The following is a 112,137-nucleotide window of genomic DNA, read 5'->3' on the forward strand; positions in this document are numbered from 1 at the left end:
GGGGCCTCGCGCTCCCGGCGGCGGGGGTCCCTGCCTGCGCGGGGGCATGCCGTTGGCACGACGCGGGGCCGCGGGACGGCGCGGCTCGTTGTCGGAGGGCCACTCCGGGCCGCCGGAGTCGCCGCCCGGCCATTGCGGCTCGTTCGCGGACCGTGGCGGGGCCGAGCGGGGGGTGCCGCTCGGGGGTGTCCGGCGCTGGGGGCGGCGCGGCGGTTCTTCGCTCGGCCAGCCTGGTTCGTCGGCTTCGCCAGGCCACTGGGCACGGCGAGGTGCATCAGGCTCCTGGCCAGGCCAGGAGCGATTGCGGTCGTCGTTCACGAATGGGCCTCCCAGACCGGCGCTTCGGGGGACGCCGCTCTGTGGTCAACTGCGTTTTCGATACCTGTCACTGACCCGCTGTCCTCTGCGACCGGGTCCGTGGCCGGGTGGTTCCCGGTTCTCCTGTTCCGAGGACGTAGGACCGCACCAAGTGGTTCCAGTGACAGCTCTGGCAGACCTCGACCTCGTAGACGGTGAACTCCGCGAAGAGCCCGTCCATCCGCGTCAGTTCCTCCGGCGTCTTGGCCGATCCGGCGGCGTGCTTGAGCTCGTCGCCGTACACCCAGGACACCAGGGTCAGTTGCTCCCGGCGGCAGACCGGGCAGTCCTGCTCGCCTGGTCGGCCGTGGAATTTCGCGGCCCGCAGGAGGTACGGGCCCGCGTCGCAGACGTCGTATGTGCCGACCCGTCCGGAGTGGACGCCCTTGAGCAGCGCGCGCCGCTGTAAGGCGTAGTCCACGACCTGCCGCTGGTTTCGCACGCCAACAGAGTACGGGCTCTTCCTGTGTGGTCCACGCCCCGTTCTCGGGGGGACGGTCCGCGCACGGTCGGACACGCCGACGATTCGATAACTCTCCGGTGAATTTCGTCCGGATCCGCCGGTGCTCGATCGGGTTAGCTACGCCACTTCGATGTATCGGCGCGATATAGTGGGCCGGTAGGTTGACCGAGCCGGTCACGGTGGCCAACGCGACCGGTCGCGGTTTGTTCCCGGAAGGGGGTGCGGTGTGCTCGAGCTCGCGATCTTGGGGCTGCTGCACGAGACCCCCATGCACGGTTACGTGCTGCGCAAACGTTTGCATGAGACGCTCGGGATGTTCCGGACGTTCTCGTACGGCTCGCTGTACCCGACCTTGCGCCGGTTGCTTCGCGCCGGTTACCTCGTCGAGGAGCTCGAAGAGGTGGAAGACCGGGCGTGGGCGCGCCGGGGCAAGCGGGTGTACAAGCTCACCGCCGAGGGCAAGGAACGGTTCGCCGAACTGCTCGGCGACGCCGGGCCGCAGACGTGGGACGACGAAGGCTTCGGCGTCCACCTGGCGTTCTTTTCGAGGACACCGGCCGACGTCAGGATGCGAATCCTGGAAGGCCGTCGTCGTCGGGTCGAGGAACGCCGAGAAGGACTTCGGACGGCAATGGCGCGGGCCGAGGAGAAGATCGACCGCTACACCCGTGAGCTGCACCGGCTCGGGCTGGAGTCCAGTGAACGGGAGGTGCGCTGGCTCAACGAGCTGATCGCGCACGAACAGGCCGAGCAGCGCGGACCGGAGACCTGAGGCGCTCCGACGGTCCTCGCTGCGCATTACCTACAACTGTTGGACTAATGAAGGAGAAACCGGCATGGGCGAGAACCGCCGCGTTCGGGTGGCCATCGTGGGCGTCGGCAACTGTGCGGCCTCACTGGTCCAGGGCGTTCAGTACTACCGCGACGCGGATGCCGGCACCCGCGTGCCCGGGTTGATGCACGTCGTGTTCGGCGAGTACCACGTCCGCGACATCGAGTTCGTCGCCGCGTTCGACGTGGACGCCAAGAAGGTCAGCCGTGACCTGTCCGAGGCGATCTTCGCCAGCGAGAACAACACCATCAAGATCGCCGACGTGCCGCCGCTGGGCGTCACCGTGCAGCGCGGTCACACCTACGACGGTCTCGGCCGCTTCTACCGCGAGACCATCGAGGAGTCCGACGAGACTCCGGTCGACGTCGTCGCCGCGCTGCGCGAGGCCGAGGTCGACGTGCTCGTCTCCTACCTGCCGGTGGGTTCCGAAGAGGCCGACAAGTTCTACGCGCAGGCGTGCATCGACGCCGGTGTGGCGTTCGTCAACGCGCTGCCGGTGTTCATCGCCTCCGACCCGGAGTGGGCGGAGAAGTTCCGCGCGGCCGGCGTCCCGATCGTCGGTGACGACATCAAGTCCCAGGTCGGCGCCACCATCACGCACCGCGTGCTGGCGAAGCTGTTCGAAGACCGCGGCGTCCAGCTCGACCGGACGATGCAGCTCAACGTGGGCGGGAACATGGACTTCCTGAACATGAAGGAGCTGGAGCGGCTCGAGTCGAAGAAGATCTCGAAGACCCAGTCGGTCACCTCGCAGGTCGACCGCGAGCTCGGCAAGGGCAACGTCCACATCGGGCCGTCCGACTACGTGCAGTGGCTCGACGACCGCAAGTGGGCCTACGTCCGCCTCGAAGGCCGCGCCTTCGGCGACGTGCCGCTGAACCTGGAGTACAAGCTCGAGGTGTGGGACTCGCCGAACTCGGCGGGCATCATCATCGACGCCGTGCGCGCCGCGAAGATCGCGAAGGACCGCGGCATCGGCGGCCCGATCCTCTCGGCTTCCTCGTACTTCATGAAGTCGCCGCCGGAGCAGTACGACGACGCGACCGCCCGCGACGAGGTGGAGAAGTTCATCGCCGGCGAGGCGTGACCGTTCTCTGACGTGGGCTGAAGGCTCCCTTCACCGCATGCGATGCGGTGAAGGGAGCCTTCAGCATTCCGACTCTCCGACGGGAGCCGTCCGTCCCTCGGCTCAGAACCGGCGATGTCACGCGTGTCGTCCACCCGCGCGCCGGCACCGACATCCGGGGCCGGGCTTCAGTCTTCCTGAAGCGCCGACGGCAGGTCCGTGATCACCGGGACCACCGTCGTCTGCTCCAGCACCGCCGGATCCGGCGGGAAATGCGGATTCGGCACCGCGTACACCGTCATCCCCGCCGCCAGCGCCGCGCGCAGCCCGTTCGTCGTGTCCTCCACGGCCGCGCAGTTCTTCGGCTCCACGCCCAGCAGTTCGGCCGCCCGCAAGTACACGTCTGGCGCCGGTTTTCCAGCGCCGACCTGCTCCGAGGACACCGCCGTCGGCACCGGCAGCCGCGTGATGTCCAGGAACGCCTTGATCAGCAGCGGCGGCGAAGAGCTCGCGATCGCCACCGGCCAGTGCTTCGCGACTTCGCGGACGACGCCCGGCGCGCCCGGGATGATCGGCGGCTTCTCCGCGTACCGCCGCGCCATCCGGTCGATCACCAGCTGCGCGACGTCCGAGGGCCGGAGCTGGACGCCGAGGTCGTGCGCCAGGTAGGCGGCCCATTCCGGGGTGCTCATCCCCTGCATGGCCCTGGTCGATTCCTCCCGCCAGGTGCCGTGGAACTCGTGGACGACCGCCCGGCGGACCTCGTCCCACATCTTTTCCGAATCCACCAGGACACCGTCGAGATCGAAGATCACCGCTTCCACACTCTCAACCCTAGGCGCTGGAAACCTGTGCGGCAGATTACTTAGCCATGCTCAGTAATTTTAGTTAGCATGGCTAAGTGACCACGAAAGTCGCCGATCTCGCCCACCGGCTCCGCCCGCTGGTGTTCCGGCTGTACTACCTCGTCCGCCGGGAGACACCGCAGGTGCAGCTCACCCTCACGCAGGGTTCGGTGCTGTCGGAGCTGCTCAACGGCGGGCCGCGCCGGATGAGCACGCTCGCCGACCTGGAGCGGGTCCGGATGCCGACGATGACCGACGTCGTCCGCCGTCTCGAACGGCTGGGCCTGGTCAGCCGCCGTCGCGATCCCGCCGACGGCAGGGCCGTGCTCGTCGAGGTCACCGAGGTCGGGCAGCGCTTTCACCGACAGTTGATCGTCGCGAGGGAGGAGTTCCTCCGCGAGCGGCTCCTCGAACTCGACGAGACCGACCGCATCGCGATCGAAGCCGCGCTCCCCGCTCTCACCAGGTTGCTGCACGAAGACAAGAAGGAGGAACTGATCCGCGATGAGCGCTGAGCCCCACTCGAGCCTGTTGGACGCCGTCAAAGGACAGCCCAAACAGGTATGGATCACCGCGTTCGCCGCGGTCATCGCGTTCATGGGCATCGGGCTGGTCGACCCGATCCTGCTGTCGATCGCGGAAGGCCTGAAGGCGACGCCGTCCGAAGTGACGCTGCTGTTCTCCAGCTATCTCGGCGTCCAGGCGGTCGCCATGCTGGTGACCGGCGCGATGAGTGCCCGGTTCGGGGCCAAGCGGACCGTGGTCGTCGGGCTGACGCTGGTCGTCGTCGCCACCGCGCTGTGCGCCGCGTCCGGATCGATCGAGCAGCTCATCGGGCTGCGCGCGATCTGGGGGCTCGGCAACGCCTTCTTCATCGCGACCGCGCTTTCGGTGATCGTCGGCGCCGCGACCGGCGGCCAGGCGGGCGCGATCCTGCTGTACGAAGCCGCGCTCGGGGTCGGCCTCGCGGTCGGCCCGCTGCTGGGTGCCCTGCTCGGCAGCATCTCCTGGCGTGGTCCGTTCCTCGGCACATCGCTGCTGATGCTGTGCGGTCTCGTGCTCTGCTCGATCTTCCTGACCGGTGACGCGAAGGAGAAGCGGCCGAAGATCCGCCTGCTCGACCCCTTCCGTGCGCTCAAGCACGGCGGGCTGCTGCGCACCTCGATCGGTTCCGCGCTCTACACGGCCGCGTTCTTCGTGGTGCTGGCCTGGTCGCCGTTCGTGCTGGAGTGGAGCGCCGTCGCCGTCGGCCTGATCTTCTGCGGCTGGGGCCTTTCGGTCGCCGTCGCGGGGGTGGTGCTGGCGCCGAAACTCGCCGCGAAGCTCGGCGAACGGCACGCGACCGTGGTCGCCGTCTTCGGGTACGCCGTGTTGCTGCTGATCATGGCGATCCCGAGCAAGCCGGTGCTGGTCGTCGGCATCATCCTGTCCGGTCTGGTGTCCGGCCTGCTCAACACGCTCTTCACCGGCACGGCCATGTCGATCAGCGGCGCCCCTCGTCCGGTCGCGAGCGCCGGGTACAACTTCTGCCGCTGGCTCGGCGGCGCGGTCGCCGCGACCGTCGTCGGTCACCTGGCCGAGTGGTTCGGTGCGAAGCAGGCGCCGTTCGTGATCGCCGCGGTCCTGTGCGTGCTCGCAGGAGCCCTGTTGACGATCCGCGAGAAGACCGCCGACCCGCACACGATCCCGGCCGAAGCGGTCCTCGTCGGCGAAGAGATGTAAATCGGAACAAAAGGTGAACACCGGACCAACGAGGGGTTTCCTCTCGTTGGTCCGGTGCCCTAGCGTCGACCTCCCGAACTGCAGATACGGAGGTCCGCGTGAAGTTCCTTCCGTTACTGGCCGGCCACTCACCAAGCCGGGCGTCAGTGACTTGTACCTATCGCTGTGGCGACGCGTGCTTCCACGACGCGCCGAACACGTCGGACAACCCCACCTTCGCCGACGTGCTCGGCGCGGTGAGCCGCCGTGGCGCGCTGAAGGCGACGGCCGTCGTCGCGCTGGCCGCCGGGACGCCCGTCGCGCTCGCGACGCCGGCGTTCGCTGCTCCCGAGGGGCGTCCGAAACCGCCACCCGGCACCGACTACAAGCGGGTCCAGCCGAACACGCTCGACGCCGTCGTGGTGCCCGAGGGCTACGAGCAGGGCATCGTGATCCGCTGGGGTGACGCGGTGCTGCCCGGCGCGCCGGAGTTCGACTTCGACCACCAGACCGCCGAGGCGCAGGCGAAGCAGTTCGGCTACAACTGCGACTTCGCCGCGCTGTTGCCGCTCGACCACTGGGGCCTAAGTTCGCTCCTGGTCACGAACCACGAGTACACCTCGGAAGAGTTCATGTTCCGCGGTTACGACAAGGACAACCCGACCGAGGAGCAGGTCAAGATCGCGTGGGCGGCCCACGGGCTGACCGTCGTCCAGGTGTCGCGCGGACGCGACACCGGGCACCTGCGGCCGAAGATGTCCCGCTACAACCGGCGGATCACGCTGCACACGCCGTTCAAGGTGACGGGCCCCGCCGCGGGCGGCGATCTGCTCAAGACCGCCGCCGATCCCACCGGCACGGTGGTGCTGGGCACGATGAACAACTGCGCGGGCGGCGTCACGCCGTGGGGCACGATCCTGTCCGGCGAGGAGAACATCAACCAGTACTTCGGGAACGCCGAAACGGTGACCGATCCCGTGAAGCGCAAGCGCTACGCGCGGTACGGCATCAAGGGCACCGCCACCACCCGCAAGTGGGAGCGGTTCGACGCGCGCTGGGACATCGCCAGGGAGCCGAACGAGGCCCACCGCTTCGGCTGGGTGATCGAGCTGGATCCGAACGATCCCGACAGCACCCCGGTCAAGCACACGCATCTCGGGCGGTTCAAGCACGAGACGGCGAACATCCGCGTCGCCAAGGACGGCCGCGTGGTCGCGTACTCCGGCGACGACGAGCGTTTCGAGTACATCTACAAGTTCATCTCCAAGGGGCGCATGAAGCCGGGCGACAGCGCGCATGCCCGGCGCCACAACATGACCCTGCTCGACGACGGCACGCTCTACGTCGGCCGGTTCACCGGCGACAGCCCGGTCTCCGAGATCGACGGCACCGGGAAACTGCCCAGCGACGGCGAATTCGACGGTGGCGGCGAATGGATCCCGCTGGCGTCCGGGAACAAGTCCTTTGTGGACGGAATGACCGCCGAAGAGGTGTACGTCTTCACCCGCGAGGCGGCCGACCGGGTGGGCGCCACGAAGATGGACCGTCCCGAGGACATCCAGGCCCATCCGTACAGCGGCCGGATCTATTGCGCGCTCAGCAACAACGTCGAGCGCGGCAACCCCGGCAAGGAGGGCGCCACCGAGCCCAACCCGCGGCTGAACAACAAGCACGGCCAGGTGCTGGAGCTCGAAGAACGGCGCGGGGACGCGCTCGCGCTGACGTTCAGCTGGCGGCTCTTCCTGGTGTGTGGCGATCCGGCCTCGCCGGACACCTATTTCGCCGGCTTCCCCAAGGACCAGGTCTCGCCGATCTCCAGCCCGGACAACGTGGCCTTCGACCGGCACGGCAACCTCTGGATCTCCACCGACTCGGCGGGCGCCCTCGGCATCAACGACGGCCTCTACTCGGTGCCGCTGGAGGGCCGCAACCGCGGCGAGCTGAAACTGTTCGTCACCGTGCCCCGCGGCGCGGAGACCTGCGGCCCGATCGTCGAGCGGAAGATCGTCACGGTCTGTGTCCAGCATCCGGGTGAAGTCGACGGCGCGAACGCCGACAAACCGGCCTCCCATTGGCCGGACGGCGGCGAAAACCAGCCCCGTCCCTCGGTGGTGGCGGTCTGGAAACCGGGCAGGCACGGGCTGTCAGACATCGGCTCCTAGTCGAAAAGCAACGATCTAGCAGTACTTTTGGTCGATGGCGCGCTGCCGGGTCCGGCAGCGCGCCATCGCTCGTTCGCGCGCTGTTCATCTTCTGGCCAGGGCCGGATCGTTTTGGTCGCTTAACGTCACGGCGTTCCCCCGACTGGACTACGTGTACCCACCGCGACCATGGAGGCCCTGTGTCCTTCGAGCCTCAGCGGCTCCTGCCGTTGATCACCTCCCACCCCGGTGGCCGCTCCGCGGTCACCTGCGAGTACCGCTGCGGCAACGCGTGCGCCCACCCCGAGCCGAACACGTCGGACAACGAGTACTTCGGCGACGTCGTCAAGAACATGCTTTCCCGTCGTGGCGCGCTGAAGGCGAGCGCCGTGCTGGCCGCGACCGCCGGTGGTTTCGCAGCGCTGTCCGGTACGGCCGCCGCCGAGACCCCGGCTGACGTCTCCGCCGCCGGCCACGGCAAGCCGGGCCGCCCCGGGCGTCCGGTGCCCGGCACCGACTTCGAAGCGGTGCCGCCGAACACGCTCGACGCCATCACCATCCCCGAGGGCTACGACCAGCGCGTCGTCATCCGCTGGGGCGACGCGGTCGAATTCGGCGCCCCGAAGTTCGACTTCCGCAAGCAGACCGCGGCCGCGCAGGCGAAGCAGTTCGGCTACAACAACGACTTCGTCGGCCTGATCCCGCAGGATCCGCTGGGCATCCGCAACCTGCTGGTGGTGAACCACGAGTACACCACCGAGGTCCACATGTTCCCGGCCGACCAGTACGACCCGGCGAACCCGACCGAGGAGCAGGTCAAGATCGCGTGGGCCGCGCACGGCCTTTCGGTCGTCCAGGCCTTCCGCGACCCGATCGGTGGCGCGCTGCGCACCGTGCCGAGCCCGTTCAACCGCCGCATCACGCTGAACACCGCCTTCGAGGTGCGCGGCCCGGCGGCGGGCTCGAAGTTCCTCAAGACCTCCGCGGACCCGACCGGCCGCAAGGTCTTCGGCACGCAGAACAACTGCGCCGGCGGCGTGACCCCTTGGGGCACCGTGCTTTCCGGTGAGGAGAACGTCAACCAGTACTTCGCCAACGCGGCGAGCGTCACCGACCCGGTCGCGGCCGCGCGCCTGAAGCGGTACGGCTTCTCCGGCGCCGCCAGCACCCGTAAGTGGGAGCGGTTCGACAAGCGCTGGGACCTCGCGCAGGAGCCCAACGAGGCCAACCGCTTCGGCTGGGTCGTCGAGATCGACCCGAACGACCCGAACTCGACGCCCATCAAGCACACCGCGCTCGGCCGGTTCAAGCACGAGGCCGCGAACGTCAAGATCACCAAGGACGGCCGCGTCGCCGTCTACTCCGGTGACGACGAGCGCTTCGAGTACATCTACAAGTTCGTCTCCAAGGGCAAGTACAAGCCGGGCAAGAGCGCGCACGCGCGCCGCCACAACTCGGCGCTGCTCGACGAAGGCACCCTGTACGTCGCCCGCTTCACCGGCGACAGCCCGGCCGCCGAGATCGACGGCACCGGCAAACTGCCGTCGGACGGCGAATTCGACGGCGTCGGCGAATGGATCCCGCTGGCCGCCGGTGACAAGTCCTTTGTGGACGGTTTCACCGCCGAAGAGGTCTACGTGTTCACCCGGCAGGCTGCGGACAAGGTCCAGCCGACCAAGATGGACCGGCCCGAGGACATCGAGCCGAACCCGGTCAACGGCCGGATCTACGCCGCGCTGACCAACAACAGCCAGCGTGGCCCCGCCGGCAAGGCGAACGTCGACGAGGCGAACCCGCGGCCGAACAACCGCAACGGCCATGTCCTGGAATGGGAAGAGGACCGGGGCGACGCCGCGTCGACGAAGTTCTCCTGGCGGCTCCTGCTGGTCTGTGGCGACCCGAAGACGGCGGACACCTACTTCGGCGGTTTCCCGAAGGAGCAGGTCAGCCCGATCTCCTGCCCGGACAACGTCGCGTTCGACCGGCACGGCAACCTGTGGATCTCCACCGACGGCAACGCGCTCGGCTCCCACGACGGTCTGTTCTCGGTGCCGGTCGACGGTCCGGAACGTGGGCACGTCAAGCAGTTCCTGTCGGTCCCGGTCGGCGCGGAATGCTGCGGCCCGGTGGTGACCGACCACCTGGTGCTCGTCGCCGTGCAGCACCCGGGTGAGGACGCGGACAGCTCCGCGAACCCGACGTCGCACTGGCCGGACGGCGGCACTTCGCAGCCGCGGCCGGCGATCGTGTCGGTGTGGAAGAAGGGCCGCTGGGGCCAGGTCGGCCGCATCGGCGTCAAGTAGTGGCTTCCGGCGCCCCGATCACTCTCGGCGAGACTTGTTCTCCCTGATCGGGGCGCCGGACGACACCGTTCGGTGATGACGGAAGCCGGTCGCGCTCATTAGCTTCAGCCCTGTGAAAAGGGCACTGGTGTTCATCGCGGCAGGCGCGCTCGTCTCCGGCTTCGTCCCTTCGTACGCGCAGGCGACGACCGTCCCGTCCGGCTGCACCGGCGGCGCCGCGCCGAACCCGAGCGTCGAGCAGGGCAGCCCGCCCGCCGGGTACACGTTCAGTCCGGCCGCCCCGGTGCCGCCGGGCACGCCAAGGAGCAAACAACCCCGGCTGTCGACGGCCAGTGGCTACCAGCCCGACGGCGGCAGGTACGCCCTGATCGCGACCCCGGACAAGATGGTCAGCACCGCCTACGCGGCGCTGAAATTCGTGCCCGGCGGCGTCTACACGTTGACCGACTGGACCGGCACGAACGTCCAGCGCACGGACGCCGTCCAGGAAACAGGACTGCGGTTCTACGACGGTTCCGGCAAGGTCGTCCTGGAGAACAAGCTCAAGGTCACGCACGCCGTCGAAACCGACGGCGTGCTGGCGCGGCAGGACTTCCCGCCGTCCACCGCCCCGCCGTCGGCCGGCTCCGTGAAGTTCTTCGCCGCCACCGACCGCAACTGGGTGATGTGGGACTGCGTCCACCTGCAGGTCGCCTCGTTCTCGGCGAAGGCGGAGGTGCGGGATCCGGCGAGCGGCGCCTGGGGCGCCACGGCCACCATCGAGGCGGGTACCACCGCGAACTACCGGTTCACGGTCACCAACGACGGCACCACGACGCTGACCGACGTCAAGGTCGACGACCCGTACTGCGACGTGAAACCCGCGCCGATCGCGAGCCTCGAAAGCGGCAAGTCGGCGACCGTCACCTGCGACCACAAGAACGTCACCGAAGCGGACAACGGCCACGTCAGCACCGTGACCGTCTCCAGCGGCACCCTGCCGAAGAAGACCGCGACCACCACCATCAAGGTCACCCCGCCGCCCGCGATCGACGAGATCGGCGAGTTCGTCTGGGACGACGTCGACCGGAACGGCCTGCAGGACGCCGGGGAGCCGGGCGTCCAGGGCGTGAAGGTGACGTTGAAGGACGCGTCGGGCAAGGCGCTCGGGACGATCACCACGGACGCCGGCGGCAAGTACCGCTTCACCAAGCTGAAGGACGGCATCTACCAGGTCTGCTTCGACATCGCCGGGCTTCCGTTCACGTATACGGCCAAGGACGCGGGCGACGACACGAAGGATTCGGACGCCGACCCGGCGACCGGCTGCACCGCGACCACCACCGTCGGCCCGCGTAAACGCGTCGACCTGACGCTCGCGGCGGGGCTGAACGCGCCGACGAGCAGGCTGGGCGACTTCGTGTGGCTGGACAAGGACAAGGACGGCCTCCAGAGCCGCGACGAACTCGGCGTCCCGGACGTGAAGGTGACTTTGAAGGACGCGTCGGGCAAGGAGGTCGGCTCGGCCGTCACCGGGCCGGACGGGCGGTACGCCTTCGAGCGGCTGGCTCCGGGCTCGTACCAGGTGTGCTTCGACGTCGGCTCGCGTCAGCTGACCCGATCCGGCGCCGCGCACCACAACGGCACGGATTCGGCGGCGGATCCCGCGACCGGGTGCACGCCGGTGGCCTCGGTGGCGGCGCCGGAGGATCTGACCAGGGACGCCGGGCTGCTCGAACCGTGAATTGTCGGTGGGTACCGCTAGCGTCGCCCACCGTGACCACTCATCTCGACGCCACCCGCGAGTCCTACGACACCGTCGCCGAGGATTACGCCGCGCTGATCGGCCCGCGCTTCGACCAGGAGCCGATCAGCCGCGCGATGCTGGCCGCGTTCGCCGAACAGGTACGCGGCCCGGTCGCCGACGTCGGCTGCGGTCCCGGGCATGTCACCGCCCACCTGTCGTCGCTCGGCCTCGACGTCACGGGTGTCGACTTGTCGCCGAAAATGATCGAAGTGGCTCGTCGTCAGTTCCCTGACCAGCGGTTTTCCGTCGGATCGATGACGGCCCTGGAGTTCCGCGACGGCTCGTTGGACGGTCTCGTCGCCTGGTGGTCGATCTTCCACCTGCCGCCGGAGGTGCTTCCCGAGGCGTTCGCGGAGTTCCGCCGCACGCTCGCGCCCGGAGGCCGCCTGCTGGTCGGATTCCACGTCGGTGACGAGCGGCTGAGCCCGGAAACGGCGTACGGCCACCCCGTCAGCTACGACGCGTACCTGCTGGATCCCGGCCGGATCGCCGACCTGCTGGGTCTGGCCGGTTTCGAGGTCGCCGCGCGGCTGAGCATGGAAGGGAGGAAATGGCCACAGGCCTGTCTGTCCGCCCGGGCGGTTTGACGCGCGGGCCGCGGACCTGATCTCCTGCGCACGCAACCGAGCCGGGCGGGGTCATGACGCAGACGAACACGACCACGGGTGAGAACACGCCCGACTGGCCTTCGCGCGCCTGGTTCCGCCGGCCGTCGACCTGGACGTGGTTCGGGTTCGGCCTGGTGCTGATGGTCTACGCCGACCTGGCCTGGCGCCGTCGCTGGATGAGCGACGACGGGCTGATCGTGCTGCGCACGGTCCGCCAGATCCTCGCGGGCAACGGGCCGGTGTTCAACATCGGCGAACGCGTCGAGACGAACACCAGTCCTTTGTGGACGGCAGTGCTGAGCGTTCTCGGGCTGATTCCGGGGGTGCCGCTGGAGTGGATCTCCGTGGTCACCGGTCTGGTCTTCTCCGTCGCCGGGTTGTTCTTCGGCCTGGACGGCGCCCGGCGGCTCTACCAGCCGCTGGCGTTCCACGGCCTCGCACCCGCCGGGGCGCTGGTGGTCTGCGCGCTGCCGCCATTCCGCGACTTCGCGACGTCCGGGCTGGAGACCGGCCTGATCACTCTGTGGCTGGGTGGTACCTGGTGGCTGCTCGTCCGCCGTGCGTCCACAGTGGACGATCTGCGCATCTGGCCGGTCGCGCTGGTCGCCGGTCTCGGGCCGTTGGTGCGGCCGGATCTCGCGCTGTTCAGCGTCGTCGCCTTGGTGGCGTTGCTCGTGCTGATGCGGCCGGGACGTCGCCGTGCGCTGGGCCTGGTGGCCGTGGCGGGCGCGCTCCCGTTGGCGTATCAGGTGTTCCGTATGGGCTACTACGGTCTGCTGACGCCGAACACCGCCCTGGTCAAGGAAGCGTCGGAGGCGAACTGGGGCCGTGGCTGGGCCTATCTGGTGGATCTCGTCCAGCCGTACTGGCTGTGGCTCCCGCTGCTGGTGCTCGCGGTCGCGGCCGCCACGGTTTCGTCCACTGTGGACAAGACGTTCGTGGTGCTCACCGCGGTCCCGCTCGTCGGCGCGGTGCTGCTCGCGGGGTACGTGATCCGCGTCGGCGGGGATTTCATGCACGGGCGCATGCTGCTCCCGGCGCTGTTCTGCCTGCTGTTGCCCGTGCTGGCCTTGCCGGTGACGAGGCTGACCGTGGCATTCCTGGTCGTCGTCGGGATCTGGGCGTTCGTGGCCGCCGCGTCGCTCCGCCCGGCGTCCTCGGCTTCTCCGCGCGCCGTCGGCGTCACGGACGAGCGGTCGTTCTGGTCGCGGTCGATCGGGCACGAACACCCGGTCCTGGCCGGCGACTACGCCGACCACCCGTTGATGCCGTCGGCGCTGGAGGCCATTCACGGCGTGGTCGGCCCTGCGGTGCTGGTCCAGGACTACGCGACCAGGCGCTGGTACGCGTACCCGACGGACCGGCCGTACGCCACCGTCGCGGCGGACAGCATGGGCGCCCTCGGCCTCCTGATCCCGCTCGATGTGCGGCTGCGCGACGGCTACGGCCTCGCCAACCCGTTCGCCGCGCATTCGACGTCGCTCCCCAACGGCCGCCCCGGTCACCAGAAGTGGCTGCCGCCGGTCTGGGAACTGGCGAACTCCGCCCGCCTCCCGATCGCCGAAGGCGGCCCGGCCCGCGCCGAGGACGTCGCCGCCGCCCGAGCCGCACTCGACTGCCCGGCCCTTCGCGCGATCGACGCCTCGGTGCGGGACTCCCTCACCGCCGCCCGCTTCGCGGACAACTTCGCCGGTTCCTTCACGCGCGGCTCCGTGCGGTTCCCGCGGGTCGCGACCCCTCCCGTCATGTGCGCCCCCTGATCACGCGAGATCGCCCTCCAATCACGCGAGTTCCGCTTTCCAATCACGCGAGATCGCCCTCCAATCACGCGAGTTCCCCTTCTAATCACGCGAGATCGCTTTCAAATCACGCGAGTTCCGCTTTCGATCACGTGAGACCGCCGTACTAGCGTGGCGGCTATGGCTGATCTCCCCCTGGCTCTCGTCACCGGCGCCACCCGCGGCATCGGTGCCGCGACCGCCCGCGCGCTCGCTCCGACCCACCGGTTGCTGCTCGGCGGTCGCGACGCCGATGCGCTCGGCGAACTCGCGGAGACGCTGCCCGACGCGCGGCCGTGGCCGATCGACCTGACCGACGACGAGGCACTGGAAACGGCGACGGCCGAGTTCGGCGAACTGGACGTACTGGTGCACTCGGCCGGAGTGGCGCGGCTCGGCACGGTCGAGACCGCGACCGACGCCGACTGGCGGGCGAACTTCGAGGTCAACGTGCTCGCTGTCGTCACGCTGACCAGGCGTCTACTGCCCGCGCTGCGTGCATCGAAGGGACACGTCGTCGTGATCAACTCGGGCGCCGGACAGAACGCCCGCCCAGGCTGGGGCCCGTACGCCGCGAGCAAATTCGCCGTCCGTGCCTTCGCCGACTCGCTGCGGGAGGAGGAGTCCGCGCTTCGGGTGACGTCGATCTACCCCGGCCGCACGGACACCGAAATGCAGCAGGCGATCATCGCCGACGAGGGCCGCGAGTACGAGCCGGAACGCTTCCTGCGCCCCGAATCCGTCGCAGCCGCCGTGCTCGCCGCGGTCTCCGCGACCGGTGACGCGCACCCGACCGAGGTGACCCTCCGGCCGCGGGGCCTGGTCTGACGCGGCTTCGCTCGCTCGCGTGTTCCCAATGTCGCATTTGAGACGCTCAGCGTCCCAAATGCGACATTGGGAACATCCGAACTCACCCAGCCGCCAGCCGCGCCTTGCCCCCAATGTGGCATCGGGGCCACTCAACGTCCCCAATGCCACATTGGGCGCACGAGCCCCAGCCCAGTTATCCACAGCACCGCCCCGTTGTGGACAACCAGCCCCTGAACAGCACTTTTTCCCAGGTCCCAGCCCCCACCCCCGATAGACTGGCTTCGGGGCCGCCCCCTGGGACGGGTGGGGGGCTGGGTAGGTGAGTTAAGAGCGAAGGCGTGCGGCGGTGTCGGCGACTTCGGCTTGTACCTGGGCGCGGTCCACTCGCAGGGATTCGCCGTCGCCGACGACCTGTTCACCGGCGACCCAGACGTCGCGCACGCGGCGTGAGCCGGCGGCCCACACCAGGTTCGAGAGCAGCTGCACGTCCGGCACGTCGATGCCGGCCGCGAAGGCCGGGTCGTCGAGGTCGACGTGCACCATGTCAGCCCACCGGCCGGTTTCCAGCGCGCCGATGTCGGTCCGGCCCAGCGCGTCCGCGCCGCCGCGGGTGCCGAGCAGGAACGCGTCGGCCGCGGTCAGCACGGTCGAGTCGCCGGTCGCGAGCCGCGCGAACATAGCCGAGAGCTGCAGTTCCTCCCACAGGTCGATGTCGTCGTTCGACGCCGGGCCGTCCGTGCCGAGCCCGACGGCGACGCCCGCCTTGCGAAGCTCCGTCACGCGCGCGATGCCCGAAGCGAGCTTCGCGTTCGAGCCCGGGCAGTGCGCCATGCCGACTCCGCGCGCGGCGAACAGCGCGATGTCTTCGTCGGACAGGTGGATGGCGTGCGCGGCCAGCGTCCGGCCCCGCAGCATCCCGACCTTCTCCAGCAGCGCGGGCACCGAGCCGTGCGCTTCACGCTGCTTGACGTCTTCGAGCGCCGCCTCGGCCACGTGGATCTGCACCAGCGCGCCCCGCTCGGCCGCCGATTCCGCGGTCGCCCGGAGCGCCTCCTCGTTCAGCATGTACGCCGAGTGCGGCCCGTAGCCGACCTCGATCCGGTCGCCCGGCCCGAACCGCAGGCCGTCGGTGTCGATCCAGCGTTCGATGCTCTTCAGCATCGCGCGCCAATCCATCCCCGGCAGTTCCATGATCGGCGGAGCCAGCACGACGCGGCCACCGGTGGTGAGCACCGCGTCGGCGAGCTGCTCGCCTTCGAAGTACATCTCCGCACTCGTCGTGACACCGTGCCGCAGCATCTCGACCGAGCCCAGCAGCATCCCGGTGCGGATGTCGGCCGGCTTCAGCTTCGCTTCGGTCGGCCAGATGATCTCGGTCAGCCACGGCAGCAGCGGCAGGTCGCCGCCCATCCCGCGCAGCAGCGTCATCGGGCTGTGTGCGTGCGCGTTGACCAGGCCGGGCAGGAGGATGCCGCTCAACCGGGTCACGGGAGCGGACGTTTCGGGCGCCTCGGAAGCGGGACCGACATGGGTGATACGCCCCGCCTCGTCCACGTCGACCACGGCGTCACGCAGCAACGAGCAGGCGGGGTCGGCGGGGAGAACGACGGGAGCGTGGAAACGGCGTTGCATGAACCGAGCTTACGGTCAGTCCACAACTCCGCTCCGCCACGCCCACGCCGCGATCTCCACCCGGTTCCGCGCACCGACCTTTCCCTGCACCGACGCCAGATGCGTCTTCACCGTCGACAGCGACAGGAACAGCTCGGCCCCGATCTCGGTATTCGTCAGCCCCTTCGCGGCCGCCTTCACGACGTCCAGCTCCCGCGCGGTCAGCGGCTCCGAAGGCGGGCTGACGTCGCGTTTCACCGTCCCGCCGTCGAAATGCTTCAGCAGCCGGACGGTGATCTGCGGCGACACCAGCGCGTCCCCGCGCGCGGCCGCGCGCACGGCTTCGATCAGCAGCGCCGGCCCGGCGTCCTTCAACAGAAAACCGCTCGCACCGTTCCGCAGCGCGGTATGCACGTATTCGTCGAGGTCGAACGTCGTCACCACCACGACCTTCAGCGGATCGGTGACGTCCGGGCCCGCCAGCTGCTTGGTGACCTCGAGCCCGTCGATCCCGGGCATGCGGATGTCCAGCAGGCAGACATCCGGCCGCAGTTCCCGCGCCTTCGCGACCGCCGAGACGCCGTCCGCCACGTCGGCGACCACCTCGATGTCGTCCTGCGCGTCCAGGATCATCCGGAAGCCGATCCGCACCATGTCCTGGTCGTCGGCGATCAATACCCGGATCACTCTTCTCCTTCAAGTGGTAGCCACGCTTCGACGCGCCAACCGCCGCCCGGCGCCCGCCCGGCGGAGAGCCGGCCGTGCAGCAGGGCGACCCGTTCGCGCATGCCGATCAGACCGTAGCCGCCCGACCCGCCCGCCGGACGCCGCTGGGGTTCGCGTCCGTCATCGGTCACCTGGAGGTGCAGTTCGTTCCCGGACACCTCGGCGATGACCAGCGCTTCCTTCGCCCCCGACGCGTGCTTGCCGACGTTCGTCAGCGACTCCTGCACCAGCCGCAACGCCGACCGCCCGACCTCGTGCGGCACGTTCGACGGCAGTTCGAGCTTCATCGACGTCTTCACGCCGTGGTTCGACCGTTCGATCAGCGTCCGCAGGTCGGCGGCGAGATCGGTGGTGGCCTGTTCGCTGAACTCGCTGCTCCCGGCCGGGGCGTCGCCGCGCATGCTCCGCACGAGCCGCCGCATCGCCGCCAGCGCCTCCACCCCGGCGTCCTCGATCCGGCCCATCGCCTCGACCGCGACCTGCGGATTCTTCTCGCCCATCATCTTCGCCGCCTGCGCCTGCACGACGATCCCGGTGACGTGGTGGGCGACGACGTCGTGCAGTTCCCGCGCCAGCGCCATCCGTTCCGACGTCTGCGCGTCGCTGATCGCCGACTGGATGACCTGCGTCCGCTCCGAATCCCGCGAACGCAACGCCAGGCCGACCGCCACCGAGATGCCGAGCAGCAGCACCGCCGCGACGGCGAGGCCGGCGATCTCGTCCGGGTCGGTCATCAGCCTGGGGCCCGGCCGTTTGGTGTTGAGGATCGAGGCCACGGCGACCACCGTGGACAGCCCGGCGATCCGGGACAGGGCCTTGCTCAGCCCGACCGCCCGGACCAGGGTGACGACCAGCCCCATCCCCGCGACGATCTGCGTCCCCGGCACCCCACCGGGCGTGGCGTAGTCGTAGCGGAGCCGCAGGAACGGCGTCACCAAAGCGGAAAGCAGCATGACCGCGGTGAGCGCGACCATCGCGTCGGCGGGCCGGCGCGGCGCCGCGACCGCGATGATCGCCGCGACGATCGAGCAGACCAGGATCGGGAAGCCGTGCGCCCCGCTCTCGTAGGTGAAGCCGAACTCCAGGATCAGCGCGACACCCAGCAGGCCGATGAGCGGCCATTGCCCCATCACCAGCTTGTTGAGCTTCTGCAGCTTCTCGTAGCGTTTCGGATGCGCCGTGCGGTCGCGGCCGGGGATCGCGAAGATCAGCGTGCCGCCCAGCAGGATGCCGCCGAACAGCATCGCCTGCGCCATGGTGCCGTTCGAATCGCTGCCGTAGAAGTACCGCCCGGACACCGCGGTCAACGTGGCCAGCACCAGACCGGAGATCACGGCGAAGGCGACACCCGGTCGCGTCCGGCGCGCGGCGTAGAACAGGATCTCGACCCCCGCCACCACCTCGGTGATGGACAGATGCGCGAGCACGCTCGAGTAGGTCGGGATGTTGAAGTACCGGACGACCAGCGTGTAGGCCACCAGCACGACCGAGGCCGCGACGGCGGCGACGGCGGCCCTCTTCTGCGCCCAGAGCGCGCAGAACACCATCGCGAAAATGCCGGGGAACAGCAGGAGATCGATGCCACGGGGGCCCGTGTCGTCGAAAGCCGCGTCGGTCACGAAGACCAGGTCGAACGCGAGCGCGGCCAGCAGGACGACGGCGGGCATGCCGATACGTCGCGCGAGCGCACTCACCCGCGCGGTGAACTTGTTCTGGGCCGGACCTGCTGTCACACCGTGACGGTAGAGGATCGGCCGCCGTCCGCACCTTGGCCGACCGGCCCGAGCCGGGTCGGCCGATCGGCCGATGCGCGGGTGATCAGCACTGGCCGTCTGCCCGAAGTGGACAGACGGCGGTTTCGCAAAGCTGATCGAGGCTGAAGTGACCGAGGTCTTTTGATCTTTTGAAGTCGCGCCCCTGTTGACCGTCAGGTCCCGTGATCGTGATGGCAGGGCGCCTTTGAGTGGGAGGTAACGTGAATTCCGAAGCAGCGCCCTGGCAGCACGATCACGGCAGGCGCGATGACGGCGCAGTGCTTTCGGGCCGCGGGCTGGTGAAGCGGTACGGCACACAGCACGCGCTGGCCGGGATCGACATCGACATCCAGGCGGGTGACGCGGTCGCCATCGTCGGGCCCTCCGGCTCGGGCAAGACCTCCCTGCTGCACGTGCTCGCCGGAATCCTCCGCGCCGACTCCGGGCAGATCTTCCTGGCGGGCCAGCGCGTCGACCAGCTCAACGAGCGCAAGCGCAGCGAACTTCGGCGCACCGAGTTCGGCTTCGTGTTCCAGTCCGGGATGCTCGTCGCCGAACTGAGCGCCGAGGAGAACGTCGCGCTGCCGTCGCTGCTGGGTGGCAAGGGGCGCAAGGAATCCATCGAAGCCGGCCGCGAATGGCTGGCGAAGCTCGGCCTCGCGGGCAAGGAGAAGCGCCGCCCCGGCGAGCTTTCCGGCGGTGAGGCGCAGCGCGTCGCGATCGCCCGCGCGCTGACGCACCGGCCGAAGGTGATCTTCGCCGACGAGCCGACCGGCGCGCTCGACACCCGCACAGGCCGCGCCACCATGGACGCGCTGCTCGCCGCGGCCGCCGACAGCGGCGCCGCGGTGATCGTGGTGACCCACGACCGCGAGCTCGCCGAAGCCATGCCGCGCACCGTCTCCATCCGGGACGGTCTGATCGCGACGAGGTTGGCCGCGTAATGAACAGCTTCCAGCTGGCCATGCGGGTGCTCCGGGTCGACCGCCGGACCCGCACGTCGGCCATCCTCACCGCGGTCGGGGTCGCCGTCGCGACCAGTCTGGTGCTCCTGCTCGCCTCTCTTCCCGGTGCCACGCAGGCCCGTTCCCAGCGGGCGATCTGGCAGGACATCGGCAGCTACTACTCCCAATCCGGGGAGAGCCAGCGCCCGGCGCCGCTGCTCATGGCATCGAACAAGGACTACTCGGGCGATCGCGAGATCATCCGCGTCGACATCGCCCTGACCGGCACCGCGCCGATGCTCAGCCTGCCGCCGGGCATCCCGAGGTTGCCCGGTCCCGGCGAGTCGATCGTTTCCCCCGAACTCGGGAAACTGATCCAGTCCGCGCCGCAGGCGCAGCTCGGGGACCGGTTCGGCAAACTCGTCGACGCCCTCGGCCCCGAATCGCTGATGTATCCGGAGCAGCTGGTCGCCGTCGTCGGCCACACCCCGGAGACGATGCCGCAGACGGCGCTCGCCGCGGACGGCTTCCCCGACAAGCAGGCGAAACCCGACCCGATGCTCGAACTGCTCGCCTGGGTCGGCGTCATCGTCCTGCTCGTGCCGAGCCTGGTGCTCGTCGCGTCTTCGGCGAGGCTCACCGCCGCCCGGCGTGAGCTGCGGATGGCCGCGCTCCGGCTCGCCGGGGCGACTCCCGGCCAGGTGACGAAGATCGTCGCCGCCGAAACGGCGTTGTCCGCGACCGTTGGCGCGTTGCTCGGCATCCTCGTGGCGCCCGCGCTGCAGGGGCTCTCCACGTTCGTCCCCTGGGCGGGCGGGACCTGGCTCGCGTCGGACTTCAGCCTGTCGGTCGGCTCGACCATCGCGGTCGCCATCGCGATCCCGCTGCTGGTCGTCCTCGCCGGGGTCCTCGGCATCCGCCGCGTGCTGAAGACGCCGCTCTTCGCGGCCTCGGCGCACGCTCGCAAGCCGCTGCACTGGTGGCGGCTGCTGGCGGTCCCCGTGGCCGGTGCCTTCTTCCTCTTCGCGATCACCCAGGACAACGCCAGCCTGCCGATGGTGATGCTCGGACTGTTCCTGCTGGTCGGCTCGGCCGCGATCATCGGACCGTGGGTCACCTCGGCGGTCGGCGGCACGTTCGTCCGGATCTGGCGCAAACCGGCGTCGCTGCTGGCCGGACGCAGGCTCCGCGACGACCCGAAGAGCGCCTACCGCGCCACCGCGGGTGTCGTGCTCGCCGTCTTCACCGGCTCGATGGCGCTCACCCTGCTGCCCTCGTTCGAGTCGATGGCGGGCGGCGGCCGGACCTTCAAGGACAACGTCCTCTACGCCCAATCCGACGCCACCCAGGCGCGGCAGGTCGCCGACCGGACCAACGCGTCCCTCGCCCGCTACGGGATCACCGAGAAGGCCGTCTCGGTCGGGCAGGTCTACCTGTCCACCGGCGAACCGGGCACCCGCTCGCAGAATCTGAGCCGCGCGTTCGTGATGACCTGTGAGGACGCCTCGAAACTCCTGCGGGTGAACATCGGCGGCTCCTGCCGGCCGGGTCCGGCGATCTACAGCAGGTACGCCATCAACCCGGCGGAGTACCGCGTGCTGTCGGAGTACGACAAGGCCGGTCCGCAGCTGGATCCGAAGGCCCCCGTGCACCTCTTCCCGCAGGGTGACGAGGACACGTCCAGCACGATCGTCATCGACCCGGCCCTGGTGCCCGCGGGTGTCACGCCGGAACGCTTCGACGTGATCGTGCCGACGACCCCGGACAACGCCGAGGTCGTGCGGACCGCGCTGGTCGGCGCGGCCCCCGGCCAGGAGGTCGGCAGCCGCGGCCTGCACCTGATCGGCCAGCAGCAGGAGCTCGGCGACCTGCGCCGGGTCACCGTCATCGGCCTGATCGCCGCCGGGGTGCTCGCCGGCTGCAGCGCGGCCGTGGCGACCGCGGGTTCGGTGATGGACCGCCGCCGCACCTTCGGGGCGCTCATCGCGGCCGGGACACCGGTCCGGGTGCTGGCGAGGGCGTTGCGGATGGAAGCGGCCCTGCCCGCGATGGTGGCCACCATCGGCGCGGGTGTGGTGGGGATCGGAGTCGGTATGGGGCTCTACAGCCTGGTCGAGAAGGAGTCGGTCGTGCTGAGCCCGTGGCTGCTGGCGCCCGTGGTGCTGGGAATCGGGGTGGCGTTGCTCGGGGCATCCGTCTCGACCCCGGCGCTCAAGCGGGTGCAGTCGGAGCCCTTGGCCGACGAATAGAAAAAAGATTCGCCCGAATGGCGTCATGGCGCCTGGGCGGGCAGGTCTCGTGGGTGGAGTCGGGTGATCACATCCACGAGGCCGGGTGCCCGGTCGTCTCTCTGTCGGGGGAGGGACGAACGGGCACCGGGGACGCGCAGGGGGCGTTCCAAGGCACGGGGGTGTGAAGAAAGGGCCGGTCAGGGGACGTGGGGACGTCCTGACCGGCCCTTTCTGTGCGCTCTAAACCCGCTCGAAGATCAGGTCGTGCGAGATCCGGCCCTCGACGTCGGCGCGGTTCTCGAACTTCGTGATCGGTCGCCATTCCGGACGCGGCGCCCAGCCGCCGGGCTCGCCGGCGTGGCGGTTGCGCAGGAGCGGCTCGGCCGAGCAGACCTCCATCATCTGCTCGGCGTAGTTCTCCCAGTCGGTCGCCATGTGGAAGGTCCCGCCCGGCGCGAGCCGCGAGGCCACCAGCGCGACGAACTCGGGCTGCACGATCCGCCGCTTGTGGTGCCGCTTCTTCGGCCACGGGTCAGGGAAGAACAGCCGGACGCCGGACAGCGAGCCCGGCTCCACGTGCGAGGTCAGCAGCACGACGGCGTCACCGTGCATCAGCCGCAGGTTCTCCACTCCGAGCTTCTCGGCGCGCAGCATCAGCTGGCCGAGCCCCGGGTCGTACACCTCGACCGCGACGTAGTTCAGCTCCGGCGCGGCGGCGGCGAGCTGGGACGTGGTCTCGCCCATGCCCGAACCGATCTCCACCATCACCGGGGCCTGCCTGCCGAACCAGTCGTCGAAGTCCACCGGTCCTTCGGGCAGTTCGCCGACGGTGCGGCCGAGCGACGGCCAGAGTTCGTTCCAGGCTCGCTGCTGCCCGACGGTCATCCGGCCGCCGCGTTTGACATAGCTGACCACGCTGCGCATCCGTGGCTGGTCCTCGTTTTCCACCAGCCCATTAAACGCGGCGGTTACCTGACTGCTTCGAACTCCCCCAGCCGCGAGCGCAGTCCCGCGAATCCGCCGACCGCGATCGGGGCGGGCGTCGTACCGGAATGGGCGGGGAGGACGTCGATCCAGCCGTCGTGGCCGCTGGTGTTCAGCACCGTGGTCGGGATCGAATGCCCGGACGCGCCGCGTTCGGAAGGCATGAACTCCCAGTAGCCGGATTCACCGTCCGCGGCCCACGGCACGAATTCCCAACCGGGCCGCCTGCCGAGCAGGCCGGCGATGCGATCTTCGATGCGGAAACCGAGCTCCCGCGATTCGAGCCGTCCGTCCACGATGGCCCGAAGCCACCAAGGCGCGGGAATTTCGCCGTGCATTCCGCTCGACGCGCGGTACAACGCGACGACGAGATCTTCGGGAGCGCGATGCACCCAGGCGCGGCGGATATCCGACGGCCGGGTCGCGGACGCCACCGTGCGGGGCAGTTCGATCGCCTGTGACCATTCGAGGTCGAGCATGGGCTCGAGCCGGGGCTGCATACTTTCCGTGCGGGCTTGCGGGATCATACGTTCCACTCCCTGACCGGAATCCACCGTCAAGGATCACCTCCGGGGCCGAGAGCCGAGAAATAGGCTCATCCCGAGCATCGCCCGGTCAGGAACAGTATGTCCGCTTCCTGTGAGAGAAGCCACAGCCTCTTAACGTGGACTTAACTCCTTTGGCCGCGGTAAAAGCTCACGCATCCCTTCGATGGGTGATCATCAGCCCGGCCGCATAAACAATCACGCAGATGCCGCCGAAATAAGCCAAATAGCCCCACGGTCCCAACGGTGGTTCGAGTTTCAGCATCGAAACCGTCAGATCCGGCCCCGAAAACTGATTCGCCGCGAAGAACGGCATCCACTGGTAGATGTCGTCGCCCACTTTCGGGATCAGCATGACGAGTCCCTCGAGCAGCTGCGTCCAGGCCAGCGCGAACCCGAGCGCGAACGCGGGACTGCGGAACAGCAGCCCGAGGCCGACGCCGAGCAGACCGGTCAGGAAGAAGGTCAGGCCCTGCCCCGCCACCGCGCGCCAGTCGGCGCCCGAAGCCAGGCCCAGGTCGGCGGCCGGTTTGATCAAGTACGCGATCGCCCACGAGCCGAAGCCCACCAGCAGGCCGATCAGCCCCGAGAACACCCCGACGACGGCGCCCTTCGCCAGCAAGGCGGGCAATCGCGAGGGCACCGCCTGGAAGGTGAGCTTCATCGTGCCCCAGTTGAACTCCGTCGCCGCCGCGAGGATCGCGAGGACCAGCACCACGGTGCGGCCGAGCGCGCTGGCGACCTGCGTCGAGTTGACGCCGGTCTGGCCTTCGAGCGGGACGAAACCGAAGAACAACGCGGTGTAGGCGAGCGCGATCACGACCGCGATACCCGCGCACCACCAGGGCATGCGGGTGCTCAGCAGTTTGATCCGCTCCGCGCGGAGCATGTTCGCCGCGGTCATCCGACGACCTCCGGGACCTGGCCGGTGCCGTACTCGACGGCCTCGGCGGTGAGTTGCATGTACGCCTGTTCGAGCGAGCCGGTGAGCGGCTTCAGCTCGTGGAGGGTCGCGCCCGCGGCGAACGCGAGTTCGCCGATGTGGTCGCTGTCCATTTCGGACACGACGAGCGCGCCGTCCTCCTCGCGGAATTCGGCGCCCTTCTCGGTCAGCGCCCTCCGCAGCTCGGGCAGATGCGGGCTGCGGACCCGCACGCCGAGACCCTTCGCGCGGCCGACGAAGTCCTCCATCGTGCCCTGGTAGATCAGCTTCCCGCGTCCGATCACGACGAGGTCCTGCGCGGTCTGCGCCATCTCCGGCAGCAGGTGGCTGGACACGAACACGGTGCGTCCCTCGGCGGCGAGCGCGTGCATCAGCTTCCTGATCCACACGATGCCCTCGGGGTCGAGCCCGTTGACCGGCTCGTCGAACAGCAGCACCCGGGGGTCGCCCAGCAGCGCCGTGGCGATCCCCAGCCGCTGCGCCATCCCGAGCGAGAACTGCCCGGCGCGTTTGCGGGCGACCGGCTCCAGCCCGACGAGCCGGAGCACCTCGTCGACGCGTTTGTCCGGCAGGCCGTTGGTCGCGGCGATCCAGCGGAGGTGCTCGCGGGCGGTGCGGCCGGGATGCCGCCAGGTGGCGTCGATCATGCCGCCGACCGTCCGAAGTGGATCACGCAGTTCGCGGTAGGCGTGGCCGTCGATCGTCACCGTGCCCGACGTCGGGTTGTCGAGCCCGAGCATCATCCGCATGGTGGTGGACTTCCCCGCCCCGTTGGGGCCGAGGAACCCGGTCACCCGTCCTGCTTCGGCGGTGAAGGAAAGATCGTCGACGGCGAGCTTGTCGCCGTAGCGTTTCGTGAGTCCGATGGCCTCGATCATCAGCCCTCCCTCCGGTGGATTCCGACATTACGCGGGAAAGGACCGGGCTGCCCCCCGATAGGCGGCCCGGTCCTTGTTCCCCTTTTTCTCCCCGTCCGGACGTCTCGCTCCCCCGAGTGAGGCGTCCGGCTTTCTCCCCTGTGGAAGTCCTTACGCGTCGCGCTTGTTCGCGACGACCAGCGAGATGACCAGCAGCACCAGTGCGAAACCGGCGAAGTAGGCCAGCGAGCCTGCCTGGTTCAACGGCGCGTCCGCCGCGGCGGGGCCCCCGGTGAGGAACCGGTCGGCGACGTGGAACGGCATCCAGTCGTAGATGTCCTTGCCGATCTTCGGGATCAGCTGGATCAGGTTCTCCACCGCGAGGGCGTAGATCAGCACGAGCGAGATGGCGCCGGCGCTGTGCCGGATCAGGATGCCGACGGCGATCGCGATCACCGAGGCGAGGGCGAACACCACGCCCACCCCGGCGACGCTGACCCACTCCGCGGTGGTGTCCAGCATGAGGTCTTCCGGCCGCATGATCGAGGCGAGGCCCCAGGCGCCGAACGCGGCGATCTCGCCGATCACGAGCGACAGCGTCGCGACGACGCCGGTCTTGGCCAGCAGCGCCGAAGTGCGGTTCGGCACGGCCTGGAAGGTGGTCCGGATGGTGCCGAAACGGTATTCGGTGGTCACCGAAAGCGCGGCGAGCACCATGATCACGGCCATGCCGAAGCCGTAACCGAACTGGGTCAGGCTGACGTCGGTGAGTTCCCCGGCGGGCGCGGCACCGGAGACGATGGCGGCGAAGCCGATCACGACCGCGAGTGCGGCCAGCGCGCACCACCAGGGTGAGCGGGTGGTGAACAGCTTGATGCGTTCCACGGCGAGCAGAGTCATGGCTTTTCTTTCCTCAGAAGAGTGGACGGCTACTGGGCGGCGGTGACCACTTCGGCGGCTTCGGCTTCGAGCCCGGTGTGGTACTCGACCGAATCGCCGGTGATCTGCATGAAGGCCTGCTCCAGGGAGCCGGTCTGCGGGCTGAGCTCGTGCAGCACGATCTGGTTGGCCGCGGCGATCTCGCCGATCTTGTCACTGTCCAAACCGGACACCACGATCGCTTGGTCAGCGTCGGTGACCTGAGCGCTCGCCTGCGTCAGCGCGGTGCGCAGCGCGGGCAGTTGCGGCGACCGGACCTTGACCGTGTTCTCGGCGGCCCGCGCCACGAAATCCTCGGTGGAGGACTGGGAGATCAGCTTCCCCTTGCCGATCACGACCAGGTGGCTCGCGGTCAGCGCCATCTCCGAAAGCAGGTGCGAGGAAACGAATACCGTGCGGCCTTCGTCGGCCAGCCGGTGCATGAACTTCCGGATCCAGAGGATGCCTTCGGGGTCGAGGCCGTTGACGGGCTCGTCGAAGAGAAGGACCTCCGGGTCGCCCAGCAGTGCCGCCGCGATCCCCAGCCGCTGCGACATACCGAGGGAGAATCCGCCGGCGCGCTTTCCGGCGACGCTGGTGAGCCCGACGATCTCGAGCACCTCGTCGACCCGGCTCTCCGCGATCTTGTTGGACTTCGCCATCCATCGTAGATGCGCCCGCGCAGACCGGTTGGGGTGCACCCATTTGGCGTCCAGCAGCGCGCCGACGGTCCGCAGCGGGTCTTTCAGATCGCGGTAGAGCTTGCCCCCGATGCGCACCTGGCCCGAGGTCGGGTTGTCCAGACCGAGGATCATCCGCATGGTCGTGGACTTGCCCGCCCCGTTGGGGCCGAGGAACCCGGTGACCTCACCCGCCGCGACGGAGAAGGACAGGTCGTTCACCGCCAGTGTCTTGCCGTACCGCTTGGTGAGGCCCGCTGCCTCGATCATGTCTGCTCCCCTCGGCGACTGCGAGAACAATCGTCGTCCATGTGGGTGGCCGAGCGCGTCATCCTGAGGTGCCAACCTGATACCCGACCTGAGACGTAGCTTGCCGTCTTCCGGCGGCGTACGCGATCGGTGATACCCCTGAGAGTGACCCTGATTCGCCAGGGTTAATGAACCATGGTTCAATAATCACATGGCGAGGCCCCGCAGCATCACCGACGAACGACTGCTGACCGCGGCGGGAACCGTGATCGGCAAGGTCGGCCCCGGTTTCACGCTGGCCCAGGTGGCGGCGGAGGCCGGGGTCGCGGTCGGCACCGTCGCCCAGCGATTCGGTTCGAAGAACGGCCTTCTGCTGGCGTTGAGCCGGTCGAACACGCGATCCGTCGTAGGGCTGATGCGGGAATGCGGTGAGCTGGCCGATCCCGTGGAAGCACTGCGGGCGGCGGTCGTCGTGGTCTACGAGGGCCTGGGCGACGCGGAGACCGCGGCGAACCACCTCGGGCAGCTGGGGGTGGACATCGGCGATCCGGAGCTGCGCGCCCTGCTCGGTGAACATTTCACCGCCGTGGAAGCGGAATTACGCAGGCTGGTGCGCGCCGCGACGCGTGACCTGCCGGGCGCGCCGGGTGTCGTCCGCGCCGCGCGAGTGCTGCTGGGGGTGGCGAACGGGGCCGCGCTGGACTGGTCGATCCGGCCGAAGGGACGGATCGCCGAACGGTTGGGACAAGACGTGGACGCGGTGCTGACCGCGTGGAAGGGAGTGTCCTGAATGGACCGGAAAGTGGCCGTGGTCACGGGGGCGACGCGGGGCTGTGGCCGGGCGATCGCGGTGGAACTGGGCAGGCTCGGCTGGACGGTGTTCGTCACCGGCCGCACGACGCGGGAGCACCAGTCGCCGATGAAGCGGTCGGAGACGATCGAAGACACCGCGGAGCTCGTCGACGCGGCGGGCGGCCGGGGGATCCCCGTCCGGACCGACTTCACCGTCGTGTCCGATGTGGACGCGCTGAAGGCGCGGATCGAGTCCGAAGTGGACGGCCGGATCGACGTCCTGGTCGACGACGTGTGGGGCGGTGACCCGTTCGCGGATTTCGAGGGGGCGTACTGGGACTCCAGCCTCGACGACGCGCTCACGCTGGTGCACAACGCGATCGACACGCATCTGATCGCGCTGCACCGGCTGCTGCCGCTGGTCGTGCGGCGGGAAGGCGGCCTCGTCATCGAGGTGACCGACGGCGACCACGACGAGTACGTCGGCGCGGGGATCCCGTACTTCCTCGCGAAATGCGGGATCCGCGCGATCGGCAGGGCACTCGGTGCCGAACTGAAGAAGTACGGCTGCGTCGGCATGACCGTCACGCCGGGCTTCCTGCGTTCGGAAGCCATGCTCGACTACTTCAAGGTCACCGAAGAGACGTGGCGTGACGCGGTCGGCAAGACCGCTCCGGTCGACTTCGCCATCTCGGAGACCCCGGCGCTGCTCGGGCGCGGTGTCGCGAAGCTGGCGACCGACCCGGAGGTCTCGCGGTTCGCCGGCAAGACGCTCGCGTCGTGGACGCTGATGAACGAGTACGGCCTGACCGACGTCGACGGCTCACGCCCCGACTTCGGCAAGTGGATGGCCGAAGTCAGGGAGCCGGGCAAGGACACCGCGACGGCGGATCACGCGCTGTACCGCTGAGGGATCGTGCCGGCCGGGAAGCTACTTCTTCCCGGCCAGCACGTCCAGGTAGTGCTGGTTGAACATGACGCCGAGGACATTGCCGAACGGGTCGACGACCGCCGCGGTCACGAAGCCCGGCCCGCGCTCGATGATCGGCTCGTACTCCTTCGCGCCCTTCTCTAACAGCTTCGCGAAGGCGTCCTCGACGTTGTCGACGGCCCAATTCGCGATGGCCCCGCCGGGACCCGGCTGAGCCGACGGCGGCCGGAAGTCCCCGCGGACCAGGCCGAACTCGTGCTGGTAGTCACCGATCCGGAACTCGGCGTACGCCGGCGTGCCGTCGGGACCGTTGCGGACGAAGTACGGCTCGATCCCGAAGAGGCCGGAGTACCACTCGATCGCGGCGGCCAGGTCGTCGGCGTAGAACGTGGTGGTGGTGAGACCTCGCAGCATTTCGTTCTCCTCAAGTAGTGGCTCTGAGAAGAAGGATCCACCGCAAAGTGCTCACCGAATGACCACTTTTCCGTGTGTTCCGGCTCCAATCACGCTTGATCCGGCTCCGATCACGCGAGTTCCGCCTGGAATCACGCGAGTTCCGGCTTTCCGAAGGGACTCGCGGTCGCCAGCCCAGCAGTTGCGCGTGAAGGCCCCCTTCCCTCGGCTCAGCCGAGGAAACTCGACCTTCACACCTTCCCCAAGTACATGAAGGCCCCCTTTACTGCGCTAGACGCAATGAAGGGGGCCTTCACGTACTTACAGGGGCGAGCGAGTGTGACAGTGGCGCAGGGGCTCAGGTGACCCCGGGACGCGCCAGCCCGGTCTCGTAGGCGAGCACCACGGCCTGCACCCGGTCGCGCAGATCCAGCTTCGACAGGATCCGCCCGACGTGCGTCTTCACCGTCGCCTCCGACAGGAACAGCGTCTCGGCGATCTCCAGGTTCGAGAGGCCCTTCGCGATCAGCACGAGCACCTCCCGCTCCCGCTCGGTGAGGACGTCCAGCTCGGCCGCGTCGCGCATCGGCTTCCCACCGCCGCCGACGAACCGGTCGAGCAACCGCCGGGTCACCGAAGGTGAGACGACGGCGTCACCCGAAGCGACCGCCCGCAGCGCCGACACCAGATGGTCCGGCTGCGTGTCCTTCAGCAGGAACCCGCTGGCCCCGCCCTGCAACGCCGAATAGACGTACTCGTCCAGATCGAAGGTCGTCATCACGAGCACCCGAGCCGTCCCGGCCTCGACGATTCGCTTCGTCGCTTCGACCCCGTCCAGCACCGGCATCCGGACGTCCATCAGCACGACGTCGGGCCGCAGTTCCTCGGCGAGCCGGATCGCCTGCGCGCCGTCCCCCGCCTCTCCGACGACATCGATGTCGGCCTGCGCGCCCAGGACCATCCGGAACCCGACGCGCATCAATTCCTGGTCGTCGACGACCACCACCCGTATCACGTCGCCAACCTAACCGGGAGCCTCGCGTGCACCTGCCACCCTCCACCGGGAGCGGGGCCGACCTCCAGCGTGCCGCCGAAGACGTTCGCCCGTTCCCTCATTCCGATCAATCCGTTCCCACCGGGGACGGTGAGCTTTCGCGGCGGCGCGGTGTGCGCCGCCACCTTCGTCGCCGCGGGCACCAGCTGTTTCGCGCGGCCGGCGCCGTCGTCGGTGACCTTGACGTCGATCATGTCGGCCTCGCGGCGCACCACCACCTCGGCCTGTGCGCCCTGACCGGCGTGTTTCAGCGTGTTCGTCAGCGATTCCTGCACGATCCGGTACACGCCGAGCGAGACACCGGCGGGCAGCCCGGCCAGCGCTTCCGGCCCGATCGCCAGCGTCACCGGCACCCCCGCCTGGCGGATCCGGTCCGCCAGGTCGGTCAGCGCGCTGGCGTCCGGCTGCGGCACGCGCGGCTCGTCGTCGCCGTCGCTGCGGAGCACGTCCAGCAGGCGCCGCAGTTCGGCGAGCGCGCCGCGGCCGGTCTCCGAAATCGTCTGCAGGGCTCGTTTCGCCATCTCGGGATTCCCGTCGACCGCGTAGGACGCGCCGTCGGCCTGCACGACCATCACGCTCACCGCGTGCGCGACGACGTCGTGCAGCTCACGGGCGATACGTCCGCGCTCCTCGCCGACGGCGATCCTGGTCGCCTGGTCCCGTTCCGTCTCAAGCAGATGCAACCTGGCTTCCACCTCCTCGTGATAGGCGCGCCTCGCGCCGGCGAACTCACCGAGCGTCCAGCACAGCGCGGTGGAGAAAAGGGCGATGATCGCCAGGATCCACACGTCTTCCGGCGTGTCGATCCACAGCTGGAGCCCCGAGACGACGACGGTCGCCAGCAGGTACAGCAGTCCCTGTTTGCGCCCGACGTAGACCAGCACCGAGTAGATGCTGATCATCATCGCGAACGCGCTGGCCGCGCCCAGCTCCAGCGCGCTGTGCGGGATGCCGATCAGCAGCAGGAGATACGCCGACCACAGCGTCGCCTTCCGCCGGAAGACCAGCGGCGCGACCATCGCGATGTCCAGCGGCAGGACCACGTACCAGGGCGGCATCGGGACTTCGGGCGTCTCGGCCGCCGCCACGAAGAACAGCAGGTCCGTGAGCAGCAGGGCGACGGCGATGAAGCTGTCCCCGGCCATGGGGTGGGCACGCATCCAGAGGCTTAACCGTCGCACCTGGTAACACTATGTCGGGCGATGCCGTCCGCGCGTCGGTCGCCGGTACCACCTTCGGTGCGACCCGAGGATGAGCGGCATGGCACGATTCTCCTCGGCGTGCTCGACGACTGGGAGGGGTGGGCGCCGTGACCTCAGCGACGGAGCAGGGCCGTCTCGCCGGTCCGTTGTCGATGTCGGTGGCGAATCTCTGCCATCGCCTCCAGCCCCAGGTGTCCGCGCGGACCGCGGCGGGGTTCGCCGAAGTGCTGCGCAGGCTGGGCGGCCCGTTGCAGGTCGCCGTCGCGGGCCGGATCAAATCGGGGAAATCCACCCTGGTCAACGCCCTGATCGGCCGCCGGGTCGCGCCGACCGACGTCGGCGAGTGCACGCGGCTGGTCACCCGGTTCCAGTACGGCACGGTCGACCGCGTCGAGATCGTCTTCAACGACGGCCGCAAACAGGTGCTGCCCTTCTCCGCCGACGGGATGATCCCGGCCGAGCTCGGCATCGACATCGACCAGGTCTCGCATATCGAGGCGTACCTCACCAACGCGGTCCTGCAGGGCATGACCGTCATCGACACCCCGGGCCTCGGCTCGCTCGACGCCGCTTCGGTGTCGCGGACCGAGGAACTGCTGGGCGCGGCGAAGCACCGCAAGCCCGACGATGACGAAGAGGAAGAAGAAGGCTCCGACGAGCTGGACGACACCTCGCGCAACGCCGTCGCGGGCGCCGAGGCCGTGCTCTACGTGGTCACGCAGGGCGTGCGCGCCGACGACCAGCAGGCGCTGGCCGCGTTCACCGCCGCGACCGCGAGCCGCGAGGCGGGTCCGGTCAACGCGATCGCGGTGCTCAACAAGGCGGACACCATCGCCCCGGAGTCGGTCGAAGGCTCGGGCGGCGACGTGTGGAAGGCGGCGACGCTGCTGTCGGAGAAGCAGGCCGCGACGCTGAAGCCCCGCGTCGCGGACGTGCTGCCGGTGATCGGGCTGATCGCGGAGTCGGCCGAGTCCGGCGGGTTCACCTCCCCCGACGCCGAGGCGCTGCGCCAGCTGGCCGAGATGGACGACGACATCCTCGAGACCATGCTGATCTCGGCGGACATCTTCACCAGCTGGGAATGCGACGTCGCGGCGGGCACCCGGCTGCGGCTGCTGGAGAAACTGGACCTGTTCGGCGTCCGGTACGCCGTCGAGGCGATCCGCAAGGAACCCGAGATCACCGCGGGCTCGCTGCGGCGGAAGCTGCTCGACGCCTCCGGGCTCGAAGCCGTCCGCCAGCGGCTGAGCATCGTTTTCGCCGCCCGCGCCGACGGCATCAAGGCCGCCGCCGCGCTCGCTTCGGTCACCGCGCTGGCCCACGCGTCCGGCGATCCGGCCGAGCGGCAGCGCGTCCACGACGCGATCGAGGTCCTGCTCGCCAAGCCCGAGGCGCATCAGCTGCGCCTGCTCGAAGCGCTCACCCTGGTCGCGTCCGGCGCGGTCGACATGCCCGAGGACCTGTCCGAGGAGGTCCTGCGGGTCGGCAGCAACGCCGACATCGGCGCCCAGCTCGGCAAGCCGGGCGCTCCCCGCGCCGATCTCGCCGCCCACGCCCTGGAACGCGCCGGCTGGTGGCGCTCCTTCGCGTCCTTCGGCGCGACGCCCGCCCAAAGCCGCGTCGCGCACGTCGTGCACCGGGCCTACTTCCTCATCTGGCAGCAGATCCGCGACTGACCTCCCGCGATCCGCGCATTTAGTCGACTACTTGCCCCGACCGCGGTCAGGCGCCGGAAGGCATCCAGGCAAGTAGTCGACTAAATGCGCGGATTGATAAACCGAGCGCTCGGTCTAATAATGGTCACATGGAAACGATCGTCGACGAGCCCCAGTGGCTGCGCACGGCCTCCTGGATCGGCTGCCCACTGGCGGGGGCCGCCCTCGGCTGGTTCCTCCAGTCGATCGCGGGCTGGGTGGCGTCCCTGAGCTGGATCCCGTTCAAGGGCCCGTTCCAGCTCGTCTCCAACATCCCCCAGCCCTGGGGAACGGTCGTCGGAATCGGCGTGGGCCTGGTCCTCGGCCTGCTGTTCGCCGCGGTCTGGGCGCACGAACGGCTGATCGTCAAGGTGACGCCGACCCGCATCACGCTCACCACCAAGGGCCGCAGCCGCGCGTACGAAGCCGAGCTGGAGGCCGTCTTCCTCGACGGCAAGGAGCTCGTCCTGCTCGCCGCCGACGGCAGGGAACTGGCGCGGCAGAAGGGCGACGTCGACCGCGAAGCCGTCGCCAAGGCCTTCCTCGAGTACGGCTACCCGTGGCTCGACGAGCCCCCGGCGGTGAAATGAGGACGGTCGACCCCGCCAAACACGAGGCCAAACGCCGCGCCATCCTCGACGCGGCCGCGTGGCGTTTCTCGGAGAAGGGCTTCGAGAAGACCACGACGGCGGAGATCTGCCGCGCGGCGGGGATCAGCACCGGCAGCCTGTTCCACTACTTCCCGAACAAACGCGCGGTGTTCGTCGGCATCTTCGAGCAGGACGCCGACGAGACCGCGGCCCTGCTCGCGGCCGCCGGGGAGATCGAGGACCCGTGGGAGTCGATCCTCCACGTCGTCGCGCACGTGTCCGAGCAGCTGCTGCACCCGGTCGCGGCCAAACTCGTCCTCGAAGTCGCCGCGCAGTGCTCCCGCGACGCCGACCTGGCCGAGCTCGTCCAGGGCAACGACCGCGCCCTGCGCGACGGGCTCACCCTCCTCGTGACGCGGGCGGTGGACGCGGGCCGGATCGACCCAGGGTTGCCCCCGCGGACGGTGGCCAGCTGGCTCGTCGCTTTGGTCGACGCGCCGCTCTCCCGCGTGATTCTGGAGCCGGACCTCGATCCGGCGGCGGAACTCGCGGTGATGAAGGAGCTGATCGCCAGATTCCTGCGTCCCGTTCTGGCGATTCCGCCCCCGGCGGCCGGGCGGGTGGCCGACACTGGTGAAATCTCCCCGGGCTGATCGGTAAGCCCGGGACATCAGTTACGGGGGTCGAATCGGTGGGTGCCTGGCTGCGCAAGAAGGCGGTCGACGAGGAAAATCCGGACGATGTGCCGACCGGCCAGATCTCGGCGGCGATCATCGCCGAAGCGGATGGCGGGACTTCGCCGTCCGAGGGAACCACGGAGGTCGAAGCCGCGTCGAAACCCGATGTGGAGTCCACGACCACGGGTCCGGCCGACCTCGAACAGGCTCTCGCCGACAGGCAGGCACTGATCCAGATGTGCCTGTACGCCCTCGATCGCGCCCGCAGCGGCGGTGTCGTCGAGCGGCTCGAACACGGTCTCGCCGCGATCGGCGTCCGTGCCCTGCGTCCGGACGGCGAGCGGTTCGATCCCGCCGTGCACGAGGCGGGCGGTGCGGTCGCGACCGAGGATCCGGCACTCGAAGGGCTCGTCGCGGAGACCGAGGTCGTCGGGTTCGCCGATCACGACCGGGTGCTGCGCGCGCCGATCGTCATCGTCTACGCGAAGAAGGCACAGTGACCGCTCCGAGCGCGGCGGCCAACCTGCCCGCGGTCGTGAAGAGCACCCGCGAGCAGCTGCTCACCGTCGTCCGCGAAGCCGATCCCCAGGCCGCGAAATGGGTCGAGGACATCCGGAAGACGCGGCCGAAGAAGCCGTCGGTCGTGGTGGTCGGCGAGACCAACCGCGGCAAGAGCTCGCTCGTGAACGCGCTCCTGTCCGTGCCGGGACTGTCCCCTGTGGACGCCGACGTGGCCACGGCGACGTATCTCGTCTTCGAACACGCCGAGCAGTGGTCAGCGCAGGCCTGCTACCCGGGCCAGCTGGCGCCGGTGCCGATCAACCTGAACGACCTGATCCACTGGGTCTCGGCGGCGCACGAACTGCCGGAAGGGCAGATCCCGCCGCGGTACGTCGAGGTCTCCGGCCCGGTCCCGCTGCTCGAACGAGTGTCCATTGTGGATACACCCGGCGTCGGCGGACTCGATTCGATGCACGGCGAGCTGGCGAAGGAGGCCGCCGCGGGCGCCACCGCGCTGCTGTTCGTCGTCGATTCCTCCTCGCCGTTCACCGCGCAGGAACTGCAGTTCCTGCAGGACATGGGCGAGCGCGTCGAGACCGTGCTGTTCGCGCTGACCAAGACCGACCAGTTCCGCGGCTGGCGCGAAGTCCTCGAAGCCGACCGTCGGCTGCTCGCCGAGCACGCTCCTCGGTTCGCCGACGCGGTGTTCCACCCGGTGTCCGCGCGCATGTTCGAGACGGCGGCCAAGGCCCCGAACGAGCAGATGGCCATGATGCTGCGCGAGAAGGCGGGCATCGCCGCGCTGCAGGGCGCGTTGCAGGAGATGCTGGTCGGCCGTTCGGCGATGCTGGGCGAGGCCAACACCCTGCGCGCGCTGTCGAGCGCGCTCGGCGAACTCAAGGCGAAACTCCAGGCGGAAAGCCGCGCGCTGTCCGCCGGCGAGGCCGAAGCGGAGCAGCTGCGCCAGCGCCGCGACGATCTGACCACCGAACGCCGGTCTTCGACCCGCGGCTGGCAGCTGAAGTTGCGTGCGGAGATCCAGCGGACCCGCGTCGAGGTCGGGCACGAGACCAGCAGGCAGATGCGCGACGCGTCGACCCACTTCCGCCAGCGGATCGACGGCGCGAAACGGGACGATCTCGCCGCGCTGCCCCAGCAGGTCGACATCGCGCTGCAGACGACGTCGCAGCGGATCTCGATGCTGCTCTCCCAGCGGCTCAACCAGGTCACCAACGTCGCGCTCGCCGAGCTGTTCTCGCCCGAAGAGCTCGACATCATCCGAGGCCAGTTCGCCAGGGCGGGCGGCCCGCCGGTCGTGCTGCGCCCGCCGGACAAGAAACCGCCGACGGCCGAGGACAAACTGCTCATCTTCATGGGGGTTTCCGGCGGTCTCGGCGCCGGGAAGGTCGCCGCGCTGCCGTTGGCGGGCGTCGCGATCCTGAACCCGGTGATCCTGCCGGCCACGATCATCATCGGGCTCGGTGCCGGCTGGTGGATGGCGCGGACCCGCAAACACGCGTCGGACAAGCAGCACATGAAGCAATGGCTGGTCGAGGCGATCGCCGACGCGCGGTCCACCTTGGACCAGCTCGTCGCGGAGCAGCTGATCGAAGCCGAACAGCAGCTTTCGATGGCGCTCGACGAAGCCCTCGGCCGCCGCATCGACGCGATCGAGGCGGAGCTGAAGGAAGTCGACAAGACGATCAAGATGGGCGCGCAGGAACGGGCGAAGAAGATCTCGGTCGTCGCGAAGCGCCTGAAGGACGTCTCGGACGGCCGGGACCGCGCTGAGGCACTGCTCGGACGCATTCGGTCACTGCGCGACGCCTGATCACCCGCGTTTAGTCCTCTGGATGCGGTACTTGCACGCGCAAGTACCGCATCCAGAGGACTAAACGCGCTGGGCCAGCCTGCCCGGGCGGGTGGTCCTGTTGTGGACCGGAACCGAACCGGCTTACGGTGAGTCTTAAGCTTCGACACACCAGCAGGTCAACGAGGGGGTTATCCCATGTGGGTCGACGAGAGCGGCGGCACGGACACCGAGTCGGGCTCCACCGAAGCGGTCACCGTCCACGTTGACGGCGAGGAGTACCAGGCCGAGCTCAACTACGACCTCGACAAGGACGGCGTGAACGACGCCGCCGTCATCCAGCACGAGGACGGCACCGGTCAGGCGTTCGTCGACAGCGACGGCGACGGCGAGGCCGACCAGTACGCGGTGCTCGACGAGAACGGCAAGGTCGTCCAGGAAGCCGTCTACGACGAGGCGTCCGGTTCTTGGGTCGAATCGGGTGGCAGCGGCAACGACGACGGTTCCGACGCGGGCACCAGCGGCACCATGCACGCCGACATGCCCAGCGGCGACGTCGAGGTCGGCCCGCCCACCGTCGACACCAACAACGACGGGACCCCGGACACCGCCATCGTCCACACGGAGGACGGCCGCACGATCGCCTTCACCGACAAGGACGGCGACGGCAGCGCCGACATCGCGGTGGAGACCGACGCCTCCGGCAACTCCAAGACCTACGAGCACACCGGCCCCGGCCAGTGGTCCGAGGTCGGCAGCGGCCTGGTCAACAACGACATCGACTCGGCCTTCACGAGCGCTCCGGCGGCCGAAGGCGACCCGGCGGGCGACGCGGCGTGGGGTGGCGAAGGCACCGAAACACTCGAAGGAGTGGCGAAGATCGATTCCGCCACCGGCCAGTGGATCAGCCCCAACTAAATCCTGAAATGGCCTGGACCAATACAAGAATGGTTTAGTCCATTTCGGCGGGCCGATTAATGTAATCCTGGTCACAGAACAACCCGGCACGAGACCTCGTGCCGGGTTTTCTCATGTCCGATTCGTCTGCCGGCTGTGCCATCGATCACCGGAAGAATTTCTGCGTATGGCCCATTCCGGTGATACTGAATCGATTCCCTTATCGTTCTTGTGAGAGAACCGACAGGTCAGCTCTCGGTTACCTGCCGGTCATCCGGCTACTCTCGGGGAATCCCAAAACCTGCACACCGGTCTTCCCGCCGGTGTGCGAAGCCATTCGGTCGCCGGCATCGAAGCCCGCATCGGAACAGCGTCGTTCCCGGTGTGGGCTTCTGCCGTCGGAAGTCAGGAGTAGAGATGACCGCAGTCGCCATCCCTGGACTGGAAAATGCGCCGACGACGCACAGTGGCGTGCTGTCCTGGGTCCGGGAGGTCGCCGAACTGACCACTCCGGACCGTGTGGTGTGGGTCGACGGGTCCGACGAAGAGGCCGCCCGGATCAACGCCGAGCTGGTCTCCGCCGGCACGTTCGTGCAGCTCGACGCGAAGCCCAACTCGTTCTGGGCGGCTTCCGACCCGAATGACGTCGCCCGCGTCGAAGAGCGCACCTTCATCTGTTCGGAGAACGAAGAGGACGCCGGTCCCACCAACAACTGGATGGACCCGGCCGAGATGAAGGCCACGATGACCGAGCTGTACCGCGGGTGCATGCGCGGTCGCACGATGTACGTCATCCCCTTCTGCATGGGCCCCCTCGGAGCCGAGGACCCCAAGCTCGGCATCGAGATCACCGACTTCGCCTACGTCGTCGCCTCCATGCGCGTGATGACCCGCGCCGGCAAGGCCGCGCTGGACAAGTTCGTCACCGAGGACGGCACCGAGCGCGAGTTCGTCCCGGCCCTGCACTCCGTCGGCGCGCCGCTGGAGCCGGGCCAGGAGGACGTCTCCTGGCCGTGCAACACCACCAAGTACATCTCGCACTTCCCCGAGTCCCGCGAGATCTGGAGCTACGGCTCCGGCTACGGCGGCAACTCGCTGCTGGGCAAGAAGTGCTACTCGCTGCGCATCGGCTCGGTCATCGCCCGCGACGAGGGCTGGCTGGCCGAGCACATGCTGATCCTCAAACTGATCTCGCCCGAGGACAAGGTCCACTACGTCGCGGCGGCGTTCCCGAGCGCCTGCGGCAAGACCAACCTCGCCATGCTGCAGCCGACCATCCCCGGCTGGCGCGCCGAGACCCTCGGTGACGACATCGCGTGGATGCGGTTCGGCGAGGACGGCCGCCTGTACGCGGTGAACCCCGAGTTCGGCTTCTTCGGCGTCGCGCCGGGCACCGACTGGCACACCAACCCCAACGCGATGCGCACCATCGAAAAGGGCAACACGGTCTACACGAACGTCGCGCTCACCGACGACGGCGACATCTGGTGGGAGGGCATGGGCGACAAGCCCGAGCACGCCACCTCCTGGAAGAAGCAGGATTGGACGCCGGAGTCGGAAGAGAAGGCCGCGCACCCGAACTCGCGCTACTGCACCCCGATGTCGCAGTGCCCGATCCTCGCGCCGGAGTGGGACGACCCGCAGGGCGTGCCGATCTCGGCGATCCTGTTCGGCGGCCGCCGCAAGACCACGGTCCCGCTGGTGAACGAGGCCCGCGACTGGCAGCACGGCGTGTTCATGGGCGCCACCATGTCGTCGGAGACCACCGCGGCCGCCGCCGGCGCGGTCGGCAACGTGCGCCGCGACCCGATGGCCATGCTGCCGTTCCTCGGCTACCACGCCGGTGACTACTTCAAGCACTGGCTGGACCTCGGTAAGAACGCCGACGCGGACAAGCTGCCGAAGATCTTCTACGTCAACTGGTTCCGCCGTGGCGACGACGGCCGTTTCCTGTGGCCGGGCTTCGGCGAGAACTCGCGGATCCTGAAGTGGGTCATCGACCGCGTCGAGGGCAAGGGCAACGCGAACGAGACCCCGGTCGGTTTCGTGCCGAACGCCGAGGACCTCGACACCGACGGCCTCAAGGAGCCGCTGGCCGACATCCAGGCCGCGCTCGACGTCTCCGCCGACGAGTGGCGCCAGGAACTGCCGCTCATCGAGGAGTGGTTCGAGAAGATCGGCGACAAGGTCCCGTCGTCGCTGCGTGACGAGCTGGACGCGCTCAAGCAGCGCCTCGGCTGACAACCCGAACGCCGGAGAAGGCCTCATCCTCGGAGTCATTCCCGAGGATGAGGCCTTCTTCCTGTGCGCTCGGTACCGTGGCCGCATGGTCAAATTCGGCGTCAACATGGTCGTCCCGGAAAGCCGTGCCGCGTGGGTCGAAAAGTGCCGCAAGGCCGAGGACCTCGGATTCGACGTGATCGGCGCGGCCGACCACCTCGGCATGGCGCCGCCGTTCCCGGCCCTCGTGCTCGCCGCCGAGGTGACGAACCGCCCTCGGCTCAACACTTTCGTCATCAACACCGCCTTCTACAACCCGGTGCTGCTGGCCCGCGACGTCACCGGCACGGACCAGTTCACCGAAGGCAGGCTGGAGCTCGGCCTGGGGGCCGGTTACGTGAAGGCCGAATTCGAAGCGGCGGGAATGGAGTTCCCGCGTGCGGGCAAACGCGTCGACCATCTCGAAAACACCATAAAAGAGCTGAAACGGCTCTATGCCGACGAAAACCACAAACCGCCGACGGTGCAGAAACCGGGCCCGCCGCTGATGATCGCCGGCCGTGGCGACAGGCTCCTCACCCTCGCCGCCGAACACGCCGACATCATCGGCTTCACCGGCACGGCGGCCGTTCCCGACGGCGGTGCGCTCGCCGTCGACGACGCCGCCGGAATCGAGGAGCGGGTGAACTTCGTCCGCGGGAAACTGAACGGCCGCGCGGTCGAATTCAATATCCTCTCGCATTTCGTCGCCGTGGTCGAAGACCGGAGAAAAGGGTTGGAGAGCCTGCGAGAGTTACTCGACGGCAAGCTCACCGTCGAACAACTCGCCGAACTGCCGACGGCTTTGGTCGGCACCCACGAGCAGATCGCGGAACAGATCCTGGCGCATCGCGAACGCTTCGGCTTCACCTACTTCACCGTGCTGGAACACAACATGGACGCGCTCGCTCCGGTGATCGAATCCTTGCGCGGCAAATGATCGACGTACGCGGGCTCGGCGTCCAGGCCGGGGAGCACTGGTTGTTCGACGGCCTCGACTTCGAGGTCGACGCCGGCGAATGCGCGGTCATCGTCGGCCCCAACGGAGTCGGGAAATCGACCCTGCTGCGGTGTTTGTACGGCACGCAAACTCCGCAGCGCGGCCGCGTCGTCGTCGCGGGCGGAAAACCCGACGAACGCGATGTTTCCTTCCGTCGCAAGGTTTCCGTCCTGTTCGACGACTCCGATTTCTTCGCCGAGCTGACCCCGCTCCAGCATCTCGAACTGCTGGAAGGCTCGTTCGGCGCCGATCTCGGCGATTTCGACGCGCTCCTCGCGGACGCGGGGCTCGCCGAGCGGGCGAAGGTCGCCGCGGGCAAGTTCTCGGCCGGGCAACGTCGTCGGCTGTTGCTCCTCGGCGCGACGTCGCGGCCGCACGACGTCCTGCTGCTCGACGAGCCCGAGCGGGCGCTCGACGTCGCGGGGAAGGAATGGCTGACGTCGTTGATCAAGCGTTCGACCGACGCCGGGGCGGCCGTCGTCGTGGCCACGCATCACCCGCCGCTGCTCGAAGCGGCCGACTCCACCCTCGAGTTGTGGTGACCACGAAGGCGCCCACGCACGTCCCGGGACGGCAGCGGTTCGGCGGCCTGCTCGACGGCGACTACCAGACCTTCCTGGCACTGTTCGGGTTCGGCGCACTGTTCACCGCCTTCCAGAACCTGCCGAAGCTCCGCGATTTCCTCTTTGGACAGTCCGTTGTGGACTTCCCGGCGGTCTTCGGGCTGCTGGTCGTGCTCTGCGCGATGTTCTGGCGCGGCCTGCTGCGCCGTGGTTTCGTCTGGGCCGAACCGGCGGCGCTGACGTGGATGGACTTCGCCCGCGTCGACAGGCGCCGTGTCGTCGTGAAGCGGATGTGGACGCTGTGGTTCGGCCTGGTCCTGGTGGTCGGTTACACCGGGGCGCTGGTCACCGCGATCGGCGGCGGATCGAAGGACGTGTGGATCGCGATGTCGGCGTTGACCGCCTCCGGCGCGATCCTGGCCGCCGTCACCGCGCGGCGGACGGCGATCCGCGGGGAAACGCTCGCGCCGGTCGTGCTCGCGCTCGCCGGTCTGGCGTTCGCGGCCGCGGGCCTCGGCCCGGTCGCCGTCGAGGTACTGGCCGGCGCGTTGTTCGTGGTGGCGGTCGCGGTGGCCTTCGGCGGCGAGCCGATGTCCGGGGTCGGCCGTCAGGAACTCGTCGACGGCTGGAACGCGCGGCTGCTGCGGGCGATGGCCGCGGTGTTCATGGATCCCATGCTGCTGATCCCGGAGTCGAAACCGGTGCCCGTGGCTGTCGCTGCGGCGTCCGACGGCGCTGCGGCTCGCGTGGGCCGGGGTGCTCGGCCGGGCGCGCTACGCGGCGGCGAGCGTGGTGATCGCGTGCCTGGCCGGCGTCGCGCACCTGGCCTTCCCGGCGATCCCCGCGGCGGCGCTGTTCACGCTCGGCGCGTACGCGGCGCTCGTGCCGTTCGTCGGCGGGCTCGGCGAACTGTGGTGCAACCCCGGCCGCAGGCGGTGGCTCGGCGCGTCCGACTGGGAGTTGCGGCTGGTCAACGGGCTGGTGATCACCCTGCTCGGTATCGCTTGGGGGATCCTGCTCGGTCTCGTGACGCTGCTCCTCGGCGTGATCCCGGCCTGGCCGGTGTGGCTCGCGATCCCGCTCGCGGTCTTCGCCGCGTTGCGGACGGCGACCCGGCCGCCGATGAACTACGACGTCAGCGGCGGGGCGGCCGGGCTGCAGGCCTTGCGCGGCGTGGACGTCCTCGTCGTCGGTGCCGTCTTGCTCAGCGTGATCGCCTGAGGTCACCCGTTCCCGCGTTCGGATCATTCGGATACTCCGAACGCGGGTTACCCTCGATGCGACGAAAGGAGCACGAGTGGGCGGCGGGCACGCACCGGGAAAGGGGCGGCGGGCGACCAGCGAGTTCCCCGCGGGCTGGACCGACGAGCAGATCATCGCGGTGATCAAGGACGTCGCGAACGATCCGAGCGAACCCCGCCTCAGACTCCACAACGGCCGTTGGCGCTGCGCCGGCGAACGGTACGGCGTGCACCTGATCGTGCTGGTCGAAGACAACGGCCACGTCAAGACGGGTTATCCGGTGGCGGGCCCCGGCGTGGTCCGCAATCCCGACACCGCCGCCGACCCGGCGAACCCGACCGTCGCCGACCTCGCCGCCGGCCGGATCAGCTTCTTCGGCGACAGCCTGCTCGACCAGATCGGCGACCGGATCACGCCGGACGTCCTGGCCTTCTACCGCACGTTGCACTGGTCGGGTGAGTGGGAAGAACTGGCGGACGTCCTCGTCGCGCACGCGCTGAAGGAGAACCTGAACCTCGGCGTGGACGAGTACGCCACCCTGGAAAGCCTGCTGAACAGCTTCGACCTGCCGATCGACGGTTTCCTCTACCTGAACGACCGGGCACACGCCCTGGCCGCTCTGCGCCCCTGATCTCTGCGTCACCCGCGCAACCCCACCCCCCACCCATCCCTGGGGGGCGCGCCCTGCACCAGCGTATCGGCGGTGGGTGACGGGAACGGGGTGGAAGGGGATCGAGGGCGGTAGTTGTCCACAACGGCGGGGCCCTGTGGAAAGTGGGATGAAGGGGGCCTTGACCGCATGTGATGCAGCGAAAGCGTCCTTCACCGCTTCGCGTACGCCCGCTGGTCACGAAGCGGTGCTGAAGCCCTCGTCAGCTCGCTTCGGCGACCTCTTCGGCGTCGCCCTCGGCGGCCGAACGCAGCGCGTCCAGCGGCAGCGCGACGGCGTCCGCGATCGCCATCACGGTGAAGAAGGCGGGCGTCGGGATCCGCCCGGTCTCGATCTTCCGAAGCGTCTCCACCGAGATCCCGGCCTCGGCCGCGATCTCGACCATGCTCCGCGACGACGCCGCGCGCGCGTCCCGGAGCGCCAGCCCCAGCCGCTCGCCACGTTCGCGTTCCTCGTCCGTCAACGGCACTCGCACCATGGGCCCAATACTAATACCGGTCGGATTGGTCGTGAGTGGCGATTCGGGTTGCACCGTCCTTACCACTCACGAGGTGCGGCACCGGCGATGTCACGTGATTGGGCGGACGACACGCGTGACTGGATGGACGACACGCCACGAACCGTCCACCGGATCACGCGTGTCGTCCATCCAAACACGCGTGTCGTCCAGCTGATCACGCGAAAGCGCCATTCCGTGCACCTGCAGTAGGTACTTGGGACGCTCTTGGCCTCAAATCCGAATCGCCACTTACGACCGGCCCGTGCCGAGTTACCCCCAGCCTGTGGACAACTCTGTGCACAGGTCGTGGACAACCCCAAGAAAAGGGCCCCGCCGAGCCGAAACTCGACGGGGCCACAATCCCTAGTGGCTTCAGGCGCCCGCGGGCACCGGAAGTGGGAGTCCGGGGAGACTCTGGTCGTTCGGCACCTTGCCGTCGACGAGGTAGTCCTCCACGACCTTGTCCACACCCACGTTGCCGCCGGCGTAGATACCGTGGTCACCTTCACCGGTCACGGTGATCATCCGCGAGTTCGCGAACGCGCGGTGCGCACGGGTCGCGCCCTCGATCGGGGTCGCGGGGTCGTGCACCGACTGGACGATCAGCACCGGCGGGACGCCGCGGCCGTCGAGCTTCGGCAGGTCGACCGGCTTGTTCTTCCAGAAGATGCACGGCTGGATCAGCCAGCCGGCGCCGAGCAGCGGCAGATCGCGGTCGATCAGCTTCTGCGACTGGCGGATGACGCTCTGCCGGGTGCCGGTCCACTTGCCCTCGTTGCAGGGGATGGACCAGAAGCTGGCGTTGTAGGAGTCGCCGTCACTCGGGACGAACAGCGGCTGCGGGCCGATGACGCCGTCACCGTCGACGGTCTCGGCCTTGACCTTCTGCGCGGCCGAGGCCTTCTGCTGCTGCGACGAGGTGCCCTCGGTCAGCGTCTTCAGGTTGACCAGGTAGTCGGCCAGCGCCGGGAAGTTGCGCTTCGAGTAGAGGTACGACGCGATGGTCGAGTCGAGGGCGTTGGCCGAAACCGGGACGCCGTCCACCTCGACCGGGTTCTGGGTCAGCGCGAAGCGGACCTTCTCGTAGGTCTGGCGAGCGGCTTCACCGTTCTTGCCGAAGCCGTAGACCTTGTCGTACTTGCCCATCCACGGCAGGAAGTCCTGACGCCAGCGGCGCTCGAAGCCGAGCGGCTGACCGTCGAACGAGTTCTGCCAGGTGGTGGTGAACTCGGTCGAGGAGTCGAGCAGGAAGCGGCCGGTCCGGGTGGGGAACTGCTGCGCGTAGTGCGCGCCCATCCAGGTGCCCGCCGAGTAGCCGACCCAGTTGATCTTGTCGCGGCCCAGGAGGACACGCAGCAGGTCGATGTCGCGGATGGTCTGGGCGGTGTTGATGAGCGGGCCCAGCTCGCCGGACTTCACCTGGCACGAGTCCGCCGCGTACTTGGTGGCGTCCAGGATCAGGTTGAGGTTCGCCCGGCTGCGGTCGCGCGGGTCCAGGTCGGAGCCGGTGCCGATCGCGTTGCCGCAGGTGATGTTGGTGCTCTTGCCGGTGCCGCGCGGGTCGAGACCGATGATCTCCTGGTTCGCGCGCAGCTTCGTCTGGTTACGCAGACGGGCCGGGAAGTTACGGCCGGGAGCGCCGGGGCCACCCGGGTTCGTGATGACACTGGCCGTCGCGTTGCCGCTGGTGGCGGCGAGGCGGCTGACGGCGATCGTCAGGTCGATGGCCTCGTTCGTCTTGTACCAGTTACGCGGCGCGCGGTAGGTCGCACACTCGATGTTCTCGGCCCCCGGAGGCGGCGCGGACGGCAGCTCGCCGGCGGTGCACTTGTGCCAGTCCAGTTTCTGGTCCGCGTACTTCGCCGGAATGTTGGTGGAGTTCAGCGGCTGCTGCCCGGCAGCCTCCGGCCCTGCGAACGCAGGCGTGAACCCGGCCAGCATGGTGCCGGCGACAGCCGGGATCACCACCGCATAGCGGAGTTTCTTCATCCGATGCCCCTTTGATGTTGCGTGCGAAGTTCCTGTTCGCGACTTGCGGCTATTGATATCCGCCGGGGACTCCGACGGCAACCGCCCTTCGTCGTATGAGGCGTCGCTGATCAAATCGATATCAGGCAAGCGTGACCCGGACGGGGGAGAGGTTCTAGGGTCATCGGGTCGATCCGGGGGTACGGGAACGTTAGGTGAGGTCCGATGGCGTCAGGTAAGGCAGACGGGAAGGTGAGGGGTTTTCAGTTCAGCCCCTGGAACCTCCTGTTGATCATCCCGTTGCTGGTGCTGATCACGTCCTTGTTCAATTCGGACGGTCCCCGGCTGTTCGGGATGCCGTTCTTCTACTGGTTCCAATTCGTCTTCGTGGTGGTCGGTGTCCTCTGCACATGGATCGTCTACGTGATGACGAAGGACAAGCCGACCAGTGAGCGTCCCGACCGGCTGTCCGTGGACGAGCTCGACGAGGGGGACGTCAAGTGACCAACATCCAGTGGCCCGAGCTGATCATCTTCACGATCCTCTTCGCGGTCGTCACCGTTCTCGGCTTCGTCGCGTCTCGCTGGAAGGCCGGCAATACCCTCGATCACCTGGACGAGTGGGGTCTCGGCGGCCGCAAGTTCGGCTCGTGGATCACCTGGTTCCTGCTCGGCGGTGACCTCTACACGGCTTACACGTTCGTGGCCGTTCCCGCGCTGATGTTCAGCGCGGGCGCGATGGGCCTGTTCGCGCTGCCGTACACGATCATCGTCTACCCGATCGTGTTGATGCCGGCGCTGCGCATGTGGTCGGTCTCGCGCGTCCGCGGCTACGTCACCCCCGCCGACTTCGTCCGCGGCCGGTTCGGTTCGCCGACGCTGGCGCTGCTGATCGCGATCACCGGCATCATCGCGACGATGCCGTACATCGCGCTGCAGCTCGTCGGGCTCGAGGCGGTCCTGCGGACCATGGGCATCAACGGCTCCGGCATCGTCGGTCACCTGCCGCTGCTGGTCGCTTTCATCATCCTGGCGGTCTACACCTACCAGTCGGGCCTTCGCGCGCCCGCGCTGATCGCGTTCGTCAAGGACATCCTGATCTACCTCGTGATCCTCGTGGCGATCATCTACCTGCCCTCGAAGCTCGGCGGCTGGTCGGCGATCTTCGACGCGGCCGACGCGAAGTTCGACAAGACGCCGTCTCCGGCTGACGGCATCCTGCTCAACGCCAACAACCAGTTGCAGTACGCCACGCTGGCGCTCGGTTCGGCGCTCGCGCTGTTCCTGTACCCGCACTCGCTCACCAGCGTGCTCGCCTCGCGCGGCCGCAGCGTGATCAAGCGGAACATGGTCGCGCTGCCGGCGTATTCGCTGGTCCTGGGCCTGCTGGCGCTGCTCGGCTACGTCGCGATCAGTGCCTCGGTCAAGCCGATCACGAACAACGCCACCGGCAAGCCCGACACGAACACCGTCGTCCCGGTGCTGTTCGACACGCAGTTCTCGTCGTGGTTCGCCGGGATCGCGTTCGCCGCGATCGGTATCGGCGCGCTGGTGCCCGCGGCGATCATGTCGATCGCGGCGGCCAACCTGTGGACCCGCAACATCTACAAGGAGTACATCAAGAAGAACGCGACACCGGGCCAGGAGGCGAAGCAGGCCAAGCTCGCTTCGCTGATCGTGAAGTTCGGCGCGGTGGCGTTCATCCTGTTCATCGACCCGCAGTTCTCGATCGACCTGCAGCTCATCGGCGGTGTGCTGATCCTGCAGACGCTGCCCGCGGTGGCGATCTCGCTCTACACGCGGTGGTTCCACCGCTGGGGCCTGATCGCCGGCTGGGTGGTCGGCATCGGGTGGGGCCTGATCATGCTCTACAACATCCCGAACCCGGCGACCGGCAAGGCGCACTTCGGTGGCTCGGCGCTGAAGCTCGGGGACCTGTCGATCTTCGGCTGGCACCCGCTCAGCGGCTCGCAGCTGCAGATCTACGTCGGTTTCGTGGCGCTGATCGCGAACCTGTTGGTCGCCGTGATCTTCACGGTGATCGCGCGGCAGCTGAAGGTCTTCAACGGCACGGACGACACCGAGGCCGAGGATTACCACGCCGATGAACACGACAAGGATCTCCGCGAAATCGGCGTCCACTAGTCACCGCTGATCGAAGGGGCCGCGTCCTGCCGGGACGCGGCCCTTCTCATTGCCGCGGTCGCCGCCAGGTAGAGCACTAGACCGTTCAGCAGGTGCCAGAGGAGGTGCGTCCCGGCGGGGAAGCTGCCGCAGACCGTGTGGTCGGCCGTGCGGAACGACAGGGACACCCCGAATACGCCCGCGGCGAGGGCGAACCTGCGGCGATGTTCACCCTTGAGGATGACCGCGAAGATCACGAGCCCGAGCAAGGCCGAGAGGTACAGCCCGCCGCCCAGTGACGCGACGACGGCGGTGAAGGCGAGGAACACGGGGATGCCGAGCCACGAGAGCCCGCGGCGGACGCCGAAGAACAGATGCGGGAACACGGCGGCGTAGTACAGGACGAACACCAGGATGAAGCCGGTGTCGGCGGCCGCGGACCAGCGGGTGGCGAGCAGGTGGAAGGCCGTGCTGCCGAGGAACACCAGTCCGATGAGGACGGCGAAGACGCGGCCTTTCGGCTGCCGCCAGACCGCGATCGCCGCGATCAGGAACGCGAGATTGCTGAGACTGTTGAGCGGCTCGCTCCAGAGGCCGGGAGCGAGGCGTTCGCAGTAGCCGTCGACGTACGCCGTCCAGTTCACTCCCCCACGTAACCGTGCCCGCGTGAACTGAGGGTGTCTTCCGCGCTGGACTTCGCGAAAGTGGCTTTCGCGTCACCCCGCCCGCCGGATCTCCGTGTCCTGAAGGGTCCCTTTGAGACGCTCGATGTCCCGAAGGCTCCTTTGAGACATCCACCCGAGTTGTCCACACCCACCCGCCGTTGTGGACAACTCGGCCCTCACCACCGCCGGAACCCGCCCCGCGTCGCCCCCTCCCGATACGCTGGTGCGGGGCGCGCCCCCCTGGGAGCGGTGGGGGGTGGGGTACGCGCGGGGAAGCGAAAAAGGCCTGGTCAATCGGGTGAGCAGGACGCCAGTCGTCGGCTGAGGAAGCGACGCTGGGGCTCCGAGCAGGGCAGCGCGAGCGCGCGCCGGTAGTGGTCCGCGGCTCGTCCGGGGTCGCCGGCGCGCAGCCACAGCGCGCCGAGGACGGCGGGCAGCAGCGTGTAGTCCGGCAGATCGGCCTCGACGGCTTCGAGTTCGGCGATCCCGGCCGCCGCACCGTCCACCATCGAAAGCGCGATCGCGCGATTCAGCCGCGCCACGGGCGACGGCCGCAACGCCAGCAGGTCGTCGTACAGGCAGACGATCCGGCGCCAATCCGGCGGCGAGGCTGTGCCGTGGCACAGCGCGATCGCCGCTTCGACGTGATACGCCGACATCTCCGGCCCGGTGCACGCCCGCTCGAACAGCCGAGTCCCCTCGGCGATCATCGCGTGATCCCAGCGGTCCCGGTCCTGCTCGTCGAGCAGCAGCAGGTCACCGTCGCGGTCCACCCGCGCGGGCAGCCTGCTCCCCTGCAACAGCATCAGCGCGACCAGCGCCCGCACCCTCGGCAGATCCGTCTTCGGCTCGGCCAGCAGCAGCCGCCCCAGCCGGATCGCCTCGCCGCACAGTTCGCCGCGCACCGCGACCTCGCCGGTGGTCGCGTCATAGCCCTCGTTGAACAGCAGATAGAGCACGGCCAGCACACTGTCCACTCTGGACTCCAGCGCGTCCGGCCCTGGCAGGGTGAGCGGCTTCCCCGATTCCCGCAGCCATTTCTTCGCCCGCACGAGCCGCTGCGCCACGGTCGCCGGTTTCGTCAGCAGAGCCGCCGCGATCTCGTTCACCCCGAGCCCACCGACGGTCTTCAGCGTCAGCGCCACCTGCGAGACCGTCGGCAGCGCGGGATGACAGCACAGCAGCATCAACACGAGCTCGTCGTCCGTACGCCGGTCGGCTTCGTAGCCGTTCAGCTCGACGAGCCGCGGCAGCAGCGCGCGCAAGGTCTGTTCGCGCCGGACGACGTCCATCGCCCGGTTCCGCGCGGCCCGGAACAGCCAGCCGCGCTGATTGTCCGGCACCCCGCTCTGCGGCCAGGTCCGCAGCGCCTGCTCCAGCGCGTCGGCGACGGCCTCCTCGGCCAGGTCCAGGCGTTCGGGGCCGAGCGCCCTGGCCAGCGTGGCGACGATCCGCCCGGCACTGTGCCGGAACAGATGCTCCACCACGCCGGCCGGGCGGCTCATGCCGACCTCAGTCCTCACAACCGCGTTCGCCGATCTTGCGCACCTCGATCGGCCCGAACTTCAGATGCGGATGCGTCGCGAAGATCTTCTCCGCCTGGTCGAGGTCCACGGCCTCGATCACCTGATAGCCGCCGACGATCTCGGTGGCTTCGGTGTGCGGCCCGTCGGTCGCGCCGACCTCGCCGCCCGTGCCGCGCAGCACCCGGCCGCCTCGCGACAGCCCGCCGCCGCCGACGAAACGGCCCTCCTTCGTGCGTTCGTCGGCCCAGGCGATGTAGCTCTCGAGCACGCGTTGTGCTTCGTCGGGGCCGAGGTGATCATGCGAATCCGACTGGGACCGCAGGAAACCGGCGTACTGGGGCATGGTGTCCTCCTTGGAATCGATGGCCCCTAGACGAACGAGCCCGCGGCGAATCGACATCAATAACGGAAGAGCCGGTCGTGCAGTTCACGCTGCCGCGCGAACCAGGCACCCAGCCTGGTCCGGCGCCGTCGCCGTTTCAACACCTGCCGCACTTCGCGCACACAGGGCTCATGGGGCGTGAAGGACTTCCCGGTCAGCAGGACGGCGTAGTGGCCGTCGGGGCAGCGACCGGAAACGGAGATCATGCCCGGGGTCAGGTCGTCGACGAAATCGATCGAGCCGACCCCGACCACGGACCGCCGATCGCAGACGGGGCAGTAGACGACGAACACGTCACAGCTCCAGCCGCCAGGTCTGCCCGGTCAGCTCGTACCCGAAGCCCGTGATCGTCTCTTCGCTCACCAGCTGGAAACCGGCCTTCTGGTAGATCGCCCTCGCCGCCTCCAGCAACGAGACCGTCCAGAGCTCCATCGCCGGGTAGCCGGAGGCCCTCGCGAACTCGACACACTCGCTGACCAGGCGTTTCCCGACACCCCGTCCTCGTGCGGCCGGTTCGAGGAGCAACATCCGCAGCTTCGCGGTGACGCCGTCTTCGGCGGGCATGCAGAAGATGCTGCCGACGCGCTCCCCGTCGAGCTCGGCGATCCAGCCCGCTTGGCGCGGATCGCCGCGCCTGTCGACGTACTCCGCGACGACACGGGCGACGAGTGCTTCGAAGCGTTCGTCCCAGCCGTACTCGCGGGAGTAGAGGGCACCGTGACGGTGGACCACCCAGCCGAAGTCACCCGGCCGCGGCGGGCGCAGGACCAGCGTGGGATCCGCGGCGCGTTCGCCGACCAGCGACGTGATCGTGTCCATGGCACCGAGCAGGCGTTGCTGTTCGTCATCGCCGAACCGGCCGAGCAGTGAGCCGATCCTGCCCACCGACCGTTCGTCGAGGACAGCGAAGGCTTTGCGGCCGTTCTCGGTCAGCCGGACGATCTGACGGCGGGCGTCCTCGTCGCTGCGTTCACGGGTGAGCAGGCCGCGTCCCTCGAGCCTCGCGAGCAGCCTGCTCGCGTACCCGGCGTCGAGGTCGAGACGTTTGCGCAGGTCGGTGACCTGGGTCTGGTCCTGCTGCGCGAGTTCGAAGATGACCCTGGCTTCGCTCAGGGAGTACTCGGCGTCGGCCGGTCCTTCGTCGAGGACGCCGATCACACCGGTGTACAGGCGGTTGAAGGCCCGGACGGTCGCCACCCGGTCCGCGGATCGATTCATTTGACCACCTCAACAGATTCGTTGACGAGGTCAAGTGTTACTCCGCGAAGCGGTGAAGGCAAGAAATCTTTCGGGTCCGGACATATGGAAACCCCGTGATGCTGCCAGGTCGGGGGTCCGCCAGCATCACGGGGTCGTAGTGGGTATCGACGCCGCGTTCCACGGCGTTACACCTCACGCACTATGTGTCGTAGGTCACTCGAATGGGCGACACCTACAACGGTTGTTGTCGGGTCAGCGCATGTGCGTGTGACGCGCCTGGGAGATAGCGATGAGCTCCTGACGAACGGTCGCGGTGGCCGCGGTGTCGATCGCCCGGTTCAGCGCCCGGCGAGTGCGAGCCTCGGCGCGACGGGCACGGAGCTTGGCGGCGATGTTGTTCATCGGTTTTTGTCATCCCCTTGGGAGTAGGTCTTGCGTCTTCGTGGCTGTGCTCCTAGTATGCACCCTTTTTCACAAGGAAGCCAACGATTATCCGGTGACTTGGCACACCTGCCGATGAATCATCGGCAACATGAGCGTAAAACCGGAGAGATTTGGTGGCGCCGGTCACTTCTTGATAACGCTGAAGGCGCGACGAAGCGGCAGTAGAGTTCTCTACCGCTTTCTAAAGCCGAGGCTATAAATCCTGAGAGAGGCTTAGTCCCGGCCGAGCAGGTAGTGGCCGAAGTGCGGGACGGTGAAGGCGATGTGCCCGCGCTCGGCGGAGTACACCAGGCCCTTCTTCATCAGGCTGTCCCGCGCCGGTGACAGCGACGAAGGCTTCCGCCCCAGGTAGACGGCCACATCGGCGGTCCCGGCGGACTCGTCCCGCCCCTGCGTCAGCTCCGCCATCGCGAGCAGGTACTCACGTTCCGCGGGCGTCGCGCGTTCGTAGCGGGAGCCGAAGAAGCCGACCGCGAGCTCGGACTCGGCCTCCGGGGCGGCGACCTGGACGTCCTTCACGGTGATGGGGTCCGCCGGCGCGGCGTCCCAGGCGGCCTTGCCGTAGGCCTGGATGAAGTACGGATAGCCGCCGGACGCGTCGAACAGGGCGTCCAGCGCCTCCGGCTCGATGCCCGCGTCTTCGCGTTCGATCGGCGCCATCACCGCGAGGTCGGCGTCTTCGCGCTCCAGCCTGTCGATGCGCGCGTAGCGGAAGAGACGCTCCGAGTACGACTTCGACGCCGACAGGACGGCGGGTACGTGCGGCAGTCCCGCGCCGACCACGACCAGCGGCGCCCCGGACTGCGAAAGTTCGTGGCAGGCGGCGCAGAGCGCGGAAACGTCCTCCGGCAGCAGATCCTGGATCTCGTCGATCAGCAGCGCGACCCCGGTGCCGACGTCGGCCGCCAGCTCCGCGACCTCGGTGAACAGTTCGACCAGGTCGATCTCGATGTCGCCGGAATCGGCGCGGCCCTGCGCGGCGGGCACGTCGATGCCCGGTTGCCAGCGGTCGCGCAGCTTCGCGTCCGGTTTGTTGGCGCGCAGCGCGAACGCCTTGAGTACGCCCAGCACCTGCTCGACCCGGTCCGGCGCGCGATGGCGGACGGCGAGATCGCGGATCGCGCGGTGCAGCGCGGCCGAGAGCGGCCGCCTCAGTTCGGTGTCCGGGCGGGCCTCGATCTTGCCCGCGCCCCATCCGTGCTTGATGGCCCTCGACCGCAGCTCGCCCAGCAATACGGTCTTCCCCACGCCACGCAGGCCGGTCAGCATCAGGCTGCGTTCGGGTCTCCCCCGCGCGACCCGTTCGAGCACGACCTCGAAGGCCTGGAGCTCGCGGACGCGACCTGCCAGCTCGGGCGGCCGTTGACCGGCGCCCGGCGCGAAGGGGTTGCGGATGGGATCCACTCTCACACGCTATCGGGGTTTCTAGCATCGACCCGATATTCCGCCATAGAGGGATAGGCGTGTCGTGGCGGGTTACTCCGAGTGGACGGGTCTGCAGCCCCGTCCCTCGTTCCTACTCACTCAGGTTGCGTTCCGCGTAGATCGTCATCGCGTCGCGGATGTATTCCGCGGTGCCCGGGCCGTGCTTCTCGTCGTACTGCCCGTAGCGCGGGTCGTCGACGTACAGCTGCCCGAGACCGGCGAAGTAGCCCTTCGACACGGCTCGCACGGCCGGCCGGAGCCATTCGTACAGCCGCCGCGTGATCGCCTGGGCCTCGTCACCGTCGGCGGGCAGGCCCTGCGCGCGGGCCTCGCCGAACGCGGCCGCGATGTCCTTCTGTTCCTGCTGGTGCGCCTTCTTGTCCTCGGCGCTCAGCGACTTCCACCACCGGTCACCCTGCTTGTAGGCGTCGGCGCCCCAGCGTTCGGTGACCTCCTTCTCGTACTTCGTGTGGTCGAAGCCGTCGAAAACTTCCGTTGCCATCAGTTGTTCACCTCTTTCTGTCTTCTTCAAGGTCGTTTTGACCGATTCGATCTGCCGTCCGAGCCGCTGTCGCTCCTGCTCCAGCCACTTCAGGTGCGTGCGTAGCGCCGCCGTCGTGTCCTGTTCCCCTTCGAGGACTTCGCCGATCGCGGGCAGGCTCAGCCCGAGTTCGCGAAGCAGCAGGATCCGTTGCAGCCGCACCAGCGCGTCCTGGTCGTAGTAGCGGTATCCGTTGCTCCCCACCCGGCTCGGTTCGAGCAGCCCGATGTCGCCGTAGTGGCGCAGTGTGCGGCTCGTGGTCCCGGCCGAGCGGGCGATGTCCTGGATCGACCACTCCGTCTCGTTCGGCATGTCCACGAAGGTAGAGGTTGACGTTGCGTCAAAGTCAATCGAAGTTCACCCGACCGTGGCATGGTTCACGGATGAAGACATTCGCGCTGGTCATGGCCGCTGCGCTGACCTTGACGGCGGCCGGGGTCGCCGACGCGCAGCCGCGTCGCGCCTTCGACATCCAGGCTCACCGCGGCGGGCTCGGCCTCACGGTCGAGAGCACGCTCGCGTCCTTCGGCAAGGCGATGGAGCTGGGGGTGACCACGCTCGAACTCGACATCCAGATCACCAAGGACGGTCGCGAGGTCATCACCCACGACCGCAAGACGACACCCGCGAAGTGCCGCGACACCGCGCCGGCGACGCCTGGCGACCCGGCGTACCCGTACGTCGGCAAGTACGTGAAGGACCTGACGTTCGCGCAGGTCCGCACGCTCGACTGCGGCTCGATCCGGCAGCCCGCGCACCCCGGTCAGACGCTGTCCCCCGGCGCCAAGATGCCGACGCTCGCCGAGCTCTTCCAGCTCGCCAGGGACCACCACGCCTGGGGGATCGAGTTCAACATCGAGACCAAGGTCGAGGCCGCCGCGCCGCACGAGACGGCGCCGCGAGAGCAGTTCGTCCAACGGGTGGTGCGCGAGATCCTGCGTGGCGGGTTCGCGCGCAACGTCACCGTCCAGAGCTTCGACTGGGGCGCGCTGATGCGGCTTCGCGATGTGGCGCCGTGGATACCGACGGTCGCGCTGACCCAGCCCGAGTTCCTGCAGGCCGGGCAGCCGGGTAAGTCGCCTTGGCTCGGCGGGCTCGACATCGACGACTTCGGCGGCAGCCCCGTCCGCGCGGTGAAGTCGTTCGGCGCGAGCGCGCTTTCGCCGGTGCACGGCAACCCGCAGGGCGGCAAGGTCGGCGACCCCGGCTACCGGCCGTTCACCACGAAGGCTCTGGTCACCGAGGCGCACCGGGCGGGGATCAAGGTCGTGCCCTGGACGATCGACGACCCGGCCACCATGCACAAGCTCATCGACGACGGCGTGGACGGCATCATCACCGACTATCCGGACCGGCTGCGGCAGGTCGCGGCCGACCGCGGCTTCAAGCTGCCGAAGGCGTATCGGGCCCGCTAGTGAAATCTAGCGTCATCTAGCACCAGAGAAATATTCCGGGATACACCGTTAGCGCGGTTCGGCGCGGTGGCGGGCGGGAAGTCTGGGGATAGGTTTGTTTCCCGGGTCCGGATCCAGAAAGGTTTACGACCGTGATTCTCCGTCGCGTCGCACGTCCGCTCCTCGCCGCGATCTTCATCTCCGGCGGGATCGGTGCGCTGAGGGACACCCAGGGGCACGCCAAAGCCGTGGAGCCGTTCCTCACCGAGTCCTTCGACAAACTGGAGGGCGTGGTGCCGGAATCGGTGCCGCGCGACCCCGCCACCCTCGTCCGGATCGACGCCGCGGTGAAGGTCGGCGCCGGGGTCGCGCTCGCCGCGGGCAAGGCGCCGCGCCTGGCCTCGATGCTGCTGCTCGGCAGCCTCGTCCCGACCACGCTGGCGGCGCACCGGTTCTGGGAGATCAAGGAACCGGCCGAGCGTCAGCAGCAGCAGATCCAGTTCATCAAGAACGCCGGCCTCGCCGGTGGCCTGCTGCTGGCCGCCGCCGACACCGCGGGCAAGCCGTCGCTCGGCTGGCGCGCAAAGCGGGCCGCCTCCAAGACGGAGAAGCGTGCCGAGAAGCTGGCGAAGAAGGCCGAGAAGGCCATCACGAAGTGACGACCCGCGTTTAGTCCTCTGGATGCGAAAGGCGCATCCAGAGGACTAAACGCGTGGGGTCATGAGGTGAAGGCCTCGATGTCCTCCGCCTCGACGACGGTGCGGACCTCGACCTCGATCTCGTCGAACAGTGCGGCGTAGGACTCGGCGAACGCGACGGCCTCCGCCAGGTCCTTCGCGTTGATCAGCGCGAACCCACCGATGACCTCCTTGGCCTCGGTGAACGGGCCGTCGGTCGCGGTGATCTTGCCGCCGCGCGCCTTGCGGACCTTCGCGCCCCGCTCGGAGGGGTGCACGCCCTCCGCCGTGATGAGGATGCCCTTCTCGAACGAGTCCTCGATGAAGGCGCCCATCTTCTCGATGAACTCCTTGCTGGGGTTCCAGGCCTCCGGGGCGCTCTCGTCCAGCCGGTGCATCATCAGAAACCGCATCGTCGCTCCTCAGTGTCTTGGCGGGGCTTTTCTACCCCGCCTTCACCGACGCGTCGAGCGGCTCGACGGCGGTTCGACATTTGTGCACAGAAGTTTTTCTACCGGCTCGCGACCTTCTTGTACTGGGCCGTCGCCAGCGGCGCGAAGATCGCGATGATGGCGATGCAGCACAGGATCGCGTACAGCGACGCGTGCTCGGCCGGCCAGCCCGTCGGGGGCGCGCCGAAGCGGTTCCCGAACAGGTCGCGGGCCGAGTTGATCACCGCGGTGAACGGGTTCCAGTCGGCGATGGCCTTGAGCACGCCCGGCAGCTTGTCCGCCGGGACGAACGCCGTCGAGATGAAGCTCAACGGGAACATCCACATCAGCCCGGCGCTCTGCGCCACCTCGACACTGCGCGCGACCAGCCCGATCCAGGCGCCGACCCAGGACAGCGCCCAGGCGAACATCAGCATCACCAGGTAGCCGAGCACGGCGTCGAGGAAGCTGCCGCGGATCCGCCAGCCGACCAGCAGCCCGCACAGCGACATCACGACCAGCGCGACCACGCTGATCACCAGGTCGGACGTCGTCCGGCCGAAGATCACCGCGAGCCGCGAGATCGGCAGCGAACGGAACCTGTCGATGATGCCCTTCTGCAGGTCGTTCGCGAACCCGATCACGGTGAACGCCGAGTTGAACGCGACCGTCTGCGCGAAGATGCCGGCGATCAGGAACTCCCGATACGCGAGCCCGCCCGCCTCGCCGCCGATCGCGTCCCCGAAGACGTACGCGAACAGCAGCACGAACATGATCGGCTGCAGCGTCGCCGCCATCAGCCAGTCCGGGTTGCGCTGGACGTTCTTCAGGTTCCGCCAGGTGATCACGCCACCGTCGGAAAAGGCCTTCGCGACCGCGCTCACTTCTTTTCCCCCTCGTCCGTGGCGTGCCCTGTCAGCGAAAGGAAGACGTCGTCGAGCGTCGGCCGGTGGAGCGCGACGTCCTGGACGGCGACGCCGTGGCCGTCGAGCCGCCGCAGTGCTTCGATCAGCGCCTTCGGCCCGCCCTCGACCAGGACGTCGACCTTGCGGGTGTGCTCGTCGACCGTCGGGGTGCCCGAGCCGACCTCGGTGAGCACCTGCGTGGTCATGGCGAGATCGCTCGTGTTCGCCACGACGAGCTCCAGCCGCTCGCCGCCGATCTCCTGCTTCAGCTCGTCGGCGGTGCCGCGCGCGATGACCTTCCCCTTGTCGATCACGACGATCGAGTCGGCGAGCTGATCGGCCTCCTCCAGGTACTGCGTGGTCAGCAGCACGGTGGTGCCGTCGGCGACGAGCTCCTTGATGACCTCCCAGGTGTCGATCCGGCCGCGCGGATCGAGCCCGGTGGTCGGTTCGTCGAGGATCACCACGGTCGGCTCGGCGACCAGCGCACCCGCCAGGTCGAGCCGCCGCCGCATACCGCCGGAGTACGTCTTGGCGGGGCGATCCGCCGCGTCCTCCAGCCGGAACCGGGCGAGCAGCTCACGCGCCCTGGACTTCGCGGCCGCCTTCTTGCTCCCGTACAGCCTGCCGACCATGTACAGGTTCTCGAAGCCGGTGAGGTTCTCGTCCACGGCGGCGTACTGCCCGGACAGCCCGATCGACCGCCGGACGGCGTCGGGCTGGGCCAGCACGTCATGCCCGGCCACCTCCGCCTCGCCCGAATCCGGGCGGAGCAGGGTGGTCAGGATGCGGACCGTCGTCGTCTTGCCGGCGCCGTTCGGCCCCAGCAGGCCCAGCACCTTGCCCGTCGGGATCGACAGATCGACCCCGTCGAGCGCCCGGGTGGACCCGTAGGTTTTGACCAGCGCTTTCGCCTGAACTGCGAACATGCGCACACGCTAGACCCGGGCACCGACAAAGACACCCGGGTTTTTCCCCGATCCGCTGCGGGCGAACGCTACTTTTCGAGGATCGCGGTGACGCCCTGGCCGCCCGCGGCGCAGATCGAGATGAGTCCGCGGCCGGATCCCTTCTCGCTCAACAGTTTCGCGAGGGTGGCGACGATACGGCCGCCGGTCGCGGCGAACGGGTGTCCGGCCGCGAGCGAAGAGCCGTTCACGTTGAGCTTCGCCCGATCGATGGAGCCGAGAGGTTCGTCGAGACCCAGCTTCGACTTCGCGAACTGCGGGTCCTCCCACGCCTTGAGGGTGGCGAGCACCTGCGAGGCGAAGGCCTCGTGGATCTCGTAGAAGTCGAAGTCCTGCAGAGTGAGTCCGGCACGCGTGAGCATCTGCGGGACGGCGTACGCGGGCGCCATCAGCAGGCCTTCGTCACCGTGGACGTAGTCGACGGCCGCGGTCTGCGAGAACGTCAGGTATGCCAGCACCGGCAGCTTCCGCGCCTTCGCCCACTGCTCGGTCGCGAGCAGCACGGTCGACGCGCCGTCGGACAGCGGCGTCGAGTTGCCCGCGGTCATCGTGCCGTCAGGACCACCGAAGGCGGGCTTCAGCTTCGCGAGCTTCTCGACGCTGGAGTCCGGCCGCAGGTTCTGGTCACGCGCCAGCTTGAGGTACGGCGTGACCAGATCGTCGAAGAAGCCCTTGTCGTACGCGGCGCCGAGCCGCTGGTGGCTGGTGGCGGCGAGCTCGTCCTGCGCCTCGCGGGTGATCTCCCAGACCTTCGCGGTCAGCGCGGCGTGCTCGCCCATGGACAGGCCGGTGCGCGGCTCGGAGTTGCGCGGGATCTCGGGGACGATGTGCCCGGGACGCAGCTTCGCGGCCAGCTTCAGCCGGTCGGGGAGCGTCTTCGCGGCGTTGAGCCGCACGAGGATCTGGCGCAGGTCGTCGTTGACCGCCAGCGGCGCGTCGGACGTGGTGTCGACGCCGCCCGCGATGGCCGAGTCGATCTGGCCGAGGGCGATCTTGTTGGCGACGTTGATGATCGCCTGCAGGCCGGTGCCGCACGCCATCTGCACGTCGGAGGCCGGGGTGGCGGGGTTCAGCCTGCTGCCGAGGACGCTTTCGCGGGCGAGGTTGAAGTCGCGGGCGTGCTTGAGCACCGCGCCGGCGGCGACCTCGCCGATCACCTCGTCCTGCAGGGAGAAGCGGCTGACCAGGCCGTCGAGGGCGGCCGTGAACATGTCCTGGTTCGACGCTTGCGCGTACGGACCGTTCGAGCGGGCGAAGGGGATCCGGTTACCGCCGATGATCGCGACCTTGCGCACGGGTGCCGTCCTTTTCGTGGCCATTTTTTCCACTCCTCCGTAGGCTCTCTCACACTGTAACCTACTAGCGAGTAGGTTAGAATGCGACGTGACGCAAACTGCACGGGAGGCACGTAATGGCTGACAGGTACCAGCAGTTCACGAAGAGCCCGGTAGGGAAATTCGTGGTGCCGAAGCTCGGCCTGCCGAACCCCGCGACGCTCCGCCGGTACAAGCCCGGCCAGCCCGCTCTCGAGGGTCCCGCACTTCTGGGGGCCGCGCCGGGCGGTCGCCTCGAAAAGGTGATCGAGGCGCAGCTGCACCGCGCGGGGATCGAGGTCATCTCGGCCGCGACGGACAGGCACGCCGCGCTCGTCTTCGACGCGACAGGCGTGAAAGACCCGAAACAGCTTCGCGAGGTCTACAACTTCTTCCACCCGGTGATCCGGAGCGTCGGGCCGTCGGGCCGCGTCGTTGTCCTCGGGACGCCCCCGGAGCTGGCCGAAGGCAACGAGCGGATCGCCCAGCGCGCGCTCGAAGGCTTCGTCCGTTCCGTCGGTAAGGAACTGAAGCGCGGCGCGACCGCTCAGCTCGTGTACGTCGCCGAAGGAGCCGAAGAGGCTGCTGAGTCCACGCTCCGCTTCCTGCTGTCGTCGAAGTCCGCCTTCGTCGACGCCCAGGTCATCCGCGTCGGCACCGAGACCAAGACCGCCTCCGCGCCGTCCGACTGGGCGAAGCCGCTGGACGGCAAGGTCGCCCTGGTCACCGGCGCTTCCCGCGGTATCGGCGCCGCCATCGCCGAAGTACTGGGCCGCGACGGCGCCCACGTCGTCGCGCTCGACATCCCCGCGCAGGGCGCGGACCTGTCGAAGGTGGCCAACAAGGTCGGCGGCTCGGCGCTGCAGCTGGACATCACCGCCGCCGACGCGCCGGAGAAGCTCGCCGAGTACCTCGTCACCCGCCACGGCGGCGTCGACATCGTCGTGCACAACGCGGGCATCACGCGCGACAAGACGCTGGGCAACATGACCGAAGGCGGCTGGGATTCGGTCATCGCGGTCAACCTCGCCTCGCAGCTCGCGGTGAACGAGAAGCTCGTGGCCGACAAGGTGCTGCATGAGAACGGCCGCATCATCGGCGTCTCCTCGATCGCCGGTATCGCGGGCAACGTCGGCCAGACCAACTACGCCACCAGCAAGGCGGGCGTCATCGGCATGGTGAACGATGGCGCGCCGAAGCTCGCCGAGTACGGCGGCACGATCAACGCCGTCGCGCCCGGTTTCATCGAGACCAAGATGACCGCCGCCGTGCCGCTGTTCATCCGCGAGGCCGGGCGGCGGCTGTCCAGCCTCGGCCAGGGCGGGCTCCCGGTCGACGTCGCCGAGACGATCGCCTGGTACGCGAACCCGGCTTCGGCCGCGGTCAACGGCAACGTGGTCCGCGTCTGCGGCCAGGCACTGCTGGGGGCGTGAACATGGCGGTCAAGGAACTCCACGAGTCGCCGAGCCTGTCTTCGTTGTACCCCAAGGCGTTGCTCGGCTCGCTGCGCAAGAGCGGCGGGAACACGCTGCCGTCGACCGAGTTCGTCCGCGAGGGCGTCGTCGTCGACCCGGCCCACCTCGCCGCGTACAACCAGGTGTGCGGATTCCGTCTGGACGACGTGCTCCCGGTGACGTATCCGCACATCCTCGCGTTCCCGCTGCAGATGGCGCTGATGACCGAGGACGACTTCCCGTTCCCGTTGCTGGGCATGGTGCACGTCAACAACCGGATCACCCAGCATCGGCCGCTGCGGCTCGACGAGTCGTTCACTCTGCGCGTGCGCGCCGAGGACCTGCGCCCACACGAAAAGGGCAAGCAGTTCGACGTGGTCAGCGAGCTGCTCGTCAACGACAGTCCTGTTTGGACGGACGTCAGCACGTACCTGCGCCGCGGTGGCGGCAGTGGCGAGAAGACCGCGCGCGGTCAGCTCTCGCAGCCCTCGCCCACCGCGATCTGGCAGGTGCCCGGCGACATCGGCCGCCGCTACGCCGAGGTCTCCGGTGACCGCAACCCGATCCACCTGCACCCGATCACCGCGAAGGCGTTCGGGTTCCCGGCCGCGATCGCGCACGGCATGTGGACGAAGGCGCACGCGCTCGCGGCGTTCGAAGGCAGGCTTCCGGAGGCGTTCACCGTCGACGTCAAGTTCAAGCAGCCGGTGCTGTTGCCCGCGAAGGCGGCGTTCACCACGTGGAGTGAAGGCGAGGGCTGGGCCTTCGAATTGTGGAACGCGCGCAAGCCGAAGCCGCACCTGGAGGGGTCAGTCGTCGCTCTCTGACGGCTTCCAGATCTCGCCCTCGACGAGGTCGTTGAACCCGAGCCAGACGAGGTTCATCAGCCACGAGGCGAGGACGCCGTCGGAGACATCGGGGTGGTCGAGCGCCCAGTCGGCCAGGGACTCGGCCGCCCCGACCAGCGCGGCGGACAGCCCGGCGCCGGAGAACTCGGCCTGCTCGCCGAGGCCCTTGCGGGTGCCGGCGGAGACGACCAGCGCGGCGACCAGCTCGATCGCGCGGGTGCGCATGTCGGTGATCTCCGCGGCGAAGGCGCCGCCGACGGTCATGGCCTGGCGGTGCAGCACCGTCCAGGACTCACGATAGTCGGCGACGAAGCGGTAGAACGCGCGCAGACCGTGCCAAAGCTGCATGTCGGGCGGCAGATCGGGTTTGATCCCGTCCTGCACCGCCTCCAGCAGGCGGGTGGCTTCGCGGCGGATGCACGCGCCGAAGAGGTCTTCCTTGGAGCCGAGGTAGGTGTAGATCATCGGCTTGGACACACCGGCGACCTCGGAGATCTCGTCCATCGACGCGGAGTGATAGCCGTAGCGCGAGAACACCGAGACCGCTGCGTCCAGGATCTGGCGTTCCCGCACCGCTCTCGGCAGCCTTTTGGCGCGTTCGGCGGGACGCGGCACTTCCTCGGACAACTCAAGACCTCCCATTAGTTCGCGTAAGACGCTACCGGGCTGCCACCGGCATGGGTGATTTCGGCACGCTTGCCCGCCTACCTACTCGCGGGTAGCCTTACGCTCGGGTAGCTGGAACTGGAGGGATGATGACCGAGATCGTGGGGCTGACCGGCCGCGCGCTGGTCGACGCGCTGGAACGGATCGAGCCGGATTCGGCCGAAGCGCACTCTCTCGACGTCAACGAGGTCGCGGGCGCCATCGACCCGAAGGACCTCGGCAAGGACGACGTCCGGCGGCTGCTGACCGCGCTGGGGCGGCTCGCGGAATCCGCGCCCGCCTTCGACCTCCGCAAGGTGGACCCGGCCCGGTTCGCGAACCTCGTCGCCCGTGCCTCGCGCACGCAACTCGAGAGCGTCGTCGCCGAACGGCCGCTCCGGGAGCGCGTGCTGCGGGAGATCTTCGACCGCATGGGCGCGCACATCCGGCAGGACCGCGCGAAGACACTGCACGCCGTCGTCCACTGGCGGCTGTCCGGCGGCACCGGCGACGGCGGTTACGACCGCTACGAGACGGTGATTTCGCACGGTGAGTGCACGGTCAGTCGCGACATGAAGGAGAAGCCGAGGGTGACGATCACGATCGCGCCCGTCGACTTCTTCCGGCTCATCACCCATCAGGCGACGCCCGCTGTGCTATTCGTCACCGGAAAGATCAAAGTAAAAGGTGACCTGGCGTTCGCGGCCGGTCTCATCGGTTTCTTCGACCTTCCGAAACCGTCCTGAACCCGGCCGAGCAGATACACTTCCGTGCCGTGCCCCGAAATTCCCAGAACCGGCGCTGGCGGGACAAGGTACGCCTTTCCCGTCCGTTGAGGCTGCACAAGACGCGCACCGGTGGCGAGCACGTCGTCAACGCGTTCGCGGAGAAGCTCGAGCTCGCGAAACTGAGCCCCGAGCAGTTCACGCAGGTGCTGGAAACCCTGCACATGCTGGGCGAAACTGGCGCGGGCATCGAGCTGAGCTCACTCGAGACCGAGGTGCTCGTCGACGTCGTGCAACGGGCGTCACGGGAGCAGCTCAAGGCGATCGCCGATCACCCGGAACTGCGTTCGGCGTTCCTCGACGAGATTTTCCGCAGAATGTCGGACCATTTCGTTCCCGAACGCGCGCGACATGTGGACTTCGTCGTCGCGTGGCGTTTCACCGATGGTGACGGAGAAGACGGTTTCGATCGTTTTCAAACGGTCATCGAAGACGGCGTCTGCGTTTCGAGCACGGATCTCGCGCGCACTCCGGACACCACGATCACCCTTTCCGTCGACGACTTCATCCGGATGGCGACCGGCAACGCGGCGGTGGCGGCGATGTTCGTGACGGGCAAGGTGAAGGTGAAGGGCGAGTACGCGCCGGCCGTGCGGTTCAGCGGGTACTTCGACATCCCGAAGCCGAGCGGCGGCTGAAAGCGTCCTTCGCCGCATGGGACGCGGCGAAGGACGCTTTCGTCGCATGCGATGCAGGGAAAGCGTCCTTCAGCCCTCGACGATGCGGCCCTCGATCACCGGCGGCTGCTTCTTGACGGCCTCCGCGGGCGGCGTGTCCGTCACGACCTCGCTGTCCACGACCATCACCGGCCCGCGGGCGCGGTTCGCGAACTTGACCGCCCGGCGCTGCATCCGCTTCTGCCACACCTTGCGGGCGACACTCCGCGTCGGCGGCAGGATGAGCAGCAGGCCGATGACGTCGCTGACGAAACCGGGCAGCAGGATCAGCAGACCGCCGAGCCCGATCAGCATCCCGTCGGTGAGTTCCTTCTCCGCGTCGGCGGGACGGCCGAGCCGCGCGGATTCGGCGAACGCCCGGAAGGCGCGGCCGCCTTCACGGCGCGCGAGCCAGGATCCGACGAACGCGCCGGCGAAGAGCAGTGCGATCGTGCCGAGCACGCCAATGGCCGAGCCCACCGCCCACACGGCGGCGATCTCGGCGACGACATAGAGCAGGAACGCGACAGCCATACCTGGACAACGTACGGCTTGCCCGTTTTGCTCCCAACCCCCGGTCAGCCGATCCGGCGAAGGAACTCCTCCGCCTCGCGTGGCCTGGTCAGAACGACCCGCCGTGCGTGCGCGCCTCGCTCCGCCAGCCGTCGCACAGTCCGCTCCCGGTGGTGCTTCGGCCAGCGCCAGACGTAGGAGTAGAACTCCAGATCCAGCCTTTCGGGGCAGCCGGGCGCCTGGTTGTCCTGGCCGTATTCGCGCAGGCACCGCATCACCACCCGCCGGAGGCAGACGCGGCGCGGGTAGTCGAGGAAGACGATCGTGTCCGCTCTCGGGAGGCGAAGATGCATCGACGCCCCGTAGTTCCCGTCGATCACCCAGGCGTCGGACGCGACGACCTCCTGTTGCGCGGCGTGGAACTCGGCGCCCGGTGCCGGTGTCCAGCCCGGCTGCCAATAGAGCCGGTCGAGGTGAGTGACGGGCAGGCCGAGTGCGGCGCCGAGCCGTCGCGAGAACGTCGACTTCCCGGCGCCGCTGCAGCCGACGACCATGACGCGCCGCATGGTCAAGCTTCGTCGAGGTACGCGGCCGCCTGCAGGGTGAACAGCTCGGCGTAGCCCGCCTCCGCCGCCATCAGCTCGTCGTGTGTCCCGTATTCGGCGACCTTTCCGTTTTCCAGCAACAGGATCCGCTCCGCCTGCCGCACGGTGGAGAACCGGTGCGAGATGTACAGCGTCGTGCGCCCCTCCGAAAGCTCCCGTAGCCGCGAGAAGAGGTCGTGCTCGGCCTGGGCGTCCAGCGCGGACGTCGGTTCGTCGAGGATCAGGATCGGCGCTTCCCGCAGGAACGCCCTGGCCAGCGCGATCTTCTGCCATTCGCCGCCGGACAGGCTGACGCCCTGGTCGAACCAGCGACCGAGCGGGCTGTCGTACCCGCTGGGCAGGCGTTCGATCCGTTCGTCGGCGCCGGCGCGTTTCGCCGACGTCTCGATCCGTTCGCGGTCGACGAGGTGCGTCAGGTCGCCGAGCCCGATGTTCTCGGCGGCGGTGCCCTGGTAGGTCACGAAATCCTGGAACATCGCGCTGATCTGTCGCCGCAATTCCACCGGGTCGTATTCGCGGATGTCGACGTCGTCGAGCAGGATCCGCCCGCCCGTCGGGTCGTACAGCCGGCAAAGCAGTTTGAACAGCGTCGACTTCCCGGCTCCGTTGCGGCCGACGACGGCGACCGTTTCACCCGGCCGGATCTCGAAGCTCACGCCGTCGAGGGCGGGATCGGGCGCTCCTGGATAGGTGAAGGACACTTCTTCGAACCGGATGTGTCCCTCCACAGTGGACGGAAGCGGACGCGCCTGGGGCGGCGCGACGATCTCCGGTTTCGTCCCGAGGAAGCGATACAGCGTGTCGAGATAGAGATTGTTCTCGTACATCCCGGAAAACGCGGTGAACAGGCCTTGGACGGAAGTCTGCACCGACGCCGCGGCCGCCGTGTACAGCGCGAGGTCGCCGAGGGTGAGCCTGCCGCCGACGGCCTCCAGCGCGATGTACAACGCGATCGCGGATCCGGCGGCCGTGCTGAGCAGACCCCACGATGTCGAGCTGACGCTGCGCTTGCGGGTCAGTGTCCGCTGACGGTCGTAGAAGACCTGGCCGAGCCGCTGGAACCGGTCGACGAAGTACGGGCCGAGCCCGAAGAGCTTGGTCTCCTTGGCGTAGGTGTCCGTGGTGACCAAGGAGTTCAGATAGTCCATCCGCCGTTTCAGCGGTGACATCATCACGGTCAGCCAGAACGCGCGGGCGCCGTACTTCGACTGCGAGATGAACGCGGGGATCGGTGCCACGAGCGCGACGAGCGCCAGCAGCGGGCTGACCGAGACCAGCAGCGCGATCATGCTGCCGAACGTGATCACCGTCCGGATCAGGCCCAGCGCCGAGTTCATCATCGACAGCGGCCGCGTCGGCGCCTCCTGCGAGGCCTGGCGCAACATGTCGTAGGACGCGGAACCCTCGAAGTACGAAAGATGCAGTTCGCTCGCGTGGTCCATCACCTGGTGGCGGATGGTCAGCGTCATGCGTTCTTGCAGCAATGATTGCCCGTAGGTGGTCAGCGCCTGCGAAACCGCGGTGAGCACGAGGATGCCGAACTGGAAGAGGGCGACACCGACGATCGCGCTCTTCGTCCCGTGTCCCTGGATCGCCGCGACCACCGAGTCGATCAGCAGTTTCGCGATGTATGCGGTCGCCGTCGGGAGGAGACCGGAAAGCAGCGTCACCAGGGTGATCACGATGGTCAGCACCGGGCTCGCCTGCCAGGTCAGCTTCGCGACCTTCGGCAGACCGCGGACCGTGCCCGCGACGTTGACCCACATCCGGTTGAGCCGGGACTTCAGGTCTTTCGGGACGGCTTCGGGTTCGGGCTCCGGGATGTCGACCGGGCCGGTCAGCCCGCTGTCGGGCACCGTCGACGGCGGACGACGGCGCCTGCCGCCGCGGGCCATGAACAGCTCCAGGCCGCCTCCCCCACCGGGCGGGCCGATCACGCGGCCGCCAAGGCGCCGTTGAGGAACACGTCGACGAGCTCCATCGTGGTGGGCTCGTCCCCGGTCTCGCTGAACCGGATCCGGCCGCTGAACAGCAGCGACAGGAACAGCGCCGCGGACTGCGACGGCGGCAGGCGCAGCCGGTCCTTCTCCGGTTCGAACAGCTCGGCCATGGCGTCGCGCATGACGCTCATCGACTCCTTGCGCCGGTCACGGCGTTCACCGCGGCCGTCATGGCGATGCTCCGGCCGCTTGCCGGAACCGTGCATGACCGCCATGAGCGCGCCCATGCGCTGGAGGTGCGCGCTGAGCGCGTCGGCCGCCTCGATGAGCCTGTCGTCGAGGGGCTGTTCGAGGTCGATGACCGCGATCGCGTCGAGGACCTGGTCGGGCTTCAGCGCTTCGGCGAAGCAGGTGGCGAACAGTTCGTCCTTGTCCTTGAACACGCGGAAGACGGTGCCTTCGCCGATGCCCGCGGCGCGCGCGATCTGGCTCGACGTGACACCGGCGCCGTGCTCCACCAGCAAGGGCAGCACGGACTGGACGATCATCCGGCGCCGCTCGTCGGCACTCATCCCCGGCGCTCTCCGCCGGGCGGTGGTTTCTGTCATGCGTCCAGTGTGCGGAGTGAGCGCTCACTCCGTCAAGCGAATAAGCCTCGAAGCGCGTGAAGGCCTCCTTCCCTCGACTGAGCCGAGGGAAGGAGGCCTTCACGCGCGAAACGTCAGTAGGTGATCGCGACCGCCGGGTCGGCCAGCAGGGCGCCGACGTCGGCCAGGAACTCCGAACCCTGCTGCCCGTCGACCACACGGTGGTCGAAGCTCAGCGAAAGCTGGAGCACCTTGCGCACCTTGATCTCGCCGTCGACCACCCACGGGGTGTCCTTGATCGCGCCGAGGCACAGGATCGCGGACTCGCCGGGGTTGATGATCGGCGTACCGGTGTCGACGCCGAAGACGCCGACGTTGGTGATGGTGATCGTGCCGCCGAGCATGGCCGCCGGGGTGGTCTTGCCCTCGCGGGCGACGTCGGTCAGCTCGGTGAGCGCGATCGCGAGTTCCTTGAGGGACATCGAATCCGCGTCACGGACCTTGGGCACGACGAGCCCGCGCGGGGTGGCCGCGGCGATCCCGAGGTGCACGTAGTCCTTGTAGACGATCTCCTGTGCCGCCTCGTCCCACACCGCGTTGACGTCCGGAGTGCGCTTGGCCGCCAGGCAGACGGCCTTCGCCGCGAAGGTCAGCGGAGTGACCTTGACCCCGGCGAACTCGCGCGACTTCTTCAGTTTCTCCCGGAATTCCATCATCGGCGTGACGTCGATGGTCAGGAACTCCGTGACATGCGGGGCGGTGTAGGCGCTCTGTACCATCGCGGCGGCGGTGGCCTTGCGGACGCCCTTGATCGCGACGCGGCGTTCCCGCGTCGCGGGGTCGTAGCCACTATCCACAGTGGACACAGCAGTCGGTGCGGCCGAACCGTTGGCGGCCGCGTGCACGTCGTCACGCGTGATGACGCCGCCGTCGGCGGTGCCGGTGAGCGCGTGCAGATCGACGCCGAGATCCTTGGCGAGCTTGCGCACCGGCGGCTTCGCCAGCGGCACGTACCCGCCCTTCGGCTTCGAAGCCGCCGCAGGCGCGGCAGGCGCGACGGGAGCGGGAGCCGCGGCCACCGGAGCAGCGGGAGCAGCACCCTTCCGAGCCCGGCGCTGCGTCACGACGGCCTTGGAGCCGTAGCCGACCAGCGGCTTCATCTCCTCTTCCGCCGGCTCTTCAGCCGCGGGAGCGGCGGCGGGTGCCGGGGCCGCCTTGCCGCCGGGGTCGACGTCGATGGTGAGGATCGGCGCGCCGACCTCCACCGTCTGGCCCGGCTCGACGAGCAGTTCGGTGACCACGCCCGCCCACGGGATGGGCAGTTCGACGGCGGCCTTGGCGGTCTCGACCTCGACGACGATCTGGTTCACCGTCACGGTGTCACCCGGCTTGACCTGCCAGGCGATGATGTCGGCCTCGGTCAGCCCCTCCGCCGTGTCGGCCAGGGGGAATTGTTTGTACTCGGGCATTTCGGCGATTTCCCCCTTACCAGGCGAGCGAACGGTCGACGGTGTGCAGAACCCGGTCCAGGTCGGGGAGGTAGTGCTCCTCGAGTTTGGCGGGCGGGTACGGCGTGTCGAATCCGGTCACCCGGAGCACGGGGGCTTCCAGCGAGTAGAAGCATTCCTGCTGCACGCGCGCGGCGATCTCCGAGGTCAGCGACGATTCCGACGGCGCCTCGCTCAGCGCGATGAGCCGTCCGGTCTTGCGCACCGACTCGAAAACCGGCTCCAGGTCGAGCGGGGAGAGCGTCCGCAGGTCGATGACCTCCAGCGACTTGCCCTCGTCCTCGGCGGCGGTCGCCGCGTCGAGCGCGACCTTCACCGACGGGCCGTACGCGACGACGGTGGCCGTCGTGCCTTCGCGGACCACGCGGGACTTGAACAGCGGGTCCGGCGTGGTGTCGGTGTCGACCTCGGACTTCATCGCGCCCGAGTGGTACAGCTTCTTCGGCTCGAAGAACAGGATCGGGTCGTCGGACTTGATCGCCTGCTGGATGCCCCAGTAGGCGTCGACGGCGTTCGAAACCGAAACGACCTTGAGGCCGGGGATGTGCGCGAACAGCGACTCCGGCGACTCCGAGTGGTGCTCGACCGCGCCGATGCCGCCACCGAACGGCACCCGGATCACGATGGGCATCTTGATCTTGCCCTGCGTCCGGTAGTGCAGTTTGGCGACCTGGCTGGAGATCTGGTCGAAGCCCGGGAAGATGAAGCCCTCGAACTGGATCTCGCAGACGGGGCGGAAACCGCGGACGGCGAGGCCGACCGCGGTGCCGATGATGCCCGATTCCGCGAGCGGCGTGTCCAGCACGCGCTGCTCGCCGAAGTCCTTCTGCAGTCCGTCGGTGATGCGGAAGACGCCACCGAGCTTGCCGACGTCTTCACCCATGATCAGGACCTTCGGGTCCTCTTCCATGGCGCGCCGGAGGCCGAGGTTGATCGCCTTGCCGATGGTGAGTTTCTGGAGGTCGGCCATTTCAGTGCTCCCCCGCCCCGATGAAACCGTCCAGGTAGGACAGGTACTCCTCGCGCTGCGCGTCCAGCAGCGGCGTGGACTCCGCGTACACGTGGGAGAAGATCCGGTCCGGTGGTGGTTCGGGCATGTTGAAGCAATAGTCGCGCAGTTCGGCGGCGAAGGCGTCCGAGTCGGCCTGCACCTGGTCGAAGAACGCCTGGTCGGCGCCGCCACCGCGGGCGAGGTACGCCCGGACGCGCTCGATCGGGTCCTTCAGCTTCCACTCCTCCAGCTCGTCGGAGAGCCGGTAACGGGTGGGGTCGTCGGTGGTGGTGTGCGCGTCCATCCGGTAGGTGAACGCCTCGATCAGCACCGGGCCGTTGCCGTGACGGCACTCCTCCAGCGCCCAGCGGGAGACCGCGAGGCAGGCGAGGACGTCGTTGCCGTCCACGCGGATGCCGGGGAAGCCGTAACCGCGGGCGCGCTGGTACAGCGGCAGCCGCGACTGGCGCTCGGTGGGCTCGGAGATCGCCCACTGGTTGTTCTGGCAGAAGAACACGATCGGCGCGTCGTAGACGGCGGCCCAGACGAAGCCTTCGTGCACGTCGCCCTGCGAAGTCGCTCCGTCACCGAAGTAACAGATGGTCGCTTCGCTGTCTTCGTCGCCGACCTTGCCTTCGAACTTCTGGCCCATCGCGTAACCGGCGGCGTTGAGCACCTGGTTGCCGATCACGATGGTGTACGGGTGGAAGCGGTGGGCCTGGTAGTCCCAGCCACTGTGGTCGGTGCAGCGGAAGATGCCGAGCACCTCTTTGAGGTCGATGCCGCGGGCGTACGCGACGCCGTGCTCGCGGTAGCTCGGGAAGGCCATGTCCCGCTTCTGCAAGGCGCGGCCGGAGCCGATCTGCGCGGCCTCCTGGCCGAGCAACGGGACCCAGATGCCGAGCTGGCCCTGGCGCTGCATCGCGTTGGCCTCGCGGTCCGCGCGGCGGACCAGCACCATGTCGCGATAGAGGCCCTTGAGGGCTTCGGCGTCGATGTCGTCGACGTAGCGGTCGAATTGCGGCGAGGCGACCCGTTCGCCTTCGGGAGTGAGCAGCTGAGTCAGCTCAGCGCCACCTTCGCTCGTCGCTCGCAAACCGGCGATCACCTGTTCGGGGGTGGGTTGCGCCGCCGCGGCGGCGGGGCCATCTCCAGGCTCCGGGTGCGTCCAGTGTTCGGACGGCATGCGCTGCTCTCCTTGATGTCGGCGCCTCTGGCGGCCACTTGTGGCGGCCACAGTGACTGCGCCGTCGGGGACCAGCGCGTCGGATCTGAGGCGCTGGGTCACCGTCGGCGTTGACGGTTCGTGCGGACATCCTGGCATGCCGGATGCCGTTTTGGTCAGTGCCGGATGCTGATTTGTTGCTGAGAAAAGGTGCCTGATCAGGGGAAATGCTAGGAAGCCCGAGTGTGGGGCCGCCGAAAGTAGGGAATTCACCCGCGGGCCGACCAGCGGACGACGGACCCGGACGGGTGTCCTGACCGGCGCGGTCGATGACGATCCGTGCCCGCCGCTGTGATCCATCCCACTCTCCGGCGCCCGTGGCAGGATGGCGGACGTGGAGCAGAAATCCGTACGCGAAACCGTGGTTTCGAACTGGACGAACGACGTCCTTCCCAGCCTGTCCGGCCTGGTGGCGATCCCCGCCTTGTCGCCGGCGTTCGACGCCGAGTGGGCGAAGACCGGTCATCTGGCCGCCGCCGTCGAGCACGTCCGCTCCTGGATCGCCGCCCGGGAGATCCCCGGCGCGACGCTCGAGGTCGTGGAACTCGAAGGCCGCAGCCCGCTGCTGGTCGTCGACATCCCGGCGACGTCAGAAGCCGCAGACAAGGGCACCGTGCTGATGTACGGGCACCTCGACAAGCAGCCGCCGGTCGGTGGCTGGTCCGAGGGGCTCGACCCGTGGACGCCGGTGATCCGCGACGGTCGGCTGTACGGCCGCGGCGCGGTCGACGACGGCTACTCCGGCTACGCGGCGACGACGGCGATCGAAGCCGTGCGCGCGGCCGGTGGCGAGCACTCCCGTGCGGTCGTGCTGCTGGAGACCGGTGAGGAATCCGGCAGCCCGGATCTGCCCGCCTACGTCGAGCACCTGAAGGAGAAGCTCGGCGCGGTCTCGCTGGTCGTCTGCCTCGACGCCGGCGGCACCGACTACAAGCGCCTGTGGCTGACCACCAGCCTGCGCGGCATGCTGCACGTCAACGTCACCGTGAAGGTGCTCGAGTCCGCGCAGCACTCCGGCATGGCCAGCGGCATCGTGGCGAGTTCGTTCCGCGTCCTGCGTGCGCTGATCGACCGGATCGAGAACGTCGAGACCGGCGAGATCAAGCTCGCCGAGCTCAGCGTCGACATCCCGGAGAACCGCGTCGAAGAGGCGCGTGGCGTCGTCGAGATCGCGCCCGGCGCGGCGAAGACGCTCTTCCCGGTGGTCGGCCGGACGGTCTCCGACGACGATCTGGAGCTGCTGCTCAACAACTCGTGGCGGCCGACGCTTTCGGTGATCGGCGCGAAGGGTTTCCCGCTCCCCGCCGACGCGGGCAACGTGCTGCGCGACAGCACCACGCTCACCCTGAGCTTCCGCCTGCCGCCGACCGCCGACGCGAAGGCCGCGATGGAGGCGGTCCGCCGCGTCCTCACCACCGACGTTCCTTACGACGCTTCGGTCGAGCTCGGCGATTTCCAGGCGGAGAACGGCTGGAACGCGCCGGACACCGCGCCGTGGCTCGACGAGGTGCTGCACCACGTCAGCGGCGAGGTCTTCGGCGAGCCGCACAAGAGCTACGGCATGGGCGGATCGATCCCGTTCATGGGGCTGCTCGGCGAGAAGTACCCGGACGCGCAGTTCGTGGTCACCGGCGCCTGCGGGCCGGACTCGAACATCCACGTGCCGGACGAGTGGCTGAACATCGACTTCGCGCAGCGGGTCACCGAGGCGGTCGCGCACATCCTGAACGCGCACGCGCGGAGCTGATTCCCGGCTCACGCTGCAATGAAGGACTCCTTCATCGCAAAATTTGCGATGAAGGAGTCCTTCATCGCACGCGCGGGAGGATCATGTTCGAAGGCTTCGAGCTCGAAAACGTCGACACGGGCGACGTGACCTTCAGGGTCCGCCACGGCGGATCGGGGCCGCCGCTCGTCCTCCTGCACGGACATCCCCGCACCCACACCACCTGGTACGACGTCGCGCCGCGGCTCGCGGACGCGTTCACCGTCGTCTGCCCGGATCTCCCCGGCTACGGCCAATCGTCGAAACCCGAGACCGCCGAAGACCACTCGGCGCACTCGAAACGCGCCATGGCCAGGCACATCGTCGCGCTCATGCGGCACTTCGGCCACGAACGGTTCGCCGTCGCCGGGCACGATCGCGGCAGCTACGTGGCGCATCGGCTGGCGATGGATCATCCCGAAGCGGTCACCAGACTGGTCGTCCTCGACGGCGTCCCGATCGGTGAGGCGCTCGCGCGGGCCGACGCGAACTTCGCGCGGAAATGGTGGCACTGGTTCTTCTTCGGCCAGCTCGCGAAACCCGCCGAGCGGGTGATCAACGCCGACCCGGACGCCTGGTACGGCGGTGATCCCGAAGCCATGGGCGCGGAGAACCACGCCGACTTCCTGCGTGCGATCCACGACCCCGAGACGGTCCATGCGATGTTGGAGGACTACCGCGCCGGCCTCGGGCCCGACCGTGAAGCCGACGACGCCGACAAGGCGGCCGGGCGGAAGCTCGGCTGTCCCGTCCTCATGCTGTGGTCCAGCCGCGACGACATGGCCGAGCTGTACGGCGACCCGATCGCGGTGTGGCGCGAATGGGCCGACGACAACCCGGCCGACCTCGCGGCGGCGTTACGGGAGTTCCTGGGCTGAGCGGGTCGTGAGTGGTAAGTGTCGTTAGAACGACACTTACCACTCACGACCCGCTCAGCCCACGCGATACCGCCGCGGCGTCCGGCCCTAGGCGAACTTGTTCAGCGCCGCGGCGAGTTCCGTCAGCTGCGGCGTGAAACGCTGGTACGAGAAGGGCGTCTCGTTGTTCCAGGGGATCAGTTTCCCGGCCTTCACCGCGGGCAGCCGTGCCCAGGTCGGCACGCCGCCGAGCCCGTCCGGGCCGAGCGAAAGCGAACCGCCGCGGTTGTCGTACATGATCACGTCGGCCGGGTACTTGCCGATGTTCTCCCAGCTGATCTGCTGGTAGTAGCCGCCCTGGCTCTCATCCGGCGCCTCCGGCGTGACGAAGTCGAGTCCCTTGCTCTGGTAGTGCTTCGAGGTCGCGAATTTCGGCGCGTTCGAGACGTAGACGGCGTCCTTCTGCGCGGACACGAGGAGGATCTTCAGCCCAGCGGCCTTCTTCGCCGCTTCGGCGAGCGCGGCGTCAGCCTTCTCGTACTCCTCCTTCGCGGCCTTGATCGCCGGAGTCTCGGTGTCGGCGCCGAGCGCCTTCGCGAGCGCGATGAACTTCGCGATCCCTTCGGGCATCGAGATGTCTCGCAGCCGGACGCCGACGCTGGGCGCGGCCTTGTCGATCTTCTCCGTCTGCGTGTCCGGGACGTACCACATCTGGTCCTTGAGGTACATCACGCTGATCAGCAGCTGCGGGTTCAGCGAGACGAACTTGTCGAAGTTGAACTCGTTCCACACGTTCCCGAGCGAGGTCACCGTGTTGAGGTCGACGCCGCCCGCCTGCGGGTCCGGCTTGCCGTCGGCGAACTTCGACGGGCCGAAGATCCCGACCGACTTCACGCCGAGGTCCCACAGCGCCGCCGCCGCGGTCACCTGCGCGACGATCCGCGTCGGCCGCTCGCCTTCGAGTTTCCGGCCGCGGTCGTCGGTGAACGACCAGGTCGCGCCCGCTCCCCGCGTGGGTGTCTCGTCCTGGTAGCCGCAGGCGGTCAGGAGGCCGGTGGCGCCGAGCGCCGCGGTGCCGGCGAGAAAGCCGCGTCGGGAGAGGTGCATGGAGATCTTCTTTCGCCGTCGAACCGGATTTCGTCGTTAGGCTAGCCTTCCCTTATCGTGGACGCCATGGTCCAGGTCACGGAGCGCGGCACGACCATGAGGACCAGCGTTTCCGTGAGAACGCTGGTCCTCGTGGGGTCCCTGACAGCGCTCGTCGCGGTCATCCTGCTGTCGATCGGCTTCGGCTCGAACCGCCTTTCGCTCGGCGAAGTCCTGCACGCCCTCTTCGCCTACGACGGGAGCTACAACGACGTCGTCGTCCGCGACGATCGCCTGCCCCGCACTGTGCTCGGCATCCTGGCCGGGATGGCGCTCGCGCTGGCGGGCTCGCTCATGCAGGCGATCACGCGCAACCCGGTCGCGGAACCCGGCCTGCTCGGCATCAACCACGGTGCCGCCGTCGCGATCGTGCTCGGCTCGACGCTGTTCTCGGTGACTTCGCCCGGCGAGTACGTCTGGTTCGCCTTCGCCGGGGCACTCGCGGGAACCGCGCTGGTCTCGGTGCTCGGCGGGACACGCGGCGCGACGAGCCCGCTGAGGCTGGTGCTGGCCGGTGTCGCCGTCCAGGCGGTGTTCGTCGGGATCAACCAGGGCATGCAGATGGTCAACACGCACAACCTGCAGGCCATGCGGTTCTGGCTGGTCGGTTCGCTGGTCAACCGGAATCTGGATCAGCTGTCGGTCTTGCTGCCGTTCTTCGTCGCGGGGGTGGTGATCGCGATCGTGCTGGCCCGCGCGCTGAACGCGCTGGCGCTGGGCGAGGACACGGCACGTGGTCTCGGCGCGAATCCGGCGCTCGTCCGCGTCGCAGGGATGGTCGCCGTCGGTCTGCTTTCGGCGTCGGCGACCGCGGCCTGCGGGCCGATCGCCTTCGTCGGACTGATGATCCCGCACGTCGTCCGCACGCTGATCGGCCAGGACGAGCGGTGGGTGATGCTGATTTCGGCGTTGCTCGGGCCGGTGCTGCTGCTCGGCTGCGACGTCCTCGGCCGCCTGCTCGGCTCGCCGGGGGAGATCCAGGTCGGCGTGATGACCGACGTCGTCGGCGGGATCGCGTTCGTGATCGTGGCCCGGCGCTTGAAGGCGGTGCGCCGATGACCGCGCTCGTTCGTCGTGAGTCCGGTGTGGACAGACGATCGGTGATCGTCGTCGCCGTGCTGGCCCTGGTGACGCTGACGCTCGTCGTGCTTTCCGTCGGCACCGGCGACTACGAGATGAGCCCCGGCGAAGTGCTCGCCACACTCGCGGGTTCGGGTACGAAGGCGCAGTACCTGGTCGTCATGGGACGGCTGCCGCGTGTACTGGTCGCGATCCTCGTCGGGGCCGCGCTGGCGCTGGCCGGGGCGGTCTTCCAGACGATCACCCGCAACCCGCTGGGCAGCCCGGACATCATCGGCTTCACGACCGGCTCGGCGACCGGCGGCATCGTGACCCTGCTGCTCGTCGGCTCCGGCCCGGGGCTCGTCTCCGTCGGCGCGCTGGTCGGCGGGCTGCTGACCGCGCTGGTCGTGATGGCCTTGTGCGCGCCGCACGGTCTGCTGAGTTCGCGGCTGGTGCTGCTCGGGATCGCGGTCAGCGCGGTGCTGGTCGGCGTGAACTCGTACCTGCTGGTGAAGGCGAATCTCGAAGCCGCCGCGCAGGCCGTCGGCTGGCTGGTCGGCGACCTCGCCGGCCGCGACTGGAGCTTCTTCGTGCCGCTGGCGGTCGCGGTGGCGGTGCTCGCCCCGATCGTGTTCTTCAACGGCCGCGCGCTGCGCATGCTGGAGATGGGCGACGACACCGCCACCGGTATCGGCGTCGACGTCCACCGCGTTCGGCTGACCCTGGTGCTGGTCGCGGTCGCGCTGGTGGCCGCCGCCACCGCCGCGACCGGGCCGCTGCCGTTCATCGCGCTCGCCGCGCCCCAGCTCGCGCGCCGGATGACGCGTCTGCCGGGGCCCAACCTGGCGGCTTCGGCCTTCGTCGGCGCGGCGCTGGTCGTCGCGGCGGACTACCTCGGCCAGCGGCTGCTGGGGTCCTCGCTGCTGCCCGCGGGCGTCGTGGCGGCAGCCCTCGGCGGTGCCTATCTGCTCTGGCTGCTGCTGCGTCGCAGGGCTTAGGTCAGCCGGGTCAGCTGCACCGAGACGTCCAAAGTGGACTGACCGCCACCGGTGAAGATGCCCTTGAGCGGTGGCACGTCGGCATAGTCGCGGCCGTACGCGACCCAGACGTGCCGCGGCCCGACCGGGATCGCGTTCGTCGGGTCGTAGGCCCACCAGCCGCCGGTCCACACGTCGACCCAGGCGTGGCTTTCGCCTTCGACCGTCTCGCCGAGCTTCGCCTCCGGTTTCGTGTGCAGATACCCGGAGACGTAGCGCGCCGGGACGCCGATCGCGCGCAGCATCACCAGCGTGACATGCGCGAAGTCCTGGCAAACCCCTTCGCGCGCACGCCACGCGTCGGTCGCCGTGCTGTGCACACCGGTCGTCCCAGGCTGGTACTTCAGCTGCTGGTTGACCCATTCGCAGACCGCGAGCACGGCCTCCGCGGGGTCGAGCCCCTTCCGCAGTTCACGCGCGACCTTCGTCAGCTCCGGATCGCGTGGCGTGTACGGCGTCGGCGTCAGGTACTCGGTGCGGTGGTCGACCACGGTGTCGCCGCGCAGGTCCTTCCACGTCGCCGAACGGACCGGCTCGCCTTCGTCGGCGGTCTCGACCACCGACGTCGCGAGCACGGTGAATTCGGTGTGCGGCGCGTGAAGGTCGAACGACGTCACGACGGTGCCCCAGTAGTCCGTGTACCGGTAAGCACGGGTCGCCGGCGTCGTCTCGACCCGGTTCACGACCGTGGTCTGCCGCCGGTCGGAGCGCGGGGTCAGCCGTGCCTCGTTGTACGACTGCGTGGCCGGGGTCGCGTACCGGTACCCGGTCCGGTGGGCCACCCGAAGCTGCCAGGTCACAGCGAAACCTCCGCACCGCTCCAGGCCACCCAAGGCGACGAATGGAAGTACTGCACCGAAACCGCGTCGCCGATGTCCTTGATCGAGGTCTGCAGGGCGCCGAGCCGTTTCGGCAGGTCCTCCAGCAGATCCGACGGCCGCAGGAACTCCAGCTCGCTGCGCGCGCGGCCGAGCTGCCGCAGCGCCTCGGACTTCTCGTTGGCACGCGAGTTGACACCGGGGTCCAGCCGCTCCAGGCATTCCTCGGCCTGGCGCAACGCGTGGAACACCGAACGCGGGAAGAGCGTGTCCCGCAACAGGAACTGCACGACCCGGCCGGCGTCGAGCGCGCCGCGATAGGTCCGCAGGTACGTGTCCTGCGCGCCCGCCGAACGGAGCACGGTGATCCAGCCGGGTGACGAAGCGCTGTCCTGGACTCGCGAGAGCAGCAGCCGCACCACCATGTCCGCGCGTTCGACCGACCGGCCGAGCACCATGAACAGCCAGCCGTCGTCACGGCTCATCGTCGAATCGGCGAGCCCGGCGAACATCGCCGCGCGCTCCTCCACGAAGGAGAGGAACGCGTGCGGCCCGGCGCGGCGCGCGTACCGCTGCCTGTCCGGCACCGCGTTCCACGTCGCGTTCAGGCATTCCCACAGCTCGGTCGAGACGACTTCGCGGGCGCCGCGCGTGTTCTCGCGGGCGGAGTTGATCGAACCGACGATCGACGCCGGATTGTCCTTGGCGTAGGCGACCAGCTCGGTCAGCTTCCACACGTCGAGCGTCTCCATGCCCTCCGGCGAGATGCCGAGGACGGCGAGCAGCTGGCGGCTCGCGTGGTCCGGGTCGACGCTCGCGTCTTCGAGCAGCTGATGCACGGAGACGTTGAGGATCCGGGAGGTGTCATCGGCGCGTTCGACGTACCGGCCGATCCAGTACAGCGATTCCGCGTTGCGGGCGAGCACATCAACCTCCCTTATGCCTGTTGCTGCTGCTGTTGCTGGGTGGTGGTCAGCTCCGGGCCCTGTTCGGCGATCAGACCGTCCACTTGGGACAGTGCGCCGAGTGCGGGCCGTTCCAGTTCCCGTTCCGCCGTCGAAGATCGCGGCGCGAGTACCCAGGTGTCCTTGGAGCCGCCGCCCTGCGACGAGTTGACGACCAGGCTGCCCTCCGGGAGCGCGACCCTGGTCAGCCCGCCGGGCAGGACGAAGATCTCCTTGCCGTCATTGACCGCGAACGGCCGCAGGTCGACGTGCCGCGGCGCCAGCCTTTCGTCCACTTTGGACGGGACGGTGGACAGCTGGACCACCGGCTGGGCGATCCAGCCGCGTTTGTGCGCCCGGACCTTCCGCTTCAGCGCGGTCAGCTCGGCCTGCGTCGCCTCCGGGCCGAACACGATGCCGTACCCGCCCGAACCTTCGACCGGTTTGATCACCAGCTCGTCCATATGCTGCATGACGTGGTCGAACTCGTCCGGCAGCCAGCACCGGAAGGTGTCGACGTTGGGCAGCAGCGGCTTCTCGTTGAGGTAGTACTTCACCATCTCGGGCACGTAGGTGTAGACGAGCTTGTCGTCACCGACGCCGTTGCCGACCGCGTTCGCGATCACCACGTTGCCCGCGCGCGCCGCGTTGAGGATGCCGGCCACGCCGAGCACGGAATCCGGCCGGTAGTGCACCGGATCGAGGAACTCGTCGTCGATCCGCCGGTAGATGACGTCGACCTGCCGTTCGCCCTCGGTGGTGCGCAGGTAGACGACGTTGTCCCGGCAGAACATGTCGCGGCCCTCGACCAGCTCGACGCCCATCAGCCGGGCCAGCAGCGAATGCTCGAAATACGCGGAGTTGTGCACGCCGGGGGTGAGCACGACGACCATCGGGTCGGCGACGTTCGCCGCGGCCGCCGCCCGGAGCGCGCGCAGCAGATGCGAGGCGTAATCGCCGACCGGGCGCACCCGGTGCTGGGCGAACAGGTCCGGGAACACGCGCGCCATCGTGCGGCGGTTCTCCATCACGTACGACACGCCGGACGGGTTGCGGAGGTTGTCCTCCAGCACCCGGAAGGTGCCCTCCTCGTCGCGCACCAGGTCCACACCGGACACATGGATGCGGACGCCGTTGGGCGGATTGATCCCGAACGCCTCGCGCTGGAAATGCTCGCAGGAGGTGATCAGCCGTCGCGGCAGAACGCCGTCACGCAGGATCTGCCGGTCGCCGTAGACGTCGGCGAGAAAGGCTTCGAGCGCGCGGACCCGTTGCGCCACACCGCGTTCGAGTTTGCTCCATTCGGCGGTGGTGATCACGCGCGGCACCAGGTCGAGCGGGAACGGGCGTTCCTGGCCCGACAGTGAGAACGTGATGCCCTGGTCCACCATGGCCCGGTCGATCGCCGCCGACCGGGACGAAAGGTCCGCCGACGTCAGCGCGGAGATCGATTCGTACAGCGCGCGATACGGCTGGCGGACCGTGCCGTCGGCGGTGAACATCTCGTCGTACGCGCCCGCGTGTGGCCGCGACGGCGAAAGATAGCCGTCGAACTGCGCCCCGGGTTTCGCCGCGCGCCGGGCCGACGTCGTCGTCCGCGGGCGGCGGCCCGCAGGGGGGAGACGGGGCGCCGAGTTGTTGTTCATGGGGTCATCGTGACCCATGGACCCCGTCCGGCGCGAGATGCCCCGGTTGGCTTGGTGGAATGATCAGCCTGATGCTAGCCTCGCCGGGCGTATTCAAACCTGACTGGGGGAAGGTTGGATTCTGTTCGGCGTTTCGCCATGCGTAAAACTCGTTGACTCGCGTATTGCCTGCTGGATGAGCAGGCTCTGAATTTCACCTGCAATTTACAAGGGGAATTGTGAAGAATCTTGTGAAGACGTTCATCGTGGCCGGTGCCGCAGTGGCGGCGTTGGCCGTTCCGGGTGTCGCGATGGCAGCTCAGGACGGTGCCGCGGCGCCGTCGACCAGTGTCGGCGTAGCGGATGTCACGAGTCGTTGGTGCGGTCACAACTACGATAGCTGTATCCGTGAGCGGAGCGAATTCGCCCGGTATTACAACGTCGGGCCGCTCGAGTACTTTCCTGTCGACCCCAGTTGTGCGGGTATCTGCTACAACGGCTACAGGTTCCAATATTGGCCCAAGTAGATAGGGCGGCGGTGGGGCGCTTCGGCGCCCCACCGTGTTTCCCGTGCTGGGCCGGTTGAACCTCTGTCGGGACCCACCGGGACCGAGGTCGGCTCCCTCCCGTTGTCGGGACGATCTTCGCTGGAAACAGCGCTGTAACGTCTCGGTGCTGTGCTTGCCGCCGGATGAGTGGCACTATGCATGCTCTCGACACATGGGAACTACAAGGAGTGACGACGTGGCCCGATTGAAAGCGCTCGCCCTGATCCCGGCGCTCGCCCTAGCCGCGGGTGCGCTGACCGCGTGTGGCGAAGAAGGTGGGCAGAGCACCGCGGCCGGTGGCGTCCAGCTCGTCGCCTCCGGCAAGCTCACCACCTGCACGCACCTGCCCTACCAGCCGTTCCAGGTCAAGCAGGGCGACAAGATCGTCGGCTTCGACGTCGACCTGGTCGACCTCGTGGCGAAGAAGCTGGGTGTCGAGCAGAGCATCGTCGACATCGCCTTCGAGAACATCGAGTCCGGCGAGGCGATGAACACGGGCCAGTGTGACCTCGCCGCCGCCGGGATGACGATCAACGACAAGCGCAAGGCGAAGTTCGCCTTCTCCGACCCGTACTTCGAGGCGTCGCAGGCGCTGCTGGTCAAGACCGGTTCGCCGATCAAGGACCTGAGCAACGTCGCCGGCAAGAAGATCGGCGTCCAGTCGGCCACCACCGGCGCCGACTACGGCAAGGAAAAGGCCGTCGGCGCCGAGATCGTCACCTTCGACGACCTCGCGCTGCTGGAGCAGGCGGTGAAGAGCGGCCAGATCGACGCGGGCATCAACGACAACGGTGTGCTCTACGACTTCGTGAAGACGAACCCGGACACGACCGTCGTCACGGAGTTCAAGACCAACGAGTTCTACGGTATCGGCGTGAAGTCGGGTAACACCGCCCTCGTCAACCAGGTCAACGAGGTCCTCAAGGCTTCGGTCGCCGACGGCTCGTACGCGCAGATCTACCAGAAGTGGTTCGGCAAGGCGCCGACCTGGCAGCCGGGCAGCCCGGCCGCCGGTTGATAATCCGTCCTCTGTGGCCGGTGCCCAGTGCACCGGCCACAGGCTTGTCACCACCTGTTTGAGGAGAGAAATGGCTCTGAGCCGCCGCCAGCGACGATCGGCGTTCCGGTGGGCGCAGTACGGTCTGCTGCTGGTGATCGTCGTGGTGTTCGCGCTGCTGGCCGACTGGGGACGGCTGGGCAAGGCGTTCTTCGACCTCGAAGTCGCCGCGAAGCAGTTCCCGGACGTCATCACCGTCGCACTGAAGAACACGATCGTCTTCACCGCGCTGGGCTTCGCGCTCGGCCTCGGCCTCGGGCTCCTGCTCGCGCTGATGAGACTGTCCTCGGTCGGCCCGTACCGCTGGTTCGCGCGCGGGTACATCGAGTTCTTCCGCGGCCTGCCCGCGCTGCTGATCTTCCTGGCGGTCGGTGTCGGGGTGCCGATCGCCTTCCCCAACGTGTTCCTGCCGCGGAACGTGTCGATCATGCTGGCGCTGGGCATCGTGTCGTCGGCCTACATGGCGGAGACCATTCGCGCCGGTATCCAGGCGGTGCCGCGCGGGCAGGTCGAGGCCGCGCGTTCGCTCGGCATGTCACCCGCCCGCACGATGATCACCGTCGTGATCCCGCAGGCATTCCGGATCATCCTGCCGCCGCTGGCCAACGAGCTGATCATGCTGACGAAGGACTCTTCACTCGCGTTCCTGCTCGGCACCACCCCGGCGCAGCAGGAACTCGCGCAGTTCAGCCGTCAGGCGCTGCTTGAGGCCAAGGGCCTGACCCCGATCGTCGTCGCCGGTCTGTGCTACCTCGTCATCACCATTCCGCTGTCGATCCTGCAGCAGCGGCTAGAGAAGAAATACGGAGCCGGAGTGCCCGGCGGAGGAACGGTATGAGCACCCAGACGATCGTCGAAGTTTCGGGACTGCACAAGGCGTTCGGCGAGCTCGAGGTGCTCAAGGGCATCGACCTGGAGGTCCAGCGCGGCCAGGTCGTCTGCATCATCGGCCCGTCGGGTTCCGGCAAATCGACGCTGCTGCGCTGCGTCAACCTCCTCGAGGAACCGCAGCAGGGCAAGATCGTGGTCAACGGCAGCGAGATCACCGACCCGGACGTCGACATCGACGGCGCCCGCACGAAGATCGGCATGGTCTTCCAGTCGTTCAACCTCTTCTCGCACCTGAGCGTGCTCGAAAACCTCACCGTCGCTCAGCGCAAGGTGTTGAAGCGCGGCAAGGAAGAGGCGGAGCGCGTCGCGCGGGAAAACCTCGCGAAGGTCGGGCTGGCGGAGAAGGAGTCTTCGCTGCCGACACAGCTTTCCGGCGGGCAGCAGCAGCGCGTCGCGATCGCCAGGGCGCTTTCGATGGATCCCGACGTCATGCTGTTCGACGAGCCGACGTCGGCGCTGGACCCCGAACTGGTCGGCGACGTCCTCGCGGTCATGCGGCAACTCGCGCAAGAGGGCATGACGATGCTCGTCGTCACGCACGAAATGCAGTTCGCGCGTGAAGTGGCCGACATCGTGCTGTTCATGGACGGTGGTGTCGTCGTCGAGCAGGGCTCGCCGGACCAGGTGATCGGGGACCCGCAGGAGGAGCGCACGAAGACGTTCCTCTCGCGGGTCCTGAACCCGAACCACCAGGGCTAGCGTCCGCGAAGCTGCGACTCCAGCTGGACGACCTTCGCGACGATTTCGTGCGGCCCGGCGCCCATGAGGCTCACCCAGCCCTTGGCGTCCGGGCCGAACACGACGCGGCCGTGTTCGGTGTCCATCCAGCCCGGCGGCCTTTCGACGCGTTTCCGGTTGCCGCCGCCGTCACGGATGGCGACGTAAAGCCGTCCGAAGAAGGTGTACGGCGACCGGATCCACTGGAGGATCTTCTTGGCGTCGCGGATGCTCGGGCCGGTGCCGGTGAGCATTTCGCCCTTCATCAGGACCTGAAGATCGGCTTCCGAGCAGTTCAAGGACGGCGTGCGCGCGGCGGGCGCCTCGGGGAGCAGACCGGTGAAATCCTGCGCCAGCGTGTCCGGCCGCGTCGGTGTCAGGTAGACGACCTTGTCGACCAAAACGACGTTGACCGCTTCCCGGCCACTGCCCGCGGCGCGAACCGTCCGTTCCCGTCCCTCGGACTTCACCCACGAGTAGTACTCCACGGCCGGCCGCTGCAGAAAACGCAGCGTGTCGAGGAATTCGTCGTCGATCTTGCCTCGCCTGAGCAGTCCTTGTCTGTCCAATTCGGACTGCGCGGTGGCGGCGAGCTCGCGCCGTTCCTCGGGCAGATACCACTGCGCGCCGCGGACGAGCGTCGGATGGATGTCGCCGAGATTGTGGTGGTCCAGCAAGGTTTCGTAGGTCTGGAGCGTCAGTTCGACGGGTTTCTGCAGCACGTTACGCGCCGATCACCGGCGGAACCGGCTTGTCACCGTCGTAACCGCCGAAGAGGGAGTCGCCGTCCTCTTCCTGCAGCGTGATCTTGCGCTGGTGCTCCTCGTCCTCGCCGCCCTTGCCCTTGCCCGCACCGGCGCCCATCCCGCCGCCGCCCATACCCGGCGCGCCGGCACGACCCGCCGCCGCGGCGCCGCCCGCCGGCGTACCGCGCATCGGCCCTTCACCGGGCATCGCGGCGCCGACGCCGCGACCGGGCCCCATGCTTCCCGGCCCGCCCGTCGACCCACCCGGCCCGAAACCGCCGCCGGGCCCGAAACCGCCGCTGAAACCGCCCGATCCCGGCCCGAATCCGTTGCCGCCACCGGGCCCGCTCCCTGGCCCGGGACCGAACGCGGGCGGTCGGTGGTCGCCCGGCCGCACCTGAGTTTTCGGGTCCCAATGGGACAGTTGGGTCCGATCGTTCGGCTGCGGTGACGGAACCGGACGCGGCATCTGCGGCACCCTCGGCGCCGGCGGAACCTGCGGCGGCCTCGGCGCCTGATACCCCTCGGCCCCCGGAGGCGCGCTGTACGAACTCGGCCCGCCGGTGTACCCACCCGGACCACTGTGCCGCCCGGAGTCGCCCGGCCCGCCGCTGAACCCGCTGACCTTGGTCTGCCCGGGATCGATCGGATCCGGCGTGATCGGCCCCGCCGAAACGTTCGGATCATGTGCGGCGGGATAAACCGGCGCGAGCGACTGCTGCCGCGGCTGGGTGCTCTGGTAGTACGGCTCGTAGATCTCGACGTTGTGCTTGGTGTCCGAGTCGAACTTCGCCGCCGCGATCTCGTCGTCACTCGCGCCGATGGACAGGATGTCGCCGGGCCCGTTGTCCCCCGCGCGCTCCTTCTCGACCGGGCGGACATTGCCGCGCGTGTAATGGAAAGAGGCGTTCTGGTCGTACATCGACTGGCGGGCGCGATCCATGTTCTCGCCGGCGATCTTGGAGGTCGCGATGAGCGGGGCGAGGCCTGCTGTTCCGCTGTCGGCGGCCTTGCCCTTCCAGAAGGAAGTCAGCGCCGTTTGGCTGGTCTCCATGGCCTTGCTGAAGTTTTCATGGAACACCATCAACTTGTGTGAGGCGACCTGCGCCTTGTCGAGGGTCTCCGTCGTGGACGGATTGGCGTTGAGTTTGGTGAATATCTCCCAGCCGCTATAGGTCATGGCCTAAGCTCCTTTGAGCTTCTTGATCGCTGCGGCAGCAACCTTGGTAGCGAGACCACAGGGATCGGACAGCATGGGGTTTCCAGTGGCCAGGAGCGGCGTGACCGTATAGGTAAGGTCGTCACGTACGCCTACCGCGAGTACGCACCGCCCCTTGCCTTCTCCGCCGTTGTCGTAGATGACGCCTGGATATCCTTCGATCGAGTCGATCGGCTTGAAGGTGGAGAGCCCGCCCTGCGCGTGTTTCGCGTAGAGGCTGCTCAGCCCCTCCTTATTGCCAGGCAGAAGGCCTGCGGTCACGCTGCTTGGCCCGGCTTCGAAGATCCAGCCGCAGCTTTTTCCGAAAGTCCCGTCGTCGACCTCTGTCTTCTCGACCTTTCCGCCGAGTTCCTCGATCTGAGCGGTGGCCACCGTGCTACACGGGTCCGATTCGGCTTGAGTGGTGTTCAGAATCGGATTCGTCACAGCAGGAGCGCCGTTCGCCGGTAGCCGGGCCGACGTGGGCGCGGTCGGGGCGGCTGAGGTCGCATCGCCCGTCTTCGGATCGCTGCATCCGCTCATCAGCAGCAAACCGCTCACTGCGGCTACGGACACGAACTTCCTGGCGTGGGGCATCAGTCGGCCTTCCCGATCTGGCGGAGTGCGTCGATGGCTGCTTGATCCTGGTTCTGGTACGCAGTCCGGATTTGCCTCAAAGTGTCCAGGTACGAGTTCGTGTAGTCCCAGGCCCCCTGCATGAAGGCCTGGTAGGAGCTTCCCGAGTTGTTCGCAGCGGCCGTGTATCTCTCGCTGCCGACTTCATGGCCCGGCGGCTGGATCTGATTCAGTACGTCGGCCTCGCGACGTGCCTTCCGGAAGTCGCTCTCGAGGCAGTCTTCGAGGGACTTGATCACGGCGTCCATAGCGGCAGGATCGAACTCCCAGCCACCATTCGCCGAGGCGGCTGCGAAGTCGGCCTTCGCTTGTCCGCTGCCCAGTTCGCCGTAATTCGGCGGCGGAGGGGACGGCGGGGGCGGCGGCGCTGCGGCAGCGCCCTGAATCAACCCCGAGTTCGGAGGAGGCGCCTGCGGCCCCGGCCCGTTGATCTGGTCGTAGACCCCTTGGGGGCCGCTTCCTGGTCTCGTCATTTCGTGCCTCCCCGCACGGGTCGCGATGGGGCGCGACCTACCCGTAGTTCCCCGATGACTCCGATCGGTGACGATAGCAGCAGGTAAACCGTTGATCAGCCCCTTCGTGAAAGATCACCATCGAAAGATGGGAAGTCGGCGTGATTTGTCTTGACTCCGGTGAGTGACCGCGGCGGTGAAACAGGACACCGGCGGCGAATCCGCCCAAGATCACCACCGCGGACGCAAACGGCCTGTTCCAGCACCCGAGGCGGCCGTTCTGCCGTCGCGATCCCGTGGCAGGTTCCGGTCCACTGTCCCGGGCCACTTGCGAACCCCGTGCGTGATCGGCTTCGCTGGGGGCCGAGGAACGACGGGGGAGGGAAGCGAAACGATGCCGGGTTTTCGGCGCAACAACGGGCCGCGCGATCCGGGGGAAGGTGACCAGAACGGCGACACGTCCTTGCCGCCGCTCGACCCGTTCGACCCGAACCCCGACAAGCGGTACGAGGTTCCGGCGTCCGAGCTGATGAAGCCGGGGACGACGGGGCTGCTCCGGTGGCGCCGCCAGGCGACCAACGCGCCGATCGTGCAGGTCGAGGACGCGTACATCACCGGGACGCTCGATCTGCGCGCCGCCGACATCAAGTATCTGTTCCGGTTCGAGCGGTGCCGGTTCGAGCATCCGCCGGACGTCCGTGAGGCGCATCTGCTCGGGCTCGTGTTCCGCAAGTGCTGGCTGCCCGGGCTCAAGGCGCGCAACCTCCGCACCCGCAACGATGTCCGCCTCATCCGCAGTGTCGTGCACGTCGACGCCGAGCACGAGATCGAGGAGACCACGGTTCAGCGCGGCGACGACCGCGAGCGCGGGATGCCGAACGCGGCGGTCAATCTCACCGACGCGGTCATCGAGGGTTCGGTCGTGCTGACCCGCACGGTGATCACGCATCCTCGCGGCAAGGCGATCCAGGCCGACCGGGTCAACATCGTCGGTGCGTTGCTGGCGTATCGGTTGGTGGCCAACGGAGAAGTCCGAATCCCGGGTATGCGGGCCGGTGGTAACGTCAACTTCTCCGGCGCGACGCTGAACAACCGGGACGGCTTCGCGCTCAACGGCAACGGAATCCACATCGGCGGCAGCCTGTTGTGCGAGGTGGACAACTACGGGCCCGCCGCGCAGCGGAAACGCTTCTCCGCCAGTGGGATCATGTACTTGCCGAGCGCCACTGTGGACAGTGACATCATCTTGCGCGAGGCCAAGCTCTCGGTGAACCAGTCCGGGCCGATCGTCGTCGACGCGTGGAAATCGAACGATCCGTACATCGATCCGCGGCCCGCGTTGGTCGCGGATCGCTCGACGGTCAACGGGAACCTCGAGCTGAGCGACGGCATGCAGGCCACCGGGACGCTGCGGATGGTCAACGCCCGCATCGGCGGTTCGCTGCGGTTGGCGGGCGCCGAGGTCCAGGTCGTCCGCGGGCAGAGCATTCCTTACTACGACCGCGCCATCCACCTCGACGGGACAACCATCGGCGGTGATCTGGAGGCGACGAGCCTGCGGGTGCCGTCCGGGCAGTTGCGCATGGCCGACATCACCGTCGGTGGCAACGTGCTGGCGTGGAATTCGATGTTCCTGCACCCGCGCCGCGACGTCTTTTCCGCGCGGCGCGCGAAGATCGCGGGCAACTTCCAGCTCACGGACGCGACCGTTCAGGGCACCTTGCGGTTGCAGGGCGCCGAGATCGGCGGCAGCGTGAACCTCTTCGGCACGAGCTTGACCGAGCCCGGCGCGCGCACGCGGACCAGCTACTCGCTGGACGTCCGCACCGCGCGGATCGGCCGGGATCTGATCCTCACCGAGAACAAGGAACGTCCGTTCGTCGCGCAGGGCGGGGTCAACCTCGACGGCGCGCAAGTCGCACGACGCGTCGACTTCCGCGGCGCGCGACTTGGTTCCCTGCCGCAGCACGGGATCGCGCTCGACGGCAGTGACGTGTCCGCCGACGAATTCCTGCTCACGCCCGCCGTCCCACCGGACGGCCGGATCGTGCTGCGCAGGGCGCATTGCGGGACGTTGGGCGACAACGAGGCGTTCTGGGCGTCGGCGACGGGGATCGAGCTGGAGGATTTCCGTTACGACGCACTGCAAGAGGACATCGCGCTCGATGACGACCGGGCGATCGACCATCGGATCGTGTTGCTGCGCAAGGCGATGGACGGTTACCGACCGGGCCCCTACGACCAGCTGGCGGCGACGCTGCGCGCGTCCGGTAATGAAGAGCACGCCTCCACGGTGCTGCTGAAGAAACAGCAGTTCCGGTACGAGGCGCTCGCCAAGGGCTTCAAGTTCTTCGGGCCCGGCGTGCACGTGTGGAGCTGGTTGCAGCGGTCGATGGTCGGCTACGGCTTCCGTCCGGTGCGTGCGCTCGGCTGGCTGTTGACGTTGTTGGTGCTGGGCAGTCTGTGGTTCGGGTTCGGGGTCGACGACTGCGTCACCAAGCCCAATCTCACGGTGAGCGGGCCGCGCTGCCTGGTCAACCAGGACGACACCGGGCTGCAGTGGAACCCGGTGCTGTACACGATCGACCTGCTGGTCCCGATCGTCGACTTCGGCAACAAGTCGCGCTGGTACATGCACGGCATGGACAACTGGGTCGCGGCCGGGTTCACCGCGTCGGGCTGGGTGCTGGCGACCACGGTCGCGGCCGGGATCAGTCGCATGCTCCGTCGGGACAACTGAGGGTATTTCACATACCCTCAGTACGGAGGTATGTCATGACAGAGCCCAGCGCCACCGGAAAGATCGCGATCGCCGCCCCGCCCGAGAAGGTGTATTCACTGGTCAGTGACCCGGGTGCGCTCGCGGGCATGGCCGAGGAATACGAGGGGCACCGCTGGGTCGGCGCCGCGGGGGCCGCCGTCGGCGCCAAGTTCCGCGGCCGAAACCGCCGTGGGCTCCGCCGCTGGAGCACGCTCTCGACGATCACGGACGCCGACGAGGGCAAGCGGTTCGCGTTCGAGGTGACCACCGTCGCCGGTCTTCCCGTCGCGCGCTGGCAGTACGACATCGAGGCGTCGGGCGACGGATGCGTGGCGGTCGAGAGCACGTGGGACCGGCGGCCGGGCTGGCTGCGCGGGCCGACGTCGCTGTTCACCGGGGTCTGGAAGCGGGACGACGCCAACCGGGCGAACATCGCCGCGACGCTGGCCCGGCTGAAGGCCGCCGCCGAGTCCTGACCCATACCACGGCCGGCCCCGGATCACCGAAAAGAGCAAGGGACCTTTGCTACCACGTGGGGCACATGTGGTGACACACGACGCTCGACGCCGCCACATCTAGCGGCCCCGCCCCGCAAACTCAAGTCATGAACGGACCGTTCATTCGACGAACCGCGACCAGAACTCGACGTGCCGCGGCCCGCCCTCCGGCGGCGGGCCCAGCGGCTGGCCGCAGAAGTCGTGCTGCAGGTATCCCCGCAGGTCGTAGCCGTAATAGACGATGTCGGTCTGATACACCGACAGCACCGGATAGCCCGTGCTCCCGGCGATCCCGGGCAGATACCGGTGCCCGCAGACGGGTACCAGCTGCGGCGCGAGCGCCAGGTGCGATCGCGCCCGTGAAAGCGCGTCGGCGAGGTCGATCGGGCGCATGCCCCAGTCCGGCAGCCAGAAGCCGTTGTGTTCGACGTCGTAAAGCACCCCGTCGACCGGCCAGTCCAGGCGTTTTCGCAGCTGGTCGGGGTTGCCGCAGCGCCAGTCCGGCCAGCGGTCGCCGATCGGCACCCCGGCGGACAGGAACGTCCGGTGGTCGGCGGCGAACCGGAAGCCGAAGCGGGCTTCGACGTCGTCGAGCTCGGCCTCGCTCAACCCGGGACGCACGGGTTCGGCCAAGCTCGCCTGGAGGTCGTGTGCCTCCTCGATGGTGAAGGCGTGCTCAACAGTGGACATGTGTTCGAGCCTAAATTGCGCAACGCGAAGGCGCCTTCCCTTTTAACACCACTCCCTCATCACCCACATGGGCCTCCTCCCGAGGGGTGAGCTCGCCCTCTCAACGCCTGGACCTCGGAACAGCACGGCCACGCGTGTAGTTCACTCATGTCGTGACTTCCCCACGAACGCAGTCCCGTGTGCGCGCGCCCGAGCTCGCCGGTGACGGGTGGCTCAACACCGGCGGCGAGCGGATCACGCTCGCCGGGCTGCGCGGCCGCGTCGTCCTGCTGGACTTCTGGACCAGCGGCTGCATCAACTGCCTGCACGTGCTGGACGAGCTGCGCCCGCTGGAGGCCGAGTTCGCCGACGTCCTGGTGACCATCGGCGTGCATTCGCCCAAGTTCCTGCACGAGGGCGAGGCGGCCGCGATCGAGGCCGCCGTGCGGCGTTACGAGGTGCACCACCCGGTCCTCAACGACCCGAAGATGGCCACCTGGTCGCAATACGCGGTCAAGGCATGGCCGACGTTGGTCGTCGTCGACCCCGAGGGTTACGTCGTCCACGTCGCCGCCGGCGAGGGGCACGCCGAGGCACTGCGCCGGGTGATCGCCGACCTCGTCGCGACCCACGAGGCCAAGGGCACGCTCCGCCGCGGCGGCAGTCCGTACGTCCCGGCCGAGGAGCAGCGCACCGAGCTGCGGTTCCCGAGCAAGGCCGTCACGACCGCCGAAGGCCGCATCCTGGTCGCCGACACGGGCAACCACTCCATCGTCGAGTTCGCCTCCGACGGTGAGACGATCATCCGCCGCTTCGGCAGCGGCGAGCGCGGCGCGCAGGACGGGCCGTTCGACCTGGCGAGTTTCACCGAGCCGTCCGGGATCACCCTGTTGCCGTACGAGGTCGCCGAACGCGCGGGCTATCACGCCGTCGTCGCCGACACGGCCGGTCACCGGCTGCGCGGTATCGACCTGATCACCGGCGAGGTCTCCACGGTCGCCGGCACCGGCCGCCAGTGGCGCGACGGCGTCGACACCGGCAAGGCGCTCGACATCGACCTCACCAGCCCTTGGGACGTCGCCTGGTGGGGTCCCGCGGGCGGCGTCGTGGTCGCCATGGCGGGCAACCACACGCTGAGCGTGTTCGAGCCGGTCTCGGGCACCATCCGCCGCTTCGCCGGCACGACCGTCGAAGGTCTGCGTGACGGCGACGTCCACGAAGCGTTCTTCGCGCAGACGTCCGGCCTGACGCCCGACGGGCAGAAGCTGTGGCTCGCGGACGCGGAGACGTCGGCGTTGCGCTGGATCCAGCCCGAGGGCGAGACGTTCACCGTGCACACCGCGGTCGGCGTCGACCTGTTCTCCTTCGGCCACGTCGACGGACCCGCCGACAAGGCGCTCTTGCAGCATCCGCTCGGCCTCGCCGTGCTGCCGGGCGACACCGTCGCGATCGCCGACACCTACAACGGCGCCATCCGCCGCTACGACCCGCTCACCCGCCAGGTGACCACGCTCGCGACCGGGCTCGCGGAGCCGTCCGGCCTGCTGGTGCACGACGGCGAACTGCTGGTCGTCGAGTCGGCCGGTGGCCGGATCGGGCCGGTGCCGCTCGGGGAGCAGGCCGTGGCCGGGGACGCGCACGCGGTCCGCCGTCCGCCGACCGTGCTCGCGCCGGGTGAGCTGGAGTTCTCCGTCGTCTTCACCCCGCCGCCCGGCGAGAAGCTCGACGACCGCTTCGGCCCGTCGACGCGGCTGGAGATCAGCGCGTCGCCGCCGGAACTGCTCGCCGACGGCGCCGGGGTGGGCACGGACCTGTTCCGCAAGCTCCGCTTCGCCGAGGGCGTCACCGGAGGGGTTCTGCAGGTCGTCGCACAGGCGGCGAGCTGTGACGACGGAGGTGAGCATCCCGCCTGCCGCATCACCCGCCAGGACTGGGGCGTGCCGGTGCGGTTCGAAAACGGCGGAGAAAGCGTGCTGAGCCTGGTCATGGCGGGCGACCCGGGTAAGTAGAGTCGTACCTGTGTCAGAGCGGCCGAAACTCGAGATTCAGATGCTGCAGGACAGGGTGCTCGTGAAGCTGTCCCCCGAGGACGGGGAGCGCCGAAGTTCGGGCGGCATCGTCATCCCCGCCACCGCGCAGGTGGCGCGGCGGCTCGCGTGGGGTGATGTACTGGGCGTGGGCAACAGTGTGCGGAACGTCAAGACCGGCGACCGCGTGCTGTTCAACCCGGACGACCAGCACGAGGTCGAGATCCAGGGCGAGGGGCACCTGGTGATGCGGGAACGCGACATCCACGCCGTGGCGACCGAACGGACCGAACACGGCACGGGGTTGTACCTGTAACTCGAGCCACGGGAGGGGCGGTGAGGGGCGGTGCGCGAAGACCATGACGAGCCGGGCGCCGACCTGTTCACCGACGATCTCCTTTCGGCCCCGGAAACCGACGAGGGCCTGGTAGACGAGCTCTTCGAGGGCGACAGGGTGGTGCATCCGCCGCCGACGCCCGCGTCGAAGTTCCGCAAGGGCCTCGGCAAGGCCCTCATGGTCACCGGCGTGCTCATGGGCCTGTTCGTGCTCCTGTACGCGGTCGATCTGATCGTCAGCGCCGGGGACGTCCCGCGCGGCGTCACGGTCGCGGGGATCGACGTCGGCGGTCTCACGCACAAAGAGGCCGAGTCGAAGCTTCGCCGTGAGCTGGAGCCGAGGCTGATCGAGCCGGTCCGGGTACGCGCGGGAGACGTCCGCACGGTGCTGTACCCGACGTCGTCCGGTCTCGGCCTGGACTGGCCGCAGACGCTGGGCCGCGCCGGTCATCAGCCATTGAGCCCGTACACGCGGCTGATGTCGTTCTTCACCAGCCGCGAGGTCGGCGTCGTCACCTGGACCGACGGGCCGAAGCTCGAAAAGGCCGTCTCGGACCTCGCCGCCACGAAGCTGAACCGCCCGCCGGTCGAAGGGAACATCACCTTCCAGCCGGTCGCGGGCACCGACGGCGGCGTCGTCCCGGCCGCGGTCGAACCGCGCAACGGGCAGACCCTCACCGACCTCAAGGAGGCCGTCACCGCGGTCACCGATGGCTGGCTGAGCGACAACGGTGTCGAGTTCAAGGTGAACGTCGCGCCGGTTAAGGCGACTTCGCCCGGTGTACACGCGGCGCTCGTCAAGATCGTCGTCCCGGCCGTCGCGAAGCCGCTGGTCATCCGCGGCGAAGGCAAGGACGCGACACTGAAACCGGACGTGATCGCGGGCTCCTTCCAGTTCGCCGCGCGCGACGACGGCAACCTCGAAGTCCGTATCGACCAGGGCAAACTGCGGGCGGTGGCGCAGCCGCAGCTCAAGGAGACCGAGACCGACGGTGCGGACGCGCAGATCGTCTTCGTCGGCGACAGGCCGGCGGTCCAGCCGTCGAAAGACGCGAGGAAGGTCAACTGGGACCTCACGTTCTCCTCACTGACCTCGACGCTCGCCAAGAGCGAAGAGCGGGAGCTGAAAGCGGTCTACGACGCCAGCAGCCCGGCCGTCAGCACCGAGGCGGCGAACGTCCTCGGCATCAACGAGGTCATCGGCGAGTTCACGACGTCGGGTTTGAGCGGGCCGGCGATGACGAACGTGCAGGCGCTGGCCACCAGGGTGTCCGGTGCCATCGTGAAGCCGAACGAGCGGTTCAGCCTCGGCGCGCGGTCCGGGCCGAGGACGGCGGACGCGGGCTACGTGCCCGCCCCGGTGAACGAGGACGGCACCGGCCCGGTCGTGGTCGGCGGCGGTGTCTCGCAGCTCGCGACGACGCTCTACAACGCCGCGTACCTGGCGGGCCTCGCCGACGGCGGTCATGTGGAACACGACAACTACCTCGACCGATACCCGGTCGCGCGCGACGCCAAGGCGATCAACACCGACGGGTCGCCGGTCGATCTGCAGATCGTCAACGACGCCCCGACCGGGATCGCGCTCCAGGTGATCCCCGCGAACGGCTCGGTGACGGTGCGGATCTGGGGTACGAAACGGTTTTCGGTGCAGAGCGTCGCCGGCGAGAGGCACTCCTACGTCCCTCAGCCGGTGCAGATGGGGTCGGGGCCCGGCTGCGTCCCGGATCCCGGCGCGGCCGGGTTCAGCACGTCGGACACCCGCGTGCTCGTCGACGTCGTCACCGGTACGGAGGTCCGCCGGGAGACCCGCAACGCGACCTACTCGCCGAGGACCGCGATCATCTGCGCCTGAGCTTCACCGCAGCACCATGCAGCCTCGCGCCTCGAAGTCCGCGAGCCACGGAGGTTCGCGTAGCTCCTTGTTCCACCGCAGATCCAGTTTGTCCAATTTGGACAGCCGCGTGATGGACTCCGGCAGCGAGGTGAGCCGGTTCTCCCGCAGGTCGAGCTGACGCAGCTCGCTCAGGTCTCCGATGGAGGACGGCAAGGTGGTCAACCGGTTCTTTCGCAGATGCAGTTCGCGTAACGCGGAAAGCGTCCCCATCGATTCCGGGATCCCGGTCAATCCGTTGCCGTACAAGCGGAATTCACGCAACGACGTCAGGCCGGACAGATCCTCCGGAAGGGTGGAGATGCGATTGTCCGTGCACCCCAGGTATTTCAGCCGTCCGAGCGAACACAGCGCGGCGGGGAACTCGGTCAACCGGTTGTCGCTCACGTAGAGGTATTCCGTCAGCCCTGAAAGCTCGCCGAGTTCGTCCGGCAGGACGGAAAGTTCGTTGTGCCCCAGATCCAGCGTGTGCAGATTCCGCAAGGCGCCGATGGCGGGTGGGACGGAGGTCAGCCGGTTGGTGGCCAGATTCAGCACGCGGAGCCCGGAAAGCGACCACAGCTCGTCGGGAACGGACGTCAGCCGGTTGTCGTACAGATCCAGGTACTCCAGCGTCGCCGGGAGGGAGATGCCGGACAGGGAGGTCAGCCCCTGGCCACCGAGTTCGAGCCGAGTGGTCACAGGGGCCGACCGTAGTCCTGGGTCAGGTCGCGGCGCGATGCCCGCCCTTGATCTTGGCGTAGATCGCGGCCGCGGCGATGACGCCGACGATGGCCGCGCCGACCTGGAAGGCGTGCCGGATCCAGTCGATGCCCGCGGTGTCGCGGACGCCGAACACGCCGGCCAGCCAGTTGCCGATGAACGCGGCGACGATGCCGACGACGATCGTCAGCCACATCGGGATCTTCTGATCGCCGGGCGCGATCATCCGGCCGATGACGCCGAGGATCAGCCCGACCACGATCGTGGTGATGATGCCCCAAAGGCCACCCAACATGGTCCCTCCTTCGCTGGAGAATCGAGTGAACCCACGGTGACACCGAAACCGGCTCGTCGCGCCTCAAGACCCCTTACCGGGTGACACCGCGGCGTCCGTAGAGGTTGGCGGCCAGCGTGACCCCGATCCCGGCGATGACGATCTGGGTGATGAGTTCGAGCCAGTCGAAGCCCTTCGTGTCCGCGTAGCCGAGCCCGCGGGCGATCGCGGTGCCGATGAAGGCGGCGACGATACCGACGACGATGGTCAGCCAGATCGGGATGGACTGCTTGCCGGGGGCGAAGAACCTGCCGAGCACCCCGAGGATCAGGCCGACCACGATCGCCGTGATGATGCCGGTGACTGTCATTGAGACTCCTTTGCCGAGGTCTCCGCCAACGGGCGGACTCAGCACGGAAATTCCCCCGGATATCCCCCTCGAAACCACGAAGAGCCCCCTCCGGACCGGAGAGGGCTCTTCGTCACGAAACCGTTTAGAACGCGGCTTCGGGGATCTCCATGAGGCTGTTGTCCGCGGCCTCGACGATCGCGCGGCGCGACGTCAGCTCCGGCAGGACGCTCTTCGCGAAGAACGACGCCACGGCGAGCTTGCCCTCGTAGAACGGGACGTCCTTCGCCGACGCGCCCGCGTCGAGCTTGCCGATGGCGACCTCGGCGTGCTTGATGAGCTGCCAGCCGATGAGCAGGTCGCCGACCGACATCAGGAGGCGGACCGTGTGCTGGCCGACCTTGTTGATGTTCTGCGGGTCTTCCTGCGACGAGGTCAGGTAGCCGATCAGCGAGCCGAGCATGCCCTGGGTGTCTTCGAGCGCCTGCTTGAGCAGACCGCGCTCGTTCTTGAGCCGCCCGTTGCCGATCTCCGACTCGATGGTCTTCGTGATCTCCCCGGCGACGTAGGCCAGCGAAGCGCCCTTGTCGCGGACGATCTTGCGGAAGAAGAAGTCCAGCGACTGGATGGCCGTGGTGCCTTCGTACAGCGAGTCGATCTTCGCGTCACGGATGTACTGCTCGATCGGGTAGTCCTGCAGGAAGCCGGACCCGCCGAGGGTCTGCAGCGACTGCACGAGCTGCTCGGTCGCGCGCTCGGAGCCGACGCCCTTGACGATCGGCAGCAGCAGGTCGTTGACGCCGTGCGCGATCTTCCGCGAAGCCTCGTCACCTTCGCCGGTCCACACCTGGTCCTGGAAGGTCGCGGTGTAGAGGTACACCGCGCGCAGGCCCTCGGCGTACGCCTTCTGCAGCATCAGCGAGCGGCGGACGTCCGGGTGGTGGGTGATGGTGACGCGCGGCGCCGCCTTGTTCAGCATGTTCGGCAGGTCCGCACCCTGGACGCGCTCCTTGGCGTACTCGAGCGCGTTGAGGTAGCCGGTCGACAGCGTCGCGATGGCCTTCGTGCCGACCATCATGCGGGCGTACTCGATGACCTGGAACATCTGCGCGATGCCGTCGTGCACCTCGCCGAGCAGCCAGCCCTTGGCGGGGGTGCCGTGCTGGCCGAAGGTCAGCTCGCAGGTGGTGGAGGCCTTGATGCCCATCTTGTGCTCGACGTTGGTGACGAAGGCGCCGTTGCGCTCGCCCAGCTCACCGGTCTCGCCGTCGAAGTGGAACTTCGGCACGAGGAAGAGCGAAAGGCCCTTGGTACCGGGCTTGGTCTCGATGCCGGGGCCCTCGGGGCGGGCCAGCACCAGGTGCATGATGTTCTCGACCATGTCGTTCTCGGCCGAGGTGATGAACCGCTTCACGCCGTCGATGTGCCAGGAGCCGTCCTCCTGCTTGACGGCCTTGGCGCGGCCGGCGCCGACGTCGGAACCGGCGTCGGGCTCGGTGAGGACCATGGTGGCGCCCCAGCCGCGGTCGATCATGATCTGCGCCCAGCGCTTCTGCTCGTCGGTGCCGTTCTTGTCGACGATGCCGGCGAAGTTCGGACCCGCCATGTACATGAACAGCGGCGCGTTGGCACCGAGGATCAGCTCGGCCGCGGCCCACTGCACGGTCGGGGGCAGGCCGAAGCCGCCCAGCTCGTTCGGCAGGCCCAGCCGCCACCATTCGCCGTCCATCAGCGCCTGGTAGCTCTTCTTGAACGACTCGGGGATCTTCACCGAGAAGGTCTTCGGGTCGTACACCGGCGGGTTGCGGTCCGCGTCGGCGTACGAGTCGGCGAGGGGACCGGAAGCGAGCTTGTTCAGCTCGGTCAGCACGCCGCGGGCGGTCTCCTCGTCGGATTCCGCGAGGACGCCCTTGCCGAGGCGGTCCTGCACGCCGAGGACCTCGAAGAGGTTGAACTCCAGGTCTCGGACGTTGCTCTTGTAGTGGCCCATTTCGTCACTCCAATGTGTTCGGCTCCCCGGCCGGGCACACGTCCCTACTCGCCGGTAACATCAGGATATTACCTGTGGGTAACCGGCGGCAAGTGAATGGCCACTGTTGTGATGTGTAAATCAGCAATACGGGGGGTCTCAGCGGGGTGACGGCGCGATCGAAGCGGCGGTGGCCGGCTCGACCGGGGTGTGCGCGTCGTCGGGATTCGCCACCAGGATGCCGGAACGGAACGCGATCGTCACGGCGTGTGTGCGGTCGCGGGCCGAAAGCTTGCGCAAGATGCTCTTGACGTGCGTCCGCACGGTTTCGACGGACAGGAACAGGATCTTCGCGATCCCGGAGTTCTCCAGTCCCTCGGCCACCAGCTGCAGGACCTGGTACTCGCGGCGGGACAGCGGCATCAGGCCGCGCGCGGTCGCCGGCTTGGGGGCGTCGCCCGGCTTCGGGAGCACGGGCTGGCGCTTCGGCCGCGCCGTGAGCGCCGCCAGCGTCGGGTCGATGTAGCGGCGGTCGCTGTGCGCGCGCCGGATCGCCTCGGCCAGGTGTCGTCCGTCGGTCGCCCGCGGCACGATCGCGTGCACGCCCGCCGCGATCGCCGCGGCGAGGTACTGCTGGGTGCGGTTGGTGTCCCTGATCATCGTGATGATGACCAGCGCCGGGTCGCCGCCGCTGAGCAGCCGGGACAGATGGCAGTTCGGGTCGAGCGCCGAATCCAGCACGATGACGTCCGGTTTGAGCTGTTCGCACAGCTGGAGCGCGGCATGATGGCTCGCCGCGTGGCCGAGCCACGTCAGCCCCGGCGTGCGGTGGACCAGCGAGCTCAATCCCTCGCAGAAGATCGGGATCGGATCGACGGCGGCCACGCCGAGTCCGCGGCCGCCTGGCGACAGTCCGCCAGGCCTGCCGGCCTGCGTTCGGTTCGGCTCGATGCTTCGCATCACGGACCCCTCCGTTTTCGTGCCCGCCATCTCCGGACGAGAGGACTCGGAAGTCCATTCGGTGACCACTGCCCCCCGGCGTGGTCACCCTCGCCAACCGGTCCCCCCTGCGGGACCGGACAGAGATGACACCTCGTAACTATTACGAGTCGGTAGGTCGGAGCACGTGACGCGATATCCCCCTCATAGATGTATCGCCTCGTCGCAGCAAACTCTGCGTATCAACTGGTTGTGGATCTCTTGCTCGAATGAGCGCGCCGGCGGAGGATCCTGACCCGTTCACTACTGAGAGTGGACTTCGGCATGAAGTCGCCCGAACTCGTCCCCGAGCGCCGCGGGCGTCCAGTGCGCGTTCAGGCCGCTCGGATTCGGCAGTACCCAAACCCGCGCTCCGCCGATCTCGGTGTCTTGCGGGCCGATCTTCGCCTTCGGCAGGCCGAAGGCGGTCCGGTAGGCCGTGATCCCGACGACCGCGAGCCGGCGTGGCCGGAATTCGGCGACCCTGGCCGTGAGCAGACGGCCGCCTTCCCGGAACTCGTCCGGCGTCAGCTCGTCGGCCCGCGCCGTCGTCCGCGCGACGACGTTCGTGATGCCGAGACCGAGGCCGAGCAGTTCGTCCTGCTCGCTGGGGTCGAGCAGGCGCGGGGTGAAGCCGCCGCGGTACAGCGCGGGCCAGAACCGGTTCCCCGGCCGGGCGAAGTGCAGGCCGAGGGCGCCCGAGTAGAGGCCGGGGTTGATCCCGCAGAACAGCACGTCCAGATCGGGCGCGATGACGTCGTCGATGGTCTTGCCGTAGGCGGCGGCCAGCTCGTCCTTGGTCGGTTTGGTCCTCACGGGGCCAGTTTCCGGCACGCTGGTGGGTATGGAGCAGGGGACGTTCACGGCGGACGGGTGTTCGGTGGAGGTGTACCGGCTGCTGCCGCCCGGCGACGAGCCGGGGATCGTGCACGCGGCGGTCCCGGCGGGGGCCTCGATCCTGGAGCTCGGCAGCGGCGCCGGGCGGGTCACGCACGCGTTGCTGGAGCTCGGGCATCCGGTGGTCGCGGTGGACGATTCGCCGGAGATGCTCGCCAACGTCCGTGCCGAGAAGGTGTGTTCGAAGATCGAAGACCTGCGGCTCGGCCGGCTCTTCGACGTGGTGTTGCTCGGCAGCCACCTGGTCAACACCGCCTCGGAAGCCGATCGGGCGGCCTTCCTGGCCACCGCCCGCGCGCATGTCGTGCCCGGCGGGCGGGTGCTCGTCGAATGGCATCCGCCGGAGTGGTTCGAGTCGGTCCGCGACGGTCAGGGCGGCAGGCTCGGCGAGGTCGACGTCCGGCTCGGCCAGGTCGTCCGCGACGGCGACCTGCTCTCGGCCGTCGTGCGGTATTCGGCGGGCATCCGGTGGTGGAGCCAGGCGTTCACCTGCCGACGCCTGGACCCGCAGGCCCTGAAAGCCGCCCTGACCAGCGCAGACCTGGCCTTCGAACGCTGGCACACCGAGGGGCGGACCTGGTTCTCGGCGAGCCCCGAGTGACCTGCGACACCCACTTTCGTCTCAAGGGGTGGTCAACTCAGCACGATGTGCGTACTGTTTGTGATCTCGCACACAAGGTCGTCTTCGAGGAGGCGTTTTGCAGCTCTCGCTCATCCTCGGCCTGGTCGCGTTGATCTTCGTGGTGGCCACCGTGCTGGTGATCGCGGAAGACCGGCGGGCCGCGCGGCGCGCGGCCCAGCGACGGCAGGCGAGGCTAGCGGACCTGGGCGAGGTCGACCCGCTCGCGGCGCGGAAGCTGAAGCTCGACCGTTGAGGGAACGGGTTTGCGCACGAGGCTGAGCAGCAGGGCCCCGGCGATCCAGCCGAGCATCGCGCCACCGGTGTTGTTGAGCAGGTCGTCGACGTCGAAGATCCGGTAGACGTAGGGCGCGGTGCCGAAGTTCGCGGTCAGCTGTGTGATCTCGATCAGCAGCGAAGCGGCGAGGCCGATCAGCGTCGTGCCGACGAGGCCGCGCTTCCACAGCGTCCTGGCGAAGAAGCCGAGCGGGACGAACAGCAGCACGTTCATGGTGGCCTGCTGGAAGGTCTGCGTGGTGAACCAGTCGGCCATCGGCAGCCCGTGCTTCAGCAGTTCGGTGTGGATGTCGGCGACCCACTGGAACGGCTGCAGCTGCACGGTCTGGCTCAGCCGTTTGACGCCGGGGCCGGGCAGTGGCAGGAAGGTCACCGCCAGCGTCATGGTCGCGTAGAGCAGCACGGCGGCCATGGTCAGGACGGGACGAAGCCGAACTCGGCCGTGCCGCGCGTGCAGGACGATCAGCTGCGGGATCAGCACCGTCGCCCAGAGCGCGAAGAAGCCGATCAAGCCGTACTGCAGGGCGGTGACCTGTGCGTTCGTCATGACCACGACGTTATGGATCATGAGGGGTCCGCCACTTCGGTCGAAGGGCCGCGGCGGACGGCGCCGGATCGGCCGAGTGGCCGACCCCGATCTTGGCCGATCGGCGATATTCGTTCCCCGATCCACCGCTCGACGTGGGATTCTGCCCGGATGTTGCTCGTTCGACGGCTCGTCCCCTCGGACCTCGACGTCTTCCGCGAGGTCCGCCTGCGTGCCCTGACGGACACCCCCGAGAACTACGGCTCCATCGCCGCGGCCGAAAGCGCGCAATCCGACGAGGAGTGGCTCGCGAAGCTGGCAGGCGACGTCTGGTTCGCCGCCTTCGACGACGGGCGTCCGGTCGGTCTCGTCGCCGGACGGGCGCGGGACGACGGCTGGATCCTCTACTCGATGTGGGTCGCGCCCGAAGCCCGGGGCCGGGGGTTGGGCACCAGGCTGATGGGCGAGGTGCGGTCGGCCGCCGAGGACGACGGCGCGCGCGAGGTGTGGCTGCACGTCGCGGAGGACAACGACCGGGCGCGGCGGCTGTACCTGAAGCTCGGGTTCATCGCGACGGGTGAACTGGAGCCGATGCCGAACGACGTCACCCGTCGGCGCGAACGTCTTTATTTACCTGTTACCGCCGGTAGCAGTTAATGGCTTAACCTCGCGGGATGGACAACGTCGTCTTCGACCGCGCCGGCAAGGGCGAGCCCTTGGTGCTGATCCACGGGGTCGGCCATCGCCGTCAGGCCTGGTCGCCCGTACTCGGCCTGCTCACCCCGCACCGGGACGTCATCACCGTCGACCTGCCCGGGTTCGGCGAATCGGCGCCGCATTCCGGCGGTTACGGCGTCGAAGCGGCCGTCGAGATGTTCGGGAAGTTCTTCGACGACCTCGGCCTCGGCAAACCGCACGTCGCGGGCAACTCGCTCGGCGGGCTGCTGTCGCTCGCGCTCGGGGAGGCGGGCCTGGTCCGCAGCGTGACGGCGTTGTCCCCGGCCGGGCTGTGGACGCCGCGGCAGCAGCGGTACGCGCTGAGCATGTTGCGCACCCATCGCCTGCTCGCCGAGCGGATCCCGGAACGCACCGCGCGGCGGCTCGCCGCGACTCCGGCGGGCCGGTCGATGCTGACCGGGATGATCGTCGGCCGCCCGGACCGGCTCACCACGCAGGTCGTCATGGAGGACATCCGCGCGCTCGCCGGCTGCCCCGGTTTCCGGCCGACGCTGGAGCAGGCCCGCGTCGGTTTCCGGTTCGAAGGCGTCGTCCGGGACGTGCCGGTGACCATCGCGTGGGCGGAACGCGACCGCATCCTCGCCCGCCCGAAGGCCGCCGAACTGCGCCGGATCGCGCCGGAGGCCGAGCTGCTGGTGCTGCGGGGATGCGGGCACGTGCCGATGAACGACGAGCCCGAACTGGTCGCGCGGGTACTGCTCGACGGCAGCTCACGCGTCATGTGACGGTTGCCTATCGTCCTCCTTTTTCCTCTGGTGAAGGTCAAATCCGCAAGGCAGACTCCTCCGCCGTGCGCCCAACAATGAAGCTCTCCATCCGGCTGGCCGTCGTCGCCGGTGCCGCGCTGACCGCGCTGGCCGCCGTCGCCGCGCCCGCGTCCGCCGCGTCGGCGACCACCGACGTCCGGCTGATCACGTTCAACGACCTGCACGGCAACCTCGAACCGCCGTCCGGTTCCAGCGGCCGTGTCACGCTGCCCGACGGCAAGACCGTCAACGCGGGCGGCGCCGCCTACCTCGCGACGCACCTGAAGCAGCTTCGCGGCGAAGCGCGCAACTCGGTCGTCCTGTCGGCCGGTGACAGCATCGGCGCGTCGCCGGTGATCTCGGCGCTGTTCCACGACGAGCCGACGATCGAACTGCTGAACCGGCTCGGCGTCGAAGCTTCCGTGGTGGGCAACCACGAATTCGACGAGGGCCTCAAGGAACTCCGCCGGATGCAGCATGGTGGCTGCCACCCCACCGACGGCTGCCAGTTCCGCGAATCCTTCAAGGGCGCGAACTTCCCCTTCCTCGGGTCCAATGTGTACTACGAGAACGGCGTCCCGGCGTTGCTGCCGTTCAGCATCGAGGTCTCCGGCGGCGTCCCGATCGGCGTCATCGGCGCCACGCTGAAGGATCTGCCGCAGGTCGTCACCCCGGAGGCGATCAAGGGCCTCAAGTTCGGCGAAGAGGTCCAGGCCATCGATCGCACGGCCAAGCTGCTCGACTTCTTCGGGGTCAAGGCGCAGGTCGTGCTGCTGCACCAGGGCGACAACTCCGAGACCGCCGGTCCGGACGAGTGCAAGGTCAAGCCGGGCGCGGCGACCGCGATCGCGCAGAAGGTGACGTCCAAAGTGGACGCCATCTTCACCGGGCACAGCCACCAGCAGTACAACTGCGTGATCAACGATCCCGAGGGCGCCCCGCGTCCGGTGATCCAGGGCGCGTCGTTCGGCCGTCTGCTGTCGGTCGTCGACCTGAAGATCGACCGCCGGACCCGCGACGTCGTCCGTGGCGAGACCAAGGCGCACAACCAGATCGTCACCCGCGACGTCACCCCGGACGCCGACGTGGTGAAGCTGATCGACGAGGCGAAGACCAAGGCCGCGCCGATCGCGAACAAGGCCGTCGGCACCATCACCGCGGATCTGGTCGCCAAGGGCGCGGCGTCCGGTGAGTCGCCGCTGGGCGACGTCATCGCCGACGCCCAGCTCGAAGCCACGAAGTCGAACGGCGCGCAGATCGCGATGACGAACCCGGGCGGTATCCGCACGGACTTCACCTACGCGTCGTCGCCCGCCGGCGAAGGCGACGGTGTCGTGACCTACGGCGAGGCGTTCGCCGTGCAGCCGTTCGCGAACATCATGCAGACGATCACGCTCACCGGCGCGAACCTGAAGAACGTGCTCGAACAGCAGTGGCAGGCCAACGGCGTCGTGCGCACGCTGCAGATCTCGAAGTCGCTGAAGTACTCGTACTCGGCGTCGGCGGCTCAGGGTTCGCGCGTTTCGAACCTGACGCTCGACGGCGCGCCGATCGACCCGGCGGCGTCGTACCGCGTTTCGGTGAACAACTTCCTCGCCGCCGGCGGGGACGGCTTCACCGAGTTCACGAAGGGGACCGGCCTGTCGGGTGGTCCGGTGGACCTGGACGCGCTGATCGCGTACTTCGGGGCGCACCCGGGCATCGCTCCGCCGCCCGCGGACCGGATCACCGTCCTGCCGTAGCCCCCCTCGCGCGCCATGAAAGGTCCTTTCCTTGCGAAATTTGCGAGGAAAGGACCTTTCCTTGCATTCGCCGGGTGGTTTTGTCAGTGACCCAGGGCACAATGTCCGCCATGACGACCTGGGAAGAAGTCGTGGCTCTGGCGGGCAGGTTGCCGGAGGTCGAGGAGTCCACGTCGTACCGCACGCCGTCGCTCAAGGTCGCGGGCAAGAACTTCGCCCGGCTGCGCACCGAGGCCGAGGGCGGGCTGATGCTGCTGTGCGAGCACGCGGAGAAGGAGGCCCTGCTGGCTTCCGGCGACCCCGCGTACTTCACCACGCCGCATTACGACGGCTACGGCGCGATCCTCGTCGACCTCGAGAAGGTGGAGAAGGCGCAGTTGAGCGAACTCATCGAGGAGGCCTGGCGGATGAAGGCACCCGCCAGGCTCACGAAAGGACTGAACGACTAGCGGAGTTCCCCTTCGAGCAGGCTCATCAGGTACTCGTCGTGCCACTGGCCGTTCTGGCCGCGGAACGACTGCCGATGCCTGCCGTCCACCTGGAACCCGAGCTTCTTGTAGATGTGGATCGCGGCCTCGTTGTCGACCACGACCCACAGCGCGATCATGTGCAGCCGCATCATGTCGAAGCCGTAGCGGCAGAGCGTGCGCATGGCGTCGGTGCCGTAGCCGCCGCCCCAGTGGTCCTTCTCGCCGAGGTAGATGTCGAGTTCCGCGCGGCCCTGCTCCGGGGTGGCGTCGCGCAGGGTGCAGGTGCCGATCAAGGTGCCGACGGCGAGGCTCTCGATCGCGAACTCCACCTGGCTGAAGCTGTTGGGTTTCCGGTGGGTGAAGCGTTCGCGGATCTGGGCGAGGGATTCCGGGTGGTCCGCGGGCAGCCAGCGCGTGACCTCCGGGTCGTTGTGCCAGCGCCACAGCGTGTCCGCGTCCTCGGGTTCCAGCGGGCGCAAGCGGATCAGTTCACCGGTCAGCATCGTCCATCCCAAGATCGGTATCGGACTTTCCAGACTATTGGGCGACACCCTCGAGCAGCCACCGCTTAACGGGGACTTCCAGCAGCACTCTGGCGCCGAACGGGGCGATCTCCACCCCGGCCGTCCAGCCGTCGTACTTCGCCGCCAGGGCCGCAAGGACGTCTTCGCGCAAAGCTCCTCGATGGACGCGCGCCATCCCTTCGGCGACCGCCGGAGCGTCGCCGTCCTCGAGCGCGAGGCTGACCCGCGGATCGCCGTCGATGTTGCGCACCTTGACGTTCCGCTCGCCGCTTCCGATCCAGAAGACGTCGTCGAGATACACGAACCACACCGGCGTGACGTGCGGCGATCCGCCCCCGCGGAGCGTGCACAACCAGGCGTTGCGCTCCCTGGCGAGCCGTTCGATAAGCGATTGATCACGTTTCACCTGGTCAGCCTGCCCGAAAGCTAGGGTGCCGGGCGTATGAAGGTCCACCAGTACTGCTACTTCGCCTTGAAGAGCGAAACCGTGTCCGCCGGGGAGATCACCGCGCGGCTCGGCATGGAGCCCGACGAGGTGCTGGTACTGGGTTCGCGGTCCGCCGAACACCGGTTGCCGCGGATGCACGCCTGGAAGGTGACGCATCGCGGTTCGGAACCGGTCGACGACCAGATCGAGAGCGTGATCGGCAGGCTCGCCCCGGTCCGCCCGGAAATCCGGCGGCTGGTGGACGAAGGCGTGAGCGCGGTGCTGCAGGTGGTGCGCTACTTCCATCATCGTGACGGCGGCGAGGAATTCGGCTGGCATCTCTCGCCCGCCGTGATCGCGTTCCTCACCGAAGCGGCGGCCGCGCTCGACGTCGACGAGTACGACCTCAGCGAATGACCTTCCGCCGGTCGTGGTGGGATGGTGCCCCACAGCCGGACAACCCCGTTGGGAGCCCAGCATGTCGAGCGAGAACTGGCCGCTGAGTCAGGATCCCGAGTCGCCGGTGATCATCTCCCGGTCGCTGGTGGAGGACCCGTCGAACCTCGCGTTCGTCGTCCTGGACGACGACGGCGACTGGTTCATCAGCGACGGCAACGAGTTCTCCGAGGACATGGAGGAGAACAAGGACGCGTTCGGCGCGCTGCCCCTGCGGGACGCGGTGGAGCTCATCCCGGAGATCGCCGCGCTGGCAGGCCTCCCCACCGGCATGGCCGCCGACTGGGATCCGGAACGGCGCACCTGGCTGCTGAGCTCGGTCGCCGACTCGGATGACGACGAGGAAGACCTCCTGGTGCGCGCCGCCCGCCTCGCCGCGTGGACGCATCCCGGCTCGCCGCTGGAAGAAGTCCAGGTGAGCACCGAACTCGCCGAGATCTCCACCGACCCGGCAGCCCCGGCGCGCGCCGTCCGGCAGGTCGTCCGCGAGGCCGACGGAAGCTGGCTGCTCGTCGGCTTCCAGGTCCCGGAAAGCGAGGATTTCGAGGTCGAAGCCCTCGAGATGGAACACGCCGTCACGCTGTATCCGGATGTCGCGCTGGTGCTGAGCGCCGCGCCCGGCCAGGTGTACGACCGGCCGAGCGCCGACGCCCCTTGGGAACTCGTCGAAGGCTGACGCTCAGCCCCGGCCGAAGTCGCAATACATGACGTGCAACCCGATGCGCCCCAGCGTCGGGTGCTCGAACGCGCCCGGCACCGTTCCGACGATCTCGAACCCCAGCCGCTCGTAGATCCGGATCCCGGCCGCGTTCGACTCGGCGACCGCGTTGAACTGCATCCCGGCGAAACCCCGTTCCCTGGCCCAATCCAGGGCGTCCGCGCACAGCGCACCACCGATGCCCTTGCCGCGAACGTCCTTGTCCACCATGAAACTGGCCGTCGCCACATGGGACCCGGGCCCGCCGCGGTTCGGGCCCATCTTGGCCGTGCCGAGCACGCGGCCACCCTCGACCGCGACCACCGTCCGGCCCGGCGGCGTCTCGACCCAGGTGCCGCGGGCGTCGTCCTCGGTGAGGTTCGGGTCGTAGGTGTACGTGTCCGCCGCGCGCACGACTTCGCGCACGATCGGCCAGACCTGTGCCCAGTCGTCTTGGGTGAACTCCCGGATTTCCATACCTGGCACGGTAACGACGCTGGGAAGTCAATAACCGGCCCGGCGGTTCCGGCGCCACCGCCAGGCGAAGCCGGAGAGCAAGAGCAGGCCGGCGACCGTCAAACCCGAGCCGATCCAAATCCGCGTCGAGCCGGATTCCCGCTCGACGCGGATCCCCGGCGGCAATCCGGCCGCGATCCCGTCGATCTTGGCCTGGACCGAACGATGATCGAAGACGCTCAGCTCGCCGTCTTCCGCCAACGTCGCCAGCCAGCGGCGAATCTCGTCGTTCTGCTCGCGGGAGAAACCGGGGAATTCGAGCGAGGCGTCGCGCAGCACTCCCGGACCCATACACCTCAGCGGGTCCCCTGTGGACGCGTCGAGATATTGGCCTGTCGCCCCGCATTCGTCACCCGCCTTGGCGAAAACGACGGTGTACGGCCCCGGGGTACTGCCCGTGTTCAAGCCGATGACGAGGAAGATCCCGCCGACCAGGAGGAGCGGAAGGATCAGCGACCCGGCCACGACGGTGAGCAAGGCCGCGGCCGTACCGTCGCTCGACATTCTCCGCACGGTGCAGAAGGTAGCCGCAGGGTGCGGGGACGAGTCCCGAGCTTCGACTCGGGTCGCGACAGGGCCGGTGACGCGTGACTGTGTGGATTTCGGGACGTCAGATGTCCCGAAATCCACACAGTCCCGGCGAAACCACGCTCGGCGTAGACGGTGATCCGTTGCGTATCACCGACAAGCATGTTGATCACCCGGTTCACATCGCCGATGCTCGCGACGTAGTCATCCAGCGGCAACGGCCGGGAAGCGCAGATGATGTCCACCCCGGGCCATAGGTTCCTGCAGGTCGCGTAAGCCCGCTGCTGTTAGTACGGCCGAGAGATGGGAACGACCAAGATCGCACGTGGGGCGCGGAGGTCGTCCGGCAGGGTCGCGGCCATCATAGGACTCCAAAGCGAAAGCCCCAGGTCGTAAGTGGACATCCACTGACCTGGGGCTTTCGCGTGAGAGCGGATGACGGGAATCGAACCCGCGTATTCAGCTTGGGAACCAGGGTGATCATGCTGGAAAGTGACCCTGACCTGCGGGCGGCGCTTGCTCGGGGTGGCTGCGATTGACCTTGGTTGACCCCTCTGAATGGCCCGTTAATGGCCCAACGCTCCCTGTCTCTACCTGCGTCTTTGTGCCTGTTTGCTCCGCTTCCCTCGCCCCTGCCATCTCTAGCGCCGGGTCGGTCGTGTCAAGGCACGCTTTCCCGCCTTGATGCGGGCGGCACGGTGTTAGACGCTGAGCAGCGAGGGACACTCGGTGACCACTGCCACGCGGTGAGGTGGGTCGGGTGATCTGGCGTCGTGCTCCATGGGTCTCCGGTGGAGGCGGCGCGCTGTGCGGTGCTGCCTCGTCGGCGGGCTCGCCCGGCGGCGCCTGCCGGAGCGGAGCGGGAGGCCGGCGTCCGCCATGGGGCGAAGCCCGCCGTACGGGCGTGACGTGCGCGCCGCCGCTGGCGGCGCCTTGATCCCATAGAGCCAAGTTCGGCAGGAACACGACACGGCATCCTGCTGTGGCGCCTCGGGCCAGTGGCCTAGTCCGAAGGAGGGTTGACTGCGTACCAAAATCCTCGGGCGTCATCCACGTTCGCGAGGCTATGGCTTAAAGGGTTCGAATGGTAGCGAGTGTACTTTGAGTCAGTCTTTAGGCTAACCGAGATTAGCAATCTTTCGCTAACGTCATCTTCGGTTATCGTTTCAACGAAGGTTACTTCGCTTCCAATGGCCGCTTCTCGTGGTGGAAACTCTATTCCGCCCTTAGATTTACAGACCGACCATTCGAGTGCTCGTTCTAGGGTTGCGAATGCGGATCCAGTAAAAGTCAAAGTGTCGCCAACTTCGAGGCGGACAAATGGCGTGAAGGCACCCCTGTCGTCGACGCCCAGTCCGCGATGTCCAAAATTATCTCTAATCTCTTCGATGAGCGGGTAGTACTGAGCTGAAGGATTATGCAAGCGGCTTCGGTAGATTGAAATCTGGTTCCTGAGCTGGCCGGCTATGCCAGACAGGAGCTGTTCTTCAAAGAACACCAGGTCGCGACTATGGGCAATGCTGTTCCGAACATCGTTTACGACTCCAAAAAAGGCGGTGGTTCTCTGCTTGTCGCCAAGGACTGGCTTAAATGCTTCCCAGTTCTTCTCGATCAGACCGGTGAGGTGATACATTTCGGTATAGTTGAGCAGATCGTCCGATACATGAGTGCCATCGCGGCGTCTTTGCTCTTCAGATCGACGGTCTTCCAGCTTTGGTTGTTCAGGGGCGCCATTGGCATTTAGCCAGTTCTCGCCAAGCGTGGATCGGATGGCAAGGCGCAGAGCTACCTCAATTGACTTCAGTGCTCGGTTTGGCTTCAAATGCATTGAATTCTCCCCGGGGATTGGATGGGTAAAAGGAATTTTGAGCTCTTAAGATCTTTGAGATTGTATAACTGGGCACTATTCACGGATGACTAAAAGGTGGCTTGCCAGCTGCTTCATTGTACTGAGGGTCGTTATCGTGGCCAACCTTGTTACTAGCCAGCAGATGCCGGAGCGGTTTTTGCGGTCGCGTGAGCTTAGGCTTAGAACTCAAGTGATCAGAGATGATCGTGTCTTGGCTGACGGAGTGGGCACAGTGGTGGTCGTGAAGCCTGACGGGGCGACAGGCTGCCGGTCAGAGCAACCGAGCCCTATATCCAGACCAAACCAAGCGATCGAAGGCGCTAGACACCTTTGCTGGAACCTCTTGGCGAATAGCGAAGCCGCGCTCGGCGTAGGCAGTGATGCGCTGGGTGTCGCCGACCAGCATGTTGATGACGCGGTCCACGTCGCCGATGCTCTCGATGTACTCGTCCAGCGGGAGCGGCCGCGAAGCGCAGATGACGTCGACCTCGGGCCAGAGCTTCTTGCAGGTCGCGTAGGCGCGTCGCTGCTGGTACGGCCGCGAGATGAGGACGACAGACTCGACCTTGGTGCCGCGTGATTCCAGCAATGCGCGAGTGAGCGTGATGTTGTCCCCGGTGTTCCGTGCCTCAGGCTCAACCAGGATCGCGTGATCCGGTACGCCCAGCTCAAGCGCATGTTTGCGGTAGTGGACAGCCTCACCGCGCGGGAACCGTTCGATGGTCGTCGGGGCGTTGGCCCCGGTGAAGACGATGAGCGGGAACATTCCAGCCTGGAACAGTTCCGCGGTGAAGGTCGCGACCCCGAGATCGTGACTACCGAGTCCGATCCCGACGTCGGCGGGCCGGAGTTCGTGGTGCATGTCGTGGTAGTCCCAGAGCGTCTGGACGTCGGCGCGGAGGTCGTCCGGCAGGGTGGTCGAACGCTCGGGCATCTGGGTCTCCGGGGTCAGTCGGGGATCTTGAAAGTGTAGGTCCAGGAGAAGCGGCTTGCGGCGTGTACGCCTCGTGCGAATTCGACCACGCGGCCGTCTTCGGTGTACGTGCGGCGTTGCAGGACCATGACAGGTTCGCCTGCGGGGAGTTCGAGCTGTTCGGCCTCGGCGGGCGTCGGCATCCGCGCGTAGAAGGTCTCGGTCATGGTGTCCGGCTCAAGGCCTTGCAGGGTGAGGACCAGAAACCCGCCGCCTCGTCCGGCTGGGCCGGGGGTTGGGTCGACGATGGGCGTGCCTTCGACGTCGGCAGGCCGGTAGTAGCTGGTGAGTACGTGGGTGGGTTGGCCGGCGTCCTTGACCAGTCGTGCCCGCTCGTAGACCGGGGATCCGACGATGACACCGAGGGCGTCGGCGACTTCTCGGTCAGCTTCGATCTTGGCGACGGTCTGCGTCTGGTCGGTCGGCTTCCAGTCGCGGCCGGAGGCTTCGCGGTCGGCGACGAAGGCGACGGTGTCGCCGTACTTCCACTTGCTCTTCGCGTACCGGTCCTTGCCCAGGCGCTTCATAGGCGGGCGTGCACGGACAACCGTC

General features: G+C 68.1%; 111 protein-coding genes and 2 pseudogenes (1 of these 113 only partly in view). 53 read left to right on the top strand and 60 right to left on the bottom strand.

Translation table 11 applies throughout. From position 1 onward, the window contains the following. Positions 1–385 precede the first annotated feature (385 nt). Positions 386–799 (bottom strand): DUF5318 domain-containing protein, encoded by a 414-nt coding sequence (locus ACSMFO_RS29105; protein WP_436461240.1) that lies wholly within the window; start codon positions 797–799, stop codon positions 386–388. Positions 800–1,046: 247 nt separating this feature from the next. Between ACSMFO_RS29105 and ACSMFO_RS29110 the strand changes: the two genes are divergently transcribed. Together ACSMFO_RS29110 and ACSMFO_RS29115 are read left to right on the top strand one after the other, a co-directional pair. Further along, positions 1,047–1,592, top strand: coding sequence for a PadR family transcriptional regulator (locus tag ACSMFO_RS29110; protein ID WP_005168208.1), 546 nt, complete (start codon positions 1,047–1,049; stop codon positions 1,590–1,592). A 64-nt stretch (positions 1,593–1,656) separates the two neighbouring features. Then, the gene (locus ACSMFO_RS29115; RefSeq protein ID WP_034314293.1) at positions 1,657–2,739 is read left to right on the top strand and encodes an inositol-3-phosphate synthase; all 1,083 of its coding nucleotides are present in this window, start codon (positions 1,657–1,659) and stop codon (positions 2,737–2,739) included. Between the two features lie 167 nt (positions 2,740–2,906). On the opposite strand, the gene ACSMFO_RS29120 is transcribed toward ACSMFO_RS29115, so the two are convergent. Further along, complete coding sequence (locus ACSMFO_RS29120; protein ID WP_436461241.1) at positions 2,907–3,542, bottom strand: HAD family hydrolase; 636 nt, start codon at positions 3,540–3,542, stop codon at positions 2,907–2,909. Between the two features lie 77 nt (positions 3,543–3,619). Here ACSMFO_RS29120 and ACSMFO_RS29125 point away from each other — a divergent pair, with 77 nt between their 5' ends. From ACSMFO_RS29125 to ACSMFO_RS29160, 8 genes are all read left to right on the top strand, one after another. Then, positions 3,620–4,078 carry a MarR family winged helix-turn-helix transcriptional regulator gene (locus ACSMFO_RS29125; protein WP_436461242.1) on the top strand — a complete coding sequence of 153 codons (459 nt, stop codon included), beginning with the start codon at positions 3,620–3,622 and terminating at the stop codon, positions 4,076–4,078. Continuing rightward, positions 4,068–5,285, top strand: a complete 1,218-nt coding sequence (locus tag ACSMFO_RS29130; RefSeq protein ID WP_038521885.1) for an MFS transporter — start codon at positions 4,068–4,070, stop codon at positions 5,283–5,285. The genes ACSMFO_RS29125 and ACSMFO_RS29130 overlap by 11 nt, the downstream gene beginning before the upstream one ends. Before the next feature lie 98 nt (positions 5,286–5,383). Further along, complete coding sequence (locus ACSMFO_RS29135) at positions 5,384–7,426, top strand: PhoX family protein (RefSeq protein WP_436461243.1); 2,043 nt, start codon at positions 5,384–5,386, stop codon at positions 7,424–7,426. A 179-nt stretch (positions 7,427–7,605) separates the two neighbouring features. Beyond that, entirely contained in the window at positions 7,606–9,708 is a 2,103-nt protein-coding gene (locus tag ACSMFO_RS29140) for a PhoX family protein (RefSeq protein ID WP_436461244.1), read from the top strand. A gap of 112 nt (positions 9,709–9,820) precedes the next feature. After that, on the top strand, positions 9,821–11,431 hold the full coding sequence (locus ACSMFO_RS29145) for a DUF7850 domain-containing protein (protein ID WP_436461245.1): 1,611 nt from the start codon (positions 9,821–9,823) through the stop codon (positions 11,429–11,431). Between the two features lie 32 nt (positions 11,432–11,463). Beyond that, positions 11,464–12,081, top strand: a complete 618-nt coding sequence (locus ACSMFO_RS29150) for a class I SAM-dependent DNA methyltransferase (RefSeq protein WP_436461246.1) — start codon at positions 11,464–11,466, stop codon at positions 12,079–12,081. Between the two features lie 53 nt (positions 12,082–12,134). Beyond that, a complete protein-coding gene (locus ACSMFO_RS29155) occupies positions 12,135–13,862 on the top strand; it encodes a hypothetical protein (protein WP_436461247.1) in 1,728 nt (575 codons plus the stop codon). Between the two features lie 159 nt (positions 13,863–14,021). After that, positions 14,022–14,708 (top strand): SDR family oxidoreductase, encoded by a 687-nt coding sequence (locus ACSMFO_RS29160; protein ID WP_436461248.1) that lies wholly within the window; start codon positions 14,022–14,024, stop codon positions 14,706–14,708. A 306-nt stretch (positions 14,709–15,014) separates the two neighbouring features. On the opposite strand, the gene ACSMFO_RS29165 is transcribed toward ACSMFO_RS29160, so the two are convergent. From ACSMFO_RS29165 to ACSMFO_RS29175, 3 genes are read right to left on the bottom strand one after another with little or no spacing between them, the layout of a single operon-like run. Further along, positions 15,015–16,322, bottom strand: a complete 1,308-nt coding sequence (locus tag ACSMFO_RS29165) for an amidohydrolase family protein (RefSeq protein ID WP_436461249.1) — start codon at positions 16,320–16,322, stop codon at positions 15,015–15,017. Between the two features lie 15 nt (positions 16,323–16,337). Further along, positions 16,338–16,988 (bottom strand): response regulator, encoded by a 651-nt coding sequence (locus ACSMFO_RS29170; RefSeq protein ID WP_038521866.1) that lies wholly within the window; start codon positions 16,986–16,988, stop codon positions 16,338–16,340. After that, positions 16,985–18,760, bottom strand: coding sequence for a sensor histidine kinase (locus tag ACSMFO_RS29175; RefSeq protein ID WP_436461250.1), 1,776 nt, complete (start codon positions 18,758–18,760; stop codon positions 16,985–16,987). The genes ACSMFO_RS29170 and ACSMFO_RS29175 overlap by 4 nt, the downstream gene beginning before the upstream one ends. A 299-nt stretch (positions 18,761–19,059) precedes the next feature. On the opposite strand from ACSMFO_RS29175, the gene ACSMFO_RS29180 reads away from it, so the two are divergent. Next, positions 19,060–19,725: an ABC transporter ATP-binding protein gene (locus ACSMFO_RS29180; protein WP_038521860.1), complete on the top strand. Its 666-nt coding sequence runs from the start codon at positions 19,060–19,062 to the stop codon at positions 19,723–19,725. Beyond that, a complete protein-coding gene (locus ACSMFO_RS29185; RefSeq protein WP_436461251.1) occupies positions 19,725–21,974 on the top strand; it encodes an FtsX-like permease family protein in 2,250 nt (749 codons plus the stop codon). Before ACSMFO_RS29180 ends, ACSMFO_RS29185 begins: the two co-directional genes overlap by 1 nt. Before the next feature lie 222 nt (positions 21,975–22,196). Here ACSMFO_RS29185 and trmB read toward each other — a convergent pair whose 3' ends face one another. The 6 genes from trmB to ACSMFO_RS29215 form a co-directional block, all read right to left on the bottom strand. After that, a complete protein-coding gene (gene trmB, locus ACSMFO_RS29190) occupies positions 22,197–22,880 on the bottom strand; it encodes a tRNA (guanosine(46)-N7)-methyltransferase TrmB (RefSeq protein WP_436461338.1) in 684 nt (227 codons plus the stop codon). Between the two features lie 44 nt (positions 22,881–22,924). Then, the gene (locus ACSMFO_RS29195) at positions 22,925–23,467 is read right to left on the bottom strand and encodes a hypothetical protein (RefSeq protein ID WP_038521851.1); all 543 of its coding nucleotides are present in this window, start codon (positions 23,465–23,467) and stop codon (positions 22,925–22,927) included. 169 nt (positions 23,468–23,636) lie between these two features. Beyond that, complete coding sequence (locus ACSMFO_RS29200; protein ID WP_073845880.1) at positions 23,637–24,389, bottom strand: hypothetical protein; 753 nt, start codon at positions 24,387–24,389, stop codon at positions 23,637–23,639. After that, positions 24,386–25,306 (bottom strand): ABC transporter ATP-binding protein, encoded by a 921-nt coding sequence (locus tag ACSMFO_RS29205; RefSeq protein WP_038521845.1) that lies wholly within the window; start codon positions 25,304–25,306, stop codon positions 24,386–24,388. Before ACSMFO_RS29205 ends, ACSMFO_RS29200 begins: the two co-directional genes overlap by 4 nt. A 150-nt stretch (positions 25,307–25,456) precedes the next feature. Then, entirely contained in the window at positions 25,457–26,185 is a 729-nt protein-coding gene (locus ACSMFO_RS29210; RefSeq protein WP_073845879.1) for an ABC transporter permease, read from the bottom strand. Between the two features lie 29 nt (positions 26,186–26,214). After that, on the bottom strand, positions 26,215–27,153 hold the full coding sequence (locus tag ACSMFO_RS29215; protein WP_436461252.1) for an ABC transporter ATP-binding protein: 939 nt from the start codon (positions 27,151–27,153) through the stop codon (positions 26,215–26,217). A 190-nt stretch (positions 27,154–27,343) separates the two neighbouring features. Here ACSMFO_RS29215 and ACSMFO_RS29220 point away from each other — a divergent pair, with 190 nt between their 5' ends. Next, entirely contained in the window at positions 27,344–27,922 is a 579-nt protein-coding gene (locus tag ACSMFO_RS29220) for a TetR/AcrR family transcriptional regulator (RefSeq protein WP_436461253.1), read from the top strand. Beyond that, a complete protein-coding gene (locus ACSMFO_RS29225) occupies positions 27,923–28,834 on the top strand; it encodes an SDR family NAD(P)-dependent oxidoreductase (RefSeq protein ID WP_436461254.1) in 912 nt (303 codons plus the stop codon). 21 nt (positions 28,835–28,855) lie between these two features. Here ACSMFO_RS29225 and ACSMFO_RS29230 read toward each other — a convergent pair whose 3' ends face one another. From ACSMFO_RS29230 to ACSMFO_RS29240, 3 genes are all read right to left on the bottom strand, one after another. Next, positions 28,856–29,269, bottom strand: a complete 414-nt coding sequence (locus tag ACSMFO_RS29230) for a VOC family protein (RefSeq protein ID WP_038521830.1) — start codon at positions 29,267–29,269, stop codon at positions 28,856–28,858. 337 nt (positions 29,270–29,606) lie between these two features. Next, a complete protein-coding gene (locus ACSMFO_RS29235) occupies positions 29,607–30,263 on the bottom strand; it encodes a response regulator (RefSeq protein ID WP_005167029.1) in 657 nt (218 codons plus the stop codon). Then, a complete protein-coding gene (locus ACSMFO_RS29240) occupies positions 30,260–31,462 on the bottom strand; it encodes a sensor histidine kinase (protein WP_436461339.1) in 1,203 nt (400 codons plus the stop codon). Before ACSMFO_RS29240 ends, ACSMFO_RS29235 begins: the two co-directional genes overlap by 4 nt. Before the next feature lie 194 nt (positions 31,463–31,656). Between ACSMFO_RS29240 and ACSMFO_RS29245 the strand changes: the two genes are divergently transcribed. The 11 genes and pseudogenes from ACSMFO_RS29245 (at position 31,657) to ACSMFO_RS29295 (ending at position 43,368) form a co-directional block, all read left to right on the top strand. Beyond that, the gene (locus ACSMFO_RS29245) at positions 31,657–33,180 is read left to right on the top strand and encodes a dynamin family protein (protein ID WP_143202509.1); all 1,524 of its coding nucleotides are present in this window, start codon (positions 31,657–31,659) and stop codon (positions 33,178–33,180) included. Between the two features lie 128 nt (positions 33,181–33,308). After that, on the top strand, positions 33,309–33,788 hold the full coding sequence (locus ACSMFO_RS29250) for a YqeB family protein (RefSeq protein ID WP_436461255.1): 480 nt from the start codon (positions 33,309–33,311) through the stop codon (positions 33,786–33,788). Continuing rightward, positions 33,785–34,441 (top strand): TetR/AcrR family transcriptional regulator, encoded by a 657-nt coding sequence (locus ACSMFO_RS29255; RefSeq protein ID WP_038521824.1) that lies wholly within the window; start codon positions 33,785–33,787, stop codon positions 34,439–34,441. Before ACSMFO_RS29250 ends, ACSMFO_RS29255 begins: the two co-directional genes overlap by 4 nt. A gap of 38 nt (positions 34,442–34,479) precedes the next feature. Further along, positions 34,480–34,965 carry a nucleotide exchange factor GrpE gene (grpE, locus tag ACSMFO_RS29260; RefSeq protein ID WP_038521821.1) on the top strand — a complete coding sequence of 162 codons (486 nt, stop codon included), beginning with the start codon at positions 34,480–34,482 and terminating at the stop codon, positions 34,963–34,965. Next, on the top strand, positions 34,962–36,797 hold the full coding sequence (locus tag ACSMFO_RS29265) for a dynamin family protein (RefSeq protein WP_436461256.1): 1,836 nt from the start codon (positions 34,962–34,964) through the stop codon (positions 36,795–36,797). Before grpE ends, ACSMFO_RS29265 begins: the two co-directional genes overlap by 4 nt. A gap of 177 nt (positions 36,798–36,974) precedes the next feature. Continuing rightward, the gene (locus ACSMFO_RS29270) at positions 36,975–37,694 is read left to right on the top strand and encodes a hypothetical protein (protein WP_436461257.1); all 720 of its coding nucleotides are present in this window, start codon (positions 36,975–36,977) and stop codon (positions 37,692–37,694) included. A 396-nt stretch (positions 37,695–38,090) separates the two neighbouring features. Next, positions 38,091–39,914 carry a phosphoenolpyruvate carboxykinase (GTP) gene (locus tag ACSMFO_RS29275; protein ID WP_038521813.1) on the top strand — a complete coding sequence of 608 codons (1,824 nt, stop codon included), beginning with the start codon at positions 38,091–38,093 and terminating at the stop codon, positions 39,912–39,914. Positions 39,915–39,999: 85 nt separating this feature from the next. Further along, entirely contained in the window at positions 40,000–40,872 is an 873-nt protein-coding gene (locus tag ACSMFO_RS29280) for an LLM class F420-dependent oxidoreductase (RefSeq protein WP_436461258.1), read from the top strand. Then, on the top strand, positions 40,869–41,474 hold the full coding sequence (locus tag ACSMFO_RS29285) for an ABC transporter ATP-binding protein (RefSeq protein WP_436461259.1): 606 nt from the start codon (positions 40,869–40,871) through the stop codon (positions 41,472–41,474). The genes ACSMFO_RS29280 and ACSMFO_RS29285 overlap by 4 nt, the downstream gene beginning before the upstream one ends. Beyond that, positions 41,468–42,716 (top strand): annotated as a pseudogene (locus ACSMFO_RS29290) (hypothetical protein). The gene ACSMFO_RS29285 and the pseudogene ACSMFO_RS29290 overlap by 7 nt, the downstream one beginning before the upstream one ends. Before the next feature lie 76 nt (positions 42,717–42,792). Further along, positions 42,793–43,368, top strand: a complete 576-nt coding sequence (locus ACSMFO_RS29295; RefSeq protein ID WP_436461260.1) for an EndoU domain-containing protein — start codon at positions 42,793–42,795, stop codon at positions 43,366–43,368. A 241-nt stretch (positions 43,369–43,609) separates the two neighbouring features. On the opposite strand, the gene ACSMFO_RS29300 is transcribed toward ACSMFO_RS29295, so the two are convergent. Together ACSMFO_RS29300 and ACSMFO_RS29305 are read right to left on the bottom strand one after the other, a co-directional pair. Continuing rightward, positions 43,610–43,885 (bottom strand): helix-turn-helix domain-containing protein, encoded by a 276-nt coding sequence (locus ACSMFO_RS29300; protein ID WP_436461261.1) that lies wholly within the window; start codon positions 43,883–43,885, stop codon positions 43,610–43,612. A 393-nt stretch (positions 43,886–44,278) separates the two neighbouring features. Next, complete coding sequence (locus tag ACSMFO_RS29305; protein WP_038521800.1) at positions 44,279–45,895, bottom strand: alpha/beta hydrolase; 1,617 nt, start codon at positions 45,893–45,895, stop codon at positions 44,279–44,281. 204 nt (positions 45,896–46,099) lie between these two features. Between ACSMFO_RS29305 and ACSMFO_RS29310 the strand changes: the two genes are divergently transcribed. Next, positions 46,100–46,378 (top strand): DUF3311 domain-containing protein, encoded by a 279-nt coding sequence (locus ACSMFO_RS29310; RefSeq protein ID WP_038521797.1) that lies wholly within the window; start codon positions 46,100–46,102, stop codon positions 46,376–46,378. After that, a complete protein-coding gene (mctP, locus tag ACSMFO_RS29315; protein ID WP_073845870.1) occupies positions 46,375–48,018 on the top strand; it encodes a monocarboxylate uptake permease MctP in 1,644 nt (547 codons plus the stop codon). Before ACSMFO_RS29310 ends, mctP begins: the two co-directional genes overlap by 4 nt. Here mctP and ACSMFO_RS29320 read toward each other — a convergent pair. The 8 genes from ACSMFO_RS29320 to ACSMFO_RS29355 all read right to left on the bottom strand — a co-directional run bounded on the left by ACSMFO_RS29320 (position 48,015) and on the right by ACSMFO_RS29355 (position 54,492). Then, entirely contained in the window at positions 48,015–48,641 is a 627-nt protein-coding gene (locus ACSMFO_RS29320; RefSeq protein ID WP_436461262.1) for a hypothetical protein, read from the bottom strand. The two genes, mctP and ACSMFO_RS29320, sit on opposite strands and share 4 nt — an antisense overlap. Before the next feature lie 311 nt (positions 48,642–48,952). Continuing rightward, complete coding sequence (locus ACSMFO_RS29325; protein ID WP_436461263.1) at positions 48,953–50,167, bottom strand: RNA polymerase sigma factor; 1,215 nt, start codon at positions 50,165–50,167, stop codon at positions 48,953–48,955. 7 nt (positions 50,168–50,174) lie between these two features. Further along, complete coding sequence (locus ACSMFO_RS29330; RefSeq protein WP_038521784.1) at positions 50,175–50,531, bottom strand: YciI family protein; 357 nt, start codon at positions 50,529–50,531, stop codon at positions 50,175–50,177. Positions 50,532–50,587: 56 nt separating this feature from the next. Beyond that, positions 50,588–50,863, bottom strand: coding sequence for a hypothetical protein (locus ACSMFO_RS29335; protein ID WP_436461264.1), 276 nt, complete (start codon positions 50,861–50,863; stop codon positions 50,588–50,590). Between the two features lies 1 nt (position 50,864). Beyond that, on the bottom strand, positions 50,865–51,788 hold the full coding sequence (locus tag ACSMFO_RS29340) for a bifunctional helix-turn-helix transcriptional regulator/GNAT family N-acetyltransferase (RefSeq protein ID WP_125732962.1): 924 nt from the start codon (positions 51,786–51,788) through the stop codon (positions 50,865–50,867). 234 nt (positions 51,789–52,022) lie between these two features. Then, entirely contained in the window at positions 52,023–52,172 is a 150-nt protein-coding gene (locus ACSMFO_RS29345; protein WP_007032374.1) for a hypothetical protein, read from the bottom strand. Positions 52,173–52,427: 255 nt separating this feature from the next. Then, a complete protein-coding gene (locus tag ACSMFO_RS29350; RefSeq protein ID WP_007032375.1) occupies positions 52,428–53,618 on the bottom strand; it encodes an ATP-binding protein in 1,191 nt (396 codons plus the stop codon). Between the two features lie 112 nt (positions 53,619–53,730). Next, on the bottom strand, positions 53,731–54,492 hold the full coding sequence (locus ACSMFO_RS29355) for a MerR family transcriptional regulator (RefSeq protein ID WP_360120812.1): 762 nt from the start codon (positions 54,490–54,492) through the stop codon (positions 53,731–53,733). Between the two features lie 71 nt (positions 54,493–54,563). Here ACSMFO_RS29355 and ACSMFO_RS29360 point away from each other — a divergent pair, with 71 nt between their 5' ends. Together ACSMFO_RS29360 and ACSMFO_RS29365 are read left to right on the top strand one after the other, a co-directional pair. After that, the gene (locus ACSMFO_RS29360; protein ID WP_436461265.1) at positions 54,564–55,595 is read left to right on the top strand and encodes a glycerophosphodiester phosphodiesterase family protein; all 1,032 of its coding nucleotides are present in this window, start codon (positions 54,564–54,566) and stop codon (positions 55,593–55,595) included. 131 nt (positions 55,596–55,726) lie between these two features. Next, positions 55,727–56,233: a DoxX family protein gene (locus ACSMFO_RS29365; protein WP_038521769.1), complete on the top strand. Its 507-nt coding sequence runs from the start codon at positions 55,727–55,729 to the stop codon at positions 56,231–56,233. Positions 56,234–56,292: 59 nt separating this feature from the next. On the opposite strand, the gene ACSMFO_RS29370 is transcribed toward ACSMFO_RS29365, so the two are convergent. From ACSMFO_RS29370 to ACSMFO_RS29385, 4 genes are all read right to left on the bottom strand, one after another. Continuing rightward, positions 56,293–56,664, bottom strand: coding sequence for a YciI family protein (locus ACSMFO_RS29370; protein ID WP_083649874.1), 372 nt, complete (start codon positions 56,662–56,664; stop codon positions 56,293–56,295). Between the two features lie 98 nt (positions 56,665–56,762). Beyond that, positions 56,763–57,566 (bottom strand): ABC transporter permease, encoded by an 804-nt coding sequence (locus ACSMFO_RS29375; RefSeq protein ID WP_037334316.1) that lies wholly within the window; start codon positions 57,564–57,566, stop codon positions 56,763–56,765. Further along, complete coding sequence (locus ACSMFO_RS29380; protein WP_038521766.1) at positions 57,563–58,516, bottom strand: daunorubicin resistance protein DrrA family ABC transporter ATP-binding protein; 954 nt, start codon at positions 58,514–58,516, stop codon at positions 57,563–57,565. Before ACSMFO_RS29380 ends, ACSMFO_RS29375 begins: the two co-directional genes overlap by 4 nt. A gap of 68 nt (positions 58,517–58,584) precedes the next feature. After that, positions 58,585–59,874, bottom strand: coding sequence for an acetyl-CoA C-acetyltransferase (locus ACSMFO_RS29385; protein ID WP_436461266.1), 1,290 nt, complete (start codon positions 59,872–59,874; stop codon positions 58,585–58,587). 92 nt (positions 59,875–59,966) lie between these two features. Here ACSMFO_RS29385 and ACSMFO_RS29390 point away from each other — a divergent pair, with 92 nt between their 5' ends. Both ACSMFO_RS29390 and ACSMFO_RS29395 read left to right on the top strand, forming a co-directional pair. After that, positions 59,967–61,301 carry a 3-oxoacyl-ACP reductase gene (locus ACSMFO_RS29390; RefSeq protein WP_436461267.1) on the top strand — a complete coding sequence of 445 codons (1,335 nt, stop codon included), beginning with the start codon at positions 59,967–59,969 and terminating at the stop codon, positions 61,299–61,301. 2 nt (positions 61,302–61,303) lie between these two features. Beyond that, complete coding sequence (locus ACSMFO_RS29395) at positions 61,304–62,149, top strand: MaoC family dehydratase (protein ID WP_436461268.1); 846 nt, start codon at positions 61,304–61,306, stop codon at positions 62,147–62,149. Here ACSMFO_RS29395 and ACSMFO_RS29400 read toward each other — a convergent pair. Next, positions 62,132–62,797, bottom strand: coding sequence for a TetR/AcrR family transcriptional regulator (locus ACSMFO_RS29400; protein ID WP_007032385.1), 666 nt, complete (start codon positions 62,795–62,797; stop codon positions 62,132–62,134). The genes ACSMFO_RS29395 and ACSMFO_RS29400 overlap by 18 nt on opposite strands. A 128-nt stretch (positions 62,798–62,925) precedes the next feature. Between ACSMFO_RS29400 and ACSMFO_RS29405 the strand changes: the two genes are divergently transcribed. Together ACSMFO_RS29405 and ACSMFO_RS29410 are read left to right on the top strand one after the other, a co-directional pair. After that, positions 62,926–63,561 carry an SCP2 sterol-binding domain-containing protein gene (locus tag ACSMFO_RS29405; protein WP_072029445.1) on the top strand — a complete coding sequence of 212 codons (636 nt, stop codon included), beginning with the start codon at positions 62,926–62,928 and terminating at the stop codon, positions 63,559–63,561. An 86-nt stretch (positions 63,562–63,647) separates the two neighbouring features. Next, positions 63,648–64,238 carry an SCP2 sterol-binding domain-containing protein gene (locus tag ACSMFO_RS29410; protein ID WP_350572840.1) on the top strand — a complete coding sequence of 197 codons (591 nt, stop codon included), beginning with the start codon at positions 63,648–63,650 and terminating at the stop codon, positions 64,236–64,238. A 69-nt stretch (positions 64,239–64,307) separates the two neighbouring features. Here ACSMFO_RS29410 and ACSMFO_RS29415 read toward each other — a convergent pair whose 3' ends face one another. The 7 genes from ACSMFO_RS29415 to pdhA form a co-directional block, all read right to left on the bottom strand. Further along, entirely contained in the window at positions 64,308–64,790 is a 483-nt protein-coding gene (locus ACSMFO_RS29415) for an FxsA family protein (RefSeq protein WP_436461269.1), read from the bottom strand. Positions 64,791–64,834: 44 nt separating this feature from the next. Continuing rightward, positions 64,835–65,335, bottom strand: coding sequence for a DNA topology modulation protein FlaR (locus ACSMFO_RS29420; RefSeq protein ID WP_436461270.1), 501 nt, complete (start codon positions 65,333–65,335; stop codon positions 64,835–64,837). 2 nt (positions 65,336–65,337) lie between these two features. Beyond that, entirely contained in the window at positions 65,338–67,281 is a 1,944-nt protein-coding gene (locus ACSMFO_RS29425; protein WP_436461340.1) for an ABC transporter ATP-binding protein, read from the bottom strand. A gap of 26 nt (positions 67,282–67,307) precedes the next feature. Further along, on the bottom strand, positions 67,308–67,886 hold the full coding sequence (locus ACSMFO_RS29430; RefSeq protein WP_436461341.1) for a TetR/AcrR family transcriptional regulator: 579 nt from the start codon (positions 67,884–67,886) through the stop codon (positions 67,308–67,310). Positions 67,887–68,035: 149 nt separating this feature from the next. Continuing rightward, a complete protein-coding gene (locus ACSMFO_RS29435) occupies positions 68,036–69,370 on the bottom strand; it encodes a dihydrolipoamide acetyltransferase family protein (protein ID WP_436461271.1) in 1,335 nt (444 codons plus the stop codon). A gap of 16 nt (positions 69,371–69,386) precedes the next feature. Next, the gene (locus ACSMFO_RS29440; protein WP_350572843.1) at positions 69,387–70,379 is read right to left on the bottom strand and encodes an alpha-ketoacid dehydrogenase subunit beta; all 993 of its coding nucleotides are present in this window, start codon (positions 70,377–70,379) and stop codon (positions 69,387–69,389) included. A 1-nt stretch (position 70,380) separates the two neighbouring features. Beyond that, positions 70,381–71,586 carry a pyruvate dehydrogenase (acetyl-transferring) E1 component subunit alpha gene (pdhA, locus tag ACSMFO_RS29445; RefSeq protein ID WP_436461272.1) on the bottom strand — a complete coding sequence of 402 codons (1,206 nt, stop codon included), beginning with the start codon at positions 71,584–71,586 and terminating at the stop codon, positions 70,381–70,383. Positions 71,587–71,959: 373 nt separating this feature from the next. Between pdhA and ACSMFO_RS29450 the strand changes: the two genes are divergently transcribed. Together ACSMFO_RS29450 and ACSMFO_RS29455 are read left to right on the top strand one after the other, a co-directional pair. After that, positions 71,960–73,372, top strand: a complete 1,413-nt coding sequence (locus ACSMFO_RS29450; RefSeq protein ID WP_436461273.1) for a M20/M25/M40 family metallo-hydrolase — start codon at positions 71,960–71,962, stop codon at positions 73,370–73,372. Positions 73,373–73,455: 83 nt separating this feature from the next. Further along, a complete protein-coding gene (locus ACSMFO_RS29455; protein WP_436461274.1) occupies positions 73,456–74,268 on the top strand; it encodes an alpha/beta fold hydrolase in 813 nt (270 codons plus the stop codon). Between the two features lie 87 nt (positions 74,269–74,355). Here ACSMFO_RS29455 and ACSMFO_RS29460 read toward each other — a convergent pair whose 3' ends face one another. Continuing rightward, positions 74,356–75,354, bottom strand: coding sequence for an ABC transporter substrate-binding protein (locus tag ACSMFO_RS29460; RefSeq protein WP_436461275.1), 999 nt, complete (start codon positions 75,352–75,354; stop codon positions 74,356–74,358). A 132-nt stretch (positions 75,355–75,486) separates the two neighbouring features. Here ACSMFO_RS29460 and ACSMFO_RS29465 point away from each other — a divergent pair, with 132 nt between their 5' ends. Both ACSMFO_RS29465 and ACSMFO_RS29470 read left to right on the top strand, forming a co-directional pair. Continuing rightward, complete coding sequence (locus ACSMFO_RS29465) at positions 75,487–76,452, top strand: FecCD family ABC transporter permease (protein ID WP_436461276.1); 966 nt, start codon at positions 75,487–75,489, stop codon at positions 76,450–76,452. Beyond that, positions 76,449–77,453, top strand: coding sequence for a FecCD family ABC transporter permease (locus ACSMFO_RS29470; protein ID WP_436461277.1), 1,005 nt, complete (start codon positions 76,449–76,451; stop codon positions 77,451–77,453). The genes ACSMFO_RS29465 and ACSMFO_RS29470 overlap by 4 nt, the downstream gene beginning before the upstream one ends. Here ACSMFO_RS29470 and ACSMFO_RS29475 read toward each other — a convergent pair. The 3 genes from ACSMFO_RS29475 to ACSMFO_RS29485 are packed head-to-tail and all read right to left on the bottom strand — an operon-like array spanning position 77,450 to position 80,900. After that, positions 77,450–78,292, bottom strand: coding sequence for a transglutaminase family protein (locus ACSMFO_RS29475; RefSeq protein ID WP_073845853.1), 843 nt, complete (start codon positions 78,290–78,292; stop codon positions 77,450–77,452). The genes ACSMFO_RS29470 and ACSMFO_RS29475 overlap by 4 nt on opposite strands. After that, positions 78,289–79,236, bottom strand: coding sequence for an alpha-E domain-containing protein (locus tag ACSMFO_RS29480; RefSeq protein ID WP_378435119.1), 948 nt, complete (start codon positions 79,234–79,236; stop codon positions 78,289–78,291). Before ACSMFO_RS29480 ends, ACSMFO_RS29475 begins: the two co-directional genes overlap by 4 nt. A gap of 11 nt (positions 79,237–79,247) precedes the next feature. Further along, positions 79,248–80,900 (bottom strand): circularly permuted type 2 ATP-grasp protein, encoded by a 1,653-nt coding sequence (locus ACSMFO_RS29485; protein ID WP_436461278.1) that lies wholly within the window; start codon positions 80,898–80,900, stop codon positions 79,248–79,250. A gap of 723 nt (positions 80,901–81,623) precedes the next feature. Between ACSMFO_RS29485 and ACSMFO_RS29490 the strand changes: the two genes are divergently transcribed. The 3 genes from ACSMFO_RS29490 to ACSMFO_RS29500 all read left to right on the top strand — a co-directional run bounded on the left by ACSMFO_RS29490 (position 81,624) and on the right by ACSMFO_RS29500 (position 84,074). After that, positions 81,624–82,445, top strand: a complete 822-nt coding sequence (locus tag ACSMFO_RS29490) for a transporter substrate-binding domain-containing protein (RefSeq protein ID WP_038521722.1) — start codon at positions 81,624–81,626, stop codon at positions 82,443–82,445. Between the two features lie 70 nt (positions 82,446–82,515). Continuing rightward, positions 82,516–83,322, top strand: coding sequence for an amino acid ABC transporter permease (locus tag ACSMFO_RS29495; RefSeq protein ID WP_038521719.1), 807 nt, complete (start codon positions 82,516–82,518; stop codon positions 83,320–83,322). Beyond that, positions 83,319–84,074: an amino acid ABC transporter ATP-binding protein gene (locus tag ACSMFO_RS29500; RefSeq protein ID WP_038521717.1), complete on the top strand. Its 756-nt coding sequence runs from the start codon at positions 83,319–83,321 to the stop codon at positions 84,072–84,074. The genes ACSMFO_RS29495 and ACSMFO_RS29500 overlap by 4 nt, the downstream gene beginning before the upstream one ends. Here ACSMFO_RS29500 and ACSMFO_RS29505 read toward each other — a convergent pair. Genes ACSMFO_RS29505 through ACSMFO_RS29520 form a run of 4 tightly spaced genes read right to left on the bottom strand, consistent with a single transcriptional unit; the run spans position 84,071 to position 87,145 of the window. Further along, entirely contained in the window at positions 84,071–84,814 is a 744-nt protein-coding gene (locus tag ACSMFO_RS29505; RefSeq protein WP_436461279.1) for an ESX secretion-associated protein EspG, read from the bottom strand. The two genes, ACSMFO_RS29500 and ACSMFO_RS29505, sit on opposite strands and share 4 nt — an antisense overlap. A 1-nt stretch (position 84,815) precedes the next feature. Continuing rightward, positions 84,816–86,018, bottom strand: coding sequence for a hypothetical protein (locus ACSMFO_RS29510; protein WP_436461280.1), 1,203 nt, complete (start codon positions 86,016–86,018; stop codon positions 84,816–84,818). Between the two features lie 3 nt (positions 86,019–86,021). Continuing rightward, on the bottom strand, positions 86,022–86,597 hold the full coding sequence (locus tag ACSMFO_RS29515; RefSeq protein WP_228694817.1) for a DUF3558 domain-containing protein: 576 nt from the start codon (positions 86,595–86,597) through the stop codon (positions 86,022–86,024). Positions 86,598–86,632: 35 nt separating this feature from the next. After that, positions 86,633–87,145, bottom strand: coding sequence for a hypothetical protein (locus tag ACSMFO_RS29520; RefSeq protein WP_436461281.1), 513 nt, complete (start codon positions 87,143–87,145; stop codon positions 86,633–86,635). 373 nt (positions 87,146–87,518) lie between these two features. Here ACSMFO_RS29520 and ACSMFO_RS29525 point away from each other — a divergent pair, with 373 nt between their 5' ends. Beyond that, positions 87,519–89,864 carry a hypothetical protein gene (locus ACSMFO_RS29525; RefSeq protein ID WP_038521703.1) on the top strand — a complete coding sequence of 782 codons (2,346 nt, stop codon included), beginning with the start codon at positions 87,519–87,521 and terminating at the stop codon, positions 89,862–89,864. A gap of 35 nt (positions 89,865–89,899) precedes the next feature. Further along, positions 89,900–90,361: an SRPBCC family protein gene (locus ACSMFO_RS29530; protein ID WP_037334400.1), complete on the top strand. Its 462-nt coding sequence runs from the start codon at positions 89,900–89,902 to the stop codon at positions 90,359–90,361. A gap of 141 nt (positions 90,362–90,502) precedes the next feature. Here the strand turns inward: ACSMFO_RS29530 and ACSMFO_RS29535 are convergent, their stop codons facing one another. Next, complete coding sequence (locus ACSMFO_RS29535) at positions 90,503–91,072, bottom strand: hypothetical protein (protein ID WP_038521697.1); 570 nt, start codon at positions 91,070–91,072, stop codon at positions 90,503–90,505. A 179-nt stretch (positions 91,073–91,251) separates the two neighbouring features. Here ACSMFO_RS29535 and ACSMFO_RS29540 point away from each other — a divergent pair, with 179 nt between their 5' ends. Genes ACSMFO_RS29540 through ACSMFO_RS29550 form a run of 3 tightly spaced genes read left to right on the top strand, consistent with a single transcriptional unit; the run spans position 91,252 to position 95,269 of the window. Further along, positions 91,252–93,060, top strand: coding sequence for an NHL domain-containing thioredoxin family protein (locus ACSMFO_RS29540; RefSeq protein ID WP_038521694.1), 1,809 nt, complete (start codon positions 91,252–91,254; stop codon positions 93,058–93,060). 40 nt (positions 93,061–93,100) lie between these two features. Beyond that, on the top strand, positions 93,101–93,394 hold the full coding sequence (locus tag ACSMFO_RS29545; protein WP_007032412.1) for a GroES family chaperonin: 294 nt from the start codon (positions 93,101–93,103) through the stop codon (positions 93,392–93,394). Positions 93,395–93,424: 30 nt separating this feature from the next. Continuing rightward, positions 93,425–95,269, top strand: a complete 1,845-nt coding sequence (locus ACSMFO_RS29550) for a VanW family protein (protein WP_436461282.1) — start codon at positions 93,425–93,427, stop codon at positions 95,267–95,269. Between the two features lie 3 nt (positions 95,270–95,272). Here ACSMFO_RS29550 and ACSMFO_RS29555 read toward each other — a convergent pair whose 3' ends face one another. The 6 genes from ACSMFO_RS29555 to mug all read right to left on the bottom strand — a co-directional run bounded on the left by ACSMFO_RS29555 (position 95,273) and on the right by mug (position 100,396). Then, positions 95,273–95,989: a leucine-rich repeat domain-containing protein gene (locus tag ACSMFO_RS29555; protein WP_436461283.1), complete on the bottom strand. Its 717-nt coding sequence runs from the start codon at positions 95,987–95,989 to the stop codon at positions 95,273–95,275. Positions 95,990–96,011: 22 nt separating this feature from the next. Further along, positions 96,012–96,305 carry a GlsB/YeaQ/YmgE family stress response membrane protein gene (locus ACSMFO_RS29560; RefSeq protein ID WP_038521684.1) on the bottom strand — a complete coding sequence of 98 codons (294 nt, stop codon included), beginning with the start codon at positions 96,303–96,305 and terminating at the stop codon, positions 96,012–96,014. A 73-nt stretch (positions 96,306–96,378) separates the two neighbouring features. Continuing rightward, positions 96,379–96,654 carry a GlsB/YeaQ/YmgE family stress response membrane protein gene (locus ACSMFO_RS29565; protein WP_038521682.1) on the bottom strand — a complete coding sequence of 92 codons (276 nt, stop codon included), beginning with the start codon at positions 96,652–96,654 and terminating at the stop codon, positions 96,379–96,381. A gap of 124 nt (positions 96,655–96,778) precedes the next feature. Continuing rightward, the gene (locus tag ACSMFO_RS29570; protein WP_038521680.1) at positions 96,779–98,623 is read right to left on the bottom strand and encodes an acyl-CoA dehydrogenase; all 1,845 of its coding nucleotides are present in this window, start codon (positions 98,621–98,623) and stop codon (positions 96,779–96,781) included. A 138-nt stretch (positions 98,624–98,761) separates the two neighbouring features. Further along, complete coding sequence (locus tag ACSMFO_RS29575; RefSeq protein ID WP_350575841.1) at positions 98,762–99,562, bottom strand: response regulator transcription factor; 801 nt, start codon at positions 99,560–99,562, stop codon at positions 98,762–98,764. Between the two features lie 282 nt (positions 99,563–99,844). Further along, complete coding sequence (gene mug, locus ACSMFO_RS29580) at positions 99,845–100,396, bottom strand: G/U mismatch-specific DNA glycosylase (RefSeq protein WP_436461284.1); 552 nt, start codon at positions 100,394–100,396, stop codon at positions 99,845–99,847. A 28-nt stretch (positions 100,397–100,424) separates the two neighbouring features. On the opposite strand from mug, the gene ACSMFO_RS29585 reads away from it, so the two are divergent. Together ACSMFO_RS29585 and ACSMFO_RS29590 are read left to right on the top strand one after the other, a co-directional pair. Beyond that, on the top strand, positions 100,425–101,078 hold the full coding sequence (locus ACSMFO_RS29585) for a class I SAM-dependent methyltransferase (RefSeq protein ID WP_436461285.1): 654 nt from the start codon (positions 100,425–100,427) through the stop codon (positions 101,076–101,078). 97 nt (positions 101,079–101,175) lie between these two features. Next, the gene (locus tag ACSMFO_RS29590; protein ID WP_167551731.1) at positions 101,176–101,352 is read left to right on the top strand and encodes a hypothetical protein; all 177 of its coding nucleotides are present in this window, start codon (positions 101,176–101,178) and stop codon (positions 101,350–101,352) included. On the opposite strand, the gene ACSMFO_RS29595 is transcribed toward ACSMFO_RS29590, so the two are convergent. Next, on the bottom strand, positions 101,293–101,940 hold the full coding sequence (locus tag ACSMFO_RS29595) for a VanZ family protein (protein ID WP_436461286.1): 648 nt from the start codon (positions 101,938–101,940) through the stop codon (positions 101,293–101,295). The genes ACSMFO_RS29590 and ACSMFO_RS29595 overlap by 60 nt on opposite strands. Before the next feature lie 150 nt (positions 101,941–102,090). On the opposite strand from ACSMFO_RS29595, the gene ACSMFO_RS29600 reads away from it, so the two are divergent. From ACSMFO_RS29600 to ACSMFO_RS29615, 4 genes are all read left to right on the top strand, one after another. Continuing rightward, on the top strand, positions 102,091–102,576 hold the full coding sequence (locus ACSMFO_RS29600; RefSeq protein ID WP_073845845.1) for a GNAT family N-acetyltransferase: 486 nt from the start codon (positions 102,091–102,093) through the stop codon (positions 102,574–102,576). A gap of 17 nt (positions 102,577–102,593) precedes the next feature. Further along, positions 102,594–103,382 carry an alpha/beta fold hydrolase gene (locus tag ACSMFO_RS29605; protein ID WP_436461287.1) on the top strand — a complete coding sequence of 263 codons (789 nt, stop codon included), beginning with the start codon at positions 102,594–102,596 and terminating at the stop codon, positions 103,380–103,382. Between the two features lie 77 nt (positions 103,383–103,459). After that, positions 103,460–105,145, top strand: a complete 1,686-nt coding sequence (locus ACSMFO_RS29610; RefSeq protein ID WP_436461342.1) for a bifunctional metallophosphatase/5'-nucleotidase — start codon at positions 103,460–103,462, stop codon at positions 105,143–105,145. A 110-nt stretch (positions 105,146–105,255) separates the two neighbouring features. After that, positions 105,256–105,594, top strand: coding sequence for an MmcQ/YjbR family DNA-binding protein (locus ACSMFO_RS29615; protein ID WP_037334431.1), 339 nt, complete (start codon positions 105,256–105,258; stop codon positions 105,592–105,594). Here the strand turns inward: ACSMFO_RS29615 and ACSMFO_RS29620 are convergent. Both ACSMFO_RS29620 and ACSMFO_RS29625 read right to left on the bottom strand, forming a co-directional pair. Beyond that, positions 105,591–106,118: a GNAT family N-acetyltransferase gene (locus ACSMFO_RS29620; RefSeq protein ID WP_436461288.1), complete on the bottom strand. Its 528-nt coding sequence runs from the start codon at positions 106,116–106,118 to the stop codon at positions 105,591–105,593. The two genes, ACSMFO_RS29615 and ACSMFO_RS29620, sit on opposite strands and share 4 nt — an antisense overlap. Before the next feature lie 34 nt (positions 106,119–106,152). Then, positions 106,153–106,545 (bottom strand): pyridoxamine 5'-phosphate oxidase family protein, encoded by a 393-nt coding sequence (locus ACSMFO_RS29625; RefSeq protein WP_436461289.1) that lies wholly within the window; start codon positions 106,543–106,545, stop codon positions 106,153–106,155. Positions 106,546–106,581: 36 nt separating this feature from the next. On the opposite strand from ACSMFO_RS29625, the gene ACSMFO_RS29630 reads away from it, so the two are divergent. Both ACSMFO_RS29630 and ACSMFO_RS29635 read left to right on the top strand, forming a co-directional pair. Beyond that, positions 106,582–106,983: a DUF4279 domain-containing protein gene (locus tag ACSMFO_RS29630; protein ID WP_016338169.1), complete on the top strand. Its 402-nt coding sequence runs from the start codon at positions 106,582–106,584 to the stop codon at positions 106,981–106,983. A 61-nt stretch (positions 106,984–107,044) separates the two neighbouring features. Further along, entirely contained in the window at positions 107,045–107,698 is a 654-nt protein-coding gene (locus ACSMFO_RS29635; protein ID WP_436461290.1) for a hypothetical protein, read from the top strand. 3 nt (positions 107,699–107,701) lie between these two features. Here ACSMFO_RS29635 and ACSMFO_RS29640 read toward each other — a convergent pair whose 3' ends face one another. The 6 genes and pseudogenes from ACSMFO_RS29640 to ACSMFO_RS29665 form a co-directional block, all read right to left on the bottom strand. Then, positions 107,702–108,196: a GNAT family N-acetyltransferase gene (locus ACSMFO_RS29640; protein WP_125732992.1), complete on the bottom strand. Its 495-nt coding sequence runs from the start codon at positions 108,194–108,196 to the stop codon at positions 107,702–107,704. 27 nt (positions 108,197–108,223) lie between these two features. Continuing rightward, the gene (locus ACSMFO_RS29645) at positions 108,224–108,739 is read right to left on the bottom strand and encodes a hypothetical protein (protein WP_436461291.1); all 516 of its coding nucleotides are present in this window, start codon (positions 108,737–108,739) and stop codon (positions 108,224–108,226) included. Positions 108,740–108,873: 134 nt separating this feature from the next. Next, positions 108,874–109,077 (bottom strand): annotated as a pseudogene (locus tag ACSMFO_RS29650) (YdcF family protein); the annotation flags it as partial. A 689-nt stretch (positions 109,078–109,766) separates the two neighbouring features. Then, positions 109,767–110,591, bottom strand: a complete 825-nt coding sequence (locus tag ACSMFO_RS29655; RefSeq protein ID WP_436461292.1) for a hypothetical protein — start codon at positions 110,589–110,591, stop codon at positions 109,767–109,769. A 292-nt stretch (positions 110,592–110,883) separates the two neighbouring features. After that, the gene (locus ACSMFO_RS29660) at positions 110,884–111,546 is read right to left on the bottom strand and encodes a YdcF family protein (protein WP_436461293.1); all 663 of its coding nucleotides are present in this window, start codon (positions 111,544–111,546) and stop codon (positions 110,884–110,886) included. Between the two features lie 14 nt (positions 111,547–111,560). Further along, positions 111,561–112,137, bottom strand: partial view of a GntR family transcriptional regulator gene (locus ACSMFO_RS29665; RefSeq protein ID WP_436461294.1) — the 3' portion only. The gene runs 191 nt beyond the window's last position; only the last 577 of its 768 coding nucleotides appear in the window; its start codon lies beyond the right edge, outside the window; the stop codon is at positions 111,561–111,563.

The organism is Amycolatopsis sp. w19 (assembly GCF_051373225.1).
In the GTDB taxonomy this organism is placed as follows: domain Bacteria; phylum Actinomycetota; class Actinomycetes; order Mycobacteriales; family Pseudonocardiaceae; genus Amycolatopsis; species Amycolatopsis japonica.

Excerpts from the sequence above, each read along its gene's own strand:
- ACSMFO_RS29160 (WP_436461248.1), top strand. The coding sequence starts at position 14,022 with ATGGCTGATCTCCCCCTGGCTCTCGTCACCGGCGCCACCCGCGGCATC.
- ACSMFO_RS29660 (WP_436461293.1), bottom strand. The coding sequence starts at position 111,546 with ATGCCCGAGCGTTCGACCACCCTGCCGGACGACCTCCGCGCCGACGTC.
- ACSMFO_RS29405 (WP_072029445.1), top strand. The coding sequence starts at position 62,926 with ATGACCGAGATCGTGGGGCTGACCGGCCGCGCGCTGGTCGACGCGCTG.
- ACSMFO_RS29575 (WP_350575841.1), bottom strand. The coding sequence starts at position 99,562 with ATGCGAAGCATCGAGCCGAACCGAACGCAGGCCGGCAGGCCTGGCGGA.
- ACSMFO_RS29655 (WP_436461292.1), bottom strand. The coding sequence starts at position 110,591 with ATGCATTTGAAGCCAAACCGAGCACTGAAGTCAATTGAGGTAGCTCTG.
- ACSMFO_RS29345 (WP_007032374.1), bottom strand. The coding sequence starts at position 52,172 with ATGAACAACATCGCCGCCAAGCTCCGTGCCCGTCGCGCCGAGGCTCGC.
- ACSMFO_RS29220 (WP_436461253.1), top strand. The coding sequence starts at position 27,344 with ATGGCGAGGCCCCGCAGCATCACCGACGAACGACTGCTGACCGCGGCG.
- ACSMFO_RS29380 (WP_038521766.1), bottom strand. The coding sequence starts at position 58,516 with ATGTTCGCAGTTCAGGCGAAAGCGCTGGTCAAAACCTACGGGTCCACC.
- ACSMFO_RS29545 (WP_007032412.1), top strand. The coding sequence starts at position 93,101 with ATGCTGCAGGACAGGGTGCTCGTGAAGCTGTCCCCCGAGGACGGGGAG.
- ACSMFO_RS29280 (WP_436461258.1), top strand. The coding sequence starts at position 40,000 with ATGGTCAAATTCGGCGTCAACATGGTCGTCCCGGAAAGCCGTGCCGCG.
- ACSMFO_RS29355 (WP_360120812.1), bottom strand. The coding sequence starts at position 54,492 with ATGCCGAACGAGACGGAGTGGTCGATCCAGGACATCGCCCGCTCGGCC.
- trmB (WP_436461338.1), bottom strand. The coding sequence starts at position 22,880 with ATGCGCAGCGTGGTCAGCTATGTCAAACGCGGCGGCCGGATGACCGTC.
- ACSMFO_RS29640 (WP_125732992.1), bottom strand. The coding sequence starts at position 108,196 with ATGGAAATCCGGGAGTTCACCCAAGACGACTGGGCACAGGTCTGGCCG.
- ACSMFO_RS29130 (WP_038521885.1), top strand. The coding sequence starts at position 4,068 with ATGAGCGCTGAGCCCCACTCGAGCCTGTTGGACGCCGTCAAAGGACAG.
- ACSMFO_RS29500 (WP_038521717.1), top strand. The coding sequence starts at position 83,319 with ATGAGCACCCAGACGATCGTCGAAGTTTCGGGACTGCACAAGGCGTTC.
- ACSMFO_RS29115 (WP_034314293.1), top strand. The coding sequence starts at position 1,657 with ATGGGCGAGAACCGCCGCGTTCGGGTGGCCATCGTGGGCGTCGGCAAC.
- ACSMFO_RS29250 (WP_436461255.1), top strand. The coding sequence starts at position 33,309 with ATGGAAACGATCGTCGACGAGCCCCAGTGGCTGCGCACGGCCTCCTGG.
- ACSMFO_RS29460 (WP_436461275.1), bottom strand. The coding sequence starts at position 75,354 with ATGCACCTCTCCCGACGCGGCTTTCTCGCCGGCACCGCGGCGCTCGGC.
- ACSMFO_RS29285 (WP_436461259.1), top strand. The coding sequence starts at position 40,869 with ATGATCGACGTACGCGGGCTCGGCGTCCAGGCCGGGGAGCACTGGTTG.
- ACSMFO_RS29470 (WP_436461277.1), top strand. The coding sequence starts at position 76,449 with ATGACCGCGCTCGTTCGTCGTGAGTCCGGTGTGGACAGACGATCGGTG.
- ACSMFO_RS29435 (WP_436461271.1), bottom strand. The coding sequence starts at position 69,370 with ATGCCCGAGTACAAACAATTCCCCCTGGCCGACACGGCGGAGGGGCTG.
- ACSMFO_RS29560 (WP_038521684.1), bottom strand. The coding sequence starts at position 96,305 with ATGTTGGGTGGCCTTTGGGGCATCATCACCACGATCGTGGTCGGGCTG.
- ACSMFO_RS29600 (WP_073845845.1), top strand. The coding sequence starts at position 102,091 with ATGTTGCTCGTTCGACGGCTCGTCCCCTCGGACCTCGACGTCTTCCGC.
- ACSMFO_RS29620 (WP_436461288.1), bottom strand. The coding sequence starts at position 106,118 with ATGCTGACCGGTGAACTGATCCGCTTGCGCCCGCTGGAACCCGAGGAC.
- ACSMFO_RS29585 (WP_436461285.1), top strand. The coding sequence starts at position 100,425 with ATGGAGCAGGGGACGTTCACGGCGGACGGGTGTTCGGTGGAGGTGTAC.
- ACSMFO_RS29305 (WP_038521800.1), bottom strand. The coding sequence starts at position 45,895 with ATGAAGAAACTCCGCTATGCGGTGGTGATCCCGGCTGTCGCCGGCACC.
- ACSMFO_RS29325 (WP_436461263.1), bottom strand. The coding sequence starts at position 50,167 with ATGAGCCGCCCGGCCGGCGTGGTGGAGCATCTGTTCCGGCACAGTGCC.
- ACSMFO_RS29510 (WP_436461280.1), bottom strand. The coding sequence starts at position 86,018 with ATGACCTATAGCGGCTGGGAGATATTCACCAAACTCAACGCCAATCCG.
- ACSMFO_RS29605 (WP_436461287.1), top strand. The coding sequence starts at position 102,594 with ATGGACAACGTCGTCTTCGACCGCGCCGGCAAGGGCGAGCCCTTGGTG.
- ACSMFO_RS29525 (WP_038521703.1), top strand. The coding sequence starts at position 87,519 with ATGCCGGGTTTTCGGCGCAACAACGGGCCGCGCGATCCGGGGGAAGGT.
- ACSMFO_RS29645 (WP_436461291.1), bottom strand. The coding sequence starts at position 108,739 with ATGTCGAGCGACGGTACGGCCGCGGCCTTGCTCACCGTCGTGGCCGGG.
- ACSMFO_RS29310 (WP_038521797.1), top strand. The coding sequence starts at position 46,100 with ATGGCGTCAGGTAAGGCAGACGGGAAGGTGAGGGGTTTTCAGTTCAGC.
- ACSMFO_RS29595 (WP_436461286.1), bottom strand. The coding sequence starts at position 101,940 with ATGACGAACGCACAGGTCACCGCCCTGCAGTACGGCTTGATCGGCTTC.
- pdhA (WP_436461272.1), bottom strand. The coding sequence starts at position 71,586 with ATGCCGTCCGAACACTGGACGCACCCGGAGCCTGGAGATGGCCCCGCC.
- ACSMFO_RS29520 (WP_436461281.1), bottom strand. The coding sequence starts at position 87,145 with ATGACGAGACCAGGAAGCGGCCCCCAAGGGGTCTACGACCAGATCAAC.
- ACSMFO_RS29155 (WP_436461247.1), top strand. The coding sequence starts at position 12,135 with ATGACGCAGACGAACACGACCACGGGTGAGAACACGCCCGACTGGCCT.
- ACSMFO_RS29530 (WP_037334400.1), top strand. The coding sequence starts at position 89,900 with ATGACAGAGCCCAGCGCCACCGGAAAGATCGCGATCGCCGCCCCGCCC.
- ACSMFO_RS29215 (WP_436461252.1), bottom strand. The coding sequence starts at position 27,153 with ATGATCGAGGCAGCGGGCCTCACCAAGCGGTACGGCAAGACACTGGCG.
- ACSMFO_RS29210 (WP_073845879.1), bottom strand. The coding sequence starts at position 26,185 with ATGACTCTGCTCGCCGTGGAACGCATCAAGCTGTTCACCACCCGCTCA.
- ACSMFO_RS29165 (WP_436461249.1), bottom strand. The coding sequence starts at position 16,322 with ATGCAACGCCGTTTCCACGCTCCCGTCGTTCTCCCCGCCGACCCCGCC.
- ACSMFO_RS29395 (WP_436461268.1), top strand. The coding sequence starts at position 61,304 with ATGGCGGTCAAGGAACTCCACGAGTCGCCGAGCCTGTCTTCGTTGTAC.
- ACSMFO_RS29330 (WP_038521784.1), bottom strand. The coding sequence starts at position 50,531 with ATGCCCCAGTACGCCGGTTTCCTGCGGTCCCAGTCGGATTCGCATGAT.
- ACSMFO_RS29225 (WP_436461254.1), top strand. The coding sequence starts at position 27,923 with ATGGACCGGAAAGTGGCCGTGGTCACGGGGGCGACGCGGGGCTGTGGC.
- ACSMFO_RS29370 (WP_083649874.1), bottom strand. The coding sequence starts at position 56,664 with ATGCGGTTTCTGATGATGCACCGGCTGGACGAGAGCGCCCCGGAGGCC.
- ACSMFO_RS29245 (WP_143202509.1), top strand. The coding sequence starts at position 31,657 with ATGTCGGTGGCGAATCTCTGCCATCGCCTCCAGCCCCAGGTGTCCGCG.
- ACSMFO_RS29495 (WP_038521719.1), top strand. The coding sequence starts at position 82,516 with ATGGCTCTGAGCCGCCGCCAGCGACGATCGGCGTTCCGGTGGGCGCAG.
- ACSMFO_RS29485 (WP_436461278.1), bottom strand. The coding sequence starts at position 80,900 with ATGAACAACAACTCGGCGCCCCGTCTCCCCCCTGCGGGCCGCCGCCCG.
- ACSMFO_RS29340 (WP_125732962.1), bottom strand. The coding sequence starts at position 51,788 with ATGAATCGATCCGCGGACCGGGTGGCGACCGTCCGGGCCTTCAACCGC.
- ACSMFO_RS29360 (WP_436461265.1), top strand. The coding sequence starts at position 54,564 with ATGAAGACATTCGCGCTGGTCATGGCCGCTGCGCTGACCTTGACGGCG.
- ACSMFO_RS29300 (WP_436461261.1), bottom strand. The coding sequence starts at position 43,885 with ATGGTGCGAGTGCCGTTGACGGACGAGGAACGCGAACGTGGCGAGCGG.
- ACSMFO_RS29610 (WP_436461342.1), top strand. The coding sequence starts at position 103,460 with ATGAAGCTCTCCATCCGGCTGGCCGTCGTCGCCGGTGCCGCGCTGACC.
- ACSMFO_RS29390 (WP_436461267.1), top strand. The coding sequence starts at position 59,967 with ATGGCTGACAGGTACCAGCAGTTCACGAAGAGCCCGGTAGGGAAATTC.
- ACSMFO_RS29415 (WP_436461269.1), bottom strand. The coding sequence starts at position 64,790 with ATGGCTGTCGCGTTCCTGCTCTATGTCGTCGCCGAGATCGCCGCCGTG.
- ACSMFO_RS29270 (WP_436461257.1), top strand. The coding sequence starts at position 36,975 with ATGTGGGTCGACGAGAGCGGCGGCACGGACACCGAGTCGGGCTCCACC.
- ACSMFO_RS29565 (WP_038521682.1), bottom strand. The coding sequence starts at position 96,654 with ATGACAGTCACCGGCATCATCACGGCGATCGTGGTCGGCCTGATCCTC.
- ACSMFO_RS29635 (WP_436461290.1), top strand. The coding sequence starts at position 107,045 with ATGTCGAGCGAGAACTGGCCGCTGAGTCAGGATCCCGAGTCGCCGGTG.
- ACSMFO_RS29455 (WP_436461274.1), top strand. The coding sequence starts at position 73,456 with ATGTTCGAAGGCTTCGAGCTCGAAAACGTCGACACGGGCGACGTGACC.
- ACSMFO_RS29185 (WP_436461251.1), top strand. The coding sequence starts at position 19,725 with ATGAACAGCTTCCAGCTGGCCATGCGGGTGCTCCGGGTCGACCGCCGG.
- ACSMFO_RS29570 (WP_038521680.1), bottom strand. The coding sequence starts at position 98,623 with ATGGGCCACTACAAGAGCAACGTCCGAGACCTGGAGTTCAACCTCTTC.
- ACSMFO_RS29205 (WP_038521845.1), bottom strand. The coding sequence starts at position 25,306 with ATGATCGAGGCCATCGGACTCACGAAACGCTACGGCGACAAGCTCGCC.
- ACSMFO_RS29535 (WP_038521697.1), bottom strand. The coding sequence starts at position 91,072 with ATGTCCACTGTTGAGCACGCCTTCACCATCGAGGAGGCACACGACCTC.
- ACSMFO_RS29230 (WP_038521830.1), bottom strand. The coding sequence starts at position 29,269 with ATGCTGCGAGGTCTCACCACCACCACGTTCTACGCCGACGACCTGGCC.
- ACSMFO_RS29200 (WP_073845880.1), bottom strand. The coding sequence starts at position 24,389 with ATGACCGCGGCGAACATGCTCCGCGCGGAGCGGATCAAACTGCTGAGC.
- ACSMFO_RS29630 (WP_016338169.1), top strand. The coding sequence starts at position 106,582 with ATGAAGGTCCACCAGTACTGCTACTTCGCCTTGAAGAGCGAAACCGTG.
- ACSMFO_RS29240 (WP_436461339.1), bottom strand. The coding sequence starts at position 31,462 with ATGCGTGCCCACCCCATGGCCGGGGACAGCTTCATCGCCGTCGCCCTG.
- ACSMFO_RS29255 (WP_038521824.1), top strand. The coding sequence starts at position 33,785 with ATGAGGACGGTCGACCCCGCCAAACACGAGGCCAAACGCCGCGCCATC.
- ACSMFO_RS29275 (WP_038521813.1), top strand. The coding sequence starts at position 38,091 with ATGACCGCAGTCGCCATCCCTGGACTGGAAAATGCGCCGACGACGCAC.
- ACSMFO_RS29615 (WP_037334431.1), top strand. The coding sequence starts at position 105,256 with ATGACGACCTGGGAAGAAGTCGTGGCTCTGGCGGGCAGGTTGCCGGAG.
- ACSMFO_RS29420 (WP_436461270.1), bottom strand. The coding sequence starts at position 65,335 with ATGCGGCGCGTCATGGTCGTCGGCTGCAGCGGCGCCGGGAAGTCGACG.
- ACSMFO_RS29195 (WP_038521851.1), bottom strand. The coding sequence starts at position 23,467 with ATGATCCCGCAAGCCCGCACGGAAAGTATGCAGCCCCGGCTCGAGCCC.
- ACSMFO_RS29430 (WP_436461341.1), bottom strand. The coding sequence starts at position 67,886 with ATGAGTGCCGACGAGCGGCGCCGGATGATCGTCCAGTCCGTGCTGCCC.
- ACSMFO_RS29440 (WP_350572843.1), bottom strand. The coding sequence starts at position 70,379 with ATGGCCGACCTCCAGAAACTCACCATCGGCAAGGCGATCAACCTCGGC.
- ACSMFO_RS29385 (WP_436461266.1), bottom strand. The coding sequence starts at position 59,874 with ATGGCCACGAAAAGGACGGCACCCGTGCGCAAGGTCGCGATCATCGGC.